Origin of the sequence: Amycolatopsis sp. CA-161197 (assembly GCF_050942255.1) — a bacterium.
Lineage (GTDB): Bacteria > Actinomycetota > Actinomycetes > Mycobacteriales > Pseudonocardiaceae > Amycolatopsis.
Genome location: NZ_CP192059.1, coordinates 6,700,249 through 6,815,591, shown reverse-complemented (window position 1 = coordinate 6,815,591; position 115,343 = coordinate 6,700,249). Strand labels below are relative to the sequence as shown.

Annotated in this window: 101 protein-coding genes, 1 pseudogene and 1 riboswitch (2 of these 103 only partly in view); of the genes and pseudogenes, 73 read left to right on the top strand and 29 right to left on the bottom strand. The window is 72.3% G+C overall.

Features of this window, described 5'->3' with window-relative positions; genetic code table 11:
- On the top strand, nt 1-404 hold the 3' portion of the coding sequence (locus ACQPXB_RS31870) for an SDR family oxidoreductase (protein WP_432845478.1). It extends 337 nt beyond the left edge of the window; 404 of the gene's 741 nt are visible here — the last part of the coding sequence; its start codon lies off the left edge, out of view; it ends in the stop codon at nt 402-404.
- Here the strand turns inward: ACQPXB_RS31870 and ACQPXB_RS31865 are convergent.
- The 3 genes from ACQPXB_RS31865 to ACQPXB_RS31855 form a co-directional block, all read right to left on the bottom strand.
- On the bottom strand, nt 401-1,345 hold the full coding sequence (locus ACQPXB_RS31865) for an EamA family transporter (RefSeq protein ID WP_432845477.1): 945 nt from the start codon (nt 1,343-1,345) through the stop codon (nt 401-403). The genes ACQPXB_RS31870 and ACQPXB_RS31865 overlap by 4 nt on opposite strands.
- 120 nt (nt 1,346-1,465) lie before the next feature.
- Nucleotides 1,466-2,110, bottom strand: a complete 645-nt coding sequence (gene wrbA / locus ACQPXB_RS31860; RefSeq protein WP_366582205.1) for an NAD(P)H:quinone oxidoreductase — start codon at nt 2,108-2,110, stop codon at nt 1,466-1,468.
- 29 nt (nt 2,111-2,139) lie between these two features.
- Nucleotides 2,140-2,979 carry a lysophospholipid acyltransferase family protein gene (locus ACQPXB_RS31855; protein ID WP_366582204.1) on the bottom strand — a complete coding sequence of 280 codons (840 nt, stop codon included), beginning with the start codon at nt 2,977-2,979 and terminating at the stop codon, nt 2,140-2,142.
- Nucleotides 2,980-3,076: 97 nt separating this feature from the next.
- On the opposite strand from ACQPXB_RS31855, the gene ACQPXB_RS31850 reads away from it, so the two are divergent.
- Nucleotides 3,077-3,268, top strand: coding sequence for a DUF732 domain-containing protein (locus ACQPXB_RS31850; RefSeq protein WP_432856870.1), 192 nt, complete (start codon nt 3,077-3,079; stop codon nt 3,266-3,268).
- Nucleotides 3,269-3,355: 87 nt separating this feature from the next.
- On the opposite strand, the gene ACQPXB_RS31845 is transcribed toward ACQPXB_RS31850, so the two are convergent.
- Nucleotides 3,356-3,601: a hypothetical protein gene (locus ACQPXB_RS31845; RefSeq protein ID WP_432845476.1), complete on the bottom strand. Its 246-nt coding sequence runs from the start codon at nt 3,599-3,601 to the stop codon at nt 3,356-3,358.
- Between ACQPXB_RS31845 and ACQPXB_RS31840 the strand changes: the two genes are divergently transcribed.
- The gene (locus tag ACQPXB_RS31840; RefSeq protein WP_432845475.1) at nt 3,591-5,921 is read left to right on the top strand and encodes a DNA translocase FtsK 4TM domain-containing protein; all 2,331 of its coding nucleotides are present in this window, start codon (nt 3,591-3,593) and stop codon (nt 5,919-5,921) included. The two genes, ACQPXB_RS31845 and ACQPXB_RS31840, sit on opposite strands and share 11 nt — an antisense overlap.
- A 47-nt stretch (nt 5,922-5,968) precedes the next feature.
- Complete coding sequence (locus ACQPXB_RS31835) at nt 5,969-6,412, top strand: hypothetical protein (protein ID WP_386950180.1); 444 nt, start codon at nt 5,969-5,971, stop codon at nt 6,410-6,412.
- Between the two features lie 96 nt (nt 6,413-6,508).
- On the opposite strand, the gene ACQPXB_RS31830 is transcribed toward ACQPXB_RS31835, so the two are convergent.
- Nucleotides 6,509-7,033, bottom strand: coding sequence for an amino-acid N-acetyltransferase (locus ACQPXB_RS31830; protein ID WP_366582201.1), 525 nt, complete (start codon nt 7,031-7,033; stop codon nt 6,509-6,511).
- Nucleotides 7,034-7,200: 167 nt separating this feature from the next.
- Here ACQPXB_RS31830 and ACQPXB_RS31825 point away from each other — a divergent pair, with 167 nt between their 5' ends.
- The 9 genes from ACQPXB_RS31825 (at nt 7,201) to atzF (ending at nt 20,039) form a co-directional block, all read left to right on the top strand.
- Complete coding sequence (locus tag ACQPXB_RS31825) at nt 7,201-9,249, top strand: acyltransferase family protein (protein WP_432845474.1); 2,049 nt, start codon at nt 7,201-7,203, stop codon at nt 9,247-9,249.
- Nucleotides 9,250-9,777: 528 nt separating this feature from the next.
- On the top strand, nt 9,778-12,519 hold the full coding sequence (locus ACQPXB_RS31820; protein ID WP_432845473.1) for an AAA family ATPase: 2,742 nt from the start codon (nt 9,778-9,780) through the stop codon (nt 12,517-12,519).
- A gap of 118 nt (nt 12,520-12,637) precedes the next feature.
- Nucleotides 12,638-14,086, top strand: a complete 1,449-nt coding sequence (gene rimO / locus ACQPXB_RS31815; protein ID WP_432845472.1) for a 30S ribosomal protein S12 methylthiotransferase RimO — start codon at nt 12,638-12,640, stop codon at nt 14,084-14,086.
- A complete protein-coding gene (pgsA, locus tag ACQPXB_RS31810; protein ID WP_432845471.1) occupies nt 14,083-14,793 on the top strand; it encodes a CDP-diacylglycerol--glycerol-3-phosphate 3-phosphatidyltransferase in 711 nt (236 codons plus the stop codon). Before rimO ends, pgsA begins: the two co-directional genes overlap by 4 nt.
- Nucleotides 14,793-15,269 (top strand): CinA family protein, encoded by a 477-nt coding sequence (locus ACQPXB_RS31805; protein ID WP_366582197.1) that lies wholly within the window; start codon nt 14,793-14,795, stop codon nt 15,267-15,269. The genes pgsA and ACQPXB_RS31805 overlap by 1 nt, the downstream gene beginning before the upstream one ends.
- A 100-nt stretch (nt 15,270-15,369) precedes the next feature.
- Nucleotides 15,370-15,840 (top strand): helix-turn-helix domain-containing protein, encoded by a 471-nt coding sequence (locus tag ACQPXB_RS31800; RefSeq protein ID WP_366582196.1) that lies wholly within the window; start codon nt 15,370-15,372, stop codon nt 15,838-15,840.
- A 240-nt stretch (nt 15,841-16,080) separates the two neighbouring features.
- A complete protein-coding gene (locus ACQPXB_RS31795; RefSeq protein ID WP_360602562.1) occupies nt 16,081-16,926 on the top strand; it encodes a PspA/IM30 family protein in 846 nt (281 codons plus the stop codon).
- A gap of 35 nt (nt 16,927-16,961) precedes the next feature.
- On the top strand, nt 16,962-17,945 hold the full coding sequence (gene pspM, locus ACQPXB_RS31790) for a phage shock envelope stress response protein PspM (RefSeq protein WP_432845470.1): 984 nt from the start codon (nt 16,962-16,964) through the stop codon (nt 17,943-17,945).
- A gap of 348 nt (nt 17,946-18,293) precedes the next feature.
- Nucleotides 18,294-20,039, top strand: a complete 1,746-nt coding sequence (atzF, locus tag ACQPXB_RS31785) for an allophanate hydrolase (RefSeq protein ID WP_432845469.1) — start codon at nt 18,294-18,296, stop codon at nt 20,037-20,039.
- Between the two features lie 121 nt (nt 20,040-20,160).
- Here atzF and ACQPXB_RS31780 read toward each other — a convergent pair whose 3' ends face one another.
- From ACQPXB_RS31780 to ACQPXB_RS31765, 4 genes are all read right to left on the bottom strand, one after another.
- Nucleotides 20,161-21,192, bottom strand: a complete 1,032-nt coding sequence (locus ACQPXB_RS31780) for a quinone-dependent dihydroorotate dehydrogenase (protein WP_432845468.1) — start codon at nt 21,190-21,192, stop codon at nt 20,161-20,163.
- Between the two features lie 83 nt (nt 21,193-21,275).
- Nucleotides 21,276-21,842, bottom strand: coding sequence for a GNAT family N-acetyltransferase (locus tag ACQPXB_RS31775; protein ID WP_366582192.1), 567 nt, complete (start codon nt 21,840-21,842; stop codon nt 21,276-21,278).
- Between the two features lie 521 nt (nt 21,843-22,363).
- On the bottom strand, nt 22,364-23,167 hold the full coding sequence (locus tag ACQPXB_RS31770; RefSeq protein WP_432845467.1) for a DNA-formamidopyrimidine glycosylase family protein: 804 nt from the start codon (nt 23,165-23,167) through the stop codon (nt 22,364-22,366).
- Nucleotides 23,168-23,170: 3 nt separating this feature from the next.
- Nucleotides 23,171-24,052 (bottom strand): ParA family protein, encoded by an 882-nt coding sequence (locus ACQPXB_RS31765; RefSeq protein ID WP_386950155.1) that lies wholly within the window; start codon nt 24,050-24,052, stop codon nt 23,171-23,173.
- Between the two features lie 117 nt (nt 24,053-24,169).
- On the opposite strand from ACQPXB_RS31765, the gene ACQPXB_RS31760 reads away from it, so the two are divergent.
- The 3 genes from ACQPXB_RS31760 to ACQPXB_RS31750 all read left to right on the top strand — a co-directional run bounded on the left by ACQPXB_RS31760 (nt 24,170) and on the right by ACQPXB_RS31750 (nt 26,865).
- A complete protein-coding gene (locus ACQPXB_RS31760; RefSeq protein WP_386950152.1) occupies nt 24,170-24,907 on the top strand; it encodes a methyltransferase domain-containing protein in 738 nt (245 codons plus the stop codon).
- Nucleotides 24,908-25,010: 103 nt separating this feature from the next.
- Entirely contained in the window at nt 25,011-26,228 is a 1,218-nt protein-coding gene (locus ACQPXB_RS31755; protein ID WP_432856867.1) for a DNA polymerase IV, read from the top strand.
- Nucleotides 26,229-26,460: 232 nt separating this feature from the next.
- The gene (locus tag ACQPXB_RS31750; RefSeq protein ID WP_366582188.1) at nt 26,461-26,865 is read left to right on the top strand and encodes a DUF3040 domain-containing protein; all 405 of its coding nucleotides are present in this window, start codon (nt 26,461-26,463) and stop codon (nt 26,863-26,865) included.
- A 275-nt stretch (nt 26,866-27,140) separates the two neighbouring features.
- Here the strand turns inward: ACQPXB_RS31750 and ACQPXB_RS31745 are convergent.
- From ACQPXB_RS31745 to ACQPXB_RS31735, 3 genes and pseudogenes are all read right to left on the bottom strand, one after another.
- Nucleotides 27,141-29,709: pseudogene (locus ACQPXB_RS31745) on the bottom strand (transglutaminaseTgpA domain-containing protein).
- The gene (locus tag ACQPXB_RS31740) at nt 29,706-30,977 is read right to left on the bottom strand and encodes a DUF58 domain-containing protein (protein WP_386950149.1); all 1,272 of its coding nucleotides are present in this window, start codon (nt 30,975-30,977) and stop codon (nt 29,706-29,708) included. Before ACQPXB_RS31740 ends, ACQPXB_RS31745 begins: the two are co-directional and overlap by 4 nt.
- A gap of 33 nt (nt 30,978-31,010) precedes the next feature.
- Complete coding sequence (locus tag ACQPXB_RS31735) at nt 31,011-31,970, bottom strand: AAA family ATPase (protein ID WP_366582185.1); 960 nt, start codon at nt 31,968-31,970, stop codon at nt 31,011-31,013.
- Between the two features lie 389 nt (nt 31,971-32,359).
- On the opposite strand from ACQPXB_RS31735, the gene ACQPXB_RS31730 reads away from it, so the two are divergent.
- Genes ACQPXB_RS31730 through ACQPXB_RS31715 form a run of 4 tightly spaced genes read left to right on the top strand, consistent with a single transcriptional unit; the run spans nt 32,360 to nt 34,585 of the window.
- Nucleotides 32,360-32,740, top strand: a complete 381-nt coding sequence (locus ACQPXB_RS31730) for a hypothetical protein (protein WP_366582184.1) — start codon at nt 32,360-32,362, stop codon at nt 32,738-32,740.
- The gene (locus ACQPXB_RS31725) at nt 32,733-33,269 is read left to right on the top strand and encodes a DUF3558 family protein (RefSeq protein WP_432845466.1); all 537 of its coding nucleotides are present in this window, start codon (nt 32,733-32,735) and stop codon (nt 33,267-33,269) included. Before ACQPXB_RS31730 ends, ACQPXB_RS31725 begins: the two co-directional genes overlap by 8 nt.
- 33 nt (nt 33,270-33,302) lie before the next feature.
- Nucleotides 33,303-33,869, top strand: coding sequence for a PPE domain-containing protein (locus ACQPXB_RS31720; protein WP_432845465.1), 567 nt, complete (start codon nt 33,303-33,305; stop codon nt 33,867-33,869).
- The gene (locus ACQPXB_RS31715) at nt 33,866-34,585 is read left to right on the top strand and encodes an ESX secretion-associated protein EspG (RefSeq protein WP_366582182.1); all 720 of its coding nucleotides are present in this window, start codon (nt 33,866-33,868) and stop codon (nt 34,583-34,585) included. The genes ACQPXB_RS31720 and ACQPXB_RS31715 overlap by 4 nt, the downstream gene beginning before the upstream one ends.
- A gap of 349 nt (nt 34,586-34,934) precedes the next feature.
- On the opposite strand, the gene ACQPXB_RS31710 is transcribed toward ACQPXB_RS31715, so the two are convergent.
- The gene (locus ACQPXB_RS31710; RefSeq protein ID WP_432845464.1) at nt 34,935-35,489 is read right to left on the bottom strand and encodes an Lrp/AsnC family transcriptional regulator; all 555 of its coding nucleotides are present in this window, start codon (nt 35,487-35,489) and stop codon (nt 34,935-34,937) included.
- Between the two features lie 18 nt (nt 35,490-35,507).
- Here ACQPXB_RS31710 and ACQPXB_RS31705 point away from each other — a divergent pair, with 18 nt between their 5' ends.
- The 15 genes from ACQPXB_RS31705 to ACQPXB_RS31635 all read left to right on the top strand — a co-directional run bounded on the left by ACQPXB_RS31705 (nt 35,508) and on the right by ACQPXB_RS31635 (nt 54,441).
- Nucleotides 35,508-36,293 (top strand): hypothetical protein, encoded by a 786-nt coding sequence (locus tag ACQPXB_RS31705; protein ID WP_366582180.1) that lies wholly within the window; start codon nt 35,508-35,510, stop codon nt 36,291-36,293.
- A 99-nt stretch (nt 36,294-36,392) separates the two neighbouring features.
- Nucleotides 36,393-37,496, top strand: a complete 1,104-nt coding sequence (locus ACQPXB_RS31700; RefSeq protein ID WP_432845463.1) for a lysylphosphatidylglycerol synthase transmembrane domain-containing protein — start codon at nt 36,393-36,395, stop codon at nt 37,494-37,496.
- A 974-nt stretch (nt 37,497-38,470) separates the two neighbouring features.
- Nucleotides 38,471-38,902 (top strand): division/cell wall cluster transcriptional repressor MraZ, encoded by a 432-nt coding sequence (gene mraZ / locus ACQPXB_RS31695; protein WP_285965701.1) that lies wholly within the window; start codon nt 38,471-38,473, stop codon nt 38,900-38,902.
- A 214-nt stretch (nt 38,903-39,116) separates the two neighbouring features.
- Nucleotides 39,117-40,073 (top strand): 16S rRNA (cytosine(1402)-N(4))-methyltransferase RsmH, encoded by a 957-nt coding sequence (gene rsmH, locus ACQPXB_RS31690; RefSeq protein WP_366582178.1) that lies wholly within the window; start codon nt 39,117-39,119, stop codon nt 40,071-40,073.
- The gene (locus ACQPXB_RS31685; protein ID WP_366582177.1) at nt 40,070-40,792 is read left to right on the top strand and encodes a hypothetical protein; all 723 of its coding nucleotides are present in this window, start codon (nt 40,070-40,072) and stop codon (nt 40,790-40,792) included. Before rsmH ends, ACQPXB_RS31685 begins: the two co-directional genes overlap by 4 nt.
- On the top strand, nt 40,792-42,711 hold the full coding sequence (locus ACQPXB_RS31680; protein WP_366582176.1) for a peptidoglycan D,D-transpeptidase FtsI family protein: 1,920 nt from the start codon (nt 40,792-40,794) through the stop codon (nt 42,709-42,711). The genes ACQPXB_RS31685 and ACQPXB_RS31680 overlap by 1 nt, the downstream gene beginning before the upstream one ends.
- 315 nt (nt 42,712-43,026) lie before the next feature.
- A complete protein-coding gene (locus tag ACQPXB_RS31675) occupies nt 43,027-44,571 on the top strand; it encodes a UDP-N-acetylmuramoyl-L-alanyl-D-glutamate--2,6-diaminopimelate ligase (RefSeq protein WP_432856865.1) in 1,545 nt (514 codons plus the stop codon).
- The gene (locus tag ACQPXB_RS31670; protein ID WP_432845462.1) at nt 44,568-46,142 is read left to right on the top strand and encodes a UDP-N-acetylmuramoyl-tripeptide--D-alanyl-D-alanine ligase; all 1,575 of its coding nucleotides are present in this window, start codon (nt 44,568-44,570) and stop codon (nt 46,140-46,142) included. Before ACQPXB_RS31675 ends, ACQPXB_RS31670 begins: the two co-directional genes overlap by 4 nt.
- The gene (gene mraY, locus ACQPXB_RS31665) at nt 46,139-47,221 is read left to right on the top strand and encodes a phospho-N-acetylmuramoyl-pentapeptide-transferase (protein ID WP_364052315.1); all 1,083 of its coding nucleotides are present in this window, start codon (nt 46,139-46,141) and stop codon (nt 47,219-47,221) included. The genes ACQPXB_RS31670 and mraY overlap by 4 nt, the downstream gene beginning before the upstream one ends.
- A gap of 21 nt (nt 47,222-47,242) precedes the next feature.
- Entirely contained in the window at nt 47,243-48,646 is a 1,404-nt protein-coding gene (gene murD / locus ACQPXB_RS31660; protein WP_432856862.1) for a UDP-N-acetylmuramoyl-L-alanine--D-glutamate ligase, read from the top strand.
- Nucleotides 48,633-50,135 carry a putative lipid II flippase FtsW gene (ftsW, locus tag ACQPXB_RS31655; RefSeq protein WP_366582173.1) on the top strand — a complete coding sequence of 501 codons (1,503 nt, stop codon included), beginning with the start codon at nt 48,633-48,635 and terminating at the stop codon, nt 50,133-50,135. Before murD ends, ftsW begins: the two co-directional genes overlap by 14 nt.
- Nucleotides 50,132-51,256 (top strand): undecaprenyldiphospho-muramoylpentapeptide beta-N-acetylglucosaminyltransferase, encoded by a 1,125-nt coding sequence (murG, locus tag ACQPXB_RS31650; RefSeq protein WP_366582172.1) that lies wholly within the window; start codon nt 50,132-50,134, stop codon nt 51,254-51,256. Before ftsW ends, murG begins: the two co-directional genes overlap by 4 nt.
- Nucleotides 51,249-52,658, top strand: a complete 1,410-nt coding sequence (gene murC / locus ACQPXB_RS31645) for a UDP-N-acetylmuramate--L-alanine ligase (protein WP_432845461.1) — start codon at nt 51,249-51,251, stop codon at nt 52,656-52,658. The genes murG and murC overlap by 8 nt, the downstream gene beginning before the upstream one ends.
- Complete coding sequence (locus ACQPXB_RS31640) at nt 52,655-53,524, top strand: cell division protein FtsQ/DivIB (RefSeq protein WP_432845460.1); 870 nt, start codon at nt 52,655-52,657, stop codon at nt 53,522-53,524. Before murC ends, ACQPXB_RS31640 begins: the two co-directional genes overlap by 4 nt.
- 83 nt (nt 53,525-53,607) lie before the next feature.
- On the top strand, nt 53,608-54,441 hold the full coding sequence (locus ACQPXB_RS31635; protein ID WP_432845459.1) for an NAD(P)H-binding protein: 834 nt from the start codon (nt 53,608-53,610) through the stop codon (nt 54,439-54,441).
- Here ACQPXB_RS31635 and ACQPXB_RS31630 read toward each other — a convergent pair.
- Both ACQPXB_RS31630 and ACQPXB_RS31625 read right to left on the bottom strand, forming a co-directional pair.
- Nucleotides 54,438-55,646, bottom strand: coding sequence for an MFS transporter (locus ACQPXB_RS31630; protein ID WP_386950118.1), 1,209 nt, complete (start codon nt 55,644-55,646; stop codon nt 54,438-54,440). The two genes, ACQPXB_RS31635 and ACQPXB_RS31630, sit on opposite strands and share 4 nt — an antisense overlap.
- A gap of 433 nt (nt 55,647-56,079) precedes the next feature.
- A complete protein-coding gene (locus tag ACQPXB_RS31625; RefSeq protein WP_366582167.1) occupies nt 56,080-56,514 on the bottom strand; it encodes an OsmC family peroxiredoxin in 435 nt (144 codons plus the stop codon).
- A 134-nt stretch (nt 56,515-56,648) separates the two neighbouring features.
- On the opposite strand from ACQPXB_RS31625, the gene ACQPXB_RS31620 reads away from it, so the two are divergent.
- Nucleotides 56,649-57,158, top strand: coding sequence for a DinB family protein (locus tag ACQPXB_RS31620; protein WP_432845458.1), 510 nt, complete (start codon nt 56,649-56,651; stop codon nt 57,156-57,158).
- Here ACQPXB_RS31620 and ACQPXB_RS31615 read toward each other — a convergent pair.
- Together ACQPXB_RS31615 and ACQPXB_RS31610 are read right to left on the bottom strand one after the other, a co-directional pair.
- On the bottom strand, nt 57,145-57,930 hold the full coding sequence (locus ACQPXB_RS31615; RefSeq protein WP_432856860.1) for a DUF1295 domain-containing protein: 786 nt from the start codon (nt 57,928-57,930) through the stop codon (nt 57,145-57,147). The genes ACQPXB_RS31620 and ACQPXB_RS31615 overlap by 14 nt on opposite strands.
- Nucleotides 57,930-59,207, bottom strand: a complete 1,278-nt coding sequence (locus tag ACQPXB_RS31610) for a class I SAM-dependent methyltransferase (protein WP_432845457.1) — start codon at nt 59,205-59,207, stop codon at nt 57,930-57,932. The genes ACQPXB_RS31615 and ACQPXB_RS31610 overlap by 1 nt, the downstream gene beginning before the upstream one ends.
- Before the next feature lie 94 nt (nt 59,208-59,301).
- Between ACQPXB_RS31610 and ACQPXB_RS31605 the strand changes: the two genes are divergently transcribed.
- The 11 genes from ACQPXB_RS31605 (at nt 59,302) to ACQPXB_RS31555 (ending at nt 69,436) form a co-directional block, all read left to right on the top strand.
- Nucleotides 59,302-60,585, top strand: coding sequence for an NAD(P)/FAD-dependent oxidoreductase (locus ACQPXB_RS31605; RefSeq protein WP_432845456.1), 1,284 nt, complete (start codon nt 59,302-59,304; stop codon nt 60,583-60,585).
- Nucleotides 60,579-61,313: a DUF1365 domain-containing protein gene (locus tag ACQPXB_RS31600; protein ID WP_366582322.1), complete on the top strand. Its 735-nt coding sequence runs from the start codon at nt 60,579-60,581 to the stop codon at nt 61,311-61,313. Before ACQPXB_RS31605 ends, ACQPXB_RS31600 begins: the two co-directional genes overlap by 7 nt.
- The gene (gene sigK, locus ACQPXB_RS31595) at nt 61,306-61,914 is read left to right on the top strand and encodes an ECF RNA polymerase sigma factor SigK (protein ID WP_432845455.1); all 609 of its coding nucleotides are present in this window, start codon (nt 61,306-61,308) and stop codon (nt 61,912-61,914) included. The genes ACQPXB_RS31600 and sigK overlap by 8 nt, the downstream gene beginning before the upstream one ends.
- Nucleotides 61,911-62,675 (top strand): anti-sigma factor, encoded by a 765-nt coding sequence (locus ACQPXB_RS31590; RefSeq protein WP_366582162.1) that lies wholly within the window; start codon nt 61,911-61,913, stop codon nt 62,673-62,675. Before sigK ends, ACQPXB_RS31590 begins: the two co-directional genes overlap by 4 nt.
- Before the next feature lie 318 nt (nt 62,676-62,993).
- Nucleotides 62,994-64,295 (top strand): cell division protein FtsZ, encoded by a 1,302-nt coding sequence (gene ftsZ / locus ACQPXB_RS31585; protein ID WP_366582161.1) that lies wholly within the window; start codon nt 62,994-62,996, stop codon nt 64,293-64,295.
- A gap of 86 nt (nt 64,296-64,381) precedes the next feature.
- Nucleotides 64,382-65,089, top strand: coding sequence for a peptidoglycan editing factor PgeF (gene pgeF, locus ACQPXB_RS31580; protein WP_432845454.1), 708 nt, complete (start codon nt 64,382-64,384; stop codon nt 65,087-65,089).
- Nucleotides 65,090-65,132: 43 nt separating this feature from the next.
- The gene (locus tag ACQPXB_RS31575) at nt 65,133-65,867 is read left to right on the top strand and encodes a YggS family pyridoxal phosphate-dependent enzyme (protein WP_432845453.1); all 735 of its coding nucleotides are present in this window, start codon (nt 65,133-65,135) and stop codon (nt 65,865-65,867) included.
- Between the two features lie 80 nt (nt 65,868-65,947).
- Complete coding sequence (locus ACQPXB_RS31570) at nt 65,948-66,544, top strand: cell division protein SepF (RefSeq protein WP_366582158.1); 597 nt, start codon at nt 65,948-65,950, stop codon at nt 66,542-66,544.
- Between the two features lie 126 nt (nt 66,545-66,670).
- Entirely contained in the window at nt 66,671-66,946 is a 276-nt protein-coding gene (locus ACQPXB_RS31565) for a YggT family protein (protein ID WP_091616814.1), read from the top strand.
- A gap of 52 nt (nt 66,947-66,998) precedes the next feature.
- Nucleotides 66,999-67,847, top strand: coding sequence for a DivIVA-like cell division protein Wag31 (gene wag31 / locus ACQPXB_RS31560; protein ID WP_364052366.1), 849 nt, complete (start codon nt 66,999-67,001; stop codon nt 67,845-67,847).
- Nucleotides 67,848-68,704: 857 nt separating this feature from the next.
- Entirely contained in the window at nt 68,705-69,436 is a 732-nt protein-coding gene (locus ACQPXB_RS31555; RefSeq protein ID WP_432845452.1) for a hypothetical protein, read from the top strand.
- Between the two features lie 7 nt (nt 69,437-69,443).
- Here ACQPXB_RS31555 and ACQPXB_RS31550 read toward each other — a convergent pair whose 3' ends face one another.
- A complete protein-coding gene (locus tag ACQPXB_RS31550; protein ID WP_366582156.1) occupies nt 69,444-70,181 on the bottom strand; it encodes an ArsR/SmtB family transcription factor in 738 nt (245 codons plus the stop codon).
- 66 nt (nt 70,182-70,247) lie between these two features.
- Between ACQPXB_RS31550 and ACQPXB_RS31545 the strand changes: the two genes are divergently transcribed.
- The 6 genes from ACQPXB_RS31545 to ACQPXB_RS31520 all read left to right on the top strand — a co-directional run bounded on the left by ACQPXB_RS31545 (nt 70,248) and on the right by ACQPXB_RS31520 (nt 79,483).
- The gene (locus ACQPXB_RS31545; protein ID WP_432845450.1) at nt 70,248-71,636 is read left to right on the top strand and encodes an MFS transporter; all 1,389 of its coding nucleotides are present in this window, start codon (nt 70,248-70,250) and stop codon (nt 71,634-71,636) included.
- Between the two features lie 24 nt (nt 71,637-71,660).
- Nucleotides 71,661-71,864 carry a hypothetical protein gene (locus ACQPXB_RS31540; protein WP_432845449.1) on the top strand — a complete coding sequence of 68 codons (204 nt, stop codon included), beginning with the start codon at nt 71,661-71,663 and terminating at the stop codon, nt 71,862-71,864.
- A gap of 321 nt (nt 71,865-72,185) precedes the next feature.
- A complete protein-coding gene (gene ileS / locus ACQPXB_RS31535) occupies nt 72,186-75,365 on the top strand; it encodes an isoleucine--tRNA ligase (RefSeq protein WP_432845448.1) in 3,180 nt (1,059 codons plus the stop codon).
- A 186-nt stretch (nt 75,366-75,551) separates the two neighbouring features.
- On the top strand, nt 75,552-77,144 hold the full coding sequence (locus tag ACQPXB_RS31530) for a penicillin-binding transpeptidase domain-containing protein (RefSeq protein WP_432845447.1): 1,593 nt from the start codon (nt 75,552-75,554) through the stop codon (nt 77,142-77,144).
- A 69-nt stretch (nt 77,145-77,213) separates the two neighbouring features.
- A complete protein-coding gene (locus ACQPXB_RS31525) occupies nt 77,214-77,909 on the top strand; it encodes an ArsR/SmtB family transcription factor (RefSeq protein WP_432845446.1) in 696 nt (231 codons plus the stop codon).
- Between the two features lie 95 nt (nt 77,910-78,004).
- Entirely contained in the window at nt 78,005-79,483 is a 1,479-nt protein-coding gene (locus ACQPXB_RS31520; RefSeq protein ID WP_432845445.1) for a potassium/proton antiporter, read from the top strand.
- Nucleotide 79,484: 1 nt separating this feature from the next.
- On the opposite strand, the gene ACQPXB_RS31515 is transcribed toward ACQPXB_RS31520, so the two are convergent.
- Nucleotides 79,485-80,966: a PLP-dependent aminotransferase family protein gene (locus ACQPXB_RS31515; protein ID WP_432845444.1), complete on the bottom strand. Its 1,482-nt coding sequence runs from the start codon at nt 80,964-80,966 to the stop codon at nt 79,485-79,487.
- Between ACQPXB_RS31515 and ACQPXB_RS31510 the strand changes: the two genes are divergently transcribed.
- From ACQPXB_RS31510 to ACQPXB_RS31485, 6 genes are all read left to right on the top strand, one after another.
- Entirely contained in the window at nt 80,941-82,152 is a 1,212-nt protein-coding gene (locus ACQPXB_RS31510; protein ID WP_432845443.1) for a Tm-1-like ATP-binding domain-containing protein, read from the top strand. The genes ACQPXB_RS31515 and ACQPXB_RS31510 overlap by 26 nt on opposite strands.
- A gap of 1 nt (nt 82,153) precedes the next feature.
- Nucleotides 82,154-82,975 (top strand): phosphoenolpyruvate hydrolase family protein, encoded by an 822-nt coding sequence (locus tag ACQPXB_RS31505; protein ID WP_432845442.1) that lies wholly within the window; start codon nt 82,154-82,156, stop codon nt 82,973-82,975.
- 79 nt (nt 82,976-83,054) lie between these two features.
- Nucleotides 83,055-83,169: riboswitch (SAM riboswitch) on the top strand.
- A 40-nt stretch (nt 83,170-83,209) separates the two neighbouring features.
- Entirely contained in the window at nt 83,210-84,553 is a 1,344-nt protein-coding gene (locus ACQPXB_RS31500; protein WP_366582146.1) for an aminotransferase class V-fold PLP-dependent enzyme, read from the top strand.
- A gap of 21 nt (nt 84,554-84,574) precedes the next feature.
- Nucleotides 84,575-85,219, top strand: coding sequence for a hypothetical protein (locus ACQPXB_RS31495; protein WP_432845441.1), 645 nt, complete (start codon nt 84,575-84,577; stop codon nt 85,217-85,219).
- A gap of 24 nt (nt 85,220-85,243) precedes the next feature.
- Nucleotides 85,244-85,900, top strand: a complete 657-nt coding sequence (gene lspA / locus ACQPXB_RS31490) for a signal peptidase II (protein ID WP_432845440.1) — start codon at nt 85,244-85,246, stop codon at nt 85,898-85,900.
- Nucleotides 85,897-86,826, top strand: a complete 930-nt coding sequence (locus ACQPXB_RS31485; RefSeq protein ID WP_432845439.1) for an RluA family pseudouridine synthase — start codon at nt 85,897-85,899, stop codon at nt 86,824-86,826. Before lspA ends, ACQPXB_RS31485 begins: the two co-directional genes overlap by 4 nt.
- Here ACQPXB_RS31485 and ACQPXB_RS31480 read toward each other — a convergent pair.
- On the bottom strand, nt 86,823-87,839 hold the full coding sequence (locus ACQPXB_RS31480; protein WP_432845438.1) for an AsnC family protein: 1,017 nt from the start codon (nt 87,837-87,839) through the stop codon (nt 86,823-86,825). The genes ACQPXB_RS31485 and ACQPXB_RS31480 overlap by 4 nt on opposite strands.
- A 227-nt stretch (nt 87,840-88,066) precedes the next feature.
- Between ACQPXB_RS31480 and ACQPXB_RS31475 the strand changes: the two genes are divergently transcribed.
- The 3 genes from ACQPXB_RS31475 to ACQPXB_RS31465 all read left to right on the top strand — a co-directional run bounded on the left by ACQPXB_RS31475 (nt 88,067) and on the right by ACQPXB_RS31465 (nt 93,190).
- Complete coding sequence (locus tag ACQPXB_RS31475; RefSeq protein ID WP_432845437.1) at nt 88,067-91,396, top strand: DUF885 domain-containing protein; 3,330 nt, start codon at nt 88,067-88,069, stop codon at nt 91,394-91,396.
- Nucleotides 91,393-92,598, top strand: a complete 1,206-nt coding sequence (gene fahA / locus ACQPXB_RS31470) for a fumarylacetoacetase (RefSeq protein WP_432845436.1) — start codon at nt 91,393-91,395, stop codon at nt 92,596-92,598. The genes ACQPXB_RS31475 and fahA overlap by 4 nt, the downstream gene beginning before the upstream one ends.
- Before the next feature lie 136 nt (nt 92,599-92,734).
- On the top strand, nt 92,735-93,190 hold the full coding sequence (locus ACQPXB_RS31465) for a phospholipase D-like domain-containing protein (RefSeq protein WP_386950055.1): 456 nt from the start codon (nt 92,735-92,737) through the stop codon (nt 93,188-93,190).
- 16 nt (nt 93,191-93,206) lie between these two features.
- On the opposite strand, the gene ACQPXB_RS31460 is transcribed toward ACQPXB_RS31465, so the two are convergent.
- Entirely contained in the window at nt 93,207-94,478 is a 1,272-nt protein-coding gene (locus tag ACQPXB_RS31460; protein WP_366582139.1) for an MFS transporter, read from the bottom strand.
- Between the two features lie 292 nt (nt 94,479-94,770).
- On the opposite strand from ACQPXB_RS31460, the gene ACQPXB_RS31455 reads away from it, so the two are divergent.
- From ACQPXB_RS31455 to ACQPXB_RS31445, 3 genes are all read left to right on the top strand, one after another.
- The gene (locus tag ACQPXB_RS31455) at nt 94,771-95,364 is read left to right on the top strand and encodes a TetR/AcrR family transcriptional regulator (protein ID WP_432845435.1); all 594 of its coding nucleotides are present in this window, start codon (nt 94,771-94,773) and stop codon (nt 95,362-95,364) included.
- A 94-nt stretch (nt 95,365-95,458) separates the two neighbouring features.
- Entirely contained in the window at nt 95,459-96,499 is a 1,041-nt protein-coding gene (locus ACQPXB_RS31450) for an LLM class F420-dependent oxidoreductase (protein WP_366582137.1), read from the top strand.
- A 212-nt stretch (nt 96,500-96,711) separates the two neighbouring features.
- On the top strand, nt 96,712-97,674 hold the full coding sequence (locus ACQPXB_RS31445) for a Ppx/GppA phosphatase family protein (protein ID WP_366582136.1): 963 nt from the start codon (nt 96,712-96,714) through the stop codon (nt 97,672-97,674).
- A gap of 257 nt (nt 97,675-97,931) precedes the next feature.
- Here the strand turns inward: ACQPXB_RS31445 and ACQPXB_RS31440 are convergent, their stop codons facing one another.
- The 4 genes from ACQPXB_RS31440 to ACQPXB_RS31425 all read right to left on the bottom strand — a co-directional run bounded on the left by ACQPXB_RS31440 (nt 97,932) and on the right by ACQPXB_RS31425 (nt 102,660).
- A complete protein-coding gene (locus ACQPXB_RS31440) occupies nt 97,932-100,313 on the bottom strand; it encodes a glycoside hydrolase family 65 protein (protein ID WP_432845434.1) in 2,382 nt (793 codons plus the stop codon).
- Nucleotides 100,310-101,041 carry an HAD family hydrolase gene (locus tag ACQPXB_RS31435; RefSeq protein ID WP_366582134.1) on the bottom strand — a complete coding sequence of 244 codons (732 nt, stop codon included), beginning with the start codon at nt 101,039-101,041 and terminating at the stop codon, nt 100,310-100,312. Before ACQPXB_RS31435 ends, ACQPXB_RS31440 begins: the two co-directional genes overlap by 4 nt.
- A 10-nt stretch (nt 101,042-101,051) precedes the next feature.
- Entirely contained in the window at nt 101,052-101,420 is a 369-nt protein-coding gene (locus ACQPXB_RS31430) for an ArsR/SmtB family transcription factor (RefSeq protein ID WP_285974562.1), read from the bottom strand.
- 91 nt (nt 101,421-101,511) lie between these two features.
- A complete protein-coding gene (locus tag ACQPXB_RS31425) occupies nt 101,512-102,660 on the bottom strand; it encodes an ROK family transcriptional regulator (RefSeq protein WP_366582133.1) in 1,149 nt (382 codons plus the stop codon).
- 482 nt (nt 102,661-103,142) lie between these two features.
- Between ACQPXB_RS31425 and ACQPXB_RS31420 the strand changes: the two genes are divergently transcribed.
- From ACQPXB_RS31420 to ACQPXB_RS31410, 3 genes are all read left to right on the top strand, one after another.
- Complete coding sequence (locus ACQPXB_RS31420; RefSeq protein ID WP_366582132.1) at nt 103,143-105,407, top strand: xanthine dehydrogenase family protein molybdopterin-binding subunit; 2,265 nt, start codon at nt 103,143-103,145, stop codon at nt 105,405-105,407.
- Between the two features lie 26 nt (nt 105,408-105,433).
- The gene (locus ACQPXB_RS31415; protein ID WP_360603922.1) at nt 105,434-105,889 is read left to right on the top strand and encodes a (2Fe-2S)-binding protein; all 456 of its coding nucleotides are present in this window, start codon (nt 105,434-105,436) and stop codon (nt 105,887-105,889) included.
- A 180-nt stretch (nt 105,890-106,069) separates the two neighbouring features.
- Nucleotides 106,070-107,314, top strand: coding sequence for a PucR family transcriptional regulator (locus ACQPXB_RS31410; RefSeq protein ID WP_366582131.1), 1,245 nt, complete (start codon nt 106,070-106,072; stop codon nt 107,312-107,314).
- A 71-nt stretch (nt 107,315-107,385) separates the two neighbouring features.
- Here ACQPXB_RS31410 and mgrA read toward each other — a convergent pair whose 3' ends face one another.
- Nucleotides 107,386-108,414 (bottom strand): L-glyceraldehyde 3-phosphate reductase, encoded by a 1,029-nt coding sequence (mgrA, locus tag ACQPXB_RS31405; protein WP_432845433.1) that lies wholly within the window; start codon nt 108,412-108,414, stop codon nt 107,386-107,388.
- A gap of 268 nt (nt 108,415-108,682) precedes the next feature.
- On the opposite strand from mgrA, the gene ACQPXB_RS31400 reads away from it, so the two are divergent.
- Nucleotides 108,683-109,564: an AAA family ATPase gene (locus ACQPXB_RS31400; protein WP_432845432.1), complete on the top strand. Its 882-nt coding sequence runs from the start codon at nt 108,683-108,685 to the stop codon at nt 109,562-109,564.
- Entirely contained in the window at nt 109,561-110,943 is a 1,383-nt protein-coding gene (locus ACQPXB_RS31395) for a vWA domain-containing protein (RefSeq protein ID WP_366582128.1), read from the top strand. Before ACQPXB_RS31400 ends, ACQPXB_RS31395 begins: the two co-directional genes overlap by 4 nt.
- Here ACQPXB_RS31395 and add read toward each other — a convergent pair.
- On the bottom strand, nt 110,921-111,892 hold the full coding sequence (gene add, locus ACQPXB_RS31390) for an adenosine deaminase (protein ID WP_432845431.1): 972 nt from the start codon (nt 111,890-111,892) through the stop codon (nt 110,921-110,923). The genes ACQPXB_RS31395 and add overlap by 23 nt on opposite strands.
- A gap of 110 nt (nt 111,893-112,002) precedes the next feature.
- Here add and ACQPXB_RS31385 point away from each other — a divergent pair, with 110 nt between their 5' ends.
- Nucleotides 112,003-112,236 carry an antitoxin gene (locus ACQPXB_RS31385; protein WP_432845430.1) on the top strand — a complete coding sequence of 78 codons (234 nt, stop codon included), beginning with the start codon at nt 112,003-112,005 and terminating at the stop codon, nt 112,234-112,236.
- A gap of 69 nt (nt 112,237-112,305) precedes the next feature.
- Here ACQPXB_RS31385 and recQ read toward each other — a convergent pair whose 3' ends face one another.
- The gene (gene recQ, locus ACQPXB_RS31380) at nt 112,306-114,141 is read right to left on the bottom strand and encodes a DNA helicase RecQ (RefSeq protein WP_432845429.1); all 1,836 of its coding nucleotides are present in this window, start codon (nt 114,139-114,141) and stop codon (nt 112,306-112,308) included.
- Between the two features lie 160 nt (nt 114,142-114,301).
- Between recQ and ACQPXB_RS31375 the strand changes: the two genes are divergently transcribed.
- The gene (locus tag ACQPXB_RS31375) at nt 114,302-114,763 is read left to right on the top strand and encodes a DUF6314 family protein (protein ID WP_432845427.1); all 462 of its coding nucleotides are present in this window, start codon (nt 114,302-114,304) and stop codon (nt 114,761-114,763) included.
- A gap of 41 nt (nt 114,764-114,804) precedes the next feature.
- Here ACQPXB_RS31375 and ACQPXB_RS31370 read toward each other — a convergent pair whose 3' ends face one another.
- Nucleotides 114,805-114,972, bottom strand: a complete 168-nt coding sequence (locus ACQPXB_RS31370; RefSeq protein ID WP_366582124.1) for a hypothetical protein — start codon at nt 114,970-114,972, stop codon at nt 114,805-114,807.
- Nucleotides 114,973-115,153: 181 nt separating this feature from the next.
- On the opposite strand from ACQPXB_RS31370, the gene ACQPXB_RS31365 reads away from it, so the two are divergent.
- Nucleotides 115,154-115,343, top strand: partial view of a hypothetical protein gene (locus ACQPXB_RS31365; protein WP_366582123.1) — the 5' end (the start) only. The gene runs 464 nt beyond the window's last position; 190 of the gene's 654 nt are visible here — the first part of the coding sequence; the start codon lies at nt 115,154-115,156; its stop codon lies beyond the right edge, outside the window.

The window sequence follows — 115,343 nt, the reverse complement described above, 5'->3', positions numbered from 1 at the left end:
TCAACCTGCGCGGGGTCCTGCACGGCATCGCCGCCGCGCTGCCGGTGTTCCGGGAGCAGGGCAGCGGGCACCTCGTGACGACCGTGTCGACGTCGGGGCTCAAGATCGTGCCGGCGCAGGCGGTGTACGCGGGGACCAAGAACGCCGTGCGCACGTTGCTGGAGGCGCTGCGCCAGGAGTCGACCGACGGGGTGCTGCGCACGACGTCGATCTCGCCGGGGTTCGTCCGCACGGAGCTCGTCGACTACGTGGCGGACCCCGCGCAGCGCGCTCAGGCCCAGGAGGCCATGGCGGCACTCGGCATCGCTCCGGAGGCCGTCGCGCGCGCCATCGCGTTCGCGATCGAGCAGCCGGACGACGTCGAGATCGGCGACCTGACCATCCGGCCCGCGCGGCAGGGTTAGGTCACGCCTTTCGAAAACCGTTGCACCACATACGCTCCGCCGAGCAGGATCGCCGCGCCGAGCGCCTGGGGCCACGCCAGGGCCTCGCCGAGCAGGGCCCACGCGAAGGCCGTCGCCGTGACGGGTTCGAGGAGGCCGAGCACGCTGGCGACCGAAGCGGGCAGGTGACGCAGGGCTGTGATGCCGAGCAGGTAGGACAGCACGGTCGAAAGCAGCACCAGCAACGTCAGCAGCAGCCAGATCGGTGGCGTCCACGGGCCGAACTCCACGGCGTGGCCGAGCAGTGACCACGGGATCGTCCACGGTGGACTGACCACGGACACGACCACGGCGCCGACGACCATGCCCCACGTGACCAGGCCGAGGGGATCGCGGTCGGCGACCGCGCGTTCGCCGATGAGGAAGTAGCCGGCGGAGCACACCGCGGCGCCCAGCCCGGCGAGGAGGCCGATCGCGTCGAGCGTGAGGCCCTGCCAGGCCTGGCCGACGAGCGCGAGACCGACGATGGCGAGCGCGATCCCGGCCCACATGGCGCGCGGCAGGTGCGTGCGGCGGACCACGCGCACCCACAGCGCGATCAGCACGGGGGAGAGGAACTCGAGCAGGATCGCGATGCCCACGGGCACGCGGTCGGCGGCGATGAAGTAGGCGAGCTGCGTGCCGGCGACGCCGAGCAGGCCGTACGCGAGCAGCATCGGCCATTCGCCGCGGCGGACCTTGAGCGTGTGCGGCGCGAGGGCGGCCGTGCCGGCGAGCAGCAGCAGGCCCGCGAAGCCGATGCGGAACGTCGCGACCTGCTCCGGTGTCATCCCGGCGGCCATCGCGGGTTTGCCGAGCGTGCCGGACGTGCTGAAGAACAGCGCGGCGAGCAGCACGAACGCCACCCCGCGGCCACGGTGCGCGGCGCGGGGTGGCGTGACGACGGGCAGTTCGGTGGTCACGGTCGTCGACAGTACGACTTTCGCGTCACCACCGAAACCGATTTAGCGGTTATCGTCCGACTTACCAATCCGGCCAAAAGTAGGCCGACCCCCACGCGGCGCGTAACCATCACTACGAAGTCATCCGGCCGTAACTGTGGTCGGATTGGTAATGATCGGCGCAGTCAGTCCGGTGGCGACGTGGGTGGTGATCGTCGCGAGACGCTTGCCCTGCCGGGTCAGCGCGCCGAGCGCCAGGTCGTCGGGCGCGGCGGACTTACGCGAGACGAACGAGCCGCCGTAGGGGTTGCCCGACTCCTTCAGGTGCGGGTCGCCGTAGCCGAGCGGCACGACGATGGCGCCCCAGTGGTAGAAGATGTTGTTGGTGGCCAGCACGGTCGCCTCGAGGCCGCCGTGCGCGGTCGACGCCGTGGTGAACGACGTCGCGACCTTGTCGGCCAGCTTTCCCTGCGCCCACAGGCCACCGGTGCTGTCCAAAAAGGACTTCAGCTGTGCCGCAGGCCCGCCGAAGCGCGTGGGGCTGCCCACGGCGAGGCCGTCGGCCCACTCGAGGTCGGCCAGGGTGGCGTACTCGTGGTGCGGACCGGAGTCGACCCACGCCTGCCAGCGGGGGTTGCTCGCGACGGCCTCGGGCGGCGCGGTCTCGCGCACGGTCCGGACCCGGACTTCGGCACCGGTCTCCCGGGCGCCCTCGGCCAGCGCGGAGGCGAGGGCGGCGGTGTTGCCGGTGGCGCTGTAGTAAACGACGAGGATGCGTGTGCTCACGCCCCGCGACTCTAGGCGAAAGCGCGGGTTCAGGACTGTGGTGTCCGAGGGGTGGGCGGCCCCGGCTTCCAGGGGCTCACGGTGTCCGTCGGCCGCGTCGGGTCGTTGAACCGCGGCCGCACCGGCTCGTCACGGCGCAACGGCACGAGGCCGTCGGTGATCGCCTGCATGATCTTCGCGTGCGCCCGCACCCCGGCGCCCGGCCGCTCCGGCTCGACGTCCGACAGGTCCACCGGCGCCCCGAAGTGCACCTTGAACCGCGGCCGCCGCAGCGGCGCGCTCAGGCCGGATCGCGCGAGCGGCACCAGATCCGCAGGCCCGTTCACGGTCTCGGTGCCCCAGTACACCGCCTCGTGCGCGCCCCACTGGCTGATCGGGATCACCGGCACCCCCGCGGCCAGCGCCAGGCGCGCCGCCCCCGTCTTGCCGCGCTCCGGCCACAGGCCCGGGTCGTGGCTGATCCGGCCCTCCGGGTAGACGATGATCGGCTCCCGCGTGGTCTTGAGCTCCGCCACGGCCTCGGCGAACTGCCCGATGGCCGTCGCCGCGTGCTTGCGGTCGACCCGCAGGTGCCCGCTCACCCGCAACGCCGGCCCGATCACCGGCGCGTCCAGGATGCCCCCGGCCAGCATGAACCGCGGGTTGATGCCGATCCGCTTGCACGCCGCCATCAGCACGAACGCGTCGAACACGCCGATGTGGTTCGCCGCCATCAGCAACGGCCGCCCCCGCAGCTGGCGCGGCACCGCTCCCGACACCGTCAGGCGGCCCACGAGGTTGACCAGCCCACGGTCGATGTTGAGCATCGTCCGCCAGATCGCCGGAGCACGGCGCGGGGCCGGGAAGTCGTCCTGTTGCAGCGCGAACATGGGCAGAGTTTGTCATGGGGTGGATCTCGGACCGTCGGGGTGGTTGACCACGTGACCTCGGCTCCGTGACGAACCGGCGCGCACCCGCGCTGGTTCGATCGACCCCGGCCTCGTCACCAACGAGGCCCGCGCCGTCGTGCACGCGCACGACCTCTGCGACGACCTCGCGCGAGGCAAGGACCACGCGGCCGTGCCGGCGAGCGCGACCTGGTACTTCAACGGCGCCGACGGGTCGGTCGACCAGGCGAAGGCCGAGCAGATCGTCGCGGCCGCCGGATCGCTCTGCTGAGCGGAACCCGCCAGGTCGGCGGGGACATCCGAGACGATTGTTTCCCCTGCGCTGAGAGTGGCGCATGTGACTATCGGTCCCGGGCCGTTACCGTGGAGGCATGTCTGGGTCGGCGACGAGGAAGCGGAGCACGGCGGGAAGCGGCGGGAAGGCACCGGCGCGTGGTTCGCGCACGCCGGCGAAGCCGCGGTCGTCCGGGGGTTCCGGGGCGCGTTCGTCGGGCTCGGGCGGGTCACGTGCCTCCGGGTCGCGGCCGAGGAGCACCGCCCGCAAGCCCGCGCCGCGACGGGGGAAGGCGAAGTCCGGTGCGTTCGGGCGCGGGGTGCGCGGCACGTGGAACCTGGTGGCCAAGGGCGTCGGCTCGCTGGCCCGCACGGTCGGGCGCACGCGGGAGCTGGAGCCGGAACACCGCCGCGACGGGCTGGCGCTGGGGCTGATCGCGCTGGCGATCGTCGCGGCCGTGGGCGTGTGGTGGCGGGCCGCGGGGCCGATCGGCGCGGCCGTGGAGGTCGCGACGCGCACGGTGCTGGGCGCGGGCGCGGTGACGTTGCCGCTGGTCCTGGTCGTGGTGGCGGTCGCGTTGATGCGGTCGGAGCCGAACCCCGAGACGCGGCCGCGGATGGTGATCGGCACGGTGCTGGTCGTGCTGTCCGTGCTGGGGATGCTGCACATCTTCACGGCCCTGCCCGAAACCAACGAGGGCCGCATGTACGCCGGCGGCATCGTCGGGCTGTTCTCCGGCGGCCTGCTAGCCAAGGGCGTCACCACGTGGGTCGCCGTGCCGTTGCTGATCCTGGCGCTGCTGTTCGGCGTGCTGGTGTTCACCGGCACGCCCGTGCGCGAGATCCCGCACCGCCTGCGCACGTGGGGCCTCGACGAGGACGAGCTGGCCGACCTCGAGGGCGAGGGCGCGGAACCCGAGACCGACGAGGTCGTCGAGGCCGACCCGAAGGCCGTGCGGCTGCGCAAGCCGTCGCGCCGGCGCCAGAGCAGCGCCGACACCGAGGGCGAGCAGCTCGACCTCGACGCGATGCTCGCCGAGCCGCCGACGCCGGTGCGCCCGCCGAAGCCGAAGCCCGCCGAAGAGGTGCCGGAGAAGAAGCCGAAAAAGGCGGCGGAGCCGCCGATGGCGATGACCCGGACCGTCGAGGGCGACTACCAGCTGCCGTCACCCGACCTGCTGAAGCTCGGCGACGCGCCGAAGTCCCGCAGCAAGGCCAACGACGCCATGATCGAGGCGATCACCGGCGTGCTGGACCAGTTCAGCATCGACGCCCAGGTCACCGGCTTCACCCGCGGGCCCACGGTCACGCGCTACGAGGTCGAGCTCGGCCCGGGCGTGAAGGTCGAGAAGATCACGGCGCTCACGAAGAACATCGCGTACGCCGTGGCCACGGACAACGTCCGCCTGCTCGCGCCCATCCCCGGCAAGTCGGCCGTCGGCATCGAGGTGCCGAACTCCGACCGCGAGATGGTGCGCCTGGGCGACGTGCTGCGCGCGCCGTCCACGGTCAAGGACAACCACCCGATGGTGATCGGGCTCGGCAAGGACATCGAGGGCCACTTCGTCACGGCGAACCTCACGAAGATGCCCCACCTGCTGGTGGCGGGATCGACCGGTTCCGGTAAGTCGAGCTTCGTCAACTCGATGCTGGTGTCGCTGCTCGCCCGCGCGACACCCGACGAGTGCCGCATGATCCTCATCGACCCGAAGATGGTCGAGCTCACGCCGTACGAGGGCATCCCGCACCTGATCACGCCCATCATCACCCAGCCGAAGAAGGCCGCCGCCGCGCTGGCCTGGCTGGTGGAGGAGATGGAGCAGCGCTACCAGGACATGCAGGTCAACAAGGTCCGGCACATCGACGACTACAACCGCAAGGTGCGCTCGGGCGAGATCACCGCGCCGCCGGGCAGCGAGCGCGAGTACCGGCCGTACCCGTACATCATGGCGATCGTCGACGAGCTGGCCGACCTCATGATGACCGCGCCGCGCGACGTGGAAGACGCGATCGTGCGCATCACGCAGAAGGCGCGCGCCGCGGGCATCCACCTGGTGCTGGCCACGCAGCGGCCCTCGGTCGACGTCGTGACCGGCCTGATCAAGACCAACGTGCCCTCGCGGCTGGCGTTCGCCACGTCGTCGCTCACCGACTCGCGGGTCATCCTCGACCAGCCGGGCGCCGAGAAGCTCATCGGCATGGGCGACGCCCTGTACCTGCCGATGGGCGCGGGCAAGCCGGTGCGCATCCAGGGCGCGTTCGTGGGCGACGAGGAGATCGCGGCCGTCGTCGCGTTCGCCAAGGACCAGGCCCAGCCCGACTACACCGACGGCGTCACGGCCGCCAAGGCGGGCGAGAAGAAGGAGATCGACCCCGACATCGGCGACGACCTCGACGTGCTGCTCCAGGCGGCCGAGCTCATCGTCACGTCGCAGTTCGGCTCCACCTCGATGCTCCAGCGGAAGCTCCGCGTCGGCTTCGCCAAGGCCGGCCGCCTCATGGACCTCCTCGAAAGCCGCGGCGTGGTCGGCCCCTCGGAAGGCTCGAAGGCCCGCGACGTCCTCATCAAGCCGGAAGAACTGGAGGGCGTCCTCTTCATGATCCGCGGCGGCGACGCCCCGGCGGGCGGCTCGGACGACGAGGACTTCTGATCGGGTCCTCGTGCAACCGGGATCGGTGATCCTTCCGTCCTGATCACATGGACGCGCACAAGCTCGCTCTGGCCATCGGGACCGTCGCCGTGCTCGCGGTGGGCGCGGGGGGTTCGGTGGCGCTCGCGCACACGCTCGACGGGGCGGCGCCGCTGCCGCAGCCGGCCGCGGCGGTGGGGACCGTGCCGGCGGAGGCCGGCCGGGACGTGACGCTCGGGGTGGGCCAGGAGGCGCAGCTGGGCACCAAGGACCTGACCGTGCGCTACACCCGCCTGGTCGACGACTCGCGGTGCCCGGCGAACGTCACGTGCGTGTGGCCCGGTGACGCGGTCGTGGCCGTGACGCTGAGCCAGCCGGGGCGCGGGGAGCAGACGGCGGCGCAGCTGCACACCGGCCGGCGCGGGCCGCACGAGCTGACCTACGCGGCGGCTCACGTCGAGCTCGTCGACGTGAGCCGGGCGGGCGAGCGGATCACGCTGCGGGTGAGCTGATCACCCGGGCGACCTGCCCTTCGGCTTCGTGCGGCGGCGCACGCGGGTCAACGGCACCCGGCCGGTAGCGAGCGAGGCCGGGCTGGAACTGCCGGGCTAGAACTCCAGCAGCATGCGCGAGTTGCCCAGGGTGTTCGGCTTGACGTAGGGCAGGTCGAGGAACTCCGCGACGCCCGGGTCGAGCGAGTGGCGCATCTCCTCGTAGACCTCGTGCGACACGGGCGTGCCGTCGATCTCGACGAAGCCGTGGCGGGTGAAGAACTCCGTCTCGAACGTCAGCACGAACAGGCGCTTCAGGCCCAGGTCGCGTGCCTCGTCGACGAGGCGGCCCACCAGCGCGTGACCGATGCCCCGGCCGCGGGCGGCCTTGTCGACCACGACCGTGCGCAGCTCGGCGATGTCCTCCCACAGCACGTGCAGCGCGGCGGCGCCGAGCACGTCCTCGTCGCCGGTGCCGTCCTCGTCCACCGCCACCCAGAACTCCTGGATCGCCTCGTAGAGCGTGACCAGGTCTTTCTCGAGGAGCACGCGGCCGGCGTCGGCGTCGACCAGTGCTTTGATCTTGCGGACGTCGGCTATGCGAGCGCGGCGGACGGTGGGTCGGACGGAGTCAGGGGGCACACGGTCCAAGATATCGATCGCGGTGCCCGGCGCCCCGGACGGCTCGATCGAGGTACCCCGGATGCGTGAGCGACAGAGCGTTCACGTATAGCTATTGCACGCCCCGACCGATCAGTAGCCGCTCAGAACATCAGGCCGCCGCGCGTGGCCTCTTGGGGAGGAAGTGCATGTCCGGGACCACCGTGGTCGCCCCCGAACGACCCGGTAAGCGTCCGGCGCCCGCCGCGGCGCAGAGCCGCTTCCGGCCCGAGCTGCAGGGCGTGCGAGCCCTCGCCTCGCTGCTGGTCGTGGTCTACCACGTGTGGCTCGACCGGATCTCCGGCGGCGTCGACGTCTTCTTCCTCGTCTCGGGCTTCCTCATCACGGGCCAGCTCTACCGCGCGCTGCTGCGCGGGAAGATCGAGCTGCGGCCGATGTGGGGCCGGATGATCAAGCGGCTCTTCCCGGCCGCGATGACGGTGCTGCTGACGGTGGTGGTCGTCTCCACGCTGCTGCTGCCCGAGGACCGCTGGTTCCAGACCATTCGCGAGGTCTTCGCCTCCGCGCTGTTCTACGAGAACTGGCAGCTGGCCGCCGACTCGGTCGACTACTTCGCCCAGCACAACAGCGCGAGCCTGGTCCAGCACTTCTGGTCGCTGTCGATCCAGGGCCAGTTCTACCTGCTGTGGCCGCTGGTCTTCGTCGCGCTCGGCTTCCTCGTGCGCCGCCTCGGGCTGTCGCTGCGCCACACGGTGAACACGCTGCTCATCACGCTGTTCGTGGCCTCGCTGGCGTACTCGGTCTACCTCACCGCGGTCGACCAGCCGCTGGCCTACTTCCACGGCCTCACCCGCGTGTGGGAGTTCGCGCTCGGCGGGCTGATGGTGATGTTCCTCGACGCGTTCACCCTGCCGCGCGGCCTGCGCGTGGTGCTCGGCTGGATCGGCGTGGCCGGGCTGGTGCTGTGCGGCATCGTGCTGCGCGTCGACTCCGTGTTCCCCGGCTGGATCGCCCTGTGGCCGACGCTCTCGGCCGGGCTCGTGCTCGTGGCCGGCCAGACGGACACCGTCTTCGGCGCCGACCGCTGGCTCAGCTCGAAACCGCTGGGCTACCTCGGCAACCTGAGCTTCTCGCTGTACCTGTGGCACTGGCCGGTGCTGGTGTTCTACCTGGTCGTGCGCGACCGCGTGGCCGTCGGGCTGCTCGGCGGCGCGGTGGTGATCGGCGCGTCGTTCGTGCTCTCGATCCTCACCTACCACTTCATCGAGAACCCGATCCGGCTGTCGAAGATCGGCACGGTCAAGCGCTGGGGCGCCTACCGGTTCGGCATCGTCGCGCTGGCGCCGGTGCTGATCGCGGCCGGCGTGTGGGGCACCTACACCTCGGCGCAGGCCAACTACACGATCTCGCTCGCGGACGCCGACCACCCCGGCGCCGCCGCGCACGTGCCCGGGTTCGTCTACCGCGGTTCGGCGGAGCCCTCGATCGTGCCGCCGACGCTGAAGCTGCCGGAGGACTGGGCCGGCATCACCGACGACAAGTGCACGATGTCGCCGCGCAACGAGGAACTGAAGGTCTGCACGCAGAACCCCGACGGCCCGCCGAAGAAACGCGTGGTCCTCGTCGGCGACTCGCACATGCAGCAGTACCTCGCCGCGTTCCTGCCGATGGTGCAGACCGAGGGCTGGGCCGTGACGTCGATGCTGAAGGGCGCGTGCCCGTTCTCCAGCAACGCCGACCTGATGCCCGGCGACCAGCCCTGCATGGACTGGAACAAGGCCGCGGCCGACGAGATCGTCGCGATGCACCCCGACGCCGTGGTCACGCTGGCGAGCGTGAACACCCACGCGGGCGTGCCCGAGACGACCCCGCCGGGCTTCGTGGACCAGTGGTCGGCGATGGACAAGGCCGGCATTCCCGTGGTGGCCCTGCGCGACAACCCGCGGTTCGCGTTCAACATGGCCGCCTGCGTCGCCCAGCAGGGACCGACCAACCCGGCGTGCGTGCTCGACCGAGATGCCGTGCAGCCTGCCACTCCGTCGTACACCAACACGAACGGCGTGCCGGACAACGTGTCGTTCCTGGACTTCACGGATTACTTCTGCGACAAGGACACCTGCCCGCCCGTGGTCGGCAACGTGCTGGTGTACATGGATGACAACCACCTCACCGCCACGTTCCTGACCACGCTGGCCCCCATCGCCGACAAACAGGTGAAGGCCGCGCTGAAGTGGTGATCGCCCCGGATCCCTGATCCCCGTATGCTGCGGCACCGGAAGATCGACAGGGGGGAAGCGGGGGACATGACGCGCGCGGGGTGGGACGCGTTCCAGGCCGCCCAGGCCGAGGCGGCGGCGGGCCGGACGACGATGCTGACCGGACCGGACGGCACTTCGTGGCTGCTGGTGCCGGGACAGCCGTGGCAGTGGTCACGACCGGGTGGTGCGTGGCAGTTCGGGGTGGTGCCGCCGGATCCGGCGTACCGGGCCGGCACGCGGATGGTGCCGCCGAACGCCGGTGGGCCGCCGGGTCAGGGTCCGGGGCGATCGGGTCGTGGTGGTCCGTTCGTGCCCGCCGGCCCTGGTGCTCCGGGTGGGCAAGGCGGACGGCCGATGCCGTCCGGGCCACCGCCTGCGCCGCCGATGCGATCCGGGCCTTCGCCGGTCCAGACCGGTTTTCCGCCCGCGCCCCCGGTTCCGTCCGGGCCGGTGCCCGCGCAGCCGTGGCCGGGCCCAGCCACGCCACCGCCGGTCCAGTCCGCGCCGGTGCCGGCTCAACCCGCGCCGCAGCAGAGCCGTCCGGGCGGTCCCGCCGCGCCGCCGGTGCCCGCGCGTCCGGCCGAAAAACCCGTCCGGGTGGAGAACCTCGGCAGCGGGTCGTTCGTCTCCGGCGACGAGTCGGCGGCCGAGTTCGTGAGCCGGGTGGTGCAGGTCGTCTCGTGGGCCGACCGCACGCGGCACGGCCAGGGCGGCTCGGGTGAACCGCCGCCGCCGGAACCGGAGCGGCCCAAGGGCAAGCAGGGCGGGCTGATCGACGACCTCGCCCGCAACACCCGCTCGATGACCTTCGACCTGCTCGCCGCCGGCAACCGGGTCTGGGGCCGGAAAGAGCAGGAGCGGTACGAGAAGGCGTACGCCGAGTGGACCGTCGCGTACCGGGAATGGGAGCGCCGCAACGATGCCGGCACCCGCCAGCCGAACCCGCTCGTGCTGCTCGTCGGCGAGCCGCACACCGGGCAGCGGCGGCTGTGGCGATCGGTGCGCGACGGGCTCGGCGCGGCCGAGGTCGGTTTCGAGGACTTCGCCACGGTCGGCGCGGCCGAGGTGCTGGGCGACGACTCCGCCGGCGACGCGCTGCGCGGGTACGTCTCGCAGCGCACCGACCCGGCGATGATCCTTGTCGAAGACGTCGACGCGCTCTTCGACAAGGATTCCGCGGGGACGCAACGCGCACTGCGGGACTACGCGCACGACCAGAGCAGCTGCCGCCTGCTCGTGCTCGCGGGCACCGAGCGGGTGGTCGAGCGGCTGCGCACCGAGGCGCCGGACCTGCTGTCTGCCGTGCTGCAGTACCGGATGCCGCGGTTCACGCAGCCCGCGCACGCGGCCGCGCTGCTGGACGTCGTCGCGGCCGAACGCTCCTTCGTCCTGCCCCCGGACGTCCGCGACCGGCTGGCTCAGCTGGCGAACCTCTCCGCGGGTGCGCGCGGCGTCGAAGCCCTGCTCGATGCGGCCGGCCGTGAAGCCGTCGCGAGCGGTCCGTCGGCGGACGGCCGGATCCACCTGGCGCTGCACCACCTCGCACCACTCGTCGCCGCGGCCGAGCAGCGGGGCGGGCGCCCGATCGAGGAGCTGCTCGCCGAGCTGGACGGGATGATCGGGCTCGACTCGGTGAAGCAGCGCGTGCGCGCGCTCGTCGCCGAGGCGCAGATCGACGCCCGGCGCCGCGAAGCGGGCCTGCCCATCGCGACCCGCAGCCGGCACCTCGTGCTCACGGGCAACCCGGGCACGGCGAAGACGACCGTCGCGCGGCTGGTCGGGAAGATCTACCAGGCGCTGGGGACGCTGCCGAAGGGCCACGTCGTCGAGGTCGCGCGGCCGGACCTGGTGGGCGAGTACGTCGGCGAGACGTCGAAGAAGACCCGCGCCGTGTGCGAACGCGCGTCCGGCGGCGTGCTCTTCATCGACGAGGCCTACAGCCTCGCACTGGACAAGGACGACGACTACGGCCGCGAGGCCGTCACCGAGCTCCTGCTCCAGATGGAGAACCACCGCGACGACCTCATCGTCTTCGCCGCCGGCTACCCGAAGGAGATGGACGCGTTCCTCGAGACGAACCCGGGCCTGCGCTCGCGGTTCGCCACGCGGATCGAGTTCCCCGACTACACCGCCGACGAGCTGGCCGGGATCTACCGCGTCCTCGCGCAGAGCCAGGGCTACGAGCTCGCCGACGACCTCCTCGCGGAACTGCCCGAGGCCATGCGCCGCATCCCGCGCGGGCGCGGCTTCGCCAACGGCCGCTCCGCCCGCGGCGTGCTGGAGTCGACGATCGGCAAGCAGTCGGCCCGGCTCGCGGCCCAGCCGGACACCCCGGCGTCGGCACTGTCCACTTTGGTCGCCGCGGACCTGCCGGGCGTCGGCGAATCCGGCGTCGCCGTCACGGACGACGCCGGCCCCCGCCGTGGTCTCGACGACCTGCTCGCCGAGCTCGACGGCATGATCGGCCTCGACGCGGTGAAGGAGCGCGTGCGCGCGCTCGTCGCCGGGGCGCGGATGGACGCGCGGCGGCGCAAGGCCGGCCTGCCGGTCGGGGCGAGCAGCCGCCACCTCGTCTTCACGGGCAACCCGGGCACCGCGAAGACGACCGTCGCGCGGCTCATGGGGCGGCTGTACCGGGAGCTGGGGCTGCTGTCGTCCGGGCACCTGGTGGAGGTGGCGCGGCCGGACCTGGTCGGGGAGTACCTCGGCCAGACCGCGCCCAAGACGCGCGAGGTGTGCGAACGCGCGCTCGGCGGCGTGCTGTTCATCGACGAGGCCTACAACCTCGTGCAGAGCTACGGCAGCGGCGGCGCGGACTACGGCGACGAGGCCGTCGCCGAGCTGCTGGTGCAGATGGAGAACCACCGCGACGACCTGATCGTCATCGCCGCCGGCTACCCCGCCGACATGGACCGCTTCCTCGACGCCAACGCCGGCCTGCGCTCGCGCTTCGGCGGCACCGTCGAGTTCGCGGACTACACCGACGAGCAGCTCGCGGCGATCTTCACGGCGATGACCGCCCAGCGCGGCTACCGGCTCGCGCCCGAGCTCACCGCCGCGCTGCCCGCCGTCATGGCCGGGCTCGACCGCGGCAGCGGCTTCGCCAACGGGCGCTCGGCCCGCGGCTTGCTGGAGCAGGCGATCGCCGCGCAGGCGCTGCGCCTGGCGGGCCCGGACGTCGACCTGGAGTCCGTGGACGACGCCGAACTGACGCTCCTGACACCGGCGGATCTGCCCTCGCACGGGTGAGGTTCGCCGCGCGCCGCCGGTGGGGGAGCGGGAAAGCCCGCCCACCGGCGGGGCCGGGCCACCGCACTGGGTGACGCCGTCGCCGACCGGCGCGGGTGCGGCGGCTACCCTGAACGTCGTGCCTTCTCCCACCACTGAGCCAGCCCGCAGCCGTCGTGTCTCCCTCGTGACCCTGGGCTGCGCCCGCAACGAGGTCGACTCCGAGGAGCTGGCCGGACGGCTCGCGGCCGGGGGCTGGGAGCTGGCGGCGGACCCCGAGGACTCCGACGTGGTCGTGGTCAACACGTGCGGCTTCGTGGAGTCGGCGAAGAAGGACTCGGTCGACACGCTGCTGGCCGCGTCCGACACCGGCCGCAAGGTCGTGGCCGTCGGGTGCATGGCCGAGCGCTACGGCACGGAGCTGGCCGAGAGCCTGCCCGAAGCCGACGCCGTGCTCGGGTTCGACCACTACGCCGAGCTGTCCGACCGGCTCGACGACGTCGTGGCGGGCCGCACGGTCGCGTCGCACACCCCGTCGGACCGGCGCAAGCTGCTGCCGATCAGCCCGGTGCAGCGGCCCGCCGCCGCGGAAGCCGTGGAGGTTCCCGGGCACGCCCAGCACGGCTGGGGCCCCCGCGTGCTGCGCACCCGGCTCGACGACTCGCCCGTGGCCGCGCTGAAGATCGCGTCCGGCTGCGACCGGCGCTGCTCGTTCTGCGCCATCCCGTCGTTCCGCGGCTCGTTCGTGTCGCGTCAGCCGGAGGAGATCGTCGCCGAGGCGCAGTGGCTCGCCGAGAACGGCGTGAAGGAGCTGTTCCTCGTCAGCGAGAACTCCACCTCCTACGGCAAGGACTTCGGCCGCGACGGCACGCGCGCCCTCGAGCTGCTGCTGCCGCGCCTGGCCGACATCGATGGCATCGACCGCGTGCGCGTGTCCTACCTGCAGCCCGCCGAGACGCGGCCGCAGCTGGTCAAGGCCATCGCGACCACGCCGGGCGTCGCCGACTACTTCGACCTGTCCTTCCAGCACTCGAGCGAGCAGGTGCTGCGCCGGATGCGCCGGTTCGGGTCCACCGACTCGTTCCTCGCGCTCACCGAGCAGATCCGCGAGTACGCGCCGGAGGCCGGGATCCGCACCAACGTGATCGTCGGGTTCCCCGGCGAGACCGAGGACGACCTCGCGGAGCTCGAACGCTTCCTCACCGGCGCGCGCCTCGACGCCGTGGGCGTGTTCGGCTACTCCGACGAGGACGGCACGGAGGCCGAGACCTTCGACGGCAAGCTCGACCCCGCCGTGGTCACCGAGCGCGTCACCCGGATCTCGGCACTGGTCGAGGAGCTCACCGCCCAGCGGGCCGAGGATCGCATCGGCACGTTCGTGGACGTGCTGGTGGAGCAGGCGGCCGAGGACGGCGACGACGCCGTCGGCCGCGCCGCCCACCAGGCTCCCGAGGTCGACGGCGAGTGCGTGATCCTCGAAGACCCGGACCGCGCCGCCGTCGAGGTGGGCGATCTGGTGCGCTGCGAGGTCGTCGACTCCGCCGGGGTCGACCTGATCGTCCGCCCGGTGCCGGACGCGGACCGGTGAGTGCCGCACCCAGCGACGCCGGCGAGGGCATGACCCGCGCCGCGAAGGTGTCGTCCCCGGGCGCGACCCCCCAGCCCCACGAGGTGCCTGCTGAAACGGGGGCCGCCCGCATGCCCGAGCCAGCCGTACCCGAACCGACGCCCGTCCCGACGCTGAACGTCGCGAACCTGCTCACGCTCTCGCGGCTGGTGCTGGTGCCGCTGTTCGTCCTCGCGCTCTTCGCCGGCGACGGCGTGGACACCACGTGGCGCGCGATCGCCACCGGCCTGTTCGTCATCGCCTCGGCCACCGACCAGGTCGACGGCTGGGTCGCCCGCAAGTACGGCCTGATCACCGACTTCGGCAAGATCGCCGACCCCATCGCGGACAAGGCGCTCATCGGCGCCGCGCTCGTCGGCCTCAGCGTGCTGGGCGAGCTGCCGTGGTGGGTCACGATCGTGATCGCGGTCCGGGAGATAGGTGTCACACTTCTGCGCTTCTGGGTGATTCGTCACGGTGTGATCCCCGCGAGCCGCGGCGGCAAGGCGAAGACGATGACGCAGATTCTGGCGATCGTCGTGTACCTGCTGCCGCTGCCGGCCGGGGCCGACCCGGTGCGCTGGGTGCTGATGGGGCTCGCCGTGCTGCTCACCGTGGTCACCGGCGTCGACTACCTGGTCCGCGCGATCCGCCTGCGCGCGGCCGGCCGCCGGGCGACGGGCGCTTGATGGCGGAGCTCGACGCGGCGGCCGCGGAGCTGGTGGCCGTCCTGACCCGGCGCGGGGAGACCGTGGCCACGGCCGAGTCGCTGACCGCCGGGCTGGTGTGCGCCACCGTCGCCCGCATCCCGGGCGCGAGCGTGGTGCTGCGCGGCGGGCTCGTCGTCTACGCCACGGAGCTGAAGGCCGTGCTGGCGGGTGTCGACGAGAAGCTGCTGGCCGAGCACGGCGCCGTGAACCCCGAGGTGGCGGCGCAGCTGGCCGACGGCGCGCGGGAGCGCTGCGGGGCCACGTGGGGCCTGGGGCTGACCGGAGTCGCGGGACCGACCGCCCAGGACGGAGTGCCGCCGGGCACCGTGCACATCGGGCTCAGCGGGCCTTCGACACGGATCGTCCGTACCCTGGTGGAGACCGGTGACCGGGACATGATCAGGACCGCTTCGGTGCGCTCGGCGTTTTCCCTGCTCGGGGAACATCTACACTGAAAGCGGCGTTCGCCCTTGGCGGACGTACGTGTCAAGTCCTGCGCTCGGGGCACCGCTCTGGGTAACGTAGGAGGCACCAGTTCGGGAAGGGAGGCGCGTGATGACCGTGCTGTTGCGTGAGGCGATCGGTGATCGGCTCCGTCATGCCCGCACCAACCAGCGTCGAACGCTGCGTGACATCTCCCGCGCCGCCAGGGTGAGCCTCGGCTACCTGTCCGAGGTCGAGCGCGGTCAGAAGGAGGCCTCCAGCGAGCTGCTGGCGTCCATCTGCGACGCCCTGGACCTTCCGCTCGGCGAGCTGCTCCACAAGGTCGCGGCCGATGTGTCGGCCCTCGAGTCGGTGGAAGTGGCCCCGGTCGACGAGCGTGTGGTCGACGGCGCCCCGCGGGAGACCGTGCCGGCGGAGCGGGAAGCCACCGCGTCGGCGAGCGGGTTCGAAGGCGGCCGCCTGGTGGGCGAGCTGGTCGGCGACGACTTGTCCGACCTGCGGCTTTCGCCCGGTCCGCGGATGAGCACCCAGCTGCGGACCACGATCGGCGCGCCGAAGCTCGCGTCCACGATCGCGGCTTAGGAACACGCGGAGAAACGCTTCGTACGCGTACGGCCCCGGGTAGTGACCCCGGGGCCGTACGCGTATTCACAGGATCGATCAGGGTCGTCCCTGAATTCCCCCGGGGTCGCCTGGAACGGCAGGGGCTGACCTGACACGATGGAACCCAACGCCGGGGTCGGGACGTTGTGAACTAGGGGAGCGACGCCCCACCTCGAGACAACTCAGGGCCCGTGGGACGCAAGAAGGCAGGCGGAGGAGATGGCCAACCCGTTCGTGAAGTTCTGGAAGTACCTCATGGCGTCGTTCTCGTCGAAAATCGACGAGCACGCCGACCCGAAGGTGCAGATCCAGCAGGCCATCGAGGAGGCACAGCGCAACCACCAGGCGCTGACGCAGCAGGCCGCCTCCGTGATCGGCAACCAGCGCCAGCTGGAGATGAAGCTCAACCGGCAGCTCGGCGAGGTCGAGAAGCTGCAGGCGTCGACCCGGCAGGCCCTGGTGCTCGCCGACGAGGCCCGCGGCAAGGGCGACGAGCAGAAGGCGACCGAGTTCGAGACGGCGGCGGAGAGCTTCGCCGCGCAGCTCGTCACGGCCGAGCAGAGCATCGAAGACCTCAAGACGCTGCACGACCAGTCGCTGCAGGCCGCGGCCCAGGCCAAGAAGGCCGTGGAGCGCAACGCCACGATGCTGCAGCAGAAGCTGGCCGAGCGTACCAAGCTGCTCTCGCAGCTGGAGCAGGCGAAGATGCAGGAGCAGGTCTCCGCTTCGCTGAACCAGATGAGCCAGCTGGCCGCGCCGGGCAACACGCCGTCGCTGGAAGAGGTCCGCGACAAGATCGAGAAGCGCTACACCACCGCGCTGGGCCAGGCCGAGCTGGCGCAGAACTCGGTGCAGGGCCGCATGCTCGAGGTGCAGGAGTCCGCCACGCAGATGGCGGGCCACTCGCGTCTGGAGCAGATCCGCGCGTCGATGCGCGGTGACTCCGTCGCGCAGGTCACCGACGGTGGCGGCGCCGCGAAGTCGGCCGGCACGGCGGGCACCGCGGACATCCAGCGTGAGATCCAGGCCCGCGTGCAGGCCGAACAGGGCAAGAACCCGGCCTGACCGCCGGGCGCGAGGACGACTCCCGGGGGTAGGGCATGGCCGGCAGCGGTGGACGGCGGGACTTCAACGAGTTCAACGCCAAGCTCGAGAAGCACATCGAAAAGCTGCCGGAGTACGCCCAACGTGCCCAGGAGAAGCTGCAGCGGTACTTCCCGCCGGCCGACGAGGCCGGCGGGAAGCCCGCCGCGAGGCCGTCTCCGCCGAGGCGTCCCGCGCCGCCCGTGGTGCGCCGGACCACCGTGCCCACCGCGTTCGCGCAGGTGGCCGGGCAGGTCCCGGCCGTCGCCGAGGCGCGTGCGAAGTGGCAGCGGTGGAACGAACCCGCGGCCAAGCACCGGCGCCGCATCACCCGCACCTCACGGGTGCTGACGCTGTGGCTGCTCATCACGATTTTCCTCGGCGTCCTGACGGTGCTCGCCGGCACGGGCCTGATGGGCGCCGGCGGCACCGACGTGGCCCAGACCGTGCTCGCGGGCTTCGGCACGGTCGTGTTCGGCACGTTCAGCGTGCGGACCGGCCTGAAGCTGCGTGAGCTGAAGAAACTCGAACTGCCGGCGGCGAGCAGCGCGGCCCCGCCGCCGCTGCCCCCGGCCGCCTCGGCCGCGCGCGAACCGATGGAGCGCCTGGCCGAATCCGAAGCCTCCCTCGGTGAGCTGCTGCGGCAGCTGTCCGTGCCCACCTCGCTGGGCACCACCGCCGTGCCCGAGGTCTCCGTGGCCGACGCCCGGGCCACGGCCCAGGAAGCGGCCCGCGCCCTGCGGGGGCTGGCCGCCCGCATCCAGGCCATCGAACGCGGCCGCAACTCCGCTCCCGAACGCGAGCGCGGCGCGCTGGACGCGGCGGTGGCGAAGCTGCGCGAACAGCTGGACGACGGCATCGAGGGCTTCGGCAGCCTCGTTGCCGCGGCGGGACGCGCGGTCGCGGCCAGTAGCGACGGCATGGGCACGTCCAAGCAGGCGCTGACCGACGCGACCGACCACCTCGCGGGGCTCGCGCTGGCGTTGCGGGACCTGTCCTAGCGGTTCGCCACGCCGGCCGGCGGATTTTTCCGCGGGTGATTTTCCCGCGCGTGCGGATTCCCGTGCGGTGACCGGGTGCTGTGTACGGCACGGGAACGAGCCGGATGGCGCAGTTTCGGTTTCCGGTCGGCCTAGTGGTCGTCACTTCGCGCCGACGGTGGGTGAGTCTCCCCGAATACCGAAACAATGGCGTAATCCGAAACAGCTGGTTACGGAAACGCGTGCGGTTTAACGTTTTTCTCATGAAGTCAGTGGTGGCATCCGCCAGGATCGGCGCCGTGGCCTGAGGTTCCGTGGCGCCGGACGTACACAGTGGACTCATCCGTTCCGTCGAGGAAAGGACCCCCCGTGACCACGCTCCCGCCCGAACCGGAACCCGTGCCCGTCCCGCCGCCCAGCTCGCACCAGCGGGTGGTGGCCGCGTTCGAACGCCTCGCCCAGGTCGACCGGCCCGAACTCTGGATCAGCCTCCGCACATTGGAAGAAGTGCTGGTCGACGCGAAGGCCGTCGACGAGCGCGTCCGCGCCGGCGAGAACCTCCCGCTGGCCGGGACCGTCCTCGCGGTCACGGACGTCGTCGACGTCGCCGGGCTGCCCACCACCGCGGGGTGCCCGGGTTTTTCGCGCGTGCCCGTGACCAGCGCCACGGCGGTCACGCGGCTCACCGGCGCGGGTGCCGTGGTGCTGGGCAAGACGAACCTCGACCAGTTCGCCTCCGGGCTGGCCGGCACGCGCAGCCCGTACGGCGCGGTGGCTTCGGCCGGCGACCCCCAGAAGGTCGCGGGTGGGTCCAGCAGCGGTTCTGCCGTGGCCGTCGCGCTCGGGATCGCCGATCTCGCACTCGGCACTGACACCGCCGGCTCCGGGCGGGTGCCCGCGGCGCTGAACGCGGTCGTCGGCCTCAAGCCGACGCTCGGGCTCGTGCCGAAGACCGGCGTTTTCCCGGCGTCGCCGTCGTTCGACTGCGTTTCGGTGTTCGCGAGCAGCCTCACGCTCGGCCAGCGCGCCCTCGCCGTGCTGACCGGCCCGGACGGCCAGGACGCGTCCGTGCGCCAGTGGCCCGCGGACGTCCGGCTCGGCGCGGGGGAGCGGCCCCGCGTCGCCGTCCCCGACGACGCCGGGCTCGCCGCGTTGTCCGGACCGGCCCGGCGCGCGTTCGGCGTGGCGGTGTCTTCGCTGGAGGCGTCCGGGGCGGTGATCGAGCCGATCGAACTCGGGGTGTTCTTCGAAGCCGGGCAACTGCTCTACGGCAGCGCGCTGGTGGCCGAGCGCTACGCGTCGGCCGGAGACGTCCTCGCCGGAAAGCCTGAGGGTGCGGATCCGACGGTCACCGGCATCGTCGCCGCGGCCGGCACGCATCTGGCCCACGAGCTCGCCGAGGTGCAGGGCCAGGTCGCCCGGCTGCGCGCGGCGGCCCGCGAAGCGCTCGGCGAGTGCGACGCGTTGCTGCTGCCCACTGTGCCCGACCACCCGGACCTCGACGAGGCGCTGGCCGACCCGCTCGGGGTGAGCGCGCGGCTGGGGACGTACAGCGCGTGCGTGAACGTGCTCGACCTCGCCGCCGTGACCGTGCCGGTCGCGCCGGGGGACCAGCGGCCGTTCGGCGTCACGATCGCCGTGCGGGCGTTCGAGGACCAGATCGCGCTCGACCTCGCCGCGATCCTCACCGGGGAGCAGGCTCGCGAGCCCTACCCGGCCGAAGGCGTCGACCTCGTCGTGTTCGGCGCGCACCTGCGCGGCCAGCCCCTGCACGACCAGCTGCGGGGCGCCCGGTTCGTCACCCCGGTCCAGACCGCCGAGCGCTACCGCATGGTCCTGCTCGACACCGACCCGCCGCAGCCCGGCGTGATCCCCGGCAGCGCCACCCTCGACGGCGAGCTCTGGCGCCTCTCGCCGGGCGCGTTCGGCCGGTTCGCCGCCGCACTGCCGGAACCGTTCGTCCTGGGCCACGTCGAACTCGAGGACGGCACCACGCCCCTCGCGGTGCTCTGCCCCCCATCCGCCACCGGCGGCGGCCCCACCCTCGACCGCTACGCCTCCTGGCGCGGCTACCTGCGCTTCATCAGCACGGCCGGCGCCCGCTCCGTCAGCTGACGAGACTGGACGGGATCGCGCCCGTGCAAAGCGAAGTTGCACGGACAGACCGACGGCGGCGGGCGTCGTCGGTCCGCCGGGCCTGTGGGCTCCGGCTAAGAGCGCGCCGATTCCGGACCGGTCAGGCCGGCCGGCCCGCGATTCCCCGGCTGACGCGGCGCACCAGTGCCGGGCCGTGGAGGGCGAAGCCGGTGTAGAGCTGCACGAGGCTGGCGCCCGCGTCGAGGAGGCGGTGGGCGTCGTCGGGGCCGAGGATGCCGCCGACGCCGATGATGGGGAGCTTGCCGTCGGTGTGGTCGTGGACGAAGCGGACGACGTCGAGCGCGCGGGCGGTGAGGGGGCGGCCGGAGAGGCCGCCGGTCTCGGTGGCGAGGTGGGCTTCGGCCGGGGCGATGCCGTCGCGCGAGAGGGTGGTGTTGGTGGCGATCAGACCCGCCACGCCGTGGTCGAGGCAGACCTCCAGGAGTTCCGCCAGCGCGGAGTCGGTGAGGTCCGGCGCGACCTTCACCAGCAGCGGCGTGCTGCCGCCGAGTTCGCTCGACGTGCGGCGCAGCTCGGCGAGCAGCTCGCCCAGCGCGGCCTTGTCCTGCAGCGCGCGCAGCCCGGGGGTGTTGGGCGAGCTGACGTTGACGGCGAAGTAGTCGGCGTACGGGTGCAGCGCGCGCAGCGAGAAGCGGTAGTCGGCCACGGCCTCGTCGAGGGGCGTGACTTTGGACTTGCCGATGCTGATCCCGAGCGGCACGCGGGGTTTGCCCTGCGCGGCGAGGCGGCGGGCGAGGGCTTCGGCGCCGTCGTTGTTGAAGCCCATCCGGTTGATCACGGCGTCGCTCTCGGGGAGGCTGAACAGCCGCGGCTTCGGGTTGCCCGGCTGCGCGTGCCGCGTGACGGTGCCGACCTCGACGAACCCGAACCCCAGCGCCGGCCACGCCGTGAGCGCGCGGCCGTTCTTGTCCATGCCCGCGGCCAGCCCGACCCGGTTCGGGAAGCGCAGCCCCAGCACGGTGACGGGGTCGTCGGTGCCGTAAACCCGCGCGAGCGGCCCGAGCGCGGGTCCCACGCGGCTCAGCAGCCGCACGGTGCGCTCGTGCACCAGCTCGGGGTCGTGGTAGGCCAGCCGGTACAGCCCGGGGCGGGCGATCTTCTCGAAGAGCACGCGCCCATGCTGCCTCATCGGCTCCGCGGCGGCCTTCGGAACCCGGGCCGCTTGTGGCGCCGGTCGCCGTGCGCGGGCGCCGCTCAGCCGGCGACGGTTTCCTTCCACTCGTCTTCGAGCATCGCGTAGACCAGTTCGTCGGTCCACTCGCCCTTGACGATCTCGTTCTCCTTCAGGTGCGCTTCCTTGCGCATCCCGAGGCGTTCCATCAACGCGCTCGACGCGCTGTTGCGCCCGTCGCAGCGCCCGACGATGCGGTGCAGGCCCAGATCTTCGAACCCGAGACGCAGCAGCTCTTTCGTCGCCTCCAGCGCGAGGCCGCGGCCGTGGTGGTCGGGGTGGAAGACGAACCCGATCTCGCCCTGGCGGTGCTCGGAGCTGAGGTACTCGAGGTTGAGGTCGCCGATCAGCTGCCCGGTTTCGGCGAGCTCCACCGCGACGGCGAGGAATTGGCCCTCCTGCGTCAGCGTGGAGCTGTGCACGCGCTTCGCGAGCGCGGCGGCGGATTCGGCCCGGCTGCGTGGTCCCCAGTAGAGGTAGCGGGCGACGTCGGCCCGGGACTGGAAGGAGTTCAGCGCGTCGAGGTCCGCCAGCGTGAACGGGCGCAGGAGCAACCGTTCCGTCGTGATCGGGTAATCGGGCCTCAGCATGCCGTTCAGGCTAGCCACATACGGCCGTTCGGGGTATCTGCTCGGGCCGATTGATCGGCGAAAAAGGGCGATCGATCGCCGGACGGTCGCCCAGCGGGGCCCGACGGCGAGATCTCGTATATGAAGGGGTGCTCCCGGGGCGCCTCTCGGACGCCGTCAAACGTCCGAGTCCAAGCCGGACCGGTGCTCGAAAGCCCCGGGAGCCCGGTGACTGCCTGGTATTCGCTATCAGGCAAACACGCGAAGCAGGCGATGAGCCGAAGGTGGCTCAGGTTGTATCGCTGCTCAAAGTCCCTACGCGTGCCATCCGCTAGCGGACAGCCACCTCACGAGTCCTGTGAGAATACAACTTAGGACCACCTCCTCTCTCGTGTAAGACCACGCTAACCGCGAATGCCGGTGCGCGGCAACATCATTTGGGCGAACTCACGGTTGCCTGCCTGGGATGTCCGAATCCGTTCGCCCGACGCGAACAGGGGGCGCCCAACCGGGGCGCACGGCGTCGCCCAGCCCTCGGCGGTTCAGTCCACCGGGTGCGGACCGGGCTGGCAGCGCGGGCAGAACCACGTGGGCCGCCGGTAGACGCCTTCGCCCTGGTCGTGGACCTCGACCCGGCCGCCGCAGCGGAAACAGCCCTGGCGCGTGCGCTCGTAGACCCAGTTGCGCCGGCCGCGCGCGAGATCGCCGGTGGTCACCTGCTCGTGGCGCCACGCGTTGGCCACCAGCAGCTTCCGGGCCAGTGCCACGACCTTCCGGGTGTCCACTTCGGACACCGGCGTCCAGGGCGACACCTTGAGCAGGTGGCAGATCTCGACCTTGTACAGGTTGCCAACACCGGCCAGCACGCGCTGGTCGAGCAGCGCGTCACCCAGTTCCCGATCCGGCTGCGCGGCCAGCGCGGCCGCGGCCCGCTCCGCGTGCTCGTCGCTCCACTGTGGATCGAGCAGGTCGGGACCGAGGTGCGCGACGAGGTCGTGTTCCTCCGTCGTGGGCACGAGTTTCAGGTCGTGGAGACGGAAACCGATCGCCTGCACGTCGGCGGTCGCCAGGATCACCCGCGCGTGGTGGGCCGGGGTGCGCCAGCGGCCGCCGGCGGGGTAGATGTCCCAGCTGCCGTCCATGCGCAGGTGGCTGTGGAGCGTGAGGTCGCCGGAGAAGCGCGTGAACAGGTGCTTGCCGACCGTGCCGACCCCGAGCACGTCACGGCCGGAAAGGTCCACAGTGGCCAGTGCGGGGTGGCGGAACTCCCCGCGTACCAGCGTCTTCCCGGCCAGCGCCTTGTCGAGCAGCTTGCCGGCCAGGAAGACGGTGTCGCCCTCGGGCACGGCTCAGCCCGCGGCGTCGGACACGGTCGCCGGCGATTCGGCGGTGGTGTCGGCGGTCTCGAGGGCCTCGTCCTCGTCGCCGCGCACGCGGTGGCGCCCGGCGCGGTTGGACCGCAGGATCTTCGCCAGCACCATGTTGAACGTCAGCGCGATCTCCTGGGCGCCGGGGGAGTGCCACTCGTGGATCGGGCTGCACGCGCCCTGCGCCTGCTGCACGGCCAGCCGGTCGGGGATCGCCGTGGGCATCACCAGCGAGCCGAAGTTCTCGCGCAGCTCGGCGACGCGGAACTGGTGCTCGTAGGAGCGCACGCGCAGCTTGTTGACCAGCACGCCGATCGGGCGCAGGCCCGGGTTGCTCTCCTCGCGGATGCGCTCGATGGCCTCCAGCGCGCGCTGGGCGCCCGCCACGGCGTACATCGTGGGCTCGGTGACAATCAGTGCGCTGTCGGCCGCCACCAGCGCCGACTTCGTCAGCCGGCCGAGTGACGGCGGGCAGTCGATGACCACGAGCTCGTACGGCTCTTCGCGCAACGGGTTCTGGTGCAGCTCGTCGAGGGCACGCGAGAGGTTCTCCAGGCGCCGGCCGTCGGAGTCGGGCTCGTTGAGCAGCTCCAGCTCCTCGGCGCCGACCAGCACGTCGACCTCGTCGCTCCACACGCTGGGCGCGATCGCGCGTTCGAGGACGGCCCGCGCGGGGGTCTCGAGGACGTCGGCGAGCGTCGCGTCGGTGTACGGCGGGTCGAGCGAGGTCGTGGCGTTGCCCTGCGGGTCGAGGTCGGCCACGAGTGTGCGGGTACCCCTACGCAGAGCGGCCGACGCGATACCGAGCGCGACCGTCGTTTTACCGACGCCACCCTTGAGGCTGAGAACGGCGACCGTGTGCACTCGGCACAGCCTACGGGCCGCGGGTGGGCCGGGTCGCGAGGAAGGTGCCGAACACCTCTTCCGGGCAGGCCCGGGTGACGGCGGGTGACCGGTGGGCGGGCACTACCCTGTCCGACTATGAAGACGGACACCGTGGCCGCCCGGGGTTCGGGCGCCGTTCGCCGGGCGCTCGAAGCGGAGCTGCGGGCTGCCCGCGCCCGTGGCGTGGAGCAGCCCTCCGTCGTCGACGTCGGCGGCGGCAGTGGCGGCTGGGCGGTGCCGTTCGCTTCGGCGGGCTGCCTCGTGACGGTGGTCGAGCCCAATCCCAACGCGCTGGCGACGCTGCGGCGCCGGGCCGAGGAGGAGGGTGTCTCGCACCGGATCACGGTGATCGCGGACGACTCCGACGCCCTCGGCGCCCACGTCGAGGCCGGCTCGGCCGATCTCGTGCTCGCCCACGGCCTGCTGGAGGTCGTCGACGACCCGGCGGTGGCGCTCGCCGCGCTGGCCGCGGCCGTCGCCCCCGGCGGGGCGCTGTCCGTGCTCGTGGCCAACCGCAACGCGGCCGTGCTGCACCGCGCGCTGGCCGGCCGGATCGCCGAGGCCCAGCGGCTGCTCGACGGCGCCGACGGCGTGGTGCCCGGCGGGCGTGACACCGTGCTGCGCCGCTTCGACAGCGCCGGCCTGACCGAGCTGCTGGTGGCCGCGGGCCTCGAGGTGACGCTGCTGCAGGGCGACCGCGTGATCGCCGACGTCGTGCCCGGCGAGGTGCGTGAGGACGAGCTGGCGGACTTCGAGCTGGCGGCGGCCGCGGTGCCGGCGTTGCGCGACGTGGCCGGGCGGCTGCACGCGATGGCGCGGCCCGCGCAGGTCTGAACCTGCGCTCCTGCGGCGCTGAGCCGGGCTTGCCCGGAATTGTCGGGGGTCCCCGGTAGCGTCGGTCCCCGTGGGGAGCAGAAACGCCGAACTGCCCAGCGGCATGGCCCGCTACCGCGTCACCACGGGTGCCGGGACGCTGCCGGACGACACCGGCTGCGGGATCCTGCACGTGGACATGGACGCGTTCTTCGTGTCCTGCGAGCTGCGGACGCGGCCCGAGCTGGTGGACAAACCCGTCGTCGTGTCCGGCGGCGGGCCGCGGTCGGTGGTGTCCGCGGCGAACTACCCGGCGCGCAAGTACGGCGTGCACTCCGCGATGCCGTTCTCCACGGCGAAGCGGCTGTGCCCGCACTTGATCTGCATCACCCCCACCTCGGGGCTCTACGGCGAGGTCTCGCGGCAGGTGATGGACATCTTCCGCGAGCTCACACCGCTCGTGGAGCCGCTGAGCCTCGACGAGGCCTTCCTGGACGTGAGCGGGGCGCTGCGGCGGCTGGGGGCCACGCCCGCGCAGCTGGGCGCGCGGATCCGTTCGCGCGTGGAGGCGGAGCACGGGATCACGTGCTCGGTGGGCGTGGCGAAGGTCAAGTACGTCGCGAAGCTCGCGTCGGGGATGGCGAAGCCCGACGGGATGGTCGTGGTGCCGGCGGCCGAGACGCTGGCGTTCCTGCACCCGTTGCCGGTCTCGGCGCTGTGGGGCGTGGGGAAGCGCACGGAGGAGCAGCTGCGGGGGCAGGCGCTGCACACGATCGCCGACGTGGCCGCGGCGCCGCCCGCGCGGTTGCGGCGATCGCTGGGCAACGCGATGGGCGACCACCTGTGGGCGCTCGCCAACGGGCACGACGACCGAGCCGTGGTCCCCGAGACGGCGGAGAAGTCGATCGGGGCGGAGCGGACGTTCGAGATCGACCTGCACAGCCGCGCCGAGCTCGGGCTCGAGCTGCTGCGGCTGTCCGAACGGGTCGGCGCGACCCTGCGGGCCCGCGGGCTGCGCGGGCGCACGGTGTCGATCAAGGTCCGCTTCGCCGACTTCACCACGATCACCCGGGCGCGCACGCTGTACACGGCGACGGATGTCGCGCGCGACATCCACCGGACCGCCGTCGAGCTGCTGGCCGAGCACGCGCCCACCGGGGCCGTGCGGCTGATCGGCGTGCGCGTGGAGGGCCTGGACACGGGCGAGGGCGGTGAGCAGCTCCAGTTCGCCTCCGCCGAGCCGCGCTGGCGCGACGCGGAAGTGGCCGCCGACGTGGCGCGGTCGAAATTCGGGTCGGCCGCGGTGCGCCCGGCGTCGTTGCTGACGCCCCGGGAGACGTGAGCTGTGTCGCCCATTGTGTCGTCCGTTGTACCGTCACCGGGCCGTCGTGACCCACTGTCAACCCACGTCAGTCGTGATTTCCCCCAATTCGATCCCTTCTGGATGCGGGATCGGGTAGTCGGACGCGCGCGGGGCTCGTATCCTGGACAGTGCCGCCCCGCCTGGGGCCGGCAGTTGGGTCCAGAACGTTGCGCGGCCCGGCGCCCGCGACAGCTGTGCCGGAGGAGGAAAGATGCCACTCTCCGAGCATGAGCAGCGGCTGCTCGATCAGATCGAGCGCGAGCTCTATGCCGAGGACCCCAAGTTCGCATCCACGGTGCGTGGCACCCGGTTGCGCCGCCCCGCCCGTCGACGGCGCATCCAAGGGATCGCGCTGTTCGTGGTGGGGGTAGCGCTCCTGGTGCTCGGCGTGGTGGTGCCCGTCCTGCGGGTCGCCGACATCCCGTTGATCAGCGTGCTGGGGTTCCTCGTGATGTTCTTCGGGGTCATGATGGCGGTCACGTCGATACGCCACGGCGACAGCGGCGGAGGCGGCAAAGACTCCGGCCGCGGCGGCGGTGGCAAGGGATCGGGCGGCAAGAGCTCGTTCACGCAACGCATGGAAGAGCGCTTCCGCCAGCGCTTCGAGGAGCAGTAGCTCCCTTCGGTCACATCGTGGGATCCGCGCTTCACCCGGTAGGGGTGGAGCGCGGATTCTCGTGTGCTCAGGTCCGGTCGCCCCTTCGCAGCCCGGCGCGGCCGTTGCCCAGGCCCGCCCGATCGTGACTCTTCGGTCCCGGCTGCCTCGATCGTGATTCTCTTCGGGCCCCGCCGCGCGTGCTGCGGCCCGGTTCGTCCGGCCCCGGCCGACCCACCCAGGACAAGCGCCGGCCCCGGTCGCCAGAGCGAGCCGGGGCCGGGGAACCACGTGGGTCAGGAGCGGCGCCGCAGGATCGACTTCGGGAACAGCCGCCCGCGCAAGGACAGCGGGGCCGTGGTGCGCAGGCTGTGACGGAGGCGGTCGAAGGCCGGGGCCAGCTCCGGATCAGCCGTGGTCGCGCCGCTGTACCAGGTGCGCTCGACGGCGCCGATCACCGTGCGCAGGCTGTCGCGGCCGGAGTCGTCGAGGTGGTGGCGCTCGGCGATCTTCTGGCCGGCCACGCGGACCGTGTCGCTGTCGGCCAGGGGCAGGCCACGGTCGGCGCACTCGGCCTTGAGCTCGCGCCACGCCGCGTCGGCGGAGCCGGGGGCGTGGGTGACGATCGCCTGGAGCCGCCGGCGGCGGGCGAAGTCGCGCAGCGCGGCCGGGCCGCCGAGCCCGACCAGGAGCAGCACGACGATCACGGCGAACCACCAAGCCACGAGGCCGGCCAGGAATCCCAGCGCCGCAACGAGGAGCACGCCGCCCGCCAGCGGCAGCCACAGGGCGGCCTGGCTGGTCCGCGCGGCCGGGGGAGCGGGCGCGCGGACGAGGACGTCGCCGTCGGGTACGGCCCCGGGCGGCAGATCCGGAGTCGCCGCACCCGGGGCTGGCGGCCGCCGCCGCAGGACGTACGCGGTGACCACTGCGGCGGCGCCCAGGACCGCGAGCACGGCGGCGAGGATCGCGAGCCAGCCGTCGTGCGATTCGGGCGTGGCCGTGGTGGCCGGGGTGGCCTCGTTCTGGCCCTTGTCGAGCGGCGAGTCCGCCGTCGGGGCGCTGGAGTGCGGCGCGGTGGGCAGGTCGTCGGTGGCGTCGGGCTGCTGGGCGTTGGAGTTCTTCTGCTGCAGGTACGACGGGACGATGCCGCGGCCGTCGGCGAGCGGCGTCGGGTCGAAGCTGACCCAGCCCTTGTCGCCGAAGTACGCCTCGACCCACGCGTGCGCGTCCTGCGAGCTGATCGACTGGTAGTCGCCCTTCGGCACGCCCGGCGTGAAGCCGATGGCCACCCGCGCGGGGATGTGGGCGACGCGCAGCATCACGGCCATCGCCGACGCGTACTGCTCGCAGTAGCCGCGCTTGCCGTTGAGGATGAAGTCGGCCAGCGCGTCGGCGTCGGTGGCGTCCGCGGTCTTCGTGTCGTACACGAAACCGTTCTGCGCGCTGAAGAACTGCCACAGCGCGGTGGCCTTGTCGAAGTTGTCGGTCTTGCCGGCGATGAGCTGGTTCGTCTTCGCGACCACCCGCGGGTCCACGCGGCCGATCTGCGAGTAGAACGCCGGGACCTCGTCGGACTTCGGGTCGGCCGCCCGCAGTTCGGCGGCCGTCGGTTCCTTCAGCGACGCCACCTCGGTGTACGTCGGCGCGGACTCGCTCTTCGTGGTGAACACGGCGCCGCTGACCCGGTCGTACAGCCACTGCGGCGAAAGCCCGCGCAGCGCGCGCGGCGCACCGTAGACGGGCAGCCAGTTGTCCACCCACTGCGTGGGCTGGATCTGGATCTGTCGCGACACGCCGGTGCCGTCGTCGCCGGGCGCGGCGGGCAGGGTGCTGTTGGCGAGCACACCCGTCTGCGCCTGGCCGCCGCCGCGCAGGCCCCAGCCCTGGTTCGGTGTGTACGCGTCGAGCGTGAACGCCCGCAGGTACCGGCGGTCGTTGCCGAGGCCGCGGACCTGGAACAGCTCGGTGTTCTGACCCTGGTCGAGCAGGCCGCGCAGCTGCGTGAACGGCGCGACGCCGAACCCGCCGCTGCCGTCGCCGCCCGCGCCGGAGCCGGCGCCGAACGGGATCTTCCCGACGGTGCCCACCCACGTGATCCCGCCGCCGAGCAGACCGAGCACGATCGCCGCGCTGACCACGGCCACGGGCGCCTGCATCACGCGCGCGCCCGCCCGAACCGGGCGCCTCACGGTTGCGCCAGCGCCGGTGCCGGTGGTTGCCGTCGAGGGCGAGCAGGCACGCGAACGCGGCCGCGCCGAGCAGGAACGTCCACCACGGCAGCATTTCGTCGGACAGCGCAGCGGGCACCGCGTACACGCACAGCAGGACCAGACCAGTCGCCGCCGGCGCCGCGGCGGCCACCGCGAGCGTGTCGACGAGCACCGCGACCAGCCCGATCGCGATCGTCACCAGGCACAGGATCGGCTGCGTGCCCTCGACCGGCGGCAGCCCGGTGCGGATCTGCTCGGCCGACGCCGCGAGCGTCGCCTGCAGCTCGCCGAACGCCGTGGGGCCGGGGATGATCTTGAGGATGCCTTGCGTGGTGAACGCGCCCGTGACCAGGAACAGCAGCACCAGGAGCTGGCCCAGACCGACGAGCACCGTCGGCGCGCGCAGGGAGCGCAGCGCCAGGCCGGTCGACGCGATCAGGATGACCGCCACGAACAGGTAGCCGAACCACGCCCACCCGGAGACCACGCCGGTCAGCGACGTGGCCGCGCACAGCGTCGCGATGCCGGCGGCGACGGGCGGCAGGATTCCGCTCGACCACACCGGCGGCTGGGCGGCCGGCTGCGGGGTCGGCGTGTGGGGGATCGGCGGGGGAGCCTGGGAAACGGGCGGACGGGGTGCCGTCGTGGTCATCGCGCACCGCCGATCAGGGCGCCGCGGTGGGCACCCGTGCGGCACAGCTCGGCCCACGCCTGCGGCATCGGCGTCTGCGGGCCGGCGACCACGACGCCCCAGCCGTTCGCGCGCAGCAGCTCGGCGGCGTCCTTCGTGGCCGCGGCCTGGTGGTCGGACGATCCGGACCCGGCCCAGCTCGGCGTGTCCAGCAGCACCGCGAGGCTGCGGACGCCGCGCGGGCGGTAGCGGGCCAGCTCGTGCACCGACTCCGCGCTGACCGTGCCGAGCACCGCGATGAGCTCCTGTCCTTCGGCCGGGTCGTGCCCGAGCGTCACGTCGCGCTGGTGCGCGGGCTGCAGCCCGGCCAGCGCGTCGAGCACCACGTTGTCGTAGCCTTCGCCGCCTTCACCCGGGGTGTCGGCGAGCGTGATGCCGTGTTCGGTGACCAGTCGGACGCGGTGGCCGGAGCGGCGCAGGTGCAGCGCCACGGAAGCGGCGAACGACACCGCCCACTCGAGGCTTGCCGTGGGACCCGTGCCGTGGTGGGCGGCGGCGCGGTGGTCGACCAGCACGGTCGTGCCGCCCCGCCACGGCCGTTCCTCGACGCGCACCATGACCTCGTCCCGGCGCGCGGTGGAGCGCCAGTGGACCTTCCGCATGTCGTCGCCGGTGCGGTAGTGGCGCACGATCACATCGGGCTCACCCTGCCCGGCGTGCAGGCGGACCGTGCCGTCGTCGCCCGCGCCGACGCCGGCGCCGCCCGGCAGGCCCCACAGCCCGACGACGCGCGGCACCACCACGAGCCGGGAGTGCCCGATCAGCTCGCGTTCGAACTCGCACAGCCCGAACGGGTCGGTGATCGTCGCGCGCAGCGGCCCCACCTGCTGGATCCCGCGCAGCAACGGCTGCAGCGGGTAGCGCAGCAGCACCCGGCGGTCGTGCGGCAGCCGCTCGACGACGAACCGCGGCTTCGAGCCCAGCGCGTACGGCACGCCGTCCTCGAGCAGCACCTCGCCGCCCGGGAGCCGGCCGCTGCGCCACAGCTCGAGGTGCACCTCGCCGCTCGCGCCGACGGCCACGCGCTCCGGCCGCAGCGCCCGCGTGGCGCCGAGGCGGAGCCGGGTCGCCGAGATGAACGCGGCGACCAGCAGCGGCAGCGCCACCACGAAGATGGCGACACGCAGCAGGTCACGCTCGTTGAGCACCAGCGAGCACACGGCCGCGGCGATCCCCGCGGCCAGGAGGCAGCGGCCGCGGGTGGTGAGGCCGGAGAGTGCGCGCAGCATGCGGTTCTCGGATTCGCGTAAGGGGATCGCCGGTCAGCGGGTGCCGGTGGAGCCCTGGGGGACGGGGACGCGGTGCAGAACAGCGCGGACCACGTCGGTCGCCGAGCGGCGGGCGGCGTGCGCCTCGGTGGTGAGCACGAGCCGGTGCGCCAGCACGGGCACGGCGACCGTGTGCAGGTCGTCCGGCACCACGTACTCGCGGCCCGACAGCGCCGCCTGAGCCCGCGCGGCACGGACCAGGTGCAGCGTCGCGCGCGGGGAGGCGCCCAGCCGGATCTCCGGCACCTGCCGGGTCGCCGACACCAGGTCCACGGCGTAGCGCCGGACCTCCGGCGCGATGTGCACCGCGCGCACGGTCTCGATGAGGCGCTGCACGGTCGCGCCGTCGGACACCGCCGAAAGCTCGGCCAGCGGGTTGTGGCCCGCGTGCTCGTCGACCATGGCCAGCTCGGCCTGCTGGTCGGGGTAGCCGATCGACACCCGCGCGGTGAAGCGGTCGCGCTGGGCCTCGGGCAGGGCGTAGGTGCCCTCCATCTCGATCGGGTTCTGCGTGGCGATCACCATGAACGGCGCGCCGAGCAGGTACGTGCTCGTGTCGACCGTGACCTGGTGCTCTTCCATGCACTCGAGCAGCGCCGACTGCGTCTTCGGCGAGGCGCGGTTGATCTCGTCGCCCACCACGATGTTCGCGAACACCGGACCGGGCCGGAACTCGAACTCGCCGGTCTGGCGGTTGTAGATCGACACGCCGGTGACGTCGCTCGGCAGCAGGTCGGGGGTGAACTGCACGCGGCTCACGGTGCAGTCGATCGACCGCGCGAGCGCCTTGGCCAGCGAGGTCTTGCCGACGCCCGGCACGTCCTCCACGAGCAGGTGACCCTCGGCGAGGAGGGTCACCAGCGCGATCCGGATGACGTCGGGCTTCCCGACCAGCACGCGTTCGACGTTGGCGGCGATCCGGCGGGCCGTGTCGTGCAGCTCGTCGAGGGACACTCTCGGGGCGTACCCGTTGCCTCGCCCGTTCGGGGCATCCGCCGAGGGGTAGGGCGGCTGCCCGGCCCCGCCGCCCTGCGGTCCGGCAGGGGTGGCGGACTGGATTCTCGACGTCACTCGTCCTCCTGGTGGCGCATGCCTGTGCGGCTTTCACCGGCTCCGCCGGGTCGCTCGCTGTCCGCGCAGCGATCAGCGTTCCATCCAGTGTGTCAAACTCGGGCGAACTCGGCGCCGGAACCCCGCGAACGGCCGCCGATGACTCTCCGGTAATGCCCTCGGTCCGCCGTTCGGGTGTACGGAGCCGCGTTTTCGGGTGCTCCCGCTGACGGAGGGCTCTCACGTATGCTCCGAAACCGAGGTCGCTCGACTACGGAGAGGCGTAACCGCTCATGAGCGAGGTGGGGGCCGCACCGCTGCCCGACGTGCCGGGCCTGACGAGCTCGGGATCCGGCTCCGGCCGGTTCGCGGTGGCGCCGGAGCTGGCGACGGCCACCTACACGAAGCTCGGCGAGCTGCAGGACGTGGTGGGCGAGATGGTCCGCGAAGCCAACGTGCTGGGCCGCTCGGTGCCGCTGGGCAGCGGGTACGCCGGCGAGGTCGGCGCGTTCATGGCGCAGTACGGCTTCGGCCGCGACGGGTCGGCGGTCGCGCAGCTGACCGCGTTCGGCAAGCAGATCGAAGACCTCAAGGAACGCATCGAGAGCGCGCTGAAAAAGTACCGGCGTGAGGACGACGCCGCGGCCGACGGCGTGGACTGTGCCGGTGGCTGAGCCCGTGCGCAAGCTCCTGCTGCTGGTCCCTGCCCTCCTCGTGCTCGCCGCGTGCGGGCGCCCCGTGACCCCGAAGGCGGTCGCGGCCGACGGCGGACCGGAACCCGCGCCGTCGAGCTCGGCCCGTCCGGCGCTGGCCGAGCTGGATCCGTGCGCGCTGCTCTCGCCGAGCGACCGCTCGAGCGCCGGGCTCACCGAGCTGGGCAAGCCGAAGACGATCGGCGAGGCGCGCGCGTGCGACTGGACGGTGCCCTCGACGTTCGGCGTCACGGTCACGCTCGACGAGACCGCCGGGCTCGCCAACCTCGACGTCTCCCACGGCACGCGCACCAAGAAGAAGGTGGGCGCGCACCAGGCGCTGCAGGTGGCGGACAAGAAGGCCGCGGCCGGCACGTGCGCCGTGCTGCTGGGGGTCGGCAACTCCGCGAGCGTGCAGGTGGACGTGAGCAACGCGAGCTTCTCCGACACCACGCTTGCGTGCTCCCGCGCGACGACCGTCGCCGGGCTGGTGGAGCCGAAGCTGCCCTGAGCTTTCCCGATCCCGTTTACCGGAAGGTGTGCCGTGTCCGCAGCCGTGCCCGAGCCGACGGCCCGTTACGAGTCCTTCAGCCACGAAGCGCTGGCTGCGCAGGTCGAACAGGACAACGACCCCGTCGCCGCCGGCCAGGCCGGGGCGCGCTGGACCGAGCTCGCGCGCAAGTTCGAGGACTCGACCGCGTCGCTGGCCGCGCTGTCGGCGGCCAGCCAGGAGACGTGGGAAGGCGAAGCGGGCGACGCGATGCGCGCGGAGCTCGCGCGGGCGGCCGGCTGGCTGGGGGAGTCCGCGGCGGTGTCCACTGTGGTCGGTGACGCCGTGGCGGGGCAGGCCGACGTGGCGGCGCGGGCGCGGGCCGAGATGCCGCCGCCGGTCGAGTTCGACCCGGCGGCGATGATCCGCTCGGCCGCCGCGAGCGGCAACGTCCTGGAGCTCGCCGGGCTGTCGTTCGCGATGGACGCGCGCCGCGCGGAAGCCGAAGCGGCGCGGCAGAAGGCGATCGACGTCGTACGAACCCGCGACACCGCGCTGCACGGGCTGGTGCCGGGCGTCGCGTTCCCGGACACCCCGGCCCTCGGCGCGGGGCCGGCTTGATCCGGCTCTCCGCGTCGGCCTTCGACGTGGTGTGGCACGACCTCGGGCTCGGCCCCGTTCCGGTGCCCCTGGCGGTGCCCAGCGTCGGCGCGACCGAGGCCGAACGCGCGGCCGTGCGCGCCGAGGTCTACCGCGGCCTCACCGGCCGCGGCCTCTTCGACGGACGGCTCGCCCCCGAGCTGGAGAACCGGCTGCGGCTGCTCGACAGCGGCTCGCGCTACGTCGCGTGCGAAGCCCTGGTGGACATGACTGCCGACACGCCGTTCCGCGCCGTGACCGCCGTGCGCGGCCGCAGCGGGGTGCTCGCGGTTCAGCCCGAACGGACGGTGGGACTCAGCGGAATCCGCGAGGGCGAGCTCGTTTCGGCGCTCGTCGAGGTGCTGCCGCGGCTGTCGCCGGGCCCCGGGTTCGGCGTCAGCCTGCCTGCCTCGGGGTGGGACTCGACTTCGGCCGCGGCTTCCGCTTCGACGGCCCGCCAGGCCGAGGAGATCGCCGCGATCCAGGCCCGGCCGGTCTTCGCCGCGGGCCAGTTCGGTGCCTACACCCGCACCAGCAGCGGCCGCATCGACCGCCGCGGCGGCCTGACCTGGTTCGACACCGACGCGGGCGCCTACTCCGCCGGCGTGTCCGCCGGCCGCGGCGGGCAGGACTGGGTGACCGTCGCCCCGGTCGACGGGCCGCGGCTGGTCGAGCGGGTTCTGGCGCTGTTCGGCTGAGCTGCCGGCTTAGGCGGGGTCGAGCAGGGCGGTCGCGCTGACGTCGAGCCGGGCGGTTGTGCATTCGCCGGCCCGAGGTGTTCGATCGGTGCGCGTTCGAGCTGGGGCCACGTGCAATGCACTGCAGTGATGCTGGAGCTGGTCACCGGTCCCGGGCCGCGGTTGGTAGAGCGGGCCCTGGCGTTGTTCGGCTGAGCGCCGACAGCTCACGCGGATTCAGCGAGCCGGTCGCGCTGACATCGAGTCGGGCGGCTGCAGCCGCCGGCCGAGGCGTTGGACCGCTGCGCGGCCATGGTTCGTTCGAGCTGGGTCAGGTGCTGTGGGCCCGGCGGAAGCTGTGCCGGGCGGCTCAGGCGAGGTCGAGCAGGCCGGTCGCGCTGACGTCGAGTTTGTGGAGCACCAGGCGGCTGCGCAGCTCGCGGACGCCGTGTTCGCGTTTGAGGCGGTCGACGACCGTTTCGAACTCCGCGGGGTCCAGGCAGGCGAGGCGGAGCTGGTAGTCGTACTCGCCGGTCATGCGGGCGCCGGACACGACCTGCGGGACTCGGTGCAGTTCGCGTTCGAAGTGGGTGCGGTCGACGTCTTCGCGCAGGCGCACGTCGCTGACCATGGTCAGGCCGCGGCCGAGGGCGGCGGGGTCCAGGTCGGCGCGGAAGCCGCGGATGACGCCGGCGGCGCGGAGGCGGCGCACGCGGTCCGCGACGGTGTTGGCGGAAAGGCGCACCTGGGCGCTGAGCTCGTTGTAGGTGCGGCGGCCGTCCTCTTCGAGGAGCCGGACGAGTGAGCGGTCGATGGCGTCCACAGGCGTGATTGTGCAGAACTCGGCGAGGTCGGGCAAGTGCCGAGGAAAACTCGGTGAATAGCCGACGCAGCCCGTGATTTCCGAGCCACCTTCGGCGGACATCCTGGAACCGTTCCGGGCATGGATGTCCTGCTACCGCCCCTGTTGCCCGTGTTCAGCGTCCTGCTCGTGACCGTCGTCCAGCGCCGCTACGGGCCGCGGCTCGGCGGCCGGCTCGCGGGCTTCCCGACGACGACCTTTCCGTTCCTGCTCGTCCTCCTGGCGCGTGACGGTGCAGCCACCGTGGCCGACGCGGCGCGCGGGATGATCGCCGGCCAGCTGGTGGTGGCGGCTTTCTGCCTCGGCTATGGCCGGGTCGCCCGCCGGGTGCGGCGCCCGGCCGTCGCGGCCACGGTGGCGCTGGCCGTCGCCGCCGGGGCGTTGTCGCTGGTGGCCGAGGTGGGGTCGCCGTGGGTCGCGGCGGCGGTGACCGGCGCCGTCGTGCTCACCGGGCTGGTGACCTGGCCGCCGGCGCCGCCGATCGACGTCGTCGGCCCGGCTCCACGCTGGGAGCTGCCCGTGCGCGTCGCGGCCGCTGCGGCCGTCGTGACGGCGCTGGCCGTCCTGTCGAGGATGCTCGGCCCGCACCTGGCCGGCGTGCTCGCCTGCACTCCGGTCGTCCTGGCGATCCTCACCCCGACCACCCACGGCGGGTCCGGCTTCGCCGCCGCCGAAACCCTGGTGCGTTCCGCTTTGCGCTCGCTGCCCGGGACGCTGGTGTTCGCCGTGGTCACCGCGTGGTGCGTGGTGCCGCTCGGGCCGGTGGCGGCGTTCGCTCTGGCGGGGGCCGGGCTGGTGGCGGCCGACCACCTCGTCGGCCGGTTGCCGGCCGCCCGGCAGCCGGTCGGGGCCGGTCAATCCCGCTGACCCCCATTCGTGGCGTGATACTTCACGCCGCGGTGGGCGGAATGCTCGGCCGCACACTGGGGTTGTCGCCATTGAGAAACAGTGTGGGAGGAGGCCGGCGTGACGAGCCTCGAGATGGCGGACACGGAGTCCGGAGCGGTCGAGCACCGCGCGGCGGCGCGCCGTCGGCTGCCCTGGCGGCCGGTGCTCCACTGGGCCGTCGTGGCCGCCGCGCTCGGGTACCTCGTGTGGCGTGTGCCCGAGCTGGCCAGGGAGTTCGCACAGCTCGACCGCATCCAGTGGGGCTGGGTCGTGGCGGCCGGGCTCGCCGGGCTCGCGGCGCTGGCCGTCTACGGCGAAGTGCACCGCCAGCTGCTGCTGGTCGGGGGAGCGCACGTGCCGCCTTCGGCCGTGCAGGGCATCACCTTCGCGCAGAACGCCGTCTCGACCACGGTGCCCGTGGTGGGCGGGGCCGGCTCGCTCGCGTACGCGATCAACCAGCTGCGCCGACGCGGCGTCGACAGTGCCCTGTCGGCCTGGGCGGTCCTGCTCGCCGGCGTGATCACCACCGTGCTGCTCATCGTCCTCGGCTTTCTCGCCCTGGCCTGGGCCGGCCGGGTGCCGCTGCGGCTGGCCGTGCCCGCAGCCATCGTGGTCGCGGCGGGCTCCGCGGGGGTGTGGGCGTTGCTGACGCACCCGACCGTCCTGCAACGCGGGCTCACCTCACTGCTGCGCGTCTTCGGCCGCACCCCGGGCACGTGCACCACCTGCCGCAAGACCTGGCTCGAGAAAGCCGACGCCGCCGCGCTCCAGCTCTCGGAACGCGTCGCACGGCTGCGCCCCGGCGGCACCCGCTGGAGCGTCCTGCTGGTCCTCGCGCTCGCCAGCTGGGGGTTCGACTTCTTCGCCCTCATCGCCAGCGCCGAAGGCACGGGCACCCACATCCGCTGGGACGTCCTCGCCGTGGGCTTCCTGGTCGTCCAGGCCAGCATCGCCCTCCAGATCCTCCCCGGCGGCGCCGGCCTCGCCGAAGCCGGACTGCTCGGCGTGCTCGTCGCCGCGGGCGTCCCCGCCGCCCCGGCCGCCGCCACCGTGCTGATCTACCGCGCGATCAGCTGGGCGGGCCTCTCCCTCGTCGGCTGGGTCGTCTACGCCCTCCAACCCCACGCGACACCGGCCCACGGCCACGAGCGCACCGCCGCTGCGGCACTGCCGCAGGCCTGATCGGCTCGGAGGCCCGGGTGCGGTGGTTGGGCCGCCTCGCGATCGGGCGCCGCGGCGAGGGCCCACGGCCATGACTGGACGGCGGCGGCTGCTCTGTCGCGGACCTGATCGGCTCGATGTCCAGGTCCGGCGGCCGGCTCCGTGATGGGGTGAGCGCCTCGTGGCCGTGGTCCTGCTCCGGCCTGTTCGGCTTGCGCGGCCGTGTCCCGCGGCTGGCGCCTCGTGGCCGGGCGCGCGCGACGCCGCCCACGGGTACGACCCGAGCGCGGCTGCCGCTCTGCGCCAGGCCTGATCCTCGCGCCCGTTCCCTGGTGATCGGGTCGACTCGTGGCCGGGTGCTCAGGCGCCAGACCGCGGCTGCCCCCGGCCGCAGGCCTGATCGGCTAGCACCCCGCGGTTGGGCGCCTCGTGGCTGAGCACCCACCGCGTCTGCGAATGGGAACAAGTCGACAGCGGCTGCCGCCGCGCCCCAGGTTCTGATCCGCCCCTACCTCAGTGCCCGATGACTGCGGGTGCCCGACGACCAGACGTTCCCCCGATTCCCCACGACGCGCCACCGTCGGCGCCACCGGTCTCCCCACCACACCCCACGCGCGGCACCACCGTTCCCCACCAGCGCCCCCACCTCACCCCACCGCGATCCCCACCGGCCCCCACCTGGGTTCCCCACCGCACCGGGCCCCACCCAGGGGGTTCCTGGTCTTCACGCTGCCGTTCAGCGGACGTTCGGCAGCCGGTCCGGGTTGCTCCGGGACCCCGGCGCGGGGGATCTTGACCACGGCCCCCCACGCGGCCCCCACCAGGCCCCACAGCGCTGACCTGCGTAAACGCGTGACACGACGGAGTTAACGGGGAGCAAGTCGCGTTGACTGTGGTGAAAAGTGGGGTACGGTGGTGACCAGTGGGGCGGAAGGGAGCCCCGTGGCCGGAGCCGGGTGGTTCGCCAGCCGGGGCCGGTAGGGAGGTGGGGGCCGGTGTTCCTCGGCACTCACACCCCGAAGCTGGACGACAAAGGGCGGCTCGCGCTGCCCGCGAAGTTCCGCGACGCCTTGGCCGGCGGGCTGATGGTCACCAAGGGGCAGGACCACTGCCTCTTCGTCTTCCCCCGCGCCGAGTTCGAGCAGATGGCACGGAAGGTCGCCGAAGCCCCGTTCACGAACGAGGCGGTTCGGGCCTACCAGCGTTACCTGTTCGCCGGAACGGACGAACAACGCCCGGACGGGCAGGGGCGCATCACCATCGCGTCCGAGCTCCGGCGCTACGCCGGGCTGAACAAGGAGTGCGTGGTGATCGGCGCGATCACCAGGCTGGAGATCTGGGACGCCCAGGCGTGGCAGGGCTACCTGGACGAACACGAGGACAGCTACGCGAAGGCTCGAGAGGAAGTTCTACCGGGCGTCTTCTAGGGGACACGGGCACCGGAGCACCTGCGTCGTCGGGGGACGCGGGTCCGCCGGGATCGTGGAACCGGAAACGTCCCCGCGGATGCCGTGAGGCCTCTGTCCGCTCTTTGGCCCTGGCGCACCTTCCCCGGTGCCAGGTCGGACCGCGGGCGGGCAGGGACCTGACGGCATCCGCCGCATCTTCCCCGGGAGTACGGAGCGCGGAAGGGGGAGGGGCATGGCGACCGAGCACGAGCACGTTCCGGTGCTGCTGGACCGCATCGTCGAACTGTTCACCCCCGCCTTCGCCGACCGCGACGCGGTGCTGGTCGACGCGACCGTCGGCCTCGGCGGCCACTCCGACGCACTGCTCGAGGCCTTCCCGCGCCTGCGGCTCGTCGCGCTGGACCGCGACCCCGCCGCGCTCGAGCGCTCGGCCGAGCGGCTCGCGCGGCACGGTGACCGCGTCGACCTCGTCCACACCGTCTACGACGGACTCCCCGAAGCCATCGAGAGCCTCGGACTGTCCCGTGTGGACGGCATCCTCTTCGACCTCGGCGTGTCCTCGATGCAGCTGGACCGCGCCGAACGCGGCTTCGCGTACTCGAAGGACTCCCCGCTCGACATGCGGATGGACCCGACCACCGGCTTCACCGCCGCCGACGTGCTCAACACCTACGCGCCGGGCGAGCTGATCCGGATCCTGCGCGACTACGGCGAAGAGCGCTTCGCGCAGCGGATCGTCAAAGCCGTCGTCGCTGCGCGCGAGAAGGAACCGTTCACGCGCAGCGCGCGGCTCGTCGAACTGCTCTACGACGCCGTGCCCGCCGCGAGCCGCCGCACCGGCGGGCACCCGGCCAAGCGCACGTTCCAGGCACTGCGGATCGAGGTCAACGGCGAGCTGGAAGTGCTGCGACGGGCGATGCCGGCCGCGCTCTCGGCGCTCGCCATGGACGGCCGCATCGTCGTGGAGTCCTACCAGTCGCTCGAAGACCGCCTGGTGAAGCAGGCGTTCGCGGAGCTCGCGAAGTCGCGGACCCCGGAGGGGCTCCCGGTCGAACTGCCCGGGCACGGCCCCGAGCTGAAACTCCTGACCCGAGGAGCCGAGAAGGCAGGCGAAGGCGAGATCGAGCACAACCCCAGGGCCGCCTCCGTGCGGCTGCGGGCAGCACAGAGGATCGGAGAGCCGCGATGACCGCACCCACGAAGTCCCGCCGCCGCTCCGGCGCGCCGGCGACGCGCCGGAGCGCGCAAGCGGGGACCACGGTCGAGCAGGAACCGCAGACCACCGGCCGCACCACCGCGCAGCCGGAAACCACGCCGCGCCGGTCCTCGCGCGGCCGCACCACGGCCGCCGAGCGGGCGTACGCGCGCCGCGCGCAGCGGGCCGACCTGCTGCAGCAGCGCGAGCCGAAGAAGCCCCAGCTTCAACGCACCGAGACCGAGGCCAAGCCGAAGCAGAAGCGCCTGCTGCTGCGCTGGCCGCGTTCGCGCGCCTCGTTCGTGCTGGTCATGATGGGGCTGCTGGCCGTCGGCGTCGCCTCGACGCTGTGGCTGACCACCCAGGCCATCGCCGACTCCTACCGCCTCGAGCAGCTGCGCACGACCAACGCGAGCCTGGCCGAGGCGAAGGACCGGCTCGAGCGTGACGTCGCGAAGGCGCAGTCGCCCGCGTCGCTGGCGCCGGCCGCGAAGCAGCTGGGCATGGTGCCCGGCGGCGACCCGGCCCGCATCGTCGTGGGGCCGGACGGCAAGACCACCGTCGTCGGCGAGCCGACGAAGGCCCAGCCCGCCGCCGGCTCGACGGCCGAGACGCCGCCGCAGCAGCCGGGCGCGCCCGCCGGGCAGCCCGCCTCCGGTCAGCAGGAGGGCGGCATCGAGGGCGACCTGCCGGCCACCCCGGCGGGGCAGTGATGGTGGCTTCGGGGGCGAGCCGGGCGCGCGCCGCGGGCAGCGCCCGGCGCACGTACGCCGCGGGCACGCGCCGCGCGGTGGCCAAGCGCGGCAACGGCGGGCAGCGCAGCCGCTTCTCGGCCGTGCGCATCCTGCTGGTGGCGCTCATGGTCATCGCGGGCGTGAAGCTCGTGCAGGTGCAGTGGTTCGAAGCGCCCACGCTCTCGGCCGCGGCCGAGCGGCAGCGCAGCCTCACCATCGACATCCCCGCGCAGCGCGGGTCCATTGTGGACCGCAATGGCAACAAGCTCGCCTTCAGCGTGGAAACCCGCACGCTGTCGGTGAACCTGCGCGTGCTGCACAAGACGATGGACGACTACGCGAAGAAGAACCCCGCCAAGGGCGTCACCTTCGAATCCGAGGTCACCCGCGCGGCCAAGTACATCGCCGCGAAGGTGCCCAACCTGACGACCGAGCAGGAACTGCTGACGAAGCTGAACAAGCCGCAGTCGTTCACCTACCTCGTGGACAACGTCGAGCCCTCCGTGGCCGCCGACATCGTCAAGCAGTTCGCGTGGATCGGCGTGGAGAACCGCGCCATGCGCGAGTACCCGGGCGACACGCTCGCGTCGAACATCGTCGGCCTCGCCAACTGGCGCATGGAGGACCCCGACGTGTCCAAGCACAACCTCCACGGCGTGGTCGGGCTGGAGCAGTCGCGCGACAACGACCTGGCGGGCACGCCGGGCCGCGAGATCGTGAACACCCAGAACGGCAACGACAACCTGTACCTGCCGGGCTCCGAGCACGTGCTGCAGGCGGCGATCCCCGGTTCGGACCTCGAACTGACCATCGACTCGGACCTGCAGTACGAGCTGCAGCGGCAGCTGAGCGACTACGTCGCGCAGTCGCACGCCAAGGGCGGCCAGGCCGTGATCATGGACTCGCGGACCGGCGAGATCTACGCGCTGGCCGACGACAAGACGTTCAACCCGAACGACCAGTCGACCTTCCAGGACGAACTGCTCAACGACCGCGCGGTGACCACACCGTACGAACCGGGCTCGGTGAACAAGATCGTCACCGCCACCGCGGCCATCGACGAGGGCATCGCCACGCCGCAGTCGACGATCGCGGTCCCGGGCGAGATCAAGATCGCCGACCGCACGGTGCACGACGCTTGGGTGCACGGCACGCAGAACTTCACCACCACCGGCATCTTCGCCAAGTCCTCCAACGTCGGCACGCTGGAGCTGGCGCAGAAGATCGGCCCGGACCGCTACTCGGACCTGCTGAAGAAGTTCGGCATCGGCCAGCGCACCGGCCTCGGCCTGCCCGGTGAGAGCCCGGGTTACGTGCCGCCGCGCAGCCAGTGGTCGGCCAGTACGTTCGGCAACCTGCCGATCGGCCAGGGCCTGTCGATGACCGTGGTCCAGATGGCCGGGATGTACCAGGCGATCGCCAACAACGGCCTGCGCGTGCCGCCGCGGATCGTGAAGGCGAAGAAGAACCCGGACGGCACGGTCGTGCCCGAGCCGGCGCCGAAGCCGGTGCAGGTGGTCAGCCCGCAGACCGCGACGACGGTGCGCGACATGCTGCGCGCGGTGGTGCAGAACGCCAAGAGCCCCAACGCGGGCACGGCGCCGTCGGCCGCGCTGGAGGGCTACCAGATCTCGGGCAAGACGGGCACCGGCCAGCAGGTCGACCCGCGCACGAAGGCCTACAGCCAGAGCCTGGCCAACATCACCTTCGCCGGGATCCTGCCCGCCGACCACCCGCGGTTCGTCGTCGGCATCCGCCTCGACGCGCCCGACACCACGCTGCCGGCCGGGCATTCGGCGGGCCCGCTGTTCCACTCCATCGCCTCGTACCTGACGCAGCGCTACCAGATTCCGCTGTCCGACGGTCCGTCGCCGGAGGTCCCGCTCATCATCCCGTGACGCGCCCGCGACGTTCCCGGGACACGACCGGAACGTCTTTGCAACACTCGGCCGAGGGCCGCTTCGCGTCTCGCGAGGCGGCCCTTTCCCGTGTGTTTCCGCCTGCGATAGTCCACATCGGCTGGTGGCGGCGGGCGGAAACGCTTGCCCCGCAACGACGTTTCGCGCGCCGCATAGCACACCCGGTGCACGCCGACGCGTTCGCCGTACCGCCTTGGGTCACCCGATCGCGCTCTCGGTAACCTCTCGGGCGTGTCCGTGTCCTCGTCCAAGCCCCAGAGCGGGCCGGCTGCGTCGTCGCTGCCGGAAAGCCCGGTGAAGGCGGTCGCCGCCCCGCCCCGCCCGGCCCGGATCGACCCGGTCCCGCTGGCCACCCTCCTCGCCCGCGCGGGCGCCCGGCTGATCGCCGAGAGCCCCGAGGCCGCCGACCTCACCGTCACCGGGACCACGCTGCGTGCGCAGCACGTGCTGCCAGGCGACCTGTTCGCCGGCCTGCCCGGTGCGCGCGCCCACGGCGCCGACTTCAGCGACCAGGCCGTGGCCGCCGGCGCGGCGGCGGTGCTCACCGACGCCGAGGGCGCCGAGCGCCCCGCGTTGCGCGACGCCGGCATCCCGATCCTCGTGCACCCCGACCCGCGTGCCGCGCTCGGCGAGATGGCCGCGTGGATCTACGGGGAGCCGTCGCTGCACCTGTCCGTGCTGGGGGTCACCGGCACGTCGGGCAAGACCACCACCTCCTACCTCGTCGACTCCGGGCTGCGCGCCGCCGGCCTCACCACGGGCCTGATCGGCACGGTCGAGACGCGCATCGCCGGCGAACGCCTGGTCAGCGGCTTCACCACGCCGGAGGCGCCGGACCTGCAGGCGCTGCTCGCGGTGATGCTGGAGCGCGGCGTGACCCACGTGCCGATGGAGGTCTCGAGTCACGCGCTGTCGCTCGGCCGCGTCAACGGCACGCGCTTCGCGGTCGGCGCGTTCACGAACCTCTCGCAGGACCACCTCGACTTCCACCACGACATGGAGGAGTACTTCGCCGCCAAGTCGCTGCTGTTCGACGGCCGCTCGACCACCGAGGTCGTGGTCGTGGACACCGCGTGGGGGCGGGCTCTGCTCACGCCGCAGACGGTGACCGTGTCGATCGAGCAGGGCGTCGACGCCGCGTGGCGCGCCTCCGACATCGAGCCCACGGCGGCGGGGGAGCAGACCTTCACCCTGCACGGCCCGGACGGGCTCACGCTCGCCGCGAAGATCCCGCTGCCGGGCACGTTCAACGTGGCCAACGCCGTGCTCGCCGCCGCGATCCTGGGCAGCGCCGGCGTGGACCCGGCGGCCATCGTCGCGGGTCTCGGCGCCGTGGAGGTGCCGGGCCGGATGGAGCGGGTGTACCTGGGCCAGGACTTCACCGCCGTCGTCGACTACGCGCACAAGCCAGCGGCCGTCGCGCAGGGGCTCGACGCGCTGCGCGCCCGCACCGACGGCCGCATCATCACGGTGCTCGGCTGCGGCGGCGACCGCGACACGGCCAAGCGCCCGATGATGGGCGAGGAAGCCGTGCGCCGCAGCGACGTGCTGATCGTGACCGACGACAACCCGCGGTCCGAGGACCCGGCAATGATCCGCGCCGCGATGCTCGCCGGTGCGCGGGGCGTCGGGCCGTCCCACGGCGGCGAGATCGTGGAGATCGGCGACCGCCGCGAGGCCATCACCCACGCCGTGTCGCTCGCCCGCACGGGCGACATCGTCTTCATCGCCGGCAAGGGCCACGAGACCGGCCAGGAGGTCCAGGGTGTCGTGCACCCGTTCTCCGACCGCGACGAGCTCGAGGCCGCCATTCGCAAGCATCTCGAGGTGAGTGCGTGATCGAGCTCAGCCTGGCCGAGATCGCCGACGTGGTCGGCGGCCGGCTGCACGGAGCCGACGGCTCGTCGGCCGTCACGGGGAGTGTCGAGTTCGACACGCGCAAGATCGGTCCCGGCGGCCTCTTCGTCGCCCTGCCCGGCGAGCGCGTGGACGGGCACGACTTCGCCGCGAAGGCGGTGGCGGCCGGTGCTGTCGCGGTGCTGGCCGGCCGCGAGGTCGACGCGCCCGCGATCGTGGTGCCGCCGCTGCCCGAGGGCCAGGCCCACGAGCGTTCGGTCGCGCTGGCCGGCGACACCGACGGCTCCGGCGCCGCCGTGCTGGCCGCGCTCGCGAAGCTGGCCGGCCACGTCGTCGGCCGGCTCGCCGCCGAAGGCCTCACGGTCGTTGCGCTGACCGGCTCGTCGGGCAAGACCTCGACCAAGGACGTCATCGCGCAGCTGCTGGAGCCGATGGGCCCCACGGTCGCGCCGCCCGGGTCGTTCAACAGCGAGCTCGGCCACCCGTGGACCGCGCTGCGTGCCGACCACGCCACGAAGTACCTGGTGCTGGAGATGTCCGCGCGCGGGACTGGGCACATCGCCGACGCGGCCGCGATCACGCCGCCGCGCATCGGCGCCGTGCTCAACGTCGGCAGCGCGCACGTCGGCGAGTTCGGCTCGCGCGAAGCCATCGCGAAGGCCAAGGGCGAGCTCGTGGAGGCGCTGCCGAGTGCCGAAGCGGGCGGCGTCGCCGTGCTGAACCTCGACGACCCGCTGGTGGCCGCCATGGCGAGCCGCACCAGCGCCCGCGTGGTCGGCGTCGGCGAGACCGCGTCCGCGCAGGTCCGTGCGGCCGACATCACGCTCGACGCCGAGGCCCGTGCGTCGTTCCGGCTGATCACCCCCGACGGCGAGGCGCCGGTGACGCTGCCGCTGCACGGCGAGCACCACGTCGGCAACGCGCTCTCGGCCGCCGCGATCGCGCTGGAGCTCGGCGCGACGCCGGCCGAGGTCGCGCAGCGGCTGTCCGCCCTCGAACGCCGCTCGGCCCACCGCATGGCGGTGACCACGCGCGCCGACGGCGTCACCGTCCTCAACGACGCGTACAACGCCAACCCCGAATCAGTGCGAGCCGCGCTGAAGGCCCTCGCGTCGATGCGCCGGACCGGCCGTCGCGCGTGGGCGGTGCTCGGCGTGATGGGCGAGCTCGGCGCCGACTCCGTGACCGAGCACGACTCCATCGGCCGCCTCGTGGTGCGCCTCAACATCGACAAGCTCGTGGTCGTCGGTGACGAGGCCGCGCCGATGCACCAGGGGGCCTCGCAGGAGGGCTCCTGGAACGAGGAGTCGGTGCTGGTACCCGATGGCGACGCCGCCGTGGCCCTGCTGCATGATCAGCTCCGTCCCGGAGACGTGGTGCTGGTCAAGGCCTCCAACGCCGCCGGCCTGTGGCACGTGGCCGAGGCGTTGCTCGCCCCCTCGGAAGACTCGAAAGACTCCGAGAACTCCGAGAACTCCGAAGACTCCGAAGACGCTGCACAATCCGTTTCCCCCTCCCCGTCCTCTGAACGCTCGAACGGTGGTCACGCGTGATCAACATCCTGATCGCGGCCGCGGCGGGTCTGCTGGTCTCCATCCTGCTCACGCCCTACCTGATCCGGGTCTTCTCCCGGCAGGGCTTCGGGCAGGAGATCCGCGAAGAAGGGCCCCAGGGCCACAAGTCGAAGCGCGGCACCCCGACGATGGGTGGCGTCGCGATCATCATCGCGATGGTCGTCGGCTACTTCGTCGCACACCTGATCAGCTGGCTCGGCAACTCCCACAGCTCGGCGCCCTCGGCGTCCGGCCTGCTGGTGCTCATGCTGGCCGTGGGGCTCGGCATCGTCGGGTTCCTCGACGACTTCATCAAGATCCGCAAGCAGCGCAACCTCGGCCTGAACAAGACCGCGAAGCTGGTCGGCCAGCTCGTGGTCACGATCCTGTTCGCGGTGCTGTCGCTGCAGTTCGCCGACGAGCACGGCCTCACGCCCGCGTCGCAGAGCCTCTCCTACGTGCGTGACCTGGCGCTGATCACGTTCCCGTGGATCGTGTTCGTGATCTTCTGTTACGTGGTCATCTCCGGCTGGTCGAACGCGGTGAACTTCACCGACGGCCTCGACGGCCTGGCCGGCGGCGCCGCCGCGATGGTGCTGGCCACCTACGTGGTCATCTCCTTCTGGCAGGCCCGCCTCTCGTGCGCCGACGGGCCCACGACCGCCTGCTACGACGTGCGCGACCCGCTGGACCTCGCGGTGGTCGCCGCCGCGGCGACCGGCGCGTGCGTCGGCTTCCTGTGGTGGAACGCCGCGCCCGCCAAGATCTTCATGGGCGACACCGGTTCGCTGGCGCTCGGCGGGCTCGTGGCCGGTCTGTCGATGACCACCCGCACGGAGCTGCTCGCGATCGTGATCGGCGGCCTGTTCATGGTCGAGATGATCTCGGTGGTCACCCAGATCGCGGTCTTCCGCACGACCCGGCGAAGGCTGTTCCGGATGGCGCCCTTCCACCACCACTTCGAGCTCGCCGGGTGGGCGGAAACCACGGTGATCATCCGGTTCTGGCTGCTCTCGGCCATCTGCTGCATGTTCGGACTGGGGCTGTTCTACAGCGAACAGCTGGGCGTCGGGAGCTAGGTCTTGACCGACAGGGAGCTCCTGCTCGAAGGCAAGAACGTGCTCGTGGCGGGCGCCGGCGTCACCGGGAAGTCGGTGGTGCCGGTCCTGCGGGAGCTGGGCGCTCACGTGACGGTCACCGACGGGAACGCCGAGCGGCTCGAAGAGCTGGCCGGCCTCGGCGCCGAGCTGGTGCCGGGTCTGAGCGAACCGCCGCCGGGCACCGTGCTCGTGGTGACGAGCCCGGGCTGGCGGCCCACGTCGCCGCTGCTGGCCGCCGCGGCCGCGGCCGGTGTCGAGGTGATCGGCGACGTCGAGCTGGCCTGGCGCATCGGGCAGCTGCGTGAGCGGCCGCCGTCGTGGCTGGTGATCACCGGCACGAACGGCAAGACCACCACCGTCGGCATGCTCGAGTCGATGCTGCGCGCGGGCGGGGTCGACGCCGTGGCCTGTGGGAACGTCGGTTACGCGGTGCTCGACGCTGTGCGGGCCGGTCACGCCGTGCTCGCCGTGGAGCTCTCCAGCTTCCAGCTGCACTGGTCCTCGACGCTCGCGCCCGACGCGTCGGTGGTGCTCAACCTCGCCGAGGACCACATCGACTGGCACGGCTCGATGGCGGAGTACGGCGCCGCGAAGGGCCGGGCCCACGAACGCTCGCGCGTGGTCGTGCACAACGCCGACGACGAGTGGTCCACCCGCCTCGCCGAGGAGCACGCGCCCGAGAGCGCCCGCCGCGTCGGGTTCCGCCTGGACACGCCGCACGCCGGCGAGCTGGGCCTGGTCGAGGACCTGCTGGTGGACCGCGCGTTCGTCGCCGATCCCGCCACGAGCGCGGAAGAGCTGGCGACGATCGTCGACGTCCGCCCGGCCGGACCGCACAACGTCGCCAACGCACTGGCGGCCGCCGCGCTCGCGCGCGCCCACGGCGTGTCGACCGAGGCCGTGCTCAAGGGCCTGCGCGAGTACCAGCCGGCGCCGCACCGCGCGCAGGAGGTCGCCGAGATCGGCGGCGTGCGCTACGTGAACGACTCGAAGGCCACCAACCCGCACGCCGCGAGCGGCTCGCTGCGGGCCCACGAGAGCATCGTGTGGATCGCCGGGGGCCAGCTCAAGGGCGCCGCGGTCGACGAACTCGTGGCCTCGATCGCTGGCCGGCTGCGCGGAGTTGTGCTACTCGGCGTGGATTCACCCGTGATCGCAGCCGCTGTTGCGCGACACGCGCCGGATGTCCCGGTGAACCGCCTCCGTCCGGGTGACCATGAACCCATGACTGCGGCGGTGGATGCGGCCAGCGCAATGGCTCACCCTGGTGACGTGGTGCTGCTCGCGCCCGCCGCCGCCTCGTTGGACATGTTCCGCAACTACGGCGAGCGCGGCGACGCGTTCATCGCGGCGGTGCGTGTCCTCGCGGGCGGTGCGGCGGGGGCGGCGAATGACGGTAGTTGACGAGAAGCGGACCCAGGATCGGCCCGAGCGGCCCCGGCGGGAGCGCAAGGTAAGCCCGTTCGTGGCGTTCCGGACGGCGCTCACGGCGTGGCTCTCGCGGCCGCTGGCGTCGTTCCACCTGGTGCTGGCCCTGACCGGGGTGCTCACCGTGATCGGTGTCGTCATGGTGCTGTCCGCGTCGTCGGTCGCGTCCTACGACCCGAGCACCGGCAGCAGCGTGTACTCGCTGTTCTACCGGCAGGTCCTGTTCGTGGCGATCGGCTCGGTCGTGTTCTGGGTCGGCCTGCGGATCAAGCTCGAACGCATCCGGCGCATGTCGGCGACCATGGTCGTGATCTGCCTCGGCCTGCTGATGCTGGTACTCACGCCGCTGGGCTCGACGGTGAACGGCTCGCAGGGCTGGTTCAAGCTGGGCGTGTTCACGTTCCAGCCGGTTGAGGCCGCGAAGGTCGCGCTGGCGTTCTGGGGCGCGCACATCCTGGTGATCAAGTACAACGTGATCCACCAGTGGCGCCACCTGCTCGTGCCGGTCGTGCCGGTCGCGCTCGTGATGTTCGCCCTGGTCATGCTGCAGCCCGACCTGGGCGGCACGATCACGCTCGCCGTGGTGCTGCTGGCGCTGCTGTGGTTCGCCGGCGCGCCGAAGCGGCTGTTCGGAGTGATCCTGGCGGGTGGTCTCGCCGGTGTCCTGGTGCTGGCGATCATCGCGCCGTACCGGCTCACCCGCGTGCTGTCGTTCCTTTCGCCGGACACCGATCTCAGCTCGGCCGGTTACCAGGCCAACCAGGCGAAGCTCGCGCTCGCCGACGGCGGCCTGTTCGGCAAGGGCCTCGGCCAGGGTGCCTCCAACTGGGGCTACCTGCCCAACGTGCAGAACGACTTCATCTTCGCCCTCGTCGGCGAGGAGCTCGGCTTCGTGGGCTGCGCCGTGGTGCTGGCCCTGTTCGCTCTCGTGGCCGTGGTGGGGCTGCGGATCGCGACGCGCAACATCGACCCGTGGATCCGGATCGTGGCCGGCACGCTCACGATGTTCCTGGTCGCGCAGGCCGCCATCAACATCGGCTACGTCGTGGGCCTGCTGCCCGTAACCGGTGTCACGCTGCCGCTGATCTCGTACGGCGGCACGTCGCTGCTCATCACGATGCTCATCATGGGGGTGCTCGCCAACGCCGCCCGGCACGAACCGGAGGCGGTGGCCGCACTGCGTTCGCAGGGCCCGGGTAAATTCGGACGCCTGCTGAGGCTGCCCGCGCCCGACCCGTACCGCCCGCCCACGACCACCCGCAGGGGACTGGCCGGGCGGGGGACCGGTTCGGGGGCCAAGGCGGCCCGGCCGGCGCCACGCGCGGCCCGGCCCGCACCGGCGCAGGAGCGCCGCAGGTCGGTCCGGCAGCCGACGCGGCGCAGCACTGCCGCACGGACGAACGCGGCGCGGACAACAGCGAACCGCGGTGCCAGGGGTACCGCGAACCGGAGAGGTCATTGGTGAGTAACCCCGTCAAGGGAGCCGAGCGATCCCCCTCGGGCAAGGTGCCCGTGGTGGTCGTCGCCGGAGGTGGCACCGCAGGACACATCGAACCCGCCCTCGCCCTGGCCGACGCCGTCATGCGGCTGCGCCCCGACGCGAAGGTGATCGCGCTGGGCACGGCGCGCGGCCTGGAGAACAAGCTCGTACCGGCTCGCGGTTACCCGCTGGAGCTGATCCCGCCGGTGCCGTTGCCGCGCAAGCCGACCCCGGAGCTGCTGCGGCTCCCGCTGAAGGTCCGCGACTCCGTGCGCCGGACCCGCGACGTGCTGGAGCGCGTCGGCGCCGACGTGGTGGTGGGTTTCGGCGGCTACGTCGCGCTGCCCGCGTACCTCGCCGCGCGGGGCCGCACGCCGATCGTGGTCCACGAGGCCAACAAGTCGCCGGGCCTGGCCAACAAGGTGGGCGCGCGCTTCGCCGCGCGCGTCGCCGTGGCCGTGCCGGGCACGCCGCTGCCGAAGGCCGAGGTCGTCGGGATCCCGCTGCGCCGGTCGATCACGTCGCTCGACCGCGCTGCGCTGCGCGCCGAGGCCCGCAAGTTCTTCGACCTCGACCCGGACGCCCCGACGCTGCTGGTGTTCGGCGGCTCCCAGGGCGCGCAGTCGATCAACAGCGCCGTGTCCGGTGCCGCGAAGGAGCTGGCCGAGGCCGGCGTCGGCGTGCTGCACGCCCACGGCCCGAAGAACACCCTGGTGGTGCAGGAGTTCCCGGGCAAGCCGGCGTACGTGCCGGTGCCCTACCTGGAGCGCATGGACCTCGCCTACGCCGCCGCCGACGTGGTGCTGTGCCGTTCGGGCGCGATGACGGCGGCCGAGGTGTCGGCCGTCGGGCTGCCGGCGGTGTTCGTGCCGCTGCCGCACGGCAACGGCGAGCAGGCCGTGAACGCCCAGCCCGCCGTCGACGCGGGTGCCGCCTTCCTGGTGCCCGACGGGGAGCTCACCCCGGCCAAGGTGGCCGAGCTGGTGGTGCCGCTGGTCACCGACGCCGCGCGCGTCGCGAAGATGAGCGAGGCCGCCGTGGGGATGGGACACCGCGAGGCCGACGAGACGCTCGCCAAGATCGTGCTGGAGGCCGCAGGTGCCTGAGTTGCCCGAAGAACTGCGCCGCGCGCACCTGATCGGCATCGGCGGGGCCGGCATGTCCGGCATCGCCCGGATCCTGCTCGCCCGCGGGGCGGCCGTGTCCGGTTCGGACGCCAAGGAGTCGCGCGCGCTGCTGTCGCTGCGCGCCCAGGGCGCCGAGCTGTTCGTGGGCCAGCGTGCGGAGAACCTCGACGCGCTCGCCGAAGCCCCGTCGGCCGTCGTGGTGTCCACGGCGATCAAGGAGTCCAACCCGGAGCTGGCCGCGGCCCGTGCGCGCGACATCCCCGTGCTGCACCGCGCGCAGGCGCTCGCCGGGCTGATGGAGGGCCACCGCGTGGCCTGCATCGCCGGCACGCACGGCAAGACCTCGACCACGTCGATGCTCACCGTGGCGCTGCAGCACTGCCGGCTCGACCCGTCGTTCGCGATCGGCGGCGACCTCAACGAGTCGGGTGCCAACGCGCACCACGGCGAGGGCGGCGTTTTCATCGCGGAGGCCGACGAGAGCGACGGCTCGTTCCTCACGTACTCGCCGTCGGTCGCCGTGGTCACCAACGTCGAGCCCGACCACCTGGACCACCACGGCACCGCCGAGGCCTACGTGAAGGTGTTCACGGAGTTCGTCGGGCGCCTGCAGCCGGGCGGCCTGCTCGTGGTGTGCGCCGACGACCCGGGTGCCGCGAAGCTGGGCGACGAGGCGGCCGCCGAGGGCGTGCGCGTGCGCCGCTACGGCCGCACCGCCACCGGCGAGGGCGACGTGCGCGTGCTCGACTACAAGCCCGCCCCGGACGGCGGCCAGGTGCGCCTGGCGCTCGACGGCGAGGAGCTCGACCTGCGGGTGGCCGTGCCGGGCGAGCACATGGCGCTCAACGCGGTCGCGGCCCTGCTGGCCGGGCTCGAGCTGGGCGCGCCCGTCACCGGCCTGGCCGAGGGACTCGCCGCGTTCGGCGGGGTGCGCCGCCGCTTCGAGTTCAAGGGCCGCTCCGGCGACGTCCGCGTCTACGACGACTACGCCCACCACCCGACCGAGGTGGCCGCGCAGCTCAAGGCCGTGCGCACGGCGGCGGGGCTCGGCCGGGTGCTGGTGGTGTTCCAGCCGCACCTGTACTCGCGCACGCAGACGTTCGCGGCGGAGTTCGCCGAAGCGCTCTCGCTGGCCGACGAGGTCGTGGTGCTCGACGTGTACGGCGCTCGCGAGGAGCCGGTGCCGGGTGTGACGGGTGCGCTGATCGCCGACCGCGTGACGAGCCCGGTGCACTACCAGCCCGCGTTCGACGTCGCGGCGAAGCTCGTCGCCGACCTCGTGAAGCCGGGTGACCTCGTGGTGACCATGGGCGCGGGTGACGTGACGCAGCTGGGCCCGGAGATCCTGGCCGAGCTCGACCGGAGGACCGCGGGCGCATGACGTCGACCAGGGAGCGCCGCAATCCGTCCTCGTCCGAAGAGGACGAGCGGGATCGCGCTGCCCTGGCCCGCGCCCGGCGGGGGCGGCGCTCGGAAGAGGAGCGCCGCCGCACACGCTCGAGCCGCTCGTCGGCGCCGCGCTCGGGCCGGGCGGCTCGCGCGGAGAGCCTGCGTGCGCGTCCGACGCGGAAGAAGGAGATCCGGCGCCGCTGGGTCGCGCTGCTCGTGGTCGTCACGCTCGTCGCGCTGGGGTACCTGGTGTTCTTCAGCTCGATGCTCGGGGTGAAGGACGTGGCGGTGCAGGGTGCGAAAACGGTGTCGGCGGAGCAGATCCGGGCCATCGCCGCCGTGCCGGTCGACAAACCGATGGTGCTCGTCGACGTCGACGGGATCCGGGACCGCGTGGCGGAGATGCCGGGCGTCGCGACCGTGGACGTGTCGCGTTCGTGGCCCAACACCGTGGAGATCTCGGTGACCGAGCGCACGGCCATCGCGTTCTTCGACAGCGGCCCGGGCGGCGACGGGGTGCACCTCGTCGACGGCGGCGGGGTCGTGTTCAAGACCGTGAAGGCCCGTCCGGCGGGCCTGCCGGAGCTGAAGCTGCCGAAGGTCTCGGCCGACGACCCGGTGACGCGTGCGGTGACCGCGGTGCTCGGCGTGATCCCGCAGGCGCTGCTCAAGCAGGTCACCACGGCCACGGCGCAGACCCCGGCCAGCGTCCAGTTCACCCTCACCGACGGCAAGACCGTCCGCTGGGGCGACGCCGGCAAGACCGACCGCAAGGCGAAGGTCCTGGCCGCCCTGCTCACGCAGAAGGGCAAGGTCTACGACGTCTCGGCGCCCGAGCTGCCGACCATCACGTCCTGACCTCGTCTTTTTCGCTGGCATCCCCTTCTCCGTATGCTGTACGCTGTTTTATTCCGTACGGCATACGAGGGAAGTGGGGAACCATGCCGATCTTGGTGACGGGTGCCACCGGAAACGTCGGGCGGCTCGTGGTCGACGAACTCCTGGCCCGCGGCGCGGCGGTGCGCGCGTTGACGAAGGACCCCGCGCAGGCGGCGTTGCCGGCCGGCGTCGAGGTGGTCGTGGGGTCGCTCGCGCGGCCGTCGACGCTGCCGCCGGCGCTGGAGGGGGTCGAAGACGTGTACCTCGCGCCGATGGCGCGCACCGTCACGCGGTTCTGCGAGCTCGCCGCCGAGGCCGGCGTGCGGCGGGTGGTCGCGCTGTCGGGCAGCAGCGTCGGGGACGAGCAGGCCGGGTCGAGCGGGCCGGAGTTCGCGGCGGTGGAGGCGGCGGTGACGAAGGCCGGGTTCGCCCGGACGTTCCTGCGGCCGGGGGTGTTCATGGCGAACTCGCTCGGCTGGGCGCATTCCGTGCACACGCACGGGGAAATCCGCACCGCGTATGCGGAAGCGACGCAGACGCCGATCGACCTGGCCGACATCGCGGCCGTCGCCGCGCACGTGCTCACCACCGAGGGCCACGACGGGCGGACGTATGTCCTCAGTGGACCGGAGGCGCTGACGTTGCGGGAAATGGCCGGGAAAATCGCCGTGGCCATGGGGCGTGACGTGCCGTTCGTGGAGCTGACGCGGGAGCAGCAGTACGCCGAGTGGGTCGGGCTGGGGATCCCGGGGGAAATCGCCGGCTGGCTGCTCGACGGCTTCGCCGCCGTGGTGGCGCGGCCGCAGGTGCCGACCGGGGTGGTCGAGGAGCTGCTGGACCGCCGAGGGGTGACCTACGCGGAGTGGGCCGCGCACCACGCCGGGGCGTTCTCCTAGTTGTCCGCAGCGCGTCGTTCGGTCGTCCACCAGGCCAGCGCGATCAGCGGGATGACGGCGCCGAAGATCGACACGGCCGTCCAGCCGTCCAGGTGGTAGAGGACCGAGCCGATCTCCGACCCGATCGCCCCGCCCACGAAGAACGTGGCCAGGTAGATGCTGTTCACGCGGGCGCGGGCGTTCGGGTCGAGCTGGTAGATCACGTGCTGGCCCGAAACCATCGTGGTCTGCACGGCCATGTCGAGGGCGATCGCCGCCACGGCGAGCAGGATCACGCTGTGCGCGCCGAACCCGCCGACGCCGAACGCCACCGCGCAGAGCAGGAAGGACGCGCCGGTGGCCACGCGGCCGTGGCCGTGGTCCGCCCAGCGCCCGGCCAGCGGCGCGATCGCGGCTCCGGCCGCGCCGACGAGCGCGAACAGCCCGACGCCCAGCTGCGTGTAGTGGAACGGCGCGGAGGTGAGCACGAACGCGATCGTGGTCCAGAAGGCGCTGAACACCGAGTAGAGCGCGGCCTGGTACAGCGCGCGGCGGCGCAGCGCCGGGTGGTCGCGGGCGAGCCGCAGCGTCGAGCGCAGCAGCTCTCCATAGTGGACGGACGTCTTCGGCGCGCGCCGCGGCAGGCTGAAGCGCAGCGCCACGGCGAGGATCGCCATCAGCCCGGCCGAGATGAGGAACACGACCCGCCAGGTCGTGACCTCGGCCAGCAGGCTCGCGGCGACGCGGGAGAGCAGGATGCCGAACAGCAGCCCGCTCATCACGCGCCCGACGATGCGCCCGCGTACGGCGTCGGGCGTGAGGTCGGCCGTGAGCGGGATCAGGATCTGCACCACCACCGACGTCGAGCCGGCGATGAGCGACGCGATCAGCAGCACGGAGAACTGCGGCGCCAGGCCGGTGGCCACGAGCGCGGCGCACGCGATGGCCAGCAGCAGCGACACCAGGCTGCGGTTCTCCACGCGGTCGCCGAGCGGGACGATCAGCAGCATGCCGGCCGCGTAACCGATCTGAGTGGCGGTGACCACACCGCCGGCCGCGGCCTCGCCGACGCCGAACGTGGTCCGCAGCTCGTTGAGCAACGGCTGCGCGTAGTAGAGGTTCGCGACCGTCAGTCCACAAGAGACGGCGAGCAGCAGGACGAGCCACGAGGGTGGCGCCTGCCGGGGCGCCGCGGGGGACGTGGTCTCGGCTTCGGGCTGGGCCACGGGCACCTCGTTCTCGACAACCGGAACAACCGGTTCCCGAGTCTAACAGCCGGTAACCGGCCTCCCGGGGTGATCTTCGCGACCCGGAAGCGCTTGCGGGCCGCCGGTTTCCGCCCGGCGTGTCCGGCTTACCCGGAGCCCGCTCCGGCCACTGTGGACGGTGGCCCGAGGGGGGGCGACCACTGTGGCTGCGCGCAGATGCGGGTACCGCGGTGGGGCGAGTCGCCGGTGGCCTGCGGGCTGCCGCGCCGCCTGCGAGCCGGCGCTGGGTCGCCGGGTGAATCGAGCGGGCGTGGGGCGAGTCGTCGTGCCCTCCTGAAAAAGGAGCGCGAAACCCGGCCGACCTGGCGTCAAGCGAACCGGTCCGCCCCTCCTCGACCGGACAACGCGGTGAAAGCCCCTCCGGCCGGAGGGGCTTTCACCGCGTGGTGAATCAGGCGAGCGCCGCGTCCATCGTGATCGTGGTGCCGGCGAGGGCCTTGGTGACCGGGCAGGTCTTCTCGGCGGTCTCGGCCAGTTCCGCGAACTGTTCCGGCGTCACGCCGTCGAGCTTGGCGCGCAGGGTGATGGCGATGCCGCTGATCTCGAAGCCGCCGCCCTGGGCCGGGCCGAGGGTGACCTCGGCGGAGACGTCGATGGACTCCGCCTCGAGCTTCTGGGACTCCAGCACGCCCGACAGGTTCATCGCGAGGCACGAGGAGTGCGCGGCGGCGATGAGCTCTTCGGGGCTGGTCTGGCCGTCGGGGTTGCCCGCACGGGTGGGGAACGACACCTCGAACGTGCCGGCGTTGGACGAGTCGAGCGTGACCTCGCCCTTGCCCTTCTGCAATCCGCCGGTCCAGTGGGTCGTCGCGTCGCGGCTGGGCACAGCTGCCTCCTCGGTGCCGGATCCCCCGGGGTGGGGGATCGCTGTTGTCCGTCTGTCATGAACATAGTGCGCAATCAGATTGCGCACAACCTATCTGGCGAAAAAAGATTGCCCGGTGCGGAAGGCTGCACCTCGTGACCACGCCTCCGGAACGCCCCGATCCGCCCCTGGACGCCGACGAACGCACCCAGCTCACCGGCTTCCTCGACTTCCTGCGCGCGAGCGTCGTGTGGAAGACCGGCGGGCTCACCGACGAGCAGGCCCGCCGCCGCCACCTGCCCAGCGAGCTGACCACCATCGCCGGCCTGCTCGGGCACCTCACGCTCGTCGAGAACTACTGGTTCCGCGTGGTGCTCGACGGTCAGCCCGACGAGTGGGAGGCGGCCCTGGAGCTCGACCGCGACGCCGAGTTCCGCGCGGCGCTGACGACCCCGATCGAGCAGCTCGTGGCCGGGTACGAAGCCGAGGTCGCGCGCTCCCGCGCGGTCGTGGCGGTGCGCGAGTTCACCGACACCGCGCCGTACAAGGGAGACCGGCGGGTCAGCGTGCGCTGGGTCGTGGCGCACATGATCGAGGAGACCGCCCGCCACCTCGGCCACCTCGACCTGCTGCGCGAACTGACCGACGGCCTCACCGGCGAGTGAGCTTCTTCGGCGGCAACGGGACGAACCCGCTGGTGCGCTCCACGTACGTCGCGTAGCCCGGCCGTGTGCGCGCCAGGCTCTTCTCCAGCATCGGTTTCCCGGTGCCGCGCGCGAGGGTGAACGTCATGGCGATCGGCGAGAGGATCGTCGCCGCGCCGGGCCACGTCGAGCACGCCAGCAGGTACAGGCCCCACCACACGCAGGCGTCGCCGAAGTAGTTCGGGTGCCGCGTGTAGCGCCACAGCCCGGTGTCGAGCACCTTGCCGCGGTTGCCGGGGTCCGCGCGGAACCGGCTCAGCTGGGCGTCGCCGACGGACTCGAAGGCGAAGCCGAGCACCCACACCGCGACCCCGATCCAGCCGAGCACGCCGAGGCCGGTGCCGTACATCGCGAACTGCACCGGCAGGGAGACGAACCACAGGATCGCGGCCTGCACGAGGTACACCCGGACGAAGATCCGCGCGCCCGGGTTGTCGCCGGCGCGCTCGACCATCCGCTGGTAGCGCGGGTCCTCGGGCCCGCCGCGGTTGCGCAGGTGCAGGTGGACGGCGAGCCGCACACCCCAGATCACCGTGAGCGCCGCCGTGACCAGCCGCAGCACGAGCGGCCCGCTGCCCAGGGGGAACGCGACCAGCGCGACGAGCGCGAAACCGAGCCCCCAGAACGTGTCGATGGTGTCGTAGCGGCCGCGCAGCCGGGCGATCCCGAACGTGACGGTCACCGCCACCAGCACCACGCCGGCGGTGATCGCGACGAGCGGGCCGACGCCGATCACGCCCACTCCCGCGTGGCCGGCATCCCGGAGCCGCCGGTGTCCAGGGGCCGCACGGCCAGGACCTGGTCCACGCCCATGCGGTTCTCCTCGAACGCCAGCGCGCCGCCCACGAGGTAGAGCCGCCACACGCGGGCCTCGGCCTCGCCGACCAGCGCGACGGCCTCGGCCCAGTGGAACTCCAGCGTCTCGGCCCACTCGCGCACGGTCGTCACGTAGTGCTCGCGCAGTGCGTGCACGTCGCGGATCTCGAACCCGGCCGTCTCGAGGTGCCCGAGCGTGCGGCTCAGCGGCCGCATCGTCATGTCCGGCGCGATGTAGCGCTCGATGAACGCGCCGCCGCCGGGCGCGCTGTCCCCGGCGCGCCCACGCGACATCTGCTGCAGCACGAGCCGCCCGGCCGGGTTGAGCATGCGGAACAGCGTATTCGCGTACGTCGGATAGTTCTCCTCGCCGACGTGCTCGCCCATCTCGACGGACGCGACGGCGTCGAACGGCGCGTCGGTCAGCTCCCGGTAGTCCTGCTGCCGCACCTCGACGCGGTCTTCGAGGTCGTGCTGCTTCAGGCGCCCCCGCACGTGCTGCACCTGCTGGGCCGAGAGCGTCACGCCCACCGCGTGCACGCCGTGGTGCTTGGCCGCGTGCACCAGCAGCGAACCCCAGCCGCAGCCGACGTCGAGCAGCCGCATGCCGGGGCGCAGGCCGAGCTTGCGGCAGATCAGCTCCAGCTTGTCGTGCTGTGCCTGCGCCAGGCCGTAACCGGGCTCGTCCGAGGTCCAGTAGCCCGACGAGTAGGCCATCGAGTCGTCGAGCAGCAGCTGGTAGAAGGCGTTGGACAGGTCGTAGTGGTGGGCGATGGCCGACCGGTCGCGCCGCAGGCTGTGCAGCACGCCGGTCAGCCTCGCCTCCTCCGCCGGCGGTTTCGGCGGCAGGCCCAGCACGCCCAGGCGCGCGGCGAGCCCGGCCGCACCGGCCCAGTCCCGCGGGGCGAGCTGCACCCTCCTCAGCTCGCCCGAGCGGGTCAGGGCCCAGATCCGCCGGAACCCTTCGGCGAGGTCTCCCTCCACGTCGAGGTCGCCCGACACGTACGCGCGCGCCAGGCCCAGCTCGCCCGGTGCGTAGAGCAGCCGGCGCAGCGCCCGGCGGTTCTTCAGGACGACGGTCGGGCCCTCGGGGCCCACGCGCTCGCCGTCCCACGCGCGGACGGCGATCGGCAGCGGTGCGCCGAGAAGGCGTTCGACGAAGGTGGCCAAGCGGTTCGCGATGCTGTTCGGCATACCCGGGGTTCGGAGCCCCCGGCGGCGCGGATGGGTCCCGGTTTTCGATCCGCCCGCCACCAATCCAAGACGGCACCGGTCCCGAATCCCTGTCGTGCACCAGACCACGGGACACCCCACAGGACACCGGATCGCCGTCATCGGCAGCGGAGTCGCCGGCCTCACGGCCGCCTACCTGCTGCAGCGCCGCCACGAGGTGCTGTTGTTCGAAGCCGACCCCCGGCTCGGCGGGCACGCCCACACCCACGACGTGCCCAGCGCCCACGGCGGCACGATCGGCGTCGACTCGGGCTTCATCGTCCACAACGAACGCACCTACCCGACGCTGCTGCGCCTGTTCGGCGAGCTCGGCGTGCGCACCCGCGAGACCGAGATGTCGATGAGCATCCGCTGCGACGGCTGCGGCCTCGAGTACGCCGGCGCCAAGGGCGTGCGCGGCCTGTTCGCGCAGCGGCGCAACGCCACCGACCACCGCTACCTGCGCATGCTCACCGAGGTCAAGCGCTTCCACCGGCACGCGGCCCGGCTGCTGCAGCGCGAGGACGCCGGCGACGTGGGCCTCGGCGCGTTCCTCGCGATCGGCGGGTACTCGCGCTACTTCGTGGACCACTTCGTGCTGCCGCTCGTGTCCACCGTCTGGTCGGCCGACCGCGCCGACACGCTGAAGTACCCGGCGCGCTACCTGTTCGAGTTCCTGCGCAACCACGGGATGCTCACGGTGAAGAACTCGCCGACGTGGCAAACGGTCGAGGGCGGCTCGCGCGAGTACGTGGAGCTGGCCGCGAAGCAGCTCACCGCCGTGCACCTGTCCACGCCGGTGCGCTCGGTGCGGCGGACCGCGCGCGGCATCGAGATCCGCGACGACGCCGACACCCGCCACCGCGTCGACCGCGTCGTGGTCGCCACCCATGCCGACCAGGCGCTGCGGCTGCTGGCCGACCCGACGCCCGCCGAGCGCGAGGTGCTCGGCGCGTTCCGCTACTCCCGCAACGACGCCTGGCTGCACACCGACACGAGCGTGTTGCCGAACGCCGCGGCCGCGCGGTCGGGCTGGAACTACCGCACGCCCGGGTGCGGCGCCGGCAGCGACGCCGTGCAGGTGAGCTACGACATGAACCGCCTGATGCGCCTCGACGAACCCACCGGCTACGTCGTCACGCTCAACCCTCGTGACGAGCCCGACGCTTCGTCGGTCGTCGCGAAGATGACCTACGAACATCCCGTCTACACGCCCGAATCGGTTGCCGCGCAACGAAAGCTCGCGGCGCTGAACGACGGGGTCGTCGCGTACGCCGGCGCCTACCACGGCTGGGGGTTCCACGAGGACGGCTGCTCGTCGGGTGTCCGCGCGGCCGAGAGCTTCGGGGCGGGCTGGTGACCGCCGCGCTGTACGACGCCACGGTCGGCCACGTGCGCCGCGCCGACCCGCCGCACGCCTTCGTGCACAAGCTGTACCTGTGGCTGACCGACCTCGGCTCGCCGCCGCGGCTGCCGTGGTGGCTGCGGCCGTTCGCGTCCTTCGACGGCCGCGACCACTTCGAGCCCGGCGACGCGGGCGACATCCGGTCCAAACTGGACCGCTGGCTCGCCCACCGCGGCGTGGACCTGCGCGGCGGGCCGGTGACGATGCTCGCGTCGGCGCGCGTGCTGGGGTACGTGTTCAACCCGATCACCGTCTACTGGTGCCACACGCCGGACGGAGCGCTCGAGTGCGTCGTCGCCGAGGTCCACAACACCTACGGCGGGCGGCACGCCTACCTGCTGCGTCCCGACGCGGCGGGCGAGTCCCGCGCGGAGAAGGAGTTCTACGTGTCGCCGTTCCAGGAGATGACGGGGGAGTACCGCATGCGCCTGCCGCGGCCCGACGCGCTGCTCGACCTCACGGTCGCGTTGCACCAGGGCGCGAAGACACCGTTGCTCGCTACGCTGCGAGGAGTCCGGAGACCGGCCGGCGCGCGTTCGCTCGCGCGGCTCGTGCTCGGCCGGCCCCTGCAGCCGCAGCGCGTGGCCGCACTGATCCGCCGCCACGGCGTCGCGCTGTGGCTGCGCAAGGCCCCGGTGGCCACCCGGACCCCGCAGAACTCGTCAGGAGCGCGCCATGGATGAGACCGCCCGCCCGCGCCCGGTCGCGGCCGTGCCGGCGGGCGACGAGCAGGCCGCGCCCACGGCCGAGGACCTCATGGCCCAGGTCGCCAAGGGCGACGAGCGCGCGTTCGAGCTGCTCTACGACCGGCTCGCGGGGCCGGTCTTCGGCCTCGTGCGGCGGATCGTGCGCGACTCCGCGCAGTCGGAGGAGGTGACGCAGGAGGTGCTCGTCGAGCTCTGGAAGACCGCCACGCGCTACTCGCCCGAGAAGGGCAGCGCGCTCAACTGGGCGATGACCCTGGCGCACCGCCGCGCCGTCGACCGGGTGCGCTCCGCGCGGGCCGGCACCGAACGCGAGCAGAAGGCGACGTTCGAGGCCGCGCGCGGGCGGCCGTTCGACGAGGTGGCCGAGTCGGTCACCGCCCGGCTGGAGCGCTCGCAGGTGCGCCGCTGCCTCAGGTCGCTCACGGAGCTGCAGCGCGAGTCGGTGCTGCTGGCCTACTACCAGGGCTACACCTACCGGGAGGTCGCCGACGTGCTGGCGACCCCGCAGGGGACGATCAAGACGAGGGTGCGCGACGGGCTGATCCGGCTGCGCGACTGCCTGGGGGTGACCGCGTGAACTCGCCGGAGATGCACACGTTGACCGGTGCGTACGCGCTCGACGCCCTGTCCGACACCGAGCGCGCCCTGTTCCGCCGGCACCTCGAGCAGTGCGAGGCCTGCGCGCAGGAGGTCCGCGAGCTGCGGGCCACCGCGGGCCGGCTCGGCTCGGCGATGGCCGAGGAGCCGCCCGCGTCGCTGAAGCAGCGAGTGCTCGCCGAGATGCGCTCGACGCCGCAGCTGCCGCCGCTGTCCGGACCCGAGCCGGGGGAGCGCTCGCGCGGGCGGCGCCGCTGGCCGCTGATCCTGGCCACGGCGGCCGCGGTGGTGGGCCTCGCGCTCGCCGGCGTGTTCGGCGGACTCGCCGCGACCACGCAGGGGCGCCTCGACGCCGCGCAGTCGCAGCTGGACCAGGCGCGCGTACGCTACCAGCCCGTCGCGGAGATCCTGGCCGCCCCGGACGCGCAGGCGATCCACGGCACCGCGCCCGGCGGGGGCGGCGGCACGGTCGTCGTGTCGAAGCAGCTCGACCGCATGATGTTCATGGAGTCCGACCTGCCGCCGTATCCCGCGGGGCACGTCTACCAGGCGTGGCTGATGGGCCCGAACCTCGCGCCGCGCCCGGCCGGGCTGCTGCCCGGCGGGCCCGCGGGTTCGCTGGTGGTGGCCGACGGGCTGGCCGGCGCGGACCAGTTCGCGATCAGCGTGGAGCCGGCCGGCGGCTCGCCGACCGGAAAGCCCTCGTCCGACGTGGTTCTCGTGATGTCGATGCCGGCCTGATCCCGGGCCGAAGCTGCGGTGATTCCGTCGTGAGCGGCGGTACCGGTTTCCCGCCGGTGCCGCCGCTCTGGCGTTTTCCCGGTGCCATAGCAGACGAGTGGATCACGGGGTGATCGGGTTCCCGGCCTTGCGCCGTCGTTCGCGTTGTGGCAAAACACCTTTGCCGCACACGGCGTGGCTACTGGATTAGAGCCTGCCCGGTGCCTACCGTCCTGCTCTAACGCCGGTGGTTGACATAACTCTCATTCTCGGGTTGAGGGTGAGGGTTGCGGCCCCGGCGGGCAGCACGAGCACATCACGATCAGGAAGGCGGCCACGATGACGCCCCCGCACAACTACCTTGCGGTGATCAAGGTCGTCGGCATCGGCGGCGGCGGCGTGAACGCCGTGAACCGGATGATCGAGGTCGGCCTCAAGGGTGTCGAGTTCATCGCGGTGAATACCGACGCGCAAGCACTGCTCATGTCCGACGCCGACGTCAAGCTCGACATCGGCCGGGAACTGACCCGCGGCCTCGGTGCCGGCGCCGCCCCCGAGGTGGGGCAGAAGGCTGCCGAGGACCACCGCGAGGAGATCGAAGAGGTCATCAAGGGCGCCGACATGGTGTTCGTGACCGCCGGCGAAGGTGGTGGCACCGGCACCGGCGGCGCGCCCGTCGTCGCGCAGATCGCCCGCAAGCTGGGCGCGCTGACCATCGGCGTGGTGACCCGCCCGTTCACCTTCGAGGGCAAGCGCCGCGGCAAGCAGGCCGAGGACGGCATCCAGTCGCTGCGCAACGAGTGCGACACGCTGATCGTGATCCCGAACGACCGGCTGCTGCAGCTCGGCGACATCGGCGTGTCCCTCATGGACGCGTTCCGCTCCGCCGACGAGGTGCTGCTGTCCGGTGTCCAGGGCATCACCGATCTGATCACCACGCCCGGTCTGATCAACCTCGACTTCGCCGACGTGAAGAGCGTGATGTCCGGCGCGGGCTCCGCGCTCATGGGCATAGGGTCCGCTCGCGGTGAGGGCCGCGCCATCCAGGCGGCGGAGAAGGCGATCAACTCGCCGCTGCTGGAGGCGTCGATGGACGGCGCCCACGGCGCGCTGCTGTCGATCGCGGGCGGCTCCGACCTGGGCCTGTTCGAGATCAACGAGGCCGCGTCGCTGGTGCAGGAGTCGGCGCACCCCGACGCCAACATCATCTTCGGCACGATCATCGACGACTCCCTCGGCGACGAGGTCCGCGTCACGGTGATCGCGGCCGGTTTCGACGCCGGCGCCCCCACGCACAAGAAGCTCGACCCGCCGGCGTTCGGCTCGCGCTCGGGCGGCACCACGGCGTCGGCCTCGGCCGGGCACGTCGGCGGCTCCCAGGCGCCCGCGCCGTCGGGTGGCGCCACGCCGGTGCCGCCGGCGAGCAGCTCCGGCTACCCGGTGGCGCCGCCGCGCACGCAGCCGCCGCTGCCGCAGCCCGGCACCCCGCCGGGCGGCCTGCCCCAGCCGGGCGGCGGCTCGCGGGGCTACTCGCCGATCGGCTCCGGGCCGACGTCCGGCAGCCTGCCGAGCCGTCCGGCCACGGTGCACGACGACCCGTCGGACGACGAGGTCGACGTGCCGCCGTTCATGCGCCGCTAGGGATCCCGTTCACGCCGAAGGCCACCTCGACCCGACGTCGAGGTGGCCTTCGGCGTGTTCCGGCGCGTTTTGGAAGGATGGACCGGGTGCGAGTACGACGAGTCGTGACGACCAGGGCGGGCGGGGCTTCCCGGCCGCCGTACGACAGCTTCAACCTCGGTGACCACGTCGGGGACGAAGAGGGCAACGTGTTCGCGAACCGCGAGCGACTGGCTTCCGAGCTGGGCCTGGCGCAGGAGCGGCTGGCGTGGATGGAGCAGGTGCACGGCCGCACGGCGACCGTGGTGGACGGCACCGAGACCCGCGCCGCGGAGGCCACCGACGCGCTGGTGACGGACAAGCCGGGCGTGGCGCTGGTGGTCCTCGTCGCCGACTGCGTGCCGCTGCTGCTGGCCGACCCCGAGGCGGGCGTCGTCGCGGCGGTGCACGCCGGACGCGTGGGCGCGCGCATCGGCGTGGTCCCGGCTGCGGTCGCGGCCATGCGCGACCTCGGCGCCGAACCGGCCAGCATCGAGGCGCTGCTCGGCCCCGCGATCTGCGGCGCGTGTTACGAGGTGCCCGCCGACATGGCGGCCGACGTCGAGAAGCACGTGCCCGGCAGCGCCTGCAAGACCCGTCAGGGCACGCCGGGGCTCGACCTGCGGGCCGGGCTGTGGCGCCAGCTGGCCGGGCTGGGCGTCGGGCGCATCGGCGTGGATCCGCGGTGCACGGCGGAGGACAAGACGCTCTTCAGCTACCGCCGCGACGGGACCACCGGCCGGATCGCCGGGATCACGTGGCTGGAGGCGGCATGAGTACCCAGTTCGCTCGGGCTGCACGTGAGACCCGGGAGGCGGCGTGACGGAGGCCGGGCGGCGCGCCGAGCTCGCGGCCTCGCTGGCCGCGATCGAGGACCGGATCGCCGCGGCGTGCGCAACCGCGGGACGCGCGCGTGACGAGGTGCGGTTGCTGGGGGTGACGAAGACCTTCCCGGCGTCCGACGCGGCGCTCCTCGTGGATCTGGGGCTGCGGAACCTGGCCGAGAACCGCGACCAGGAGGCGGGCCCGAAGGCCGCCGAGGTCGGGGAGCTGCGCCCGGACGCCGCGCCGCGGTGGCACATGGTCGGCAGCCTGCAGCGCAACAAGGCGCGTTCGGTCGTGCGCTGGGCGGCGGAGGTCCAGTCGGTCGACTCGGCGCGGCTGGCCGATGCGCTGGGCCGCGCGGCCGGCAACGCGCGGGAGGCGGGGGAGCGGTCCGATCCGCTCGACGTGCTGATCCAGGTGAGCCTCGACGGCGACCCGGCGCGGGGTGGCACGCTCCTGTCCGACCTCGGCGCGCTGGCCGATCACATCACTCACGTGGGTGAGCTCAGGTTGCGTGGCGTGATGGCTGTCGCACCCCGGGAAGAGGATCCGGGCAGGGCCTTTGCCCTGCTTGCCCAGGTCTCGGAGCGACTTCGCAAAGATCACCCGAATGCCGCAGAAGTCTCCGCCGGGATGAGCCATGATCTCGAACAGGCGATCACGCACGGCTCGACGTGTGTGCGTGTCGGAACCGCGCTGCTCGGTGGGCGCGGTTTAGCCTCGCCGTAGGGAGTCCGCGTGGCCGTCACGTTTCGTGATCGGTCGGGTGGGGTAGCACGGTGCGGGAGCGGTTAGGGCTAGGGAGAGGCATGAGCGCGCTGCAGAAGCTGAAGGCCTACTTCGGGATGGTGCCCGCGGACGAGGACGGCTACGACGTCGAGGACGAGGATTACCGGCGTGACTACGACGACGAGTACGACTCCTACGACGAGCCGCCGGCGCGATCGCGCTCACGGTACCGCGAGGCCGATGACACTTACGACGAGCCCGCTCCGCGGACTCGCTCACGGTCGGTCACCGCTGCGGAACCGACCACGCACGGCGCTCTCGCCGTGGACCGCCAGCCCGAGCCCGTCGCCCGGCTGCGGCCGGTCACCGAGCCCGTGCGCGCACCCGTCCGCGATCCGTTGAGCCGCATCACCACGCTGCACCCGACGAGCTACGTCGAGGCGCGCGCGATCGGCGAGCACTACCGCGAGGGCATCCCCGTGATCATCAACCTCACGGAGATGGAGAACGCGGACGCCAAGCGGCTCGTCGACTTCGCCGCGGGGCTCGCGTTCGCGCTCCGGGGGTCGATGGACAAGGTCACCAACAAGGTGTTCCTTCTCTCACCGCCGGATGTCGACGTGACCGCGGAGGACCGCCGGCGGATCGCCGAGGGCGGGCTTTTCCTGCGCGGGTGAAGTGCGGCTGAAGTCCGGCGGACCGCTGGGCGCAGCCAGACGTGATTTTGTCGACTCGGCGCCACGCCGGGGCCGCTGGCTGCGACTTCCCCCGGCGTCCCCCGCTAGAGTGGTCGAGTGAATGCTGTGTGGCTGGTGGTCTGGTACGTGCTGTTCGCCTTCTGGCTTCTGTTGACGGCGCGTATCGTGATCGAGCTCGTGCGGACCTTCGCACGAGAGTGGCGTCCCGCCGGAGGGGTTGCGGTCACGCTCGAGACCATCTACACAGTGACCGACCCGCCGGTTCGTCTGTTCAGGCGAATGATCCCGATGGTTCGGATCGGCGGGATGGGACTGGACTTATCGATTATGGTGCTGCTGTTGGTTGTGTTCTTCGCGATGCAACTGGCAACTCCCAGGTGATCGGGGAAACTTGGGTGGACCCTGCAGGCCATGGAGTGCGTGAGGTGATCTGATGTCGTTGACCCCCGCTGACGTGCATAACGTCGCGTTCAGCAAGCCGCCCATCGGCAAGAGGGGCTACAACGAGGACGAGGTGGACGCGTTCCTCGACCTGGTGGAGACCGAGCTTGCCCGGTTGATCGAGGACAACAACGAGCTGCGCCAGCAGGTCGAACAGCTCGACAACGAGCTGGAGTCGACCCGCAGCGAGCTCGAGAACGCGAAGGTGAGCGGTCCTCCGCCGGTGCGGGACGAGCCGTCCCGCCGCCTGGCGCCCGTGCCGCCGCCGGCCTCGGCGATGGAGCAGACGCAGGCGCACTCGATGGTCGGTGACAGTGGCGAGCCGAACGTTCAGGCCGCCAAGGTCCTCGGCCTCGCCCAGGAGATGGCCGACCGGCTCACCGCCGAGGCGAAGACCGAGTCCGACGGCATGCTGGCGGAGGCGCGGACCAAGTCCGAGCAGCTGCTTTCCGACGCCAGGGCGAAGTCCGACTCGATGGTCAACGAGGCGCGCACCCGCGCCGAGACCATGCTGAACGACGCGCGCACGCGCGCCGAGACGCTCGAGCGCCAGGCGCGCGACAAGGCGACCACCATGGAACGCGAGTCGCAGCGCAAGTACACCGAGACGATGAACAACCTGAACGCCGAGAAGGGCTCGCTGGGCAAGAAGATCGAAGAGCTGCGCACCATCGAGCGCGAGTACCGCACTCGCCTGCGCGGCTTCCTCGAGTCCCAGCTGCGCGAACTCGACGATCGCGGCTCCGCGGCCCCGGCCTCGGCGTCGTCGAACTCGGGCCAGTCCTCCGGCTCCAGCAGCGGCCAGGGCTACTCGTTCGGCCCCCGCGCCGAAGCCGGCTGAGGTTCCTCGCTCGTCTGACGTTGGCTGACGCCCCGCCTGATCCGGGTTTCCGGGATCAGGCGGGGCTTCGTCATGCGCCTCGAAGGGTCGCTCGTCCTGCGGTTTCCCCATTTTCGGTAGTCGGCCGGTGGCAATTCGTGATCGGCCGTTTTGGTGACCTCGAAATGCCCCTGCGCATTCGGTGATGGAATGCGCACGGAATGTCGCGGTGGTGAATTCCGGGGTGGGCTTTTCGGGCCGGGAAACTGCCCGTTCGGGCTGACCTTGATCACCAGTTTTTCCGGGTGGCCTGGCGATTTTCCGGTGGTATTTAGGGGTCGTGCGCACGGAGCGCGCTGGACCGCTCGCGCTGTGCGAGACCGGGGCGCGAACGGTTGGTTCTGCGGGTCGGCGACGCGCCCGGGGTCCGGATCGACTTTCGGTGACTTGAGCCTCGCCGGCCGGATCACCGCGAGTGGGCCGACTCGGCGAGTAGCGACCCACGGCCGGCATGTGTTCCCCGAAGGCCCCGAGGCTCGTCGAGCGCAGCCGGGCGGAGTGATGGGGCCGCCGGGTCGCGCGGTGCGGGTTCGGCGAGTCTGGCGGAGACCGCGTCGACGGCGGCCGACGGTCGGCGGAGGCGGGTTTGCCCGGTGAGTGCGGTGGTGGGGTGGATTGACGGTTTGTGCGGTTCGGCGCAGATGATCAACCACTGGGCGACTGGGTGTCCCGGTGAGCGGGTGAGGTGGGCGTCGCCGGGGTGGGGTGGATCTTGGGGGCAGCGGTGGTGGCGGGGTGGCCACGGAATGCAGCCGGTGCGGTACCCGGCGTGGGCGGGTCGTGACCCGGGATCCGGGTTTCGCGTGCTGTAATTCAGCGTGCTCTACATCGTCCTCGTTCTGGTGCTGGCGGCGCTCGCGCTGCTCGTCACGGCGCTCATCACGGCAAGCTCGCTGTGGGCGTGGGTCTCGATCGGCTTGTCGGTGCTCGCGGGGCTGATCCTGCTCGTGGACTGGCTGCGGAGGCGCAATCGCCCCGAGCCGGCTGAGGTCGGGGCGCCCGTCGAGGGTGGCGAGAAGGTCGCCGAGGTCGAGCACTTCGATGCCGAGCAGACCGCGTTGCTGCCGTCGCGGGGCGAGCTGGGCAATCCGGCCGATGTGCCTGAGCCCGAGATCGAGCCGGCGCCCGAGGCGGAGTCCGAAACCGTGCCCGCGCCGAAGCCGGCCGAGGCTGTTGCGGACAGTGAAGCCGCGGACGGCGCCGCAGCCGGTGAGGCGGCCACGGCGACCAGCGCGACCGCCGAAACTGCGACTGCCGCGACCGCCACGACGGCCGGGACCGCAACCGCAGCTGCTGCCGAAAAGGCGCCGCCCGTTCGCGAAACGCCGCCCGCCGAGGAAGACACCAGCGCCGAGGACCTCGCGGTCGTCAAGGAGCTCGAGGACGAGGTCGTGGTGGTCGACGAGTACCCCCGCTACCACCTCGTCGACTGCCCCTGGCTCTCCGGCCGCGACACGATCCCCATCGGCGTCGGCGAGGCGCGCCAGCTCGGCTTCACACCGTGTGCGCGCTGCGGCCCCGACGCCGTTCTCGCCGCCGCGCACCGCTGACGAGCCGCTAGATACCCAGGATCTCGCCCAGCGCGGCGCTTCCCGCGGGCGTCAGGCGGACCGCGCGGTGGGCCTGGGCGCGGCGGCGCAGCCAGCCGGCGTCCAGCAACCGCTGGGCAACGGCCGCACCGAGCGCGCCGGCCAGGTGGTGCCGCTGTTCGCTCCAATCCAGACAGAAGCGCAGCAGCGGCCGCCGCGCCGCGGAAGCCGCCTCGAGGTCGACGCCCAACGCGGAGAACACCGTCTGAGCGGCAGGCCCCAGAACGTACGGATGATCCGGCAGCTGCGAGGAAATCCGGTCGCCCGGCCGTCTCGCGGTGGTGGGGTCACCATCCACAGTGGCCAGTGCGCCGCGTGAGACGAGAGCCGCCGTGATGGCGACGCCCAGCTGCCCGGCGACGTGGTCGTAGCAGGTCCGCGCCGAGCGCAACGCGGCCGCGCGCGTGCCTTCGCGCAGCGAACGGACCGGTCGCGCGGGGGAGAACCGCGCCAGGGTCTCCAGCAGCTCCGGGGCCGCGCCGGCGAGGCGGTAGAAGCGGTGCCGCCCGGAGCGTTCGGCGGTGACGAGGCCCGCGTCCAGCAGTTTCGCCAGGTGGGAGCTGGCGCCCTGCGCCGACAGGCCCGCCTCGGCGGCCAGCACCGACGCGGCGAGCGCGCGGCCGTCGCCCAGGGCGAGCAGCACGCGCACCCGCGCCGGGTCGGCGAAGAGGGCCGCGGTCGCGGCGATGTCGGCGTCTCCGTCCACGACGTCCAGGGTGCCCCCGCGACACTTCCACCGCGACGGAAGCGTCCGCGAGGTCCACTGGAGACCATGAGACCGGCGCTCCTGATCACCCTGTGCACCGGGATGTTCCTGGTGCAGCTCGACGTCACCGTCGTCAACGTCGCGCTCCCGACCCTCGGCGAGCAACTCCACGCCGGACTGAGCGCGCTGCAATGGGTCGTCGACGGCTACTCCGTCGTCCTCGCGGCGCTGCTGCTCGCGGGCGGCGCGCTCGGCGACGTGCTCGGCCACCGCGGCGTGGTGCTCACGGGGCTGGCGGTGTTCGGCGCCGCGTCCGCTGCGTGCGGGTTCGCCCAGTCCGCGGCCTGGCTGGTCGCCGCCCGGGCCGTGCAGGGAATCGGCGCCGCGCTGCTGCTGCCGGGGACGCTCGCCGTGATCAACCAGCAGTGCCCCGATCCGGGCACCCGGGCCCGCGCCCTCGGCGTCTGGGCCGGCGTGTCGGCGCTCGCCCTGCCCGCCGGCCCGCTGCTCGGCGGGGCGCTCGTCTCCGTCGCCGGCTGGCGGCCCGTCTTCCTGCTCAACGTGCCGATCGTCGTGGCCGCGGCCTTAGCCGTGCGCAAGCTGGTCGGGCCCGGCGCCCGCACCCCCGGCCGCATCGACGTGCCCGGCGCCGCCACCGCCGCGCTCGCTCTCGGCGCCGGCGTCTACGCCGTCATCGGGCACCAGCCCCTCGCCGCGGGCATCGCCGTGACCGCGGCAGCCGCCTTCCTCGTGATCGAACACCGCTCCGAAGCCCCGATGCTGCCGCTGGGTCTGCTCAAATCCCGCCGCACCGCGGGCGCCACCGCCATCTCCGCCGTCATGAACTTCGTCGGCCTCGGCTCGGTTCTCGTCTTCACCCTCTACCTGCAGAGCGTGCTGCACCTCGAACCGCTCGACGCCGGGCTCGCCCTGCTGCCGCTCTTCCTGCCGCTGGTCCTGCTCGGCCCGCTCAGCGGCCGCCTCACCGCCAAACTCGGCCCCCGCCCGCCGATCATCGCCGGGCTTGTCCTCGGCGCTCTCGGTCTCTTCGGACTCCTCCGCGTCGACACGTATCCGACTCTCCTGCCCACCCTCCTCGGCCTCGGCGCCGGCATGGGCCTGCTCACCGCCGCCGTCGTCACGGCGGCCGTCACCGACGCCCCGCCCGAACGCGCGGGCATCGCCGGCGGCGTGAACAACGCCGCGCGCCAAGCCGCGGGCGCCCTCGGCGTCGCCGTTTTCGGCGCCGTGGCAGGAGATCCCACACACCGCACGACCTTCGCCCACGGCCTCCACGCCCTCGGCGTCCTCTCCGCCGCCCTGTGGCTCGCCGCCGCGGCCCTCGCCGCCGTCACGACCGGACCCCGGGCCACTGGTGCGAATGGAGCAGGTTGGCCTCTCCGGGCTCGGGGCACGTTGTGGAGGAGCGCGGCACGCGACGGGAGGGTTCGTTGACGGGACGGGGCGGCGAGGTGGTTCGTGCCGCGGCCGATGCCGCGGAAGACCGCGCTGCTCGTGGCCTCGGTGTACACGACGTTGGCGGTCGGCTGGCCGGCCGTGGGATTGTTCACCGTCCTCGGACCGGTCACGGCGTGGTTCAACGTCTTCTGCCTGGTGCTCTGGACGGCCAACGCGGCGTTCTACTGGATCGCGTACGTGCGCGCCCGCCGCACACAGCGGTGACGCCGGCCGGCGCGGCTTTGCGCGCCCGTCACGACCGGACCCCGGGCCACCGCAAACGTGGTTGCGCGCTCGGGCTAACCTGGTATCAGCAAGGCGTCGATCCGGCCATCACCGGGGAGCCTCCGGAAGAACGGGGCGCGGGCGTCCCCAGTAGAACCGGACGGGGCGGCCCGTCACAGCCGACGAACGAGTGGCCCGGCAGCGGCACCGCCGGGCAAGCGGGGTGGTACCGCGTGACGCGCGAGCGTCTCGTCCCCGTGTGGGTGACCGGTAGGCGCCGGTCGTCCGTACGCGAGCGACGAACGCAAGGAGCGCACCCCGATGTACCCGAAGGCCCAGCTCGACGGAGAGACCGGAGACACCACGGTTCCGTCGCAGCCGTCGTTCCCCGCGCTGGAGCAGCGCGTGCTCGAGTACTGGGAGACGGATCGGACGTTCCAGGCCTCGATCGCCGCGCGCCCGGCCGGGGAGAACGGCGACAACGAGTACGTGTTCTACGACGGCCCGCCGTTCGCCAACGGGCTGCCGCACTACGGGCACCTGCTCACCGGGTACGTGAAGGACATCGTCCCGCGCTACCAGACGATGAAGGGCAAGCACGTCGACCGCAGGTTCGGCTGGGACACCCACGGCCTGCCCGCCGAGCTCGAGGCGATGCGCCAGCTCGGGATCACGGAGAAGGAAGAGATCGAGGCGATGGGGGTCGCCAAGTTCAACGAGGCCTCCCGCGAGTCCGTGCTGCGCTACACCAAGGAGTGGGAGGAGTACGTCACCCGCCAGGCGCGCTGGGTCGACTTCGACAACGACTACAAGACGCTCGACCTGCCCTACATGGAGTCGGTCATCTGGGCGTTCAAGCAGCTGTGGGACAAGGGGCTGGTATACGAGGGCTACCGCGTGCTGCCCTACTGCTGGCGCGACGAGACGCCGCTGTCCAACCACGAGCTGCGCATGGACGACGACGTCTACCGCACCCGCCAGGACCCGGCCGTCACGGTCGGGTTCCGCTTGGAGGGCAACGGGAACGAGCTCGACGGCACCTACCTGCTCATCTGGACGACGACGCCGTGGACGCTGCCGTCGAACCTCGCCACGGCCGTGCACCCCGAGGTGCGTTACGTCGTGTTGGAGAGCGAGAACTTCCCCGGCAAGCGGTTCCTGCTCGCCGAAGCCCGCGTCGGTGCGTACGCGCGCGAGCTCGGCGAGGAGCCGACCGTCGTGGCGCATTACACGGGGGCGCAGCTGCTCGGAAACCGTTACGCCCCACCGTTCCCGTACTTCCTCGGCCGCGAGAACGCGCACCGGATCCTGTCGGCGGACTACGTCACCACCGAAGACGGCACCGGTGTCGTGCACATCGCGCCCGCCTACGGTGAAGAGGACAAGGTCGTCACCGACGCCGCGGGCATCACGCCGGCCACCCCGGTCGACGCGCGCGGCCGCTTCGACGCGACCGTGCCCGACTACGAGGGCCAGCAGGTGTTCGAGGCCAACCCGAACATCATCCGCGACCTCAAGAACGGCACGGGTTCCGCCGAGCAGCAGGGCCCGATCCTGCTGCGCCACGAAACCTACGAGCACCCGTACCCGCACTGCTGGCGCTGCCGCAACCCGCTGATCTACCGCGCGGTGTCGTCGTGGTTCGTCGCGGTGACGCAGTTCAAGGACCGCATGGTCGAGCTCAACCAGCAGATCACGTGGTACCCGGACAACGTCAAGGACGGCCAGTTCGGCAAGTGGCTGGAGAACGCCCGCGACTGGTCGATCTCCCGCAACCGTTACTGGGGTTCGCCGATCCCCGTCTGGCAGTCGGACGACCCGACCTACCCGCGCACCGACGTCTACGGCTCGCTCGACGAGCTGGAGCGCGATTTCGGCGTGCGCCTGGACAACCTGCACCGCCCGTACATCGACGAGCTGACCCGGCCCAACCCGGACGACCCGACCGGGCGGTCCACGATGCGCCGCGTGCCCGAGGTCCTCGACGTGTGGTTCGACTCGGGTTCGATGCCGTACGCCCAGGTGCACTACCCGTTCGAGAACGCCGAGTGGTTCGAGCACCACTACCCGAGCGACTTCATCGTGGAGTACATCGGGCAGACGCGCGGCTGGTTCTACCTGCTGCACGTGCTCGCGACGGCGTTGTTCGACCGGCCGGCGTTCCGCACCTGCATCAGCCACGGCATCGTGCTCGGCTCCGACGGGCAGAAGATGTCGAAGTCGCTGCGGAACTACCCGGACGTGACCGAGGTGTTCGACCGCGACGGGTCCGACGCCATGCGCTGGTACCTCATGGCGAGCCCGATCCTGCGCGGCGGCAACCTCGTCGTCACCGACCGGGGCATCCGCGACGCGGTGCGCCAGGCCGTGCTGCCGCTGTGGAACTCGTACTACTTCCTCGCCCTCTACGCCAACGCCGAAGGCGTGGAAGGCCAGTGGCGCACGGATTCCACGCACCTGCTCGACCGGTACGTGCTCGCGAAGACCCACGAGCTCGTGACGGACGTCGAGTACGCGCTGGACAACTACGACATCGCCGGCGCGTGCCAGACCGTGCGCGACTTCCTGGAGGTGCTCACGAACTGGTACGTGCGCCGTTCGCGCGACCGGTTCTGGGCGGGTGACCAGGACGCGATCGACACGCTGCACACGGTGCTGGAGGTGACCTCCCGCATCGTCGCGCCGCTGCTGCCGCTCACGACCGAGACGGTGTGGCGCGGCCTCACCGGCGGCCGTTCGGTGCACCTGACCGACTGGCCGAGCTCGCTCGACCTGCCGGCCGACGCGGCGCTGGTCACGGCCATGGACCGCGTGCGGCAGGTGGCGTCGACGGCGCTGTCGCTGCGCAAGGCCAACAAGCTGCGCGTGCGGCTGCCGCTGGCGAAGCTGCTGGTCGCGGCCGAGGACGTGGAGGCGCTGCGCGAGTTCACCGACATCCTGCGTGACGAGGTGAACGTGAAGTCGGTCGAGCTGACCACCGACGTCGCGGCGCACGGCTCGTTCGAGGTCGCTGTCAACGCGCGGGCGGCCGGGCCGCGGCTGGGCAAGGACGTGCAGAAGGTCATCAAGGCCGTGAAGGCCGGCGACTGGACCACGAACCCGGGCGGCGTCGTGGTGGCCGCCGGGATCGAGCTGCTCGACGGCGAATACGAGCGGCGGCTCGTGGCCAAGGACGGCGGCGCGGCGGCCGAGCTGCCGGGCGGGTCCGGGCTGGTGCAGCTCGACACCGAGGTCACGGCGGACCTGGCCGACGAGGGCGTCGCCCGCGACCTGGTGCGCGTGGTGCAGCAGGCGCGCCGCGAGGCCGGCCTCGACGTGTCCGACCGCATCGCGCTCACGGTCGACGCGCCGGACGAGGTCGTGGCCGCGGTGCGCAAGTTCGAGGAGTTCGTGGCCTCGGAAACGCTGGCCACCTCGGTGACCTACGGCGACGCTCCCGAGGGCTTCGAGGGCACGGTCGGCGACGGCGTGAAGGTCCGCGTGGCGGTCGAGAAGGCGTAGCGAACCGGCCGTCCCGGCGTTGATCACGAATCGGCGTCGGGACGGCCGCTTTCTCACCTGTAACGCTCCTTGTCCGTCAGCGATGGGCAAGCTGGGCCGAGTGCGCGTACGACGCACGGGCCTGGGGGAGAGTCGCAAGTGAGTCCTGCCGGAAAAAGAGCCGTCCTCATCGGTGGTGCGGTCGCGATGGTCGCGATCGTCGTCGCGGCGGTGGTGTTGCTGACCGGCGGTTCGCCGGCGCCCGAGGCGGCGGCCGAGCCGACCGGGACCTCGGTCGCGGCGGGACCGGTCGCCCCGGATCCGACGTCGGCGGCGCAGCTCTACCTGAAGGACTTCGCGGGCCACGACACCGACGACGCGAGCCTGCTGACCGACGACCCGCACGGCGCGGCCGCCGCACTGCGCGACGCCTGGGACACGCTCAAGCCGGACGGGCTGCAGGCCAAGCTCGGCAAGGTGAGCGACGCCGCCGCGAACGCGCCGAAGAGCACCGCCGCGTACACCCTGACCTGGGACCTCGGCCCCGGCCACGTGTGGTCCTACGACGGCAGCCTCGACCTCGTGCACTCCGGCGACAGCTGGCGCGTGCACTGGACCCCCGCCGCGCTGCACCCGAAGCTGCAGGCCGGGCAGCGGCTCGTGATCGCGACCGCGGCGGCCGACGAGGCCGTGGTGGTGGACCGCGACGGCAAGCCCGTGGTCATCAGCGGACCGGGTGGCACGCACCTGGATCCCGCCGCGAAGTTCCCACTGCTCACGCAGGCGCTGACCGGACAGGGCACGTCGACGCCGTCCGACACCTTCGCGGTGGAGCGGGTCGACACCTCGGGCAAGGCGCTGGAAACGCTCTTCGGCAAGACCGAAAGCGGGCAGCAGGCGGTGAAGTCCACGGTGAGCGTTTCCGTGCAGAAGGCGGCGCAGGCGGCCGTCGACTCCTACCGCGGCAAGGCCGTGATCGTCGCGATCCAGCCGTCCAACGGCGGGGTGCTCGCGGTGGCGCAGAACGCGGCGGCGGGCACCGGCCCCTCGGCGCTGAACGGCCTGTACGCGCCGGGCTCGACGTTCAAGATCGCGACCGCGACGGCTGCGCTGGAGGCCGGCGTCGTCACGAAGGACTCGCAGGTGGCGTGCCCGCTCACCGCGCGGATCGGCACCCGCACGATCTCCAACGAGGGCTTCGACCTCGGCACGACCACCGTGCACCGCGCGTTCGCGCATTCGTGCAACACCTCCTTCGGCCAGCTCGCCTCGCAGCTGCCGCCGGACGCGCTCGCCAACGCCGCGAGCCAGTACGGCCTCAATGCCGACTTCGACATCCCCGGCCTCACCACCGAGATGGGCAAGGTCGGCGCCGCCGGCAGCGCCGACGAGCAGGTGGAGGACGGCATCGGCCAGGGCACCGTGCAGGTCAGCCCCTTCGGTGAGGCGGTGATGGCCGCGACGGTGGCCGCGGGCAAGGCGGTGACGCCGAAGCTGTGGCTGGACGCCGATTCCGCCACGACCGTCAACGACGGCTACCACGCGCCGCCCGCGAGCGTGCTGGCCTCGGTGCGCTCGATGATGCGCGAGGTCGTCACGGGCGGCACCGCGACCGGCCTGGCGCGCTCGGGCACCGTCTACGGCAAGACCGGCACCGCGCAGTTCGGCGACGGCGCCGAGGCGCACGGCTGGTTCGTGGGCTACCGCGGTGACGTCGCGTTCTGTGTGTTCCTGGAGGGCGGCAACGACTCCGGCCCGGCCGTGACGCTCGGCGCGGAGTTCCTCGCCGGCGTGAAATGACACGCGTGAAACGACACCTGAAATAGCGCTTCGGCGGCGGCCGAAGCGTCGGGCTCCTACGGTGGGGGCATGGAGACCGTCGCGCTGGCCGAGGTGGCCGCGGTGCTCGCCGACCCGAGCCGGGCGACGATGTGCCTCGCCCTGCTCGACGGGCGCGCCTGGACGATCAGCGAGCTGGCCGCGGCGGCGCGGATCGCGGTGTCGACCGCGAGCGAGCACGTGACGCGGCTGCACGACGCCGGGTTCGTCACCCGGGTGAAGCAGGGCCGGCATGCGTACGTCCGCATCGCCGACCCGCGCGTCGCCGAGCTGATCGAGCACCTGGCGCAGCACGCCGAGCACCGCGAACCGGTCGGGCTGAAGGCGTCGTTGCGCACGCAGCGGCTGAGTTTCGCGCGCAGCTGCTACGACCACCTCGCCGGAACCGTCGGCGTCGCCTTGCGCGAAGGCTTGATCGCCAAGGGGATCGTCGGCACCGGCGACGGGCTGACACTGACGGCGGCCGGGCGCGAGGTGCTCGACGAGATCGGGGTCGCCGTGCCGGAACGCGGCCGGCGCCCGCTGCTGCGCGACTGTCTGGATTGGACGGAGCGGCGCGACCACCTCGCCGGCGCCCTCCCCGCGGCGATCCTGGCGCGGGCCGTCGACGCGGGATGGGTGACCCGGGACCGGCAACGCGCGGTGCGGCTGAAGCCGGCCGCGGAGAAGCCGTTCGCCGCACTCGGTGTCGATCTGGCGACACTGGGTGGCGACCGAGTGTCCTAACACACCACTTTGCCCGAGTTGTCCGGTGGTGCACGAACGGGTGAACGCCCCCGTCTCTCTATCCTGGAAGCCCACGGCGACCGGAGGGGGCGGAGATGGATCAGCTTCCCCTGCTGCTCGGCGTCGGCGGAGTGGTGCTGCTCGCGTCGGTGGTCGCCGTGCGCGTGTCGATCCGGCTGGGCCTGCCGTCGCTGCTGCTGTACCTCGGCATCGGCGTGGCGCTGGGCGAATCGGGCATCGGCATCCAGTTCGACAATCCCGGCCTCACGCAGTCGCTCGGGCTCGCCGCGCTCGTCATGATCCTCACCGAAGGCGGGCTCACCACGCGGTGGCAGGCCGTGAAACCCTCGCTGGGGCCGGGGATCCTGCTGTCCACAGTGGCCGTGGTCGTGAGCATCGCGGTGACCGGCGCGGCGCTGCACTGGCTGCTCGGGCTCGACTGGCGGCTCGCGCTGCTGTGGGGCTCGGTGCTCGCGTCGACCGACGCGGCGGCGGTGTTCTCGGTGCTGCGTTCGGTGGGGCTGCGCCCGAAACTCGTCGGCACGCTGGAGCTGGAGTCCGGCCTCAACGACGCGCCCGCGTACATCGCGGTGATCGTGCTCGCGTCGGGGGACACAGTGGACTGGACCCTGCCGCTGTTGGTCGTTTACGAGCTCGCCGCCGGGCTCGTGATCGGTTTTCTGTTCGGCTGGCTCGGCGCGATGGCGCTGCGCCGGGCCGCGCTGCCGGCCACCGGCCTGTACCCCCTGGCCACGGTGGCCGTGTGCATCCTCGCGTACTCCTCCGGTCAGCTGGCCCACGCGTCCGGGCTGCTCGCCACCTACGTCGCCGGGCTGGTGCTGGGCAACTCCAAGCTGCCGCACCGCTCCGACACGCTCTCGTTCGCCGAAGGCCTCGGCTGGCTCGCGCAGATCGGGCTGTTCGTGCTGCTCGGGCTGTTCGCGTCGCCGAGCCGGCTGCTGGAGACGCTGGTGCCCGGTCTCGTCGCGGGCGCGGTGGTGCTGCTGCTCGCGCGGCCGCTGTCGGTGGTGATCTCGCTGCTGCCGTTCCGGCTGCCGTGGCGGGAGCAGACGTTCCTCTCGTGGGCGGGCCTGCGCGGCGCCGTGCCGATCGTGCTCGCGATGATCCCGCTCTCGCAGGGCGTGCCCGGTGCGAGCCGGCTCGTCGACGCGGTGTTCGTGCTGGTCATCGTACTCACGTTGCTGCAGGGGGCCACGCTCGGGCCGTTCGCCCGCTGGCTCGGGCTCACGAAGAGCGCCGAGGCCCAGGAGATCGAGGTCGACGCGGCGCCGCTCGACGAGCTCGGCGCCGAGCTGCTGCAGGTGCGCATTCAGAAGGGCTCGAAGCTGCACGGCGTGTACATCTCCGAGCTCGGCCTGCCCGTCGGCGCCACCGTGAGCCTCGTGGTCCGCCGTGGCTCCGGGTTCACGCCGCAGAAGACCAGCCGCCTGCAGGAGGACGACCAGCTGCTGGTGGTCACCACGGCCGGCGTCCGCGACGCGACCGAGCGCCGGATCCGCGCCGTCGACCGGGCCGGGCGGCTCGCGCGCTGGCGCGGCGAGCTGGGCCGCTGAGTCACCGCAGCGAGGCGAGCACCGGCTCCAGGTCTCGCGGCGCGTGCCACAGCGGCAGGCGCAGGTGGGTCCGGAACCCGTCGTAGACCGAAAACGCGGGCCCCGGCGCCAGTTTCACCCCCGCGGCGAGCGCGCGCTGCGCGAGGCGCACGGCGTCTTCGCCGGTGTCGGCCCACAGCCCGGTGCCGCCGGCCGGTGTCGTCCAGCGCCAGTGCGGGACCACGCGGCCGAGGACGTCCACAGTGGACTCCCAGCGCGCGGCGAGCAGCGCGCGCCGCGCCTCGCGGGCCTCGGCCACGCGGCGCAGCAACCCGGCGGCGAGCAGCTGGTCGACGACCGAGCACCCCAGGTCGATCGCTTTGCGTGCCTCGGTCAGCCGCGCGATCGTCGGCGTGTCCGCGCGGATCCACCCGATCCGCACGCCGCCCCAGAACAGCTTCGACGCGGTGCCGATGCTCACCAGCAGCTCCGGCGGCACGTGCGCGGCCAGCCCCGGCGCAGGCCCGCGGAACGCCAGATCGGCGCTGCTGCGGTCCTCCACCGTGCGCAGGCCCGCGGCGGTGATCAGCTTGCCGAGCTCGCGCCGCGCCGCCGCGGGCATCCGCTCGCCGGTCGGGTTGTGCACGGACGGCTGGCAGTACAGCAGCGCGGGGGAGCGGCGCAGCGCCGCTCGCAGCTGGTCGCGGTCGATTCCGTCGGCCGTCCAGCGGATACCCCGCAGCCGGGTCCCGGCCCCGGCGAACGCCTCGAGCGCGCCGCGGTAGCTCGGTTCCTCCACCACGACCAGGTCGCCCGCCGTGACCAGCGTGTTCGCCACGAGCCACACGGCCTGCTGGGCGCCCGCGGTCACCAGCACCTGCTCGGGGCCGGTGGGCACGCCGTCGTCGGTGAGCAGCCGCGCGATCGTGGCTCGCAGCCGCGGGATGCCGGCGGGGAAGTAGCCGTCGGTGCCGAGATAGGGCTCCAGGTCGGCGGGGCCGAGCTCGGCCAGCGCGTCGGCGGTCAGGGCCGAGCCGGGCAGGGCGCCGCTCGACAGGTCCGCCGGGGCGGCCGAGCCGGTGAACGAAACGAGCCGGCCACCGGACACGCCCGGGCCACCGGGCTGGCGCCGGCGCACCCGCGAACCGGAGCCGGCCTCGGCCGTGAGCCGTCCGCCGGCCGCCAGCTGGTCGTACGCCGAGGTCACCGTGCCCCGGGAGACACCCAGTGCGCGCGCGAGCGGCCGTTGCGCGGGCAGGACGGCGGCCTCGGGCAGCACGGCGGAGTCGACCAGCTCGCCCAGCGTGGCGGCGAGCGCGGCGGGAAGCGTGGGGCCACCGCCGCGCCACGCGCCGAGCAGCCGGACCAGTTCGGCGGCCGTGACCCGGTGCATGGGCACCTCCTTCACCAGCCAGTTTGGACCACTTCCGGCGAAGTGGCCCAGCGGCCGCACCTGCCGCGGGGCGACGATGGCGGGCATGGCCACGGTCTGCCTCGTCGGCACCCTCGACACGAAACACGCCGAATACGACTGGCTGCGCACCCGCCTCGAAATCGACGGCGTGCACACGCTGCTGGTCGACGCCGGGTCGTCCCCGTCCGACGGCGCCGACGTGCCCGCCGAGGAGGTGGCCCGCGCCGCCGGCGTCGACCTCGCTTCCCTCGAAGGCGACCGCGGGCACGCCGTGGAGACGATGGCGCGCGGTGCGGCGGTGACCGTCCGGCGGCTGTTCGACGAGGGCCGGGTCGACGCTGTGCTGGCGGTCGGCGGCTCGGGCGGGTCGTCGATCGCGGCGGCGGTGATGCGCGAGCTGCCGGTGGGGCTGCCGAAGCTGCTGGTCTCCACCATGGCGTCCGGCGACGTCCGCCCGTACGTGGGCGAGACCGACGTGACGCTGATGTACTCCGTGGTCGACATCGCCGGGCTCAACTCGGTGTCGAAGACCGTGCTGGGCAACGCGGCGGCCGCGATCGCCGCCATGGCCCGCCACCACGACACCGGCCGCGAGACCACCGACCGGCCCGTGGTCGCGGTGACGATGTTCGGTGTCACCACCCCCGCCGCGGACGAGGCCCGCGCCGAGCTCGAACGGCTCGGCTACGAGGTGCTCGTGTTCCACGCGACCGGCTCCGGCGGCCGGGCGATGGAGAAGCTCGTGACCGACGGCCTGCTCGCCGGTGTGCTCGACCTGACCACGACGGAGCTGGCCGACGAGCTCGTCGGCGGGGTGCTCTCCGCGGGCCCGCACCGGCTGGAGGCGGCCGGGCGGGCGGGACTGCCGCAGGTGGTCAGCGTCGGCGCACTCGACATGGTCAACTTCGGCCCGGCCGACACCGTGCCCGAGCGGTTCGCGGGCCGGAACCTGTTGGTGCACAACCCGACCGTCACGCTGATGCGGACCACCGCGGAGGAATCCGCGGAGCTGGGCACGCTGCTCGGGCGCAAACTCCGGGCGGCACAAGGGCCCGTGTCGGTGTTCCTGCCGCTCGGCGGAGTGTCCGCTGTGGACGTTCCGGACGGCCCGTTCCACGACCCGGCGGCGGACGCCGAGCTGTTCGCCCACCTCACTGAAGCGCTTTCCGGCAGCGCCGCGGTCGTGACGCGGCGCGAAGAGGCCATCAACGACGCCGGGTTCGGCGCGGCCGCCGCCCGGGAACTGCACCGGCTCATCGGCGAAGGGAGGTCCTGACGTGGACCGCGAACGAGCGCTGGCCCGGCTCACCGCCGCGGTGGCGCAAGGCCGGCCCGTGATCGGCGGCGGCGCGGGCACCGGCCTGTCCGCCAAGTCCGCCGAGGCCGGCGGCATCGACCTGCTGATCATCTACAACTCCGGCCGCTACCGCATGGCCGGCCGCGGCTCGCTCGCCGGGCTGCTGGCCTACGGCGACGCCAACGGCATCGTCGTGGACATGGCGCGCGAGGTGCTCCCGGTCGTGCGCGACACGCCGGTGCTGGCCGGCGTCAACGGCACCGATCCGTTCCGGCTGATGGGCCCGTTCCTCGACGAGCTCAAGCGGATGGGGTTCGCCGGCGTGCAGAACTTCCCGACGGTCGGGCTGATCGACGGCGTGTTCCGCCAGAACCTCGAGGAGACCGGCATGGGTTACGGCCTGGAGGTCGACCTCGTCGCGCTGGCCCGCGAACGCGATCTGCTGACCGCGCCGTACGTCTTCGACCCCGAGCAGGCCGCCGACATGACCCGCGCGGGAGCCGATGTGCTGGTGCCGCACCTCGGGCTCACCACCAGCGGCACGATCGGCGCGCGGACGGCGGTCACGCTCGACGAGGCCGTCACCCGGGTGCAGGCGATGCACGACGCGGCCAAGCGGGTGAACCCGGACGTGCTCGTGCTGTGCCACGGCGGCCCGATCGCCGAACCCGCAGACGCGCAGTACGTGCTCGACCACACCGAAGGGATCGTCGGTTTCTTCGGTGCTTCCTCGATCGAACGGCTCCCGGCCGAGCGCGCGATCCGCGAGCAGACGGAGGCCTTCCGCGCGCTGCGGCGGTGATCGCCGGTCTGTGAGCGCCGTCTCAGCTCACGGGACACCTCTGGCGTCACGGGGCGTCGTTCGGTTACCTTCATCAACAGGTCATGAGTGCCAGCGTTCAGCCCCGGCTTGCTGGCCGGCAACCCTCCTACCGCGGTGGGGTGCCCCGGGTGAAGACCGGGCCGGTCGCGTTGTGCGACAGGCAAGCGCGGGCCCCTCGCCGGGGGTCCCCCGGACTGCCGAGGAGGCACCGCCATGACTCTCGCTCTGGACCGTACCGCTGGAAACACCGAAACCGTTGCCGCACAGGGGATTCCCGGCGTCGCGGGGGCGGCGCTGCGGGTGCCGCTGGTGACCGGCGGCGAGATCGGCTACGCGAACCTCGACCACGCGGCGAGCGCGCCGTGTCTCGACGCGGTCCGCTCCGCGGTCGACGAGTTCCTGCCCTGGTACGCGAGCGTGCACCGCGGCGCCGGCTTCGCGTCGCAGGTGTCGACGCGGCTTTACGAGCGCACGCGCGACATCCTGCGCCGGTTCGTCGACGCGCGCGCCACCGACACCGTCGTGTTCACGCGCAACACCACGGATTCCTTCAACCTGCTGGCCCGCTCGCTGCCGCGGCGCACGTCGGTGGTCGTGTTCGACACCGAGCACCACGCGGCCCTGCTGCCTTGGCGTGGCCCGAATGTGCGGCGCGTGCCGCTGCCGCGCACGCGCCTGGCCGCGGTGTCCGTTGTGGACGAAGCACTCGCCGCCTGCCCGGAAGGACCGCGGCTCGTGGTGGTGACCGGCGCGTCGAACGTGACCGGTGAGCTGCTGCCGGTCGCCGAGATCGCCGCCGTGGCAAGGAAACACGGCGCCCGCGTGGCGCTGGACGCCGCGCAGCTCGCGCCGCACCGCCGGATCTCCCTGCGGGAGCTGGACGTCGACTACGTCGCGCTCTCGGGGCACAAGCTCTACGCGCCCTTCGGCGCCGGCGCGCTCATCGGCCGGTCCGACTGGCTGCGCGCCGCCGAGCCGTACCTCGCCGGCGGGGGCGCGACGAAGCTCGTGACCGAGGACGCCGTCGTGTGGAACACCGGCGCCGAACGGCACGAGGCCGGCTCGCCGAACACCGTCGGGGTCTACGCGCTGGGCGTCGCGTGCGAGCAGCTGGCCGCGAACTGGACCGCCGTGGGGGAGCACGAGGCCACGCTGCTGGAACGGCTGCGCAAGGGCCTGGCCGGCGTGCCCGGCTGCGCCGAGCTGCGCCTGTTCGACGCAGCCGTGGACCGCGTGGGCACCGTGAGCTTCGTCGTCGACGGCTTCGAACCCGGCTGGCTCGCCGCGGTCCTCTCGGCCGAGTACGGCATCGGCGTGCGCGACGGCGCGTTCTGCGCCCACGTCGCCACCAAGCGCCTCATCGGCGAATGCGGCCGCGACGGGCAGCAGGCCGTGCGCGTGAGCCTCGGCCTGGGCAGCACCGAGGAGCACGTGGACCGGCTCGTGCTCGCGCTGCGCCAGATCGTCGCCCGCGGCGCCCGCTGGGAGTACACGAAGGTCGACGGCCGCTGGGCGCCGGTGGGGGACCCGCGGGAGCTTCCTCCGTTCTGCGCCTGAGGCGCTCGCTAGGCTCCCCGCATGGGGAGAGCGTGGGGGTTCTGGGTTCCGTTGGCGGCGCTGGGGTTCGCCGAGCTGATCCTGGCGGCGGTGCAGCTCGCGACCGCCGAACACGGGGCGCAGGGTGATCTCCATGCGGACCCGGTCCACCGGGTCCCCGGAGGTCTCCTCGGCCCCGGCCCCGACCCCGGCCCCGACCCCGGCCCCGGAGGGCTGCAGTTCCTCACCCAGGACCAGGTGCCGCTGCCGCCGTCGACGTACGCGACGGCGCTCGGCTGGCCGATCGCGCTCGCCGTGGTGGTGGCACTCGTGCTGGCCGGGTACGTGCGGGCCGGGAAGGCCCCGAGCACCGGCCGGTTCGCCGCCCTCGTCGCCGGCGGTGTGCTGGCCGTGCCGGTGCTGGACCTGGCCGCGTTCGGCTGGCTCGGTCTCGGCGCGGACCTGCGCGGACCCGCGCTGGCGACGCTGGGGCTGGTGGTGCTCGCGTGGTACGAGCGCAGCGTCGTCGTGCTGGTGGTCGCGGTGGTCTTCGCCCTGGTCGCGGCCGTGGTGCTGCCCGGGCTCGGCGGGGTCGTGCTGTCGGCCGCGATCCTGCTGGCGACGGCGTTCGCGGTGGTCGCCGGACCGGCGAAGTGGCGGTCACGGCCTGCCGCCGCGACCGGGTGAGCCCGGGGCGTGGACAATGGGGGCGTGAGCACCGAGTCCTCCTCGTCCGAACACGGCCTGTCCGAAGGCAATGAGCCCGCCGATGCCCCCGAACCGGCGGTGACCGGCGACGCGGCTCCCGAAGAGCCTGCCGCCGAGAAGGCGGCCGTGCTGCTGCCCAAGCGCCGGGTCGGGCTGGTGTTCGCGGTCGCGGCCGTGATCTGGGTGATCGACCTGGTGTCGAAGAACCTCGTGGCGGCCAACCTCGAGGGCAAGGAGCCGGTGCGCGTTCTCGGCGGGCTGATCTACCTGCAGGTGATCCGCAACTCCGGCGCCGCGTTCTCGATGGCCTCCGGGATGACGTGGGTGTTCGCGCTGGTCGCGGCCGCGGTGGCGATCGCCATCATCTGGCTGTCGCGGCGGCTGCGCAGCGTCGGCTGGGCCATCGGCCTCGGCCTGGTGCTCGCGGGCGCGCTCGGCAACCTCACCGACCGCATCTTCCGGGCCCCCGGCCCGCTGCGCGGTCACGTCATCGACTTCATCTCGGCCTTCGCCCCCAACGGCGAGGGTTTCGCGATCTTCAACATCGCCGACTCCGCGATCTGCGTCGGCGGCGTGCTCATCGTCCTGCTGTCGCTGCTGGGCAAGGACTACGACGGCACCTCGACCCGCGACAAGAACAGCAAGAAGGAGACCGCGTGACCGCGCGCCTGCTGCCCGTTCCCGACGGGCTCGACGGCATGCGCGTCGACGCCGGCCTCGCCAAGCTGCTGGGCCTGTCCCGCACGGTGGTGGCGGAGCTCGCCGAGGCCGGCGACGTGCTGGTGGACGGCCGGCCCGCCGGCAAGTCCGACCGCCTGACCGCCGGCGGCCTGCTCGAAGTGACGCTGCCGGAGCCGGAGTCCCCGATCCAGGTCATCGCCGAGCCCGTGGAGGGGATGAAGATCCTCCACGACGACGACGACATCGTGGTGATCTCCAAACCCGTGGGCGTCGCGGTGCACCCGAGCCCCGGCTGGACCGGGCCCACGGTCGTCGGCTGGCTCGCCGCCGCGGGCCTGCGCATCTCGACGTCGGGCGCCGCCGAGCGCCAGGGCGTGGTGCACCGGCTCGACGCGGGCACCACCGGCGTGATGGTGGTGGCCAAGAGCGAGCACGCGTACACGGTGCTCAAGCGCGCCTTCAAGGAGCGCACCGTCGACAAGGGCTACCACGCCGTGGTGCAGGGCCACCCGGACCCGACGCGCGGCACCATCGACGCGCCGATCGACCGGCACCCGCGCCACGACTACAAGTTCGCCGTCGTCGCCGGCGGGCGCCCGAGCGTGACGCACTACGAGGTGGTGGAGGCGTTCCGCGCCGCGTCGCTGGCCCACGTGAAGCTCGAGACGGGCCGCACGCACCAGATCCGCGTGCACTTCTCCGCGCTGCGCCACCCCTGCGTGGGCGACCTGACCTACGGCGCCGACCCGGTGCTCGCGCGCCACCTCGGGCTCACGCGGCAGTGGCTGCACGCCCGTACCCTCGGCTTCGCGCACCCGGCCGACGGCCGCTGGGTCGAGTTCGAGGCCGAGTACCCCGACGACCTCGCCCGCGCGCTGGAGATCCTGCGCGAGGAGAGCTACTAGCCCTCGACGGCCCAGATCAGCGTGCGGTCGTCCGGCTCCGGCCGGGGACTCCAGCGCACCGAGACCACGCGCGTCGCGTCCGGGATGACGTAGACGGTGTGGCCGCCGAGCGTCTCGCCCGGCCGCACGCCGATCTTGTGCGGCGGCCGGGAGGTCAGTGACACGGGCGCCTTGGCGACCGTCGTGCCGTCGGCTGTGACGAGCTCCAGGTAGTTGTCGGGCAGCGACGCGAAGGGCACGTTGCCGCGGTTGGTGATCTCGGTGTGCACGACCACCGCCCGCTCGCCCGCGTCGAGCCGGTAGCCGGCGGCGCCGAAGAGGTAGTCGGCCGGGTCCTGCACCTCCAGCAGCTGCACGGTGAGCTGCTCGCCTTCGAGGCCCTGCGTCGCGAGCGTCTCGCCGATCCGGCCGCGCTTGCCCTCGGCCGGGCCCGCGCGGCGCGGTTCGTCGCCGCGCGCCCAGGACGCCGTCTGCGGTACGCCCCACGTGCTCAGCGCGGGGTCGAGCGGCGGCGGTGCGTACGGGCCCGACGGCACGCCATAGGGTCCCGAAGACACGCCGTACGGGCCGGACGGCACGCCCGGCCCGGGTCCCGACGGTCCACCGTGGACGGACGGCGCACCCGGCGTTCCGGGTCCGTTCCCGGGACGCGGAACGGGGGCGCTCGGCGGGGCCGCGGCCGGGAACCCTTGTCCCGGCGGCATCCCCGGGCCCGGGCCGGGCGGCAGGCCGGGGCCGGGCCGTCCGCCGGGTGCGGCGACGGGCATCGGGCCCGAGGGCGGCGGGGCCTGCTGCCACGACGGCGGCGCGGCCGCGATCGCCGCGCGCAGCCCGGCGGGATCGCTCTCGACGCCGACGAGCAGCGGCAACCCGCTGCCGGACAAGGCAACCAGGCGGTAGGCGACCTCACGCGGGTCCATGCCCACCTTCGCGGCGAGGTCGTGCACGGCCGTTTTGCCCAGCTCGGCGAGGGCGGCGAGCAGGCGGACATCGGCGGGATCGGTCACGGCCACCCGGGGAACGCTACCTTCCGGGCCGGCCCGCGCGCGGCAAGGCCGGGCCGCATCGCCCGGTCCGGTGGCGGCGCCCCGAATTCGGTGGCTCTGGGTGTCGGCAACGGCGCGGATCCGCCGTTCACAATGGGTGAACGGGACGCTCGTGCCGGAACGCCACCCCGGCGCCCCGGTCTCCATTAGGGTCGGAATCGCACGGCACCACCGAACCCCGGGAGTCCGCACCCATGACCGTCGTCACAGATCTCGCCGACGAGCTCGTCGGCGAGATGTTCGGCTTCGAACCGCTCTCCGCCGCGATCCTGGGCATCAAGCCCGACGCGCCGGGGCTCGGCGACCCGAGCGCCGCCGCCGAAGCCGCGTACCGCGACCGGCTCGCCGGTCTGCTGGAACGGACGCGGGCGATCGAGGCCGGCGAGCTCGACGCGACGGACCGCGTCACGCGCGAGGTGGTGATCAACTCGATCGAGGGCAAGCTCGACCTGATCGACAGCCGCTTCGGCGAGTTCACCGTGACCGACCTGTTCGTCGGCCCCGCAGCGGGGCTGCTCTCGGCGCTGCCGATGGTGCCCGTGCTGCCGGGGGAGAAGTCCTCGGTGCACCTCGACCGGCTGGCGGAGATTCCGGCCTTCCTGCGCGCGGTCGTGCTGCGGCACCGCGAAGGCATCGAGGCCGGGTTGGTGCCCGTCGAGCGGCTCGTGAAGGGCGCGATCGCCCACGTCGACCGGTACCTCGCCGAACCGGCGGGTGACCCGCTGCTGCGCCAGCCGGCGCCGGACGAGGCGTTCGCGAGCCGGCGCGAGGAGCTGCTGCGCGACGTCGTGCGTCCGGCGTTCAAGGAGTACCGCGACTTCCTGGAAGCCGAGGTGCTGGCCCACGGCCGGCCCGACGACCGCGCGGGCGTGTCGTGGCTGCCCGGCGGGGACGAGATCTACACACGCCTCGCGCGCATGCACACCACCACCGACCGCTCGCCGCAGGAGCTGCACGACACCGGCCTCGCGGTGATCGCGGGCCAGGTGGAGCAATACCAGGCGCTGGGCGAGCGCGTGTTCGGCACCCGCGACCTGCAGGAGATCTTCGAGCGGTTGCGCACCGACCCGAAGCTGCGCTGGACGAGCGCCGAGGAGCTGCTCGACACCGCGCGCTCGGCCATCACGCGTGCGGCGGCCGAGTCGCCGAAGTGGTTCGGCACGATTCCGCCGCAGCCGTGGACGGTCGAGGCCGTGCCGGAGGACTCCGCGCCCGGCGCGCCGCCCGCGTACTTCATGCCGCCGGCCGTCGACGGCTCGCGCCCGGGTACCTACTTCGCGAACACCTACGAGGCCACCGAACGGTTCCGGCACACCGCCGAGGCCACGGCGTTCCACGAGGCGATCCCGGGCCACCACTTCCAGCTGAGCACCGCGCTCGGGCTCACCGACCTGCCGCTGCTGCGCCGCCTCGGCGACTTCAACGCCTACGTCGAGGGCTGGGGCCTCTACACCGAGCGCCTCGCCGACGAAATGGGCCTGTACTCCGACGACGTCTCGCTGCTCGGCATGCTCACGCTCGAGTCGATGCGCGCCGGGCGGCTCGTGGTCGACACCGGGCTGCACGCGCTGGGCTGGAGCCGGCAGCAGGCCATCGACTACCTCGTCGGGAACACGCCGATGGGCCGGCTGGAGATCGAGGCGGAGATCGACCGCTACATCGGCTACCCGGGCCAGGCGCTCGCGTACCTGGTGGGGCGCCTGGAGATCCAGCGGATCCGCGCCGCGGCCGAGACCCGGCTGGGCAGTGAGTTCGACGTCCGCGCGTTCCACGACGTGGTGCTCTCCGGCGGCGCGCTGCCGCTGTCGGTGCTCGACACGGTGGTCACCGACTGGGTCGCCGGCCACGGGGACACCGTCGCGGGCCTGGCCGAGGACCTGCTGGAGCTCGAGTTCGAACGCGCGCCGCTGGAGCGCACGATGTACGGCCTGCCCGGCGACCACGGTGTGCTGCCCGACCCGAGCCTCGCCGCGACCGACAGCTTCCGCACCCGCTTCGCCGACCTCGCCGATCGCGCGGAGGCGATCGACCAGGCCCGCCTTTCGGCCACGGACGCTGTGACCCGCGACGTGGTGATCGCCCGCGCCCGCGGGGTCGTCGACACGCTCGACTCACGGCTGTCCGGGTTCGCCGTGAGCGACGGGTTCAGTTCACCGGCGCTGTACCTGATCACCAACCTCTCCGCGCTGGTGCCGGAGGACGAGGAGAAGGCCCGGGGCTACCTGCGCCGGCTCGCGGGCATCGGCGGCTACCTCGACGCCGTGATCGAAGCCCAGCGCGCCACCGTGGCCGACGGCTTCGCGCCGCCGGACTTCCTGGTGCGCGTGGGCATCGGGTACGTCGAGCGCTACCTCGCGGCCGGGGACGCCGACCCGCTGCGGGTCACGCCGGCCGTCGAGGTCGCCGGGTTCGCCGAGGAGCGCGACCGGCTGCTGGCCGAGGTCGTGCGTCCGGCGTTCGCGCGCTACCGCGCGTTCCTGGCCGACGAGGTGGCGCCGGTCGCCAAGCCCGAGTCGGAGCCGGGCATCGGGCACCTGCCGGGCGGGCAGGAGAAGTACCAGGGCCTGATCCGCGCCGAGACCACCACCGACCGCACGGCGCAGGACCTGCACGACACGGGCCTGCGGATCGCCGAGAAGCTGGCGCGGGAGTACCGCGAGCTGGGCGGGCGGGTGTTCGGCACCGAGGACCTCGCCGAGATCTTCGAGCACCTGCGCAGCGATCCCGCGCTGCGCTGGCGCGACGGCGAGGAGCTGCTGGCCGGCGCCCGCGCCGCCATCACGCGGGCGGAAGCCGTTGCGCCGCAGTGGTTCTCGCGTGTGCCCGCGGCGAAGTGCGTGGTGGCGCCGGTGCCCGAGGCCGACGCGGCCAGCGGCACCATCGCCTACTACCTGCCCGCGTCGCTCGACGGCTCGCGCCCGGGCACGTACTACGCCAACACCCACGAGGCGAGCTCGCGGCCGCGGTTCACCAGCGAGGGGATCGCGTTCCACGAAGCCGTGCCGGGGCACCACTTCCAGCTCTCGTTCGCGCAGGAGCTCACGGATCTGCCGCTGCTGCGGCGGCTGGTGCCGTTCAACGCCTACATCGAGGGCTGGGGCCTCTACTCCGAGCGCCTCGCCGAGGAGATGGGCCTGTACTCCGACGACGTCACGCGCCTGGGCATGCTCACGCAGGACTCGATGCGCGCCGCGCGGCTCGTGGTCGACACCGGCTTGCACGCGCTGGGCTGGACGCGTCAGCAGGCCGTGGACTACGCCGTGGCCAATACGCCGATGGCGCGGATCGAGATCGAGGCGGAGATCGACCGGTACGTCGCGAACCCGGGCCAGGCGCTCGGCTACATGGTGGGGCGCCTGGAGATCGAGCGCGTCCGCGCCGCGGCCGAGGAGGCCCTCGGCGCGGACTTCGACATCCGCGAGTTCCACGACGTGGTGCTGGGCAACGGAAACCTGCCACTGTCCACACTGGACAACCTCGTGACGGAGTGGATCGCCGCCCGGCGGGCGGGGGTCGCGCGGTGACCTGGCTCGACCTGCCCGAGGACACGGACTTCGGGCTCGACAACCTGCCCTACAGCGTGTTCTCCCGCGGTGGCGAGCCCGAACGCCGCGTCGGCGTGGCGGTGGGCGAGCACGTGCTCGACTTGTCGGCCGCGGCCGAGGAAGCGGCGGCGCCGTTCGCGCAGCTGCTCACGAGCGGCGTGCTCAACCCGCTGCTGGCGGCCGGACCCGCGACGTGGCACGACGCGCGCGAGCAGGTGCGCGAGTGGCTCACGGCCGGGCGCTACGCCGACCAGGTGCGCCCGCACCTCGTGCCGCGCGCGGAGATCACGAACCACCTGCCCTTCGAGGTCGCGGACTACGTGGACTTCTACTCGAGCGAGCAGCACGCGATCAACGCCGGGCAGATCTTCCGCGGCGCCGACGACGAGCTGATGCCGAACTGGAAGCACCTCCCGATCGGCTACCACGGCAGGGCCGGCACGGTCGTGGTGTCTGGGACGCCGGTCGTGCGGCCGTCGGGGCAGCGCAAGCCGCGCACGGCCACGGAGCCGTCGTTCGGGCCGTCGAAGCTGCTCGACATCGAGGCCGAGGTCGGCTTCGTGGTGGGCACCCCGTCGACGCTGGGCACGCCCGTTCCGGTCGAGGACTTCGCGACGCACGTGTTCGGCGTGTGCCTGGTCAACGACTGGTCCGCGCGCGACATCCAGGGCTGGGAGTCGCAGCCGCTGGGACCGTTTCTCGGGAAGTCGTTCGCCACGTCGGTTGCCCCGTGGATCGTGCCGCTGGCCGCGCTGGAGCACGCGCGCGTGCCGCAGCCGGCGCAGGAACCGCAGCCGCTGGAGTACCTGCGGGTGACCGAGCCGTGGGGGCTGGACCTGGCGCTGGAGATCCGGATCAACGGCCACCTGGTGTCGAGCCCGCCCTTCGCCACGCAGTACTGGACCGCACCACAGCAGCTCGCGCACCTCACCGTCAACGGCGCCAGCCTGCGGACCGGCGACCTGTACGCGTCGGGCACCGTCACCGGCCCGGCCAAGGAACAGCGCGGTTCGCTCCTGGAACTGAGCTGGGGCGGCCGCGAACCCTTCCCCCTGGGCGACGGCGAAACGCGCACCTTCCTGCAAGACGGCGACGAGGTCTCGATCAGCGCCACCGCACCCGGGCCGTCCGGCACCCGGATCGGCTTCGGGGAGGTGACCGGCCGGGTCGTGCCACGCTAGGCCGAGCGCGCCGGACCTGACCGGTCGCGGTCATGCCCGGAACCGAAGACACAGGCGACGCAGGTCGACGGCGCCGGGTGGCACGCGAGCGCGGACTTCCGGCTCACGCGCGCACGACGGCGATTGGGCCGCCTCGGTGTACGTCCACGCGAAGCTCGGCATCGTCGACGACGAGTGGCTGACCGTCGGATCCGCGAACCTCGACGAGCACGAGCTCTTCAACGTCACGGAAGTCGACATCACGACCGACGACCGCGCGCTGGTTCGCGCCACCAGGCTGCGCCTGTGGTCCGAGCACCGGGGCCGCCTCGCCGCAGAGCTGGGCACCGACCCGGCCGAGGTGGTCGACGACCCGTGGCGGCCCCTCGCGGAGAAGCAAGCTAGCCGGGAACGCCGCGGCGAGCGCCGCACCCACCGGCTCGTGCTGCTCCCCGGCGTCTCCCGTCGCGCCGGCCGGCCGCAGGGTCCGTTGTGGGGTCCCCGTCGTGGACGGCCGAGGAGCAAGCGGGGGAAACTCCGAGGGGCCGCACCCGCGTGGGCACGGCCCCCGGAGCGCGCGGGTGGATCCGCGCAGCCGAGAACTCCGAGGTGATCGGGGATGGAAGTGATCACACGGAGTCGAGGTCGGCACTCCCTCGGGCCAGGGCCGCCCGGCTGACGCCCAGCACGCAGCCGAGCGACAGCAGCGACACCAGGCAGACGTAGACGGCCACCGAGACGACCGAGCCGGTGGCCCGGACCAGGGCGGCCGCGATGATCGGGGCGAGCGCGCCACCCAGCAGGACGCCCATCTGGAAGCTGGTCGACGCGGCGCTGAACCGCACGCGGGCGTCGAACATCTCCACGATGAACGTGGCCTGCGGTCCGTAGCTGATGCTGAAGAAGATCGCGCCCACGAGGTAAGCCCCCAGCACAGCGGCGAAGTTGCCGCTCGCGACCGCGAGGATCGTCGGGTAGATCCACGCCGCCATCGCGGCGAGGCCGATCAGGATCATGCGGCGCCGGCCGAAGCGTTCGCTCATCGAGCCGAAGTACGGCAGTGCCACGCACGCGACCACGCCGGAAACCATGATGGCGGTGAGCAAGGAGCCCCGGTCCATCGTTTTCGCCGAGGTGGCGTAGCTCAGGGCGTAGGTGTTGACGATGTAGTAGTAGGCGCCGGTGCTGATCATCGATCCGATGGCGAGCAGGATCTGCGCGGGGTACGCGCGGATCGCGGTGATCAGCGGCGCGCGCTGTGCCTCCTTGCGTTCCCGGACCTTCTCGAACACCGGCGTCTCGCGCAGCTGCAGCCGCACCACGAGGCCCACGGCCACCAGCACGATGCTGATGAGGAACGGAATCCGCCAGCCCCACGCCATGAACTGCTGCTCGGGCAGCTGCGAAACCAGCAGGAACACCAGGGTGGACAGCACCAGCCCGGCCGGGACGCCGATCTGGGGGAGACTGCCGTAGAGGCCGCGCTTGCGGGGCGAGGCGTACTCCACGGCGGTGAGCACGGCGCCGCCCCATTCGCCTCCGACTCCGAAACCCTGCACCAGGCGCAAGAGCACCATGAGGATCGGCGCCCACACGCCCACTTGCGCGTAGGTGGGCAGCACGCCCATGAGGAACGTCGCGAAGCCCATCATGGTCAGGGACAGGACCAGCATCTTCTTCCGGCCGATCCGGTCGCCGAAGTGGCCGAGGATGATGCCGCCGATCGGCCGCGCCCCGAACCCGATCGCGAAGGTGGAGAACGCCAGCAACGAGCCGGCGAGCGGGTCCGCGGACGGGAAGTACAGCGGGGCGATGACCAGGGCGGCGGCGATCCCGTAGAGCTGGAAGTCGTACCACTCGATGGTCGTGCCGATCAGCACCGACAGGGCGACCCGCCGCATCGGTGGACGTGCTCGGTTCGACGGCTCCCCGGGCGCACCCTGTGCGGTCGCGGATCTCGACGTTCCTCGTGCTCGGTCCGGCGTCAGCTCACTCGCCATGTACCTCTCCTCGTTGCTTTGGGGACGGCGGGAAACGCCGTCCGAACCTGATGACTGCGTCGGCATTCAGGAGCGAGGGCGGCCGCGTGGCTGTGGCTGGAGTCGGCCGTTCGCGAGATCGATCGGCAGGCGTCGCCGATCGATGGTTAATTAACGTTCATTAATGGGTGAAAAGGGACGATAGTCTGGAGCTGTGACCAAGTCAACGGCCGTCTCGCCGCACGCCGTGCACGAAGCCGCTCGTGATCTCTTCGCGAGCCGGGGCTACCGCGGCACCTCGATGAAGGACATCGCGCAGGTCCTGGCGGTCTCCGCGCCGAACCTCTACAACCACGTCACGTCCAAGCAGGATCTCCTCTACCGGATCATGGACGTGGCGATGGACCGCGCCCTGGCCGCGCTCGCCACCGCCCTCGACGGCGTGACCGACCTGGCGGACCAGCTGCGGCGCGCCACCGAGGTGACGGTGCTGGACTTCCTCGAGAACCCCGCCGAGGTCACGGTCTGCAACAGCGAGATCCGCAACCTCGAACCGCCGCTGCGCCAGGCGATCATCGACAAACGCGATGCCTACGGCGCGCAGATCCTCGCCATCGTCGACCGCGGCTGCGCGCAGGGCCTGTTCAACGTGCCCGAACCGCGGGTGGCCTCGTTCGCGATCCTGGAGATGGGCAACAACGCGAAGGCCTGGTTCCACCCGGACGGCCACTACACCGCGGCCGAGGTGGCCGCGCTCTACGGCACGTTCGCCCTGCGGATCGTCGGCTGCCGGTCCGAGCCGGGGTGATCGTGCCGGTGGTGGCCCATCGGGGCGCGCGTCGCTAGGCTAAGCGCACGCTTAGCCAGGCCGGTGCGCTGAGCCGTGGGAACGAAGGAGCGCGATGAGGATCGGGACGGGCATCAACTACTCCGGCGGGTTCGCCGACAGCGTGGCGGACATCGTCGAGCTGGAGAAGGTCGGGCTCGACATCGCCTTCGTCCCCGAGGCCTACAGCTTCGACGCGGTGAGCCAGCTGGGCTACCTCGCGGCGAAGACCGAGCGGGTGCAGCTGGCGTCCGGGATCTTCCAGATCTACACGCGCACGCCGAGCCTCACCGCGATGACGGCGGCGGGCTTGGACTTCGTGTCCGGCGGCCGGTTCACGCTGGGGCTGGGCGCGTCGGGCCCGCAGGTGATCGAGGGCTTCCACGGTGTGAAGTACGACGCGCCGCTGGCCCGCACGCGCGAGATCGTGGAGATCTGCCGGCAGGTGTGGCGGCGCGAGCGCGTCGTGCACGAGGGCAAGCACTACACCATCCCGCTGCCCCCGGAGCAGGGCACGGGACTGGGCAAGCCGCTGAAGCTGATCAACCACCCGGTGCGCGAGCGGATCCCGATCCTGCTGGCGGCGCTGGGGCCGAAGAACGTCGCGCTGACCGCGGAGCTGGCCGAGGGCTGGGAGCCGATCTTCTTCCACCCCGAGAAGGCCAACGACGTGTGGGGCGAGGCGCTGGCCGAGGGCAAGGCCAAGCGCGACCCGGCGCTGGGCGAGCTGGACGTGTTCGCGGGCCCGGCGCTGGCGATCGGCGACGACGTGGAGCACCTGCTCGACCAGGTCCGGCCGCACCTGGCGCTCTACATCGGCGGGATGGGTGCGCGCGGCAAGAACTTCTACAACACCCTCGCCCAGCGCTACGGCTTCGAGGCCGAGGCGAACCGGATCCAGGACCTCTACCTCGACGGCAAGAAGGACGAGGCGGCGGCCGCTGTGCCGCTGGAATTGCTGCGCGCGATCTCGCTCGTGGGCCCCGCGTCGTACGTCAAGGAACGGGTGGCGGCGTTCGCGGAAGCGGGGGTGACCACGCTCGTGGTCAGTCCACTCCAGCCCGGCCGCGAGGCTCGGGTCGAGGCGGTGGCGAAGCTGAAGGAGATCATCGGCTGACCTGGGTCGACGCGCCGGTGAGCGGGACGAATCCGTCTCGCTCAGGCGTTCGGTTTACCATGTCGTAATAAGAAGGTGCGAAGAAGTCGCACCTCGGACTCGGCGGCTGTGGTGGGAAAACCGTAAATCCGCCTCTGATGGGTCACATCAGGTGTAGGAAAGGTCTTCCGGGGGAACACGACGGCGAAGGCGAAAGCGAGGTAGGCCTGACTGTGCGCAAAATAGCGGGGCCGGCTGCAGGGGTTCTGGACGTGGGTTCGTTCAGCGCCCGCCTTGTCGTACTCGAGCCCGGGGGCACACCTCTGGAGCCCGCCCTGAGCCACCAGACCCGGCTGCGCCTCGACCGCGAACTCGACGACGACTGCCGCCTGAGCCCGCGCGGCATCACGGCCATCTCCGCGGCGGTCGCCGGCGGCATGGCCGTGGCGAAGGAGCACGGCGTGCGCGACGTGTTCCCGCTGGCGACGTCTTCCATCCGCGACGCGGCCAACGCTCGTGAAGTGGTGCGCCGCGTCCGCCGCGACACCGGCGTGGAGCTGCAGTTCCTGTCCGGGCGCCGCGAGGCCGAGCTGACCTACGTGGGCGCCCGGCGCTGGTACGGCGCGTCCGCGGGCCCGCTGCTGGTGCTCGACATCGGCGGCGGCACGGTGGAGCTGTCGGCCGGGCGCGGTTCGCAGGCCGACTTCGCCCGTTCGCTGCCGCTGGGGGCTCGCTCGGTCACGCGCGACTGGCTGCCGGCCGAGCCGCCGGTGCGGTCCAAGAAGGTCCGGGCGCTGCGCGAGCACGTGCTGGAGGAGGTGTCGGGCGCGTTGGGGGATGCGGCCGAGCACATCACCGGCCACCGGGTGGTCGGGTGCTCGAAGGTGCTGCGTCAGCTGGCCCGGCTTGCGGGGGATCGCCCCGGTAAGGACCGGGAGCTGTATCTCGACGATTTGCGGGTGTGGATCCCGCGGCTTGCTGCGATGCCGTCGGCGAAGCGGGCCGAGTTGCCCGGCATCTCACGCCAGCGAGCGCAGCAGGCGCTTGGTGGCGCTGTTGTGGCGGAAGCACTGCTGACCATCGCGGGCGGACGCATGGCAATCTGTCCGTGGTCGACGCGCGACGGCCTGCTGCTCACCCTGCTCGACGCGCTCGTCACGACCCCGGACAGCACGGGTTCGCGTCCGGCTGCGTGACACCTCTGGTGCGGCCAGGGTGTCACGGAGTATCCCGGACGTATGACACGTGAGCTTTTTCCGCGGGATCGCGCTGAGGACGACGAAGACGACTTGACGCTGCCCGATCCCAGCCGGGTGCGTTCCGAGGTGCCCTCGGCGCCGGGGCCGGATCTGACGCCGAGCGAGACGAAGGAAGTGGAGTCGCCGCCGGGTACTGAAGACGCTGAGGACGCCTGAGCCCGGCGGACGCCTGAGCGCCCGCCGGGCACGGAAACTCAGGCTTCCGGCGAAACGAACTGGCGCAGTTTCGACGCGTCGCGGCGTTGGGGCGCGCGGCCGTAGGGCTGGACCGGCGGGGCGCCCGGGTCGACGTCGACGATGGGGAGCGTCACGGGGTCTGTGGTGACGGTGAAGCGCTCGCCGTGGTGGACGAGCTCCAAGGCGGCGCCTTCGAGGACGTGGTAGGTGGCTTCGCCGGGGCGGATGGCGACCTGGAAGCGGGTGCCGCGGAAGGCCAGGCGGAAGGTGATGCCGCCGAGCTGGCGGGGCAGGCGCGGGGCGAACGAGAGCTGGCCGCCGTGGTCGCGCAGGCCGCCGAAGCCCGCGACCGTTCCTTGCCACGCGCCGGCGAGGGAGGCCATGTGAAGGCCGTTGCGGACGTTGTTGTGCACGTCGTGCAGGTCGGTCATCGCGGCCTCGGCCAGGTAGTCGTACGCGAGGTCCAGGTGGCCCACCTCGGCCGCGATCACGGCCTGCGTGCCGGCCGAGAGCGACGAGTCGCGCACCGTGCGGGCCTCGTAGTAGGCGAAGTCGCGGGCCTTCTCCTCGGGGCTGAACGAGTCGCCGCACAGGTGCAGCGCCAGCACGAGGTCGGCCTGCTTCACGACCTGCTTGCGGTACAGGTCGAAGTACGGGTAGTTCAGCAGCAGCGGGTAGAACGCCGGGTCGGTGCCCTTGTAGTCCCACTCGTCGTGCTCCAGGAAGCCCTCCGACTGCGGGTGCACGCCGAGTTCCTGGTTGTACGGCAGGAACATCGCGTCGGCCGCGGATCGCCAGCTGTCGAGCTCCGCGATGTCCACTTCGAACTGCTCCACGACGTCGGGGAACTTTTCGCACACCTGCGCGGCGGCGATCAGGTTCCGGCGCGCCATCAGGTTGGTGTAGACGTTGTTGTCCGCCACCGCCGAGTACTCGTCCGGACCCGTCACGCCGTCGATGCGGAAGTGGCCGTGCCGGTCGTAGTGGCCCAGCGAAGCCCACAGCCGCGCCGTTTCCACGAGCAGCTCGGCGCCGCAGGTGCGCTCGAAGTCCTCGTCCTCCGTGGCGTTGACGTAACGCTGCACGGCGTCGGCGATGTCGGCGCTCACGTGGAACGCCGCCGTGCCCGCGGGCCAGTACGCGGAGCATTCGGCGCCGGTGATGGAGCGCCACGGGAAAGCCGCGCCGCGCAGGCCGAGCTGCTTCGCGCGTTCCTTGGCTTTGTCCATTGTGGACTGCCGCCAGCCGAGGGCGTCGCGCGCCGCGTCGGGGATGGTGTAGGTGAGCACGGGCAGCACGAACGTCTCGGTGTCCCAGAACGCGTGCCCGTCGTAGCCGGGGCCGGTGAGGCCCTTGCCGGCGATCGCGCGCGTCTCGCCGCGGGCCCCGGCCTGAAGCAGGTGGAACAGCGCGAACCGCACGGCCTGCTGCAGCTCGGGGTCGCCGTCGATCTCGATGTCCGAAGTGGCCCAGAAGTCGTCGAGGTACTGGCGCTGCTCGCTGATCAGCCCCTTCCACCCCGTCTGGCGCGCGCCGGCGAGCGCGGCCTCGACCTGCGCGCGCAGGGCGGGCACGGACCGCTGCGCGGACCAGCCGTAGGCCAGGAACTTCGTGATCCGCAGGCGCCCGCCCTTCGGCACGTCGACAGCGACCGTGAGCCGCGCGAGGTCGTCCTCGCTGTGGATGCGGGTGCGGATGCCGTCGTCGACCTCGATCTTGTGGTCCATCGCGGCGGCCATGCGCAGGCCGGAGTTGCGCGTCTGGTGCACGAGCACGGCCTGGTAGTTGGCCGCGCGGTTGAACTGCGACACCAGCGGCGTGTCGAGAGCGGCGGCCACGCGCGGGTCGCGGGTGTCGGACTCGATGGGTTCGTTGGCCAGCAGGTCGGACTGGACCACGAGCTGCAGGTCCTCGTCGACCGGCTCCACCTCGTAGCGGATCGCCGCGATCGCGCGCTGAGTGAACGACACCAGCCGCTCGGTCTTCACGCGCACGCGCCGGCCGGTGGGGGAGGACCACTCGGTGGAGCGGGTCAGGGTGCCGCTGCGGAAGTCGAGCATGCGGTCGTGCTTCACCGCGGTGCCGTAGCGCATGTCGAGCGGCTCGTCCTCGACCAGGAGCCGGAGGATCTTGCCGTCGGTCACGTTGACCACGGTCTGCCCCTCCTCGGGGTAGCCGTAGCCGCCTTCGGCGTAGGGCAGTTCGTGCTGCTCGTAGAAGCCGTTGAGGTACGTGCCGGGCAGCCCGCGCGGCTCGGCCTCCTCGAGCGTGCCGCGCAGGCCGATGTGGCCGTTGGACAGCGCGAACGCCGACTCCGTGCGCTGCAACGCGTCGACGTCGAGGCCGCGCCAGCGCAGCTCCCACGGCGAGCACTCGTAGCCGAACAGCGTTTCGGTCATGCCTTCTCCAGGAGTTCGGCGAGGTCGTCGACGACGACGTCGGCGCCGTGGGATCGCAGTTCGTCGGCCTGGTCGGCGCGGTTCACGCCCACCACGTAACCGAAGTGCCCGGCGTGCCCGGCCTGCACACCCGAAAGCGCGTCCTCGAACACGGCCGCGTGCGCGGGCTCGACACCGAGCGCTTTCGCGCCGGCGAGGAAGGAATCGGGCGCGGGCTTGCCCTTGAGGTTGTCGCGCCGGATGACCAGGCCGTCGATCCGGGCTTCGACGAACTTCGTCAGGTCCGCGGCGTCGAGCACCTTCGCGCCGTTGGCCGACGACGTCACCACGGCGATGCGCAGGCCGGCCGTCTTCGCCGCTTCGAGGTAGCGCACGGAGCCGGGGTAGGGGTTCACGCCGCGCTCTTCGATGATCTTGAGGACCAGCTCGTTCTTGCGGTTGCCGACGCCGTTCACGGTCGGCTCGTCCACGCCGTCGTCGGGCGAGCCCTCGGGCAGCTGGATGTCGCGCGAGCGCAGGAACTCGCGCACGCCGTCGGCGCGCGGGCGGCCGTCGACGAAGGCTGCGTAGTCGTGGTCGGTGAACTCCCGGAACGCGTCGCCGTCCCGGCTGCGGAGAAACTCGTCGAACGTCCGTTTCCACGCTTCACGGTGGAGCACGGCCGTTCCGGTCAGCACGCCGTCGAGGTCGAACAGACAGGCGGTGATGGTGTCCGGCAGTCCGATCATGCGTGCAAACCTACCGGTCCGGATCCGCTTCCGCGGCACCCGTGTCGTGCGGCCGCACGCGGTGGATCAGCTCGTGCACCGTCGCGTCCGCCAGCCGGTACCGCACCACGCGCCCGTCGCGGTGCGCGGTCACCAATCCGTGGGCCCGCAACAGCCGCAGCGCCTGCGAAACGGCGGTGTCCGTCATGCCCGTCGCCGCCGCGAGATCGGTGACGCTGATCTCGCGCGCGTAGTGGATCGACACGAGCAACGCCAGCCGCGACGGATCGGCCACCACGGCGAACCGCCCCGCCCACTCCTCGATGACCGCCCTGTCCCCGAGCCCGGCGACAGCGGCGGCCACGCGCTCCGGGTCGATCAGACGCCGGTCGGGCTCGATGCTCACAGTGGCCGATGATTCCACCCGGCCCGCACGAGGACCACCGCGGCTACCGGGATCGGGTGTTTCGGACGCGGCGGGGCGTTCCGGCTCAGGCCGGCCCGACCCGGCGTTCGAACACCAGCCCCTCCGCAGCGCGCAACCCCACGCTCATCGCCCCTGTCAGGACGCCGTCGTCGCCCAGTTCGCCTTGGACGACGGTGGGGAGGAGGGGGGTGAAGGAGCGCAGGGCGCGGTCGATGGGGTCCAGGAGGAGGTCGGCGGCGGTGCCGATGCCGCCGCCCAGGACGATGAGTTCGGGGTCCACCACGGCGGCCACGGAGGCGACCGTGTAGGCGAGGCGGTCGGCTTCGGTCTGCACGGCGCGCTGGGCCAGCTCGTCGCCTTCGCGGGCGAGGCGGAAGACCTCGCGGGCGGATTTCGCCGTGCCCAGGCCGAGTTCGCGCGCGCCGCGGACCACGGACTGGGCGGCGGTGGCCTCTTCGAGGTGGCCGCGGGCCGGGACCTCGCCGCCGGACTGAGTGCGGCCGTAGGGGAGGTAGCCGATCTCGCCGGCGGCGCCTGTCGCGCCGCGGAAGACGCGTCCGTCGACCATGAGGCCCATGCCGACGCCGGTGCCGATCATGAGGCAGCCCACCACGGACGCGCCGCGGGCGGCGCCGCTTTCCCACTCGCCGACGGCGGTGAGGTTGGCGTCGTTCTCCACGACCAGGTCGGGGCCCAGCGCGGCCTCCAGGTCGTCGAGCAGGCCCGGTTTGCCCCAGCCCGGCAGGTTCGGCGCGTGCCGGAAGCAGCGCTTCGCCGGGTCCGCGACGCCGGGGGAGCCCAGCACGCGCACCACGATGTCGGCGTCGGTCAGCCCGGCCTCGGCCACGATCTCGCCCGCCAGCCGGCCCACGGAAGCGACGAGCGCGCTGCCGGAACGGGCCGTGTTGCGGGCGTCGCGCCGCGCGACCACGGTGCGGCCCAGGTCCGACACGGCGACGCGGATGTGCTCGCGCCCGATGTCCACGCCCAGCACGTACCCCGCGGTGGGGTCGGCTTCGTAGAGCACGGCGGACCGGCCGGTGCCGGTGGACGTGTGCCCGGTCGCCCGCGCGAGGCCCGCGGCCTCCAGCGCCAGCAGCGCCTGGCTCACCGTCGGCTTCGACAGCCCGGTGTCCTTCGCGACCTGCGGCCGCGTGGCCGGCCCGCCGCGGCGCAGCAGGTCGAGCACCGCCCGCTGGTTGATCCTGCGCATCCCGGCCGGCGTGCCGACCGGCGGAGTCCCCGCGCCCACCACGTGCCGCCCGCTTCCTACTCGTGCCGATGTCACCCGTGCCAAGGTAACCGGCTTCGGCAGGAAACCTTCTTTTCACCCGTTCGGTGACCAGCGGCAGAGCGTCCAGACGACGATACGGGTGGTCGGCGCCATCCCGCGGGAGGGCGCGCGGGGCCGGATTCCGAAGGGCCATCCGGCCCAGCCCGCGCTCACCCGTCGGCACGCCCGTGAACGCCCGATCCGACCAGTGGTGAATGTGTCACGACGCACATTCGGAGGCGGTCGGCTGTTACCTCGTCACAGACATCAGTCGACACGACTACCGCGCGTTGCGTCGTTTCTGTCACGTCCTTAGCGTGGCGCGCCAGACCTCCCGTTCCACCATCCGGGCTGCACCGTCGCAGCGACGCTCGCCCGGCCGCGCCATCCTCACCGGCGCGAGTGCCCCGAAGGGATTCCCGATGGCCAGTCCCACCACCAGCCCCGGACCACAGGGCGACGCCGCGCCGGACGACGACAGCGGCCGCGTCGGCCGCCGCCGCTTCCTCACCTACCTCGTCGCCGCGCCGACCCTGACGGTCGCGACGAAGCTGTCGTTCGACACTCTCGCGCCGGGCACGGCCGAAGCCGTGGTGCCGACGCTGCCGCAGCCCGCCGAGATCCTCGACCTCGGCGACGTGCTCACGCTCTCCTGCGCGCCGACGTCCGGCATGCTCCTGCTCGAGGTGACCACCGACGGCCGCGTGCGCCTGCAGCTGCCGCGCGCCGAAGTCGGCCAGGGCATCAACACGGCCAGCGCGATGCTCGTCGCCGAAGAGATGGACCTGCCGCTCGACATGGTCGACGTGGTGCTCGCCGACGCGCGCCCGGAGCTGCTGTTCAACCAGCTCACCGGCGGCTCCAACACCATGCGGTCGCTGTACGACCCGATCCGCACCGCCGCGGCGACGGCCCGCGCCCGGATGGTGTCCGCCGCGAGCTCGCAGTGGAACGTCCCGGCGGCGCGCCTGACCACCCGCGACGGTCTCGTGCGCTCCCCGGACGGGCGCAAGGCCTCCTACGGCGTGCTCGCCGGCCCGGCCGCCCGCGCCGACCTGCCCACCGCGGCCGTGAAGCCGAAGGCCGAGTCGGACCACACGCTGGTCGGCACGCCGACCTCGCGCAAGGACGCGCTCGCCATGGTCACCGGCAAGCAGGTCTACACGCTCGACCTCGACATCCCCGGCGCGATGCCGGTGATGGTCCGGCGCCCGCCGACGATCAACGGCACGGTCAAGAAGGTCAACAACGAGGCCGCCGTGCGTGCGATGCCCGGCATCATCGACATCGCCGTCGTGCAGACCGGCGTCGCCGTGATGGCCGAGACGTTCGGTCAGGCGCTCGACGGCAAGAACGCCCTCGACGTCACCTGGAACGCAGGCACGGTCGACGGCGAGAACAACGCGTCCATCACGAAGAAGCTGCAGGCCGCGGCGCTGCCGTTCGTGGTGCCGCCGCTGCTGACGCAGTACGTGGACGGCGAGTTCGACTTCGCGTTCGTCAGCCACGCGCCCATGGAGTCGAACTCCGCGGTCGCCGACGTCCGCGAGGACAGCGCCACCATCTGGGCCGGCCTGAAGTCGCCGATCGTCGCGAAGCAGACCATCGCGCAGGAGCTGGGGCTGCCGGAGAACAAGGTCACCGTGCACGTCCAGCAGGGCGGTGGTTCCTTCGGCCGCCGGCTGTTCTTCGACGCCGCGCTGGAAGCCGCGCACATCTCCAAGGCGATGAAGAAGCCCGTCCGCCTCATGTGGAGCCGGATCGACGACATGCGCCACGGCCGCGCCCGCGCCGCGAGCCACCACAAGATCCGCGCGACCTTCGCGCTCGGCCAGGTGCTCACGTTCGAGCACCGCGTGGCCAGCGTCGAGACCGACTGGGGCCACGGCCTCGGCGAGATCCTCACCGCGTTCGCCGCGAAGCTGCCTGTGGGCGGCAACCTGAGCTTCGCGCAGACGGTGTTCCTGCTGACGGTGAAGTCGCCCTACAACTACGGCGTCACCACGCAGCTGCTCAACGAGGTGCCGCTGAAGTTCCACACCTCGGCGTGGCGCTCGGTCTACTCCGCGAACACCCGCGGCGCCGAGGAGATCATGGCCGACGAGATCGCGGCCAAGCTCGGCAAGGACCCGCTGGAGTTCCGCCGCGAGTTCATCAAGGAGCCGCGCCAGAAGGCGGTGCTGGACAAGGTCGCCGAGCTCGGCGAGTGGGGCAAGAAGATGCCGAAGGGCTTCGCGCAGGGCATCGCGGTGCACGGCGAGTACAAGTCCTACACCGCCTGCCTGGTGGAGATGGACGCGCGCGACCCGAAGAACCCGCGCGTCACCAAGGCGACCATCGCCGTGGACGTCGGCAAGCCGGTGAACCCGCGCGGCATCCAGTCGCAGATGCTCGGCGGGCTCACCGACGCCATCTCGACCACGCTCACCGCGGGCCTGCACATCGACAACGGGCTCCCGCTGGAAGGCAGCTACTCGCAGTTCCACTACGCGCGCCAGAAGAACGCGCCGATGGACGTGAACGTGTTCGTGATGCCGGCCAACGGCAGCGAGATCGGCGGCGCGGGCGAGCTCGGCCTGCCGGCGCCGGTGGGCGCCATCGCCAACGCCTACGCCCGTGCCACCGGCATCAAGCCGCGCAGCTTCCCGATCAACTTCCCGGTCGACTTCGAGCCGTTCCCCCGCTGATCTCCCCACCACCGCAAGGAGTTCCCATGCCCAACTACACCTTCGTGGTGAACGGGAAGACCGTCACCGTCGACGCGCCCGCCGACCTGCCGCTGCTGTGGGCGCTGCGCGACAAGCTGAAGGTGCGCGGCCTCAAGTACGGCTGCGGCATCAACGTCTGCAAGGCCTGCACCAGCCACCTCGACGGCGAGGCGGTGAACCCGTGCGTGGTTCCCGTCTCCGAGTGCGAGGGCCGCGAGGTCACCACGATCGAGGGCCTGGCGGACGGCGACACCCTGCACCCGGTGCAGGAGGCGTGGCTGGAGCAGGACGTCGCGCAGTGCGGCTACTGCCAGCCGGGCCAGATCATGGCCGCCGTCGCGCTGCTGAAGAAGACCAAGAACCCCACCGACGCCGACATCGACGCGATCGAGAACGTGTGCCGCTGCGGTTCGTACTTCCGCATCCGCGAGGCGATCAAGGCGGCCGCGGCGAAGATGTGATCCGCGAATGCGGAAGTTCTACACCAGTTCCTCCGCATTCGCGGCAAGTGTCACAAGTTCACCCGGCCGAGTGACCGGCCGTCGTGTTAGATGACCTTCCCGAGGGCTCAACGACGAGTCCCCGTACGGTCACGGGCGAAGGGCGCGTGAGCGCCCTTCGCTTCGGCCTGGAGGGCGTTGATGCACTACCAGACAGTTCTGCGCGACGGGCTCGCGCCCGTGGTCTCGGCGCTGGCCGCCGAGGTCGACACCGCCATGCCCGAGCTGATCGAAGCGACCACGCACCAGATCCTCGAGCAGATGCCCGTCTACCGCGACCAGCGGTTCGTGACGCACGCCGAGCTGCGCAAGTCCGTGCGCGCCAACCTCGACTACGTGATGCGCACACTGCGCGGCGAGGACGTGCCCGACCTGTCGCAGGCGCGCGCCACCGGCCGCGCGCGGGCGCTGCAGGGCGCGCCGCTGCCGGAAGTCCTGCGGGCGTACCGGATCGGGCTCACCGAGGTGTGGCACCGGTTCGTGCTGCTGACCGCGCGCGGCGAGCACCAGGACCTCGCCGGGCTCGTCGCCGCGACCTCCGCCGTGTGGGCCCTGGTCGACGACTACGCCGAGGCGCTCACTTCGTCCTATCGGGACACCGCGGCCGAAGTCGTGGTGGCGCACCAGAACCGGCGCTCGGCTCTGGTCGAGGCGCTGTTCGCCGGCGGCGCCGCGACCGAGGGCACGCTCTGGGACATCGCCCGCGTGCTGGAGCTGACCGTGGACGGCAGCTTCGTGGTCGTCGCGGCCGAAACGCCGCGGCTGGGCCACGAACCGCTGCCGAAGATCGAACAGCGCCTGCGCGAGGCCCAGCACGCCTCGGCGTGGCGGCTCACGCCGGACCTGCAGGTCGGGGTGGTGTCGCTGCGTGACCCGTCGGCGTGCAAGGTGACCATCGACCTGCTGCGCGAAGCGCCGGTGGGCCGCGTCGGCATGAGCCCGGTGTTCTCGGGGCTGGGCAACACTTCCCGGGCGCTGCACTTCGCGCGCGTCGCGCTCTCCAGCATGGCGCCCGGCTCCACGGGCCTGGTGCAGTTCACGGAGTCGCCGCTTGCGGGCCTGGTCGCCAGCGCGCCCGAAGCGTCGGTGCAGCTCGCGCACCACGTGCTGCGCCCGATCCTCGACCTGCCCGGCGACGACCGCAACGTGCTCCTGCTGACGCTGCGCGCGTGGTTCGACTGCCAGGGCTCCACGAAGCTCACGTCGGAACGGATGTTCTGCCACCCCAACACGATCCGCCACCGCCTGCGCCGCATCACCGACGAGCTCGGCCGCTCGCTCACGGACCCGGCGGACATCGCCGAGCTGGGAGCGGCCCTGCGTGCGCTGCACCTGTTCCCGGAGACCTCACACCTGCCGGCCCCGCGGCCGACGCGCGCCGGCTGAGGCCCCTGACCGTCCACAGTAGCCGGTGACCCGGTGGCCGGTGACGCGAACGCCACCGGCCACCTGCGACGTCAGGCGTCGCTGGACTGCTTCCAGAGGTTGATGTCCGACTCGGTCGCGTACCGGTCGATCTCGGCCAGCTCCTCGGCGGTGAAGTCGAGGTTGCCGAGCGCGGCGACGTTGTCTTCCAGCTGCTTGACGCTGCTCGCGCCGATCAGCAGCGACGTCATGCGCGGGTCGCGCAGGGCCCAGGCCAGGGCGAGCTGCGCGAGCGACTGGCCGCGGCGCGCGGCGATTTCACCGAGGCCGCGGATCTTCGCGAGCCGGTCCTCGGTGATCGTGTTCGGGTCGAGCGACTTGCCCTGCGCCGCGCGCGAGTCGGCGGGCACGCCGCCGAGATAGCGGTCGGTGAGCAGGCCCTGCGCGAGCGGCGAGAACGCGATGCAGCCGGCGCCGGCCTCCTCGAGCGTGTCGAGCAGGTGGTCGTCCTCGGTCCAGCGGTTGAACATGGAGTACGAGGGCTGGTGGATCAGCAGCGGCGTGCCCAGCTCGCGCAGCAGGCGCGCGGCCTCGGCGGTGCGCTCGGAGTTGTAGGAGGAGATGCCGACGTAGAGCGCCTTGCCCGAGCGCACGGCGCGGTCGAGCGCCCCGACGGTCTCCTCCAGCGGCGTCTCCGGGTCGAAGCGGTGGGAGTAGAAGATGTCGACGTAGTCCAGGCCCATGCGGCCGAGTGACTGGTCGAGCGAGGCCAGCAGGTACTTGCGCGAGGCCCAGTCGCCGTACGGGCCCGGCCACATGTCGTAGCCGGCCTTGGTCGAGATCACGAGCTCGTCGCGGTAGGGCTTGAAGTCCGTGGCGAGGATCCGGCCGAAGTTCGACTCGGCCGAGCCGTAGGGCGGGCCGTAGTTGTTGGCCAGGTCGAAGTGCGTGATGCCGAGGTCGAAGGCGCGGCGCAGGATGTCGCGCTGGACCTGCAGCGGCCGGTCGTGGCCGAAGTTGTGCCACAGGCCCAGGGAGATGGCGGGCAGCTTCAGTCCGCTGCGCCCGCAGCGCCGGTAGGGGATCGAGTCGTATCGGCTGGTCGCCGCAACGTAGGTCACGTGGCCAGATGCTAGCTCGCGACGAGCCGGGCGGCTCCTTCGCCGCACAGCCTCAGGCGGCGGGCGTGGAACGGACAGCCGCGCCCCCCGCTCGGTCCAGCGCGCGCACGGCCGCGGACGAGCTCTGAAAACACCGTGCCGAGGCGCCCGGCCGAACAGCCGGGGGAGGAGACCGTGGCGGAACTCAACCGCACACTCGCGCGGATCGTGGAGACGGACCGAGCCCCGGCCAGTACAGTGCCAGGTGAGCATCCGCTTAGGAGGTCACGTGGGCACCGGGTTCTTCTCGTCCGTCGACGACGTGTCGGCGCAGCTGGCCGAGGTCGGTTACCTCGCCTCGACGGCGGTGGCGACCACCGTGTTCCTCGCCGACCGGCTGGGCAAGCCCCTGCTCGTGGAGGGCCCGGCCGGCGTGGGGAAGACGGAGCTGGCCAAGGCCGTCGCCACGGTCAGCGGTTCGCAGCTCGTGCGGCTGCAGTGCTACGAGGGCATCGACGAGGCCCGCGCGCTCTACGAGTGGAACCACGCCAAGCAGCTGCTGCGCATCACCGCCGGGCGCGACGAGACGTGGGAGGACGCGCGCACCGACATCTTCGGTGAAGAGTTCCTGCTGCGCCGCCCGCTGCTGCAGGCCATCTCCGGCACCGAGTCCACCGTGCTGCTGGTCGACGAGACCGACAAGGCCGACGTCGAGGTGGAGGGCCTGCTGCTGGAGGTGCTCGGCGACTTCCAGGTCACCGTGCCCGAGCTGGGCACGATCACCGCCACCCGCGACCCGTTCGTGGTGCTCACGTCCAACGCGACGCGCGAGCTGTCCGAGGCGCTGCGGCGGCGCTGCCTGTTCCTGCACATCGACTTCCCCGACCCGGAGCTCGAGCTGCGGATCGTGAAGCTGCGCGTGCCCGGCATCGACGCGGCGCTGGCCGACTCCGTGGTCCGCGTGATCGCCGCGCTGCGCGCCATGGACCTGCGCAAGCTGCCGTCGGTCGCCGAGACCATCGACTGGGCGCGGACGCTGCTGGAGCTCGGCGCCGGCACGCTCGACGAGCAGATCGTGCGCGAGAGCCTCGGCGTGGTGCTCAAGCACCAGGACGACATCACCAAGGCCGGTGCGGGCCTCAAGCTCGACCAGGTGCTGGACGCGTCTTGAGCGCGCCCGGCGTCACTGAGCGGCTCACGGCGTTCGTGCAGGCGCTGCGGGCGCAGGGCATCCCGGCGGGCCCGGCCGAGACCGTCGACGCGGGGGCCGCGCTGGAGGTGCTCGGTTTCGACGACCGCGAGCTCGTGCGCGAGGGGCTCGCCGCCGCGCTCGTGCGCCGCGGCGGCCAGCGGGCGGTGTTCGACGCCGCGTTCGACCTGTACTTCCCGGCCGGTGTCGGCGTGCCCGAGCTGGCGCGCGAAGACCGGCCGCGGGACCTCGAACAGCTGAGGGAGGCCGTGGCGGCCGCGCTGGCCGAGGGCGACCAGCAGGCGCTGGCGCAGCTCGCGGGCGTCGCCGTGGAGATGCTCGGCGGGTACGGCGCGGGTTCCGGCGCCGGCGGCGGGTTCTCCGCGCACCAGACGCTCGACCGGCTGCAGCCGCAGACGCTGATCGTGCGCGTGCTCGCCGCGATCCGGGCCGCGGGCGGCGGCTCCGACGAAGGCGGTGAGTTCACCGACCGGCTCACCCGGGACGAGGTCCGCCGCCGGGTCGAGGACTTCCGCGGGAACGTCCGCACGGAGGCCCGCCGGCGCGCGGCCGAGGTGCGGGGGCGCGACCGCGTGGCCAAGCACGCGATCGCGCCGGCCGCGGACCGCGTGGACTTCCTGATCGCCAGCCGCGCGCAGCTGGCCGAGCTGCGCCGGGCCGTGCAGCCGTTGTCGCGCAAGCTCGCGACCCGGCTCGCCGCGCGCCGCAAGCGCACCACGCGCGGGCAGATCGACCTGCGGCGCACGCTGCGGCGGTCGTTGTCGACGGGTGGCGTGCCGGTGCGTCCGGCGTTCCGGCACCGGCGGCCCGGCCGGCCCGAGATCGTGCTGCTGTGCGACCTGTCGGGTTCGGTCGCGGGATTCGCGAACTTCACGATGCTGCTGGTCCAGGCGCTGCGCGACCAGTTCAGCAAGGTGCGCGTGTTCGCGTTCGTGGACAGCACCGACGAGGTCACGCACCTGGTCACCGCGGGCGTCGCCGACCCCGAGCACCTCGGTGCGCGCATCCTCGAAGAGGCCGCCGTGGTGCGGTGGGACGGCCACAGCGACTACGGCGGCGCCCTGCGCGGGTTCACCGGCAAGTGGCTCGACGCCGTCGGCCCGCGCACGTCGGTGCTCATCCTCGGCGACGCGCGCACCAACGGCGGCGACCCCAACCTCGACGCCGTCCGCGCCATCCGCGATCGCGCGCGGCACGTCTACTGGCTCAACCCCGAGCGTCGCGCCCTGTGGTCCACCGGCGACTCGGCGGCGCTGGCGTATGCGGAGCTCGTGGAAATGCACGAGTGCCGCAACGTGCAACAGCTGAGCACGCTGGTCACGCGCCTGCTGCCGGTGTGAGCCACGCGGCGATCTCCTTGCGCAGCGCGGTTTTCGTCTCCTCCGGGGCGAACGACGCCGTGACGGCGGCTTCGGCCAGCGCGGCCAGTGCGGTGTCGTCGTAGCCGAACGTGTCGCGCGCGGCGGTGAACTCGTCGGTCAGCGTGGTGTGGGTGACCGAGGGGACGTCGGTGTTCAGCGTGACGGCGAGGCCGGCGTCGACCAGGTGGGGAAGTGGGTGCTTCGCGAGGCTCGGCACCAGGCCGAGGACGACGTTGGACGTCGGGCACACCTCCAGCGCGATCCCGCGGTCGCGGACCTCGGCCACCAGCTCGGGGTCGTCGAGGACGCGGATGCCGTGGCCCAGGCGCTCGGTGCGGCCGACGTCGAGGGCTTCGCGGATGCTCTCGGGCCCCGCGTCCTCGCCCGCGTGGTGCACGAGGTGGAGCCCGGCTTCGCGCGCCTTCGCGAAGACACCGGCGAACGGGACGAGCGAGTGGCGCTCCTCGCCGGCCATGCCGAGGCCGACGACCCGGTCGTGGGCGAGGGCGAGCCGCAGGGTGTGCTCGGCGCGTTCGACGGACCGGCGGCGCGAGTGGTCGAGAATCACCCGGGTCTCGAGCTCTCCTCCGGACAGTCCTTTGAGGACGGACGCGAGCGGCATCTCCGGGTCCCCCAGCCGTTCCCCGTGCGACGCGGCCGTGAACGTCACCTCGGCGTAGCGCGTCCCCTGCACGGCTTCGTCCACGCAGAACTCCCGGGCGACGCGCTCGAAGTCCTCCGGCCTGCGCAGGCAGGCGCGGATGAGGGAGTTGTAGTCGGCGAAGTCGCGGAACCCGGTGAACTTCCGCGTCTCACCGGGCAGCGGCACCTCGTTCGCGTCGGCCAGCTCACGCAGCGTCGCCGGCCGCACGGTGCTCTCGAGGTGGACGTGCAGGTGCGCCTTCGGCAGCGCCGCGAGATCTCGCATGGGGCCGATCATGCCTGGTCAGCCGCCGCGGGTCGCGGGGATTTCCGCGGGCCCCGGTCCGGAATGTTCGAATCGGGGGAACTCCGGGTACTCATCGCAGCGTTGAGGGGATGACGAGAAACCCGCGGGAGGACTCCATGGCAATGCTCAAACGACTCGCCGTCCTGGCCGGTGCGGCCGGTGCCGTCACGTCGTACGCGAAGAAGAACCCGGAGAAGGTCAACCAGGCCGTGGGCAAGGCCGCGCAGTTCGTCGACCAGAAGACCAAGGGCAAGTACCACGCGAAGATCAACGGCGTGACCCAGAAGGTCTCCGACGCGACGAAACCGAAGCCGAGCCACTGACCTCGAGGGCACCTCGATCCCGCCCGTCGCGGCGAACGGAGATCGGGGTGCCTGCGCCGGGTGCCGCGCCTACTCCTCCGCCAGCGCGGCCAGCACGCCCTCACCGTACTTCGCCAGTTTGGCCTCGCCGACGCCGCTGACGGTGCCCAGGGCGGAGAGGGAGCCGGGGCGTTCGGCGGCGATCTGGCGGAGCGTGGCGTCGTGGAAGATGACGTAGGCGGGGACGCCCTGGTCCTTCGCCGTGGCGGCGCGCCAGGCACGGAGGCGTTCGAACAGGGGCGCGGCCTCCGCGGCCATTTCCACGGCCGCGGCGGTGCTGCGGCGGGAGGTGCGGGCGGCGCGGGCCGGGCGTTCGGGTTCGCGGCGCAGGGACACCGTGCGTGAGCCGTTGAGCACGGACGTGCTGCCGTCGGTAAGGACGAGGGAGCCGTAGTCCCCTTCCACGGCGAGGAGGTTCTGCGCCAGGAGCTGCCGGACGACGGCCCGCCACTCCTGTTCGCGCAGTTCGGTGCCGATGCCGAAGACCTTGAGCGTGTCGTGCTGGAACTGGGTGACCTTCGGGGTCGTCTTGCCGAGCAGGATGTCGATGATCTGGCCGGCGCCGAACTTCTGGCGGCGTTCGTTGCGCAGGCGCACGACGGTGGAGAGCAGCTTCTGGGCGGGGATGGTGCCGTCGAAGCGTTCGGGCGGGGCGAGGCAGGTGTCGCAGTTGCCGCAGGGCTCGCCGGTCTGGCCGAAGTAGGCGAGGATCTGCGTGCGGCGGCATTCGACGGTCTCGCACAGCGCCAGCATCGCGTTGAGGTGCGCGGCCTGCCGGCGGCGGTGGGCCTCGTCGCCCTCGCCGTTCTCGATCATCTTGCGCTGCTGCATCACGTCCTGCAGCCCGTAGGCGAGCCACGCCGTGGACGGCAGCCCGTCGCGGCCCGCGCGGCCCGTCTCCTGGTAGTAGCCCTCCACGGACTTCGGCAGGTCCAGGTGCGCGACGAACCGCACGTCCGGCTTGTCGATACCCATCCCGAACGCGATCGTGGCCACGACCACGAGCCCGTCCTCGCGCAGGAATCGCGACTGGTTGTCCGCGCGGGTGCGCTTGTCGAGCCCCGCGTGGTATGGCACCGCGCGGATTCCGTTCTGCACCAGGAACTCCGCCGTCTTCTCCACCGACGCGCGCGAAAGGCAGTAGACGATCCCCGCGTCGCCCTTGTGCTCGGTGCGCAGCAGCTCCAGCAGCTGCTTCTGCGGCGAGTTCTTGCCGACGATGCGGTACTGGATGTTCGGCCGGTCGAAGCTCGCGACGAAGTGGCGCGCGCCGTCGAGGTTGAGCCGCGCGGAGATCTCCTTGTGCGTGGCCTCGGTCGCCGTGGCGGTGAGCGCGATGCGCGGCACGTCCGGCCAGCGCTCGTGCAGCGACGACAGCATCAGGTAGTCGGGCCGGAAGTCGTGGCCCCACTGCGACACGCAGTGCGCCTCGTCGATCGCGAACAGCGCGATCTTCCCCCGGTCGAGCAGCCGCACGGTCGACTCGACCGAAAGGCGTTCCGGCGCCAGGTAGAGCAGGTCGAGCTCACCCGCGACGAACGCCTCCTCCACGCGCTGGCGCTCGCCGAAATCCTGTGTGGAGTTGAGGAATCCCGCGCGCACGCCGAGGTTGCGCAACGCGTCGACCTGGTCCTGCATCAACGCGATCAGCGGCGAGATCACCACGCCGACGCCGGGCCGCACGAGCGAAGGGATCTGGTAGCACAGCGATTTCCCGCCGCCGGTGGGCATCAGCACCAGCGCGTCTCCGCCGGAGATCACGGTTTCGACGATGTCCGCCTGATCGCCGCGGAACGCGTCGTAACCGAACACACGCTGCAGGGTTTCGAGGGCGGGGGAGCGCTGGGCCTGGTCGGGGTGAGCCACCCGGCCGATTCTAGGCGCCGGGACCGACACCGCGGTGCCACCCCGGGCGCCTCGGCGCGTTTCCGGCACGAGTGTCCCGCTCGCGCCACGGAAGTCACGCTGTGTGTGATCCCCACCCCGCCGCCGCGTCACGTCGTACGGGCGGGCGCAGAATGGCGGGGTGGACTTCGCGATCACCGACCTCGCCGCGCACTTCACCGGCACCTGGCGGCTCTCGCGCGACATCGTGGCCGCCGACGGCGAGCCAATGGGCGAGGTCACCGGCGCCGCGACGTTCACCCGGGACAGCACCCGGGAAGGCGTCCTCGTCTACCACGAGACCGGCGAGCTGCGGCTGCCCGGCTACACCGGCCCGGTGAGCCGCACCCTGCTCTACCACCCCGACGGCGCCCGCGCCGCAGTGCACTTCGACCACGGCGGCTTCTTCCACGACCTCGACCTGGCCACCGGCCGGTGGCGCACCGACCACCCGTGCCGCGACGACCTCTACCGCGGCGAGTACCGCGTGCTCGACGCCGACCACTGGAGCCAGGAGTGGGTGGTCGCCGGCCCGGCCAAGGACCACGTGATCACCACCCGCTTCACCCGCGCGCCCACTTCCGCGACCCGGACGGAAACCTGATCGAGGTCGGCAACCACCTCGGCTGAACCGCCGGGAACGGCTCAGCGGCGCCGGTTGCGCACGATCAGCAGCAGGACCGCGAGCGCCGCGACGATGCACACCACGGCCAGCAGCGTGCCGGCCCAGCCGGGCACGGGGACGCCGGCGATGGTGCCGAAGGCCGGCACGACCCGGAGCGCGCCGGAGGCGAGCCGCACGGTGGTGTCCACGTGCCGTCCTCCCGTCTGCCGGGTTTCGCCCTGATGTCCGAACCGTACCGCATCCGGGGGTACGGGCAGGGCCACTCGGCCGAAAACGCCGTTCATCGGCGGTATCCGCGTTTCGCCTGGGCAGCGGCGGGCATCCGACCGGGACGGGGGGCTCGACAAAATCCGTGAAGGAGTTCGTGCGATGCCCACTTGGCTCATCGTCGTGATCGTGGTGGCCGCCGTCGTGGTGATCGGTGCCGTGGCCTGGCTCGTCGTCCGGGAACGGCAGCGGAAACGACTGCAGCAGCAGTTCGGTCCGGAATACTCGCGCGCGGTGGAGGAGAGCGACAATCCGCGTGCGGCACAACGGGAGCTGGCCGAACGCGAACGCC

Coding starts and splice junctions, on each gene's coding strand:
- ACQPXB_RS31440 (WP_432845434.1), bottom strand. CDS start 100,313: ATGACCGAAACGCTGTTCGGCTACGAGTGCTCGCCGTGGGAGCTGCGC.
- ACQPXB_RS31750 (WP_366582188.1), top strand. CDS start 26,461: ATGCCACTCTCCGAGCATGAGCAGCGGCTGCTCGATCAGATCGAGCGC.
- ACQPXB_RS31450 (WP_366582137.1), top strand. CDS start 95,459: ATGAGGATCGGGACGGGCATCAACTACTCCGGCGGGTTCGCCGACAGC.
- ACQPXB_RS31385 (WP_432845430.1), top strand. CDS start 112,003: ATGACGAGAAACCCGCGGGAGGACTCCATGGCAATGCTCAAACGACTC.
- pspM (WP_432845470.1), top strand. CDS start 16,962: ATGGCCGGCAGCGGTGGACGGCGGGACTTCAACGAGTTCAACGCCAAG.
- ACQPXB_RS31835 (WP_386950180.1), top strand. CDS start 5,969: ATGGACGCGCACAAGCTCGCTCTGGCCATCGGGACCGTCGCCGTGCTC.
- ACQPXB_RS31730 (WP_366582184.1), top strand. CDS start 32,360: ATGAGCGAGGTGGGGGCCGCACCGCTGCCCGACGTGCCGGGCCTGACG.
- ACQPXB_RS31510 (WP_432845443.1), top strand. CDS start 80,941: ATGGCCACGGTCTGCCTCGTCGGCACCCTCGACACGAAACACGCCGAA.
- ACQPXB_RS31685 (WP_366582177.1), top strand. CDS start 40,070: ATGACCGCACCCACGAAGTCCCGCCGCCGCTCCGGCGCGCCGGCGACG.
- ACQPXB_RS31775 (WP_366582192.1), bottom strand. CDS start 21,842: ATGCTGAGGCCCGATTACCCGATCACGACGGAACGGTTGCTCCTGCGC.
- ACQPXB_RS31570 (WP_366582158.1), top strand. CDS start 65,948: ATGAGCGCGCTGCAGAAGCTGAAGGCCTACTTCGGGATGGTGCCCGCG.
- ACQPXB_RS31760 (WP_386950152.1), top strand. CDS start 24,170: ATGAAGACGGACACCGTGGCCGCCCGGGGTTCGGGCGCCGTTCGCCGG.
- ACQPXB_RS31680 (WP_366582176.1), top strand. CDS start 40,792: ATGGTGGCTTCGGGGGCGAGCCGGGCGCGCGCCGCGGGCAGCGCCCGG.
- ACQPXB_RS31635 (WP_432845459.1), top strand. CDS start 53,608: ATGCCGATCTTGGTGACGGGTGCCACCGGAAACGTCGGGCGGCTCGTG.
- ACQPXB_RS31460 (WP_366582139.1), bottom strand. CDS start 94,478: ATGCGGCGGGTCGCCCTGTCGGTGCTGATCGGCACGACCATCGAGTGG.
- ftsW (WP_366582173.1), top strand. CDS start 48,633: ATGACGGTAGTTGACGAGAAGCGGACCCAGGATCGGCCCGAGCGGCCC.
- ACQPXB_RS31705 (WP_366582180.1), top strand. CDS start 35,508: ATGGATGTCCTGCTACCGCCCCTGTTGCCCGTGTTCAGCGTCCTGCTC.
- ACQPXB_RS31435 (WP_366582134.1), bottom strand. CDS start 101,041: ATGATCGGACTGCCGGACACCATCACCGCCTGTCTGTTCGACCTCGAC.
- ileS (WP_432845448.1), top strand. CDS start 72,186: ATGTACCCGAAGGCCCAGCTCGACGGAGAGACCGGAGACACCACGGTT.
- ACQPXB_RS31805 (WP_366582197.1), top strand. CDS start 14,793: ATGGCGGAGCTCGACGCGGCGGCCGCGGAGCTGGTGGCCGTCCTGACC.
- ACQPXB_RS31410 (WP_366582131.1), top strand. CDS start 106,070: ATGCACTACCAGACAGTTCTGCGCGACGGGCTCGCGCCCGTGGTCTCG.
- wag31 (WP_364052366.1), top strand. CDS start 66,999: ATGTCGTTGACCCCCGCTGACGTGCATAACGTCGCGTTCAGCAAGCCG.
- ACQPXB_RS31420 (WP_366582132.1), top strand. CDS start 103,143: ATGGCCAGTCCCACCACCAGCCCCGGACCACAGGGCGACGCCGCGCCG.
- ACQPXB_RS31855 (WP_366582204.1), bottom strand. CDS start 2,979: ATGTTCGCGCTGCAACAGGACGACTTCCCGGCCCCGCGCCGTGCTCCG.
- ACQPXB_RS31710 (WP_432845464.1), bottom strand. CDS start 35,489: ATGTCCGCCGAAGGTGGCTCGGAAATCACGGGCTGCGTCGGCTATTCA.
- ACQPXB_RS31530 (WP_432845447.1), top strand. CDS start 75,552: ATGGTCGCGATCGTCGTCGCGGCGGTGGTGTTGCTGACCGGCGGTTCG.
- rsmH (WP_366582178.1), top strand. CDS start 39,117: ATGGCGACCGAGCACGAGCACGTTCCGGTGCTGCTGGACCGCATCGTC.
- ACQPXB_RS31525 (WP_432845446.1), top strand. CDS start 77,214: ATGGAGACCGTCGCGCTGGCCGAGGTGGCCGCGGTGCTCGCCGACCCG.
- add (WP_432845431.1), bottom strand. CDS start 111,892: ATGCGAGATCTCGCGGCGCTGCCGAAGGCGCACCTGCACGTCCACCTC.
- ACQPXB_RS31755 (WP_432856867.1), top strand. CDS start 25,011: ATGGCCCGCTACCGCGTCACCACGGGTGCCGGGACGCTGCCGGACGAC.
- ACQPXB_RS31475 (WP_432845437.1), top strand. CDS start 88,067: ATGACCGTCGTCACAGATCTCGCCGACGAGCTCGTCGGCGAGATGTTC.
- ACQPXB_RS31740 (WP_386950149.1), bottom strand. CDS start 30,977: ATGCTGCGCGCACTCTCCGGCCTCACCACCCGCGGCCGCTGCCTCCTG.
- ACQPXB_RS31495 (WP_432845441.1), top strand. CDS start 84,575: ATGGGGAGAGCGTGGGGGTTCTGGGTTCCGTTGGCGGCGCTGGGGTTC.
- ACQPXB_RS31610 (WP_432845457.1), bottom strand. CDS start 59,207: ATGCCGAACAGCATCGCGAACCGCTTGGCCACCTTCGTCGAACGCCTT.
- ACQPXB_RS31415 (WP_360603922.1), top strand. CDS start 105,434: ATGCCCAACTACACCTTCGTGGTGAACGGGAAGACCGTCACCGTCGAC.
- ACQPXB_RS31800 (WP_366582196.1), top strand. CDS start 15,370: ATGACCGTGCTGTTGCGTGAGGCGATCGGTGATCGGCTCCGTCATGCC.
- ACQPXB_RS31500 (WP_366582146.1), top strand. CDS start 83,210: ATGACTCTCGCTCTGGACCGTACCGCTGGAAACACCGAAACCGTTGCC.
- ftsZ (WP_366582161.1), top strand. CDS start 62,994: ATGACGCCCCCGCACAACTACCTTGCGGTGATCAAGGTCGTCGGCATC.
- ACQPXB_RS31425 (WP_366582133.1), bottom strand. CDS start 102,660: ATGCGCAGGATCAACCAGCGGGCGGTGCTCGACCTGCTGCGCCGCGGC.
- ACQPXB_RS31825 (WP_432845474.1), top strand. CDS start 7,201: ATGTCCGGGACCACCGTGGTCGCCCCCGAACGACCCGGTAAGCGTCCG.
- ACQPXB_RS31520 (WP_432845445.1), top strand. CDS start 78,005: ATGGATCAGCTTCCCCTGCTGCTCGGCGTCGGCGGAGTGGTGCTGCTC.
- ACQPXB_RS31545 (WP_432845450.1), top strand. CDS start 70,248: ATGAGACCGGCGCTCCTGATCACCCTGTGCACCGGGATGTTCCTGGTG.
- sigK (WP_432845455.1), top strand. CDS start 61,306: ATGGATGAGACCGCCCGCCCGCGCCCGGTCGCGGCCGTGCCGGCGGGC.
- ACQPXB_RS31640 (WP_432845460.1), top strand. CDS start 52,655: ATGACGTCGACCAGGGAGCGCCGCAATCCGTCCTCGTCCGAAGAGGAC.
- ACQPXB_RS31795 (WP_360602562.1), top strand. CDS start 16,081: ATGGCCAACCCGTTCGTGAAGTTCTGGAAGTACCTCATGGCGTCGTTC.